Origin of the sequence: Pseudomonas veronii (genome assembly GCF_001439695.1) — a bacterium.
In the GTDB taxonomy this organism is placed as follows: domain Bacteria; phylum Pseudomonadota; class Gammaproteobacteria; order Pseudomonadales; family Pseudomonadaceae; genus Aquipseudomonas; species Aquipseudomonas veronii.
Genome location: NZ_JYLL01000016.1, coordinates 56,065 through 141,921, shown reverse-complemented (window position 1 = coordinate 141,921; position 85,857 = coordinate 56,065). Strand labels below are relative to the sequence as shown.

Below are 85,857 nucleotides of genomic sequence, written 5' to 3'. Positions count from 1 at the left end.
AACACGGAGAACCGGTCGAAAAAGCTCTCCGTACATGATTTTTCGGTCACTTTTCGTCCAATGACGCTGTAGGTGCCTGGAAAATTGCAACTTGCCGCGGCTGCACGACAAGTTGATCGGAGCATCCTTAGGGATTCCGAGGGGGGATCGCGGGGGACTGGAAGTCCCCACGCAAGGTGGGCGTGGTACTACCACGCACACCTTGTGCTCACTTCGTTCGCAACTGGCCCTTGAGTCCAGTTTAAGGCTGGGGGTATGAAGATTTTCTAAAAGAAACGACGACTGCTGATGCAGTTTCCAAATTTCTTTTGCGCTCTTCATTGCCTGATAGCATTTGTTTTTGTGGATGTGAATATAAAAATCAGAGGAGCCCGCATGACTGCATTGCGGCAATCGAAAATGCATGCAGGAGATTTATGCAGATCATGACGGATTCATATGGATTGAAAAAAAGGCGGACCTTGCGGCCCGCCTTTTCTTCAATCAGCGATGGCTATTCGCCTGACTGGTCGGTGCTTTCGATTTCGTAAAGCATGAAGTCGGAGACGACCTGCGTACCGGCTAACTTTATGTAGAACGATCCATCAGCATTTTTCCAGGCGACGCCGATGCGTTCGTACACGGCATTTTCGCCTGAGCCTTTGCGCACCTTCGCGACGAAGCCGGGTTTCTTGGATTCAGTTGCGGTTGTTTTGGTATTCATGTTGAGTCTCCTTTTTCGCTTGAGGCTGGGTTATTCCAGCGACGGAGCCCCCAGCAGCCAGCGAGCGACGACGTGTCATGGGCAACACGGGCCTGCACAGGGCGATAGCCCGAACAGGTGCAGGCTTGGTGCGGGCCGCCCATTGATACGCCGCCAGGGCATCGGCGAACGATGGCTAGAGGGTAAAGGCTAATAGCTGGGATAAAGACAGCCCCAGAAAAGGGAGTATCTGGATACCGCACTCGCATGCCGAATGAGCCAGAAGACGCAAATGAAGGAGCTTTCAGGCGATCGAATCCAACTCGACGAATAACCGAAGAAAACGGGTTCCACTGATCGGTCCGGACGCCCGCTCTATGATTACGCGCGGCACTTGAATCGTCGGCTAACAATGCGATCAACTACGCTCGATGGAATTTTGTATTTAGGCACGGACCAATATGAGTTAAAAACAGAGACAAAAAGCCGAAAGCACAAATGAACTGAATTTCAATCATCACCTTTGAATATTAGTTTTTATGGGTCAAATGCTAAACTTAACTACGCTACGGCATCTGAAGCAGACCAATACAGCAGCGGTAAACTTCACTGTATTTGCGCTGCAGATACGACTTCTAAAATACGGCATATTTAGACACTTTCCAGGCAAACTTATCTAACGCATCTCGACAATCGCACAAATCGAGTTATAGTTGAGATCTTTCTCAGCTAAGGGCCATTTTAAAAATGGATTATTTCGCTGCTTTGAAGAGCTTTGTCCGTGCAGCAGAGCTAAAAAGTTTCACTCGTGTCGCTCTGGACTTATCCATTCAGACGTCTACGGCATCCCGGCACATTTCAGATCTTGAGACTGATCTGCGGATCGCCCTCTTCAATCGCACGACACGCGGCTTGTCATTGACTGAAGGTGGGACCGTATTTTACGAAAAAGCATCTCAGCTACTACTCCAGTTAGACGAGGCGCGGGAGGCTGCGTCCTCCCTGAATCGAAATCCTGCGGGAGTATTGAGAGTGACGTTACCAGGCGCATTTGGTCGCCGACATATTATGCCATGGATTAATGAATTTTTAGCAAAGTATCCCGATATTGAGATAGAGGCTATTTTTACAGATGAAACTCTAAACCTAATCGAGTCCCGTATTGATCTAGGAATACGTATAGGCTCTTTAAAAGACTCGTCCTTGATTGCGCGACGCTTGGCACCCCAACAGAGAATTGCATGTGCAAGCCGAGACTATATTAAGTCTCATGGAGCCCCTTCAAAACCATCAGAACTTAACACTCACTCGTGCCTTGCATTTTCGCGAACGCCAGATAAATGCTGGTACGCTGAAAGAAAAACTTTGAAAAATCTCCACCCCGTCGGTAAAGACGTTGCAGATTGTTTGGTTGAAGAGACTACAGATTCGTCCAATGCACAAATCGAAGCATTAGAGCAGATTACTATCAGCGGTGCTTTCGCCGCTAATGATAGCGAAGCGTTATTAGAGGCAACACTAGGAGGACTAGGAATTGCTCTACTTCCCTCTTGGCTCATCCAGGCTCAATTGTCCGCAGGCAGGCTTATTGACGTGCTCCCCGATTGGGACATGCGGATTACAGCTGAAGCCCCTTCTATATGGGCGGTATATCCGTATAAAAAAACCGTCTCGAGCAAAGTCCGAACCTTCGTTGATTTTCTTATAGAAAAAATTGGCAATCCTCCATATTGGGATACAAATACTCCAAGACAGTGAAAAAAGTGGAAAAAAGTACGCCGCTAATACGGCGCACTATTAACAATTGCTTATTCAGCGAAGCGGATATCTAAAGCGCGAAGATAAGTCTGGAGTCCAGCATCCTGAATTGGGATAAGCCGTGCACTTTCCTTCGACTCATTGAAATGAGCATGCCAGTAACCCGGCGGCGTAATAAATGCCATACCGGCTTCCCAATCCACCCTAGTGGGATTAGCAATATTTCCTTCTTTGTCCAGAGTAGTACCCACAAGCGAATAACATCCTTTAGGGCAATCCACGATAAAGTCCAACGCTATTGATTGATGACGATGGGGCTTTTGAATAGAATTTCCGGGGAGCAAGCCAAACATAGCCCACAAGACATGAGTGACAGTCCTAGTCTGGTCAAAGTGCTCATTACCTAAGAGCACAGATACACGACTACGTTTATGCGCGCTTGGATCTTTTGAAACTTTTAACAATTCTTCTGCCGCGCGGTCTGCCGGATAAAATGTTGGAGAAAATCGCGGTTCTACAGCACTAACCCCAAGGTAGGTCATCAGTGGGGCATCGGTAACGTAGTACAGAGTAACTGTACTTTCCGCTGTCAAAATCGCTGACAACCCGCCAGGCAGCGTAAAAAACGCTCCCTCTGAAAAAGGAATATGATGCGCCCCTTGGATCGCAACACCTGCCCCGCTAATCACATAGAACACCTGTGAGGTGACAACTGGATCGATCACCAACTCCTCACCACTTACGATACGAACAAAACTGGCGAGCAAGCCGGGCCCTGTTGCCGGCGCAGCACAGTTTAGCTCCGCTGAAACATCCAATGGTATGACACGAGTCGGACCTTCTTCATATAACGACGCCGGGAACGTCTTGAAAGGCACTCTCGAAATTAACTGCGCAGCGATGGGATTAGCCGAAGTAGAGTATTCAAAGTACCGTGCATCTTCAGTAATGCCATAGTCATCCACAACGGGAACAGCTATATCTTTCAGCATATATTACTCCTTGAAAATTTCCTTAGCCCTCAAGCAGAACGCCAAGGCACGCCCACACTATAAAGCGACAAAAATGCATTCCCCTACCGGATCTATGCAAAACACTATTCAAAAAAATGCGCTTGTAGTGAAACTCAAGGCGTTAGCTCAAGCGTGCGGCATCTTTTTTTGAGGCGAAGTTTCATGACAGGGAGCCGACGCCTTGCGGCGCGGACTCACCCCCTTCAAGAGGAGGATTTAAGACTGATATTCATTTCGGAACGAAGGACTCCAGCAAAACCTGATGTTCTGCCTCCAAAAGCCGCTGTTGTAGGGCTTGCTCACTCTTCTAATTCCGGGGGGGGGGGGACAAAGATCGCTGCGGACTGATCGCATACCGTGAAACTGGCCCTGCGCTGAGCGTCTCATGAAAAAATATTCACTCGCTCCATTTATCAGAACGATCCTGCTTGGTTACCCTAGTCCAATACCAAAGCACCTAAGATTCACGACGGTGAATAATCTAATCACGGGGTTATTGTCCAATCGTGGGCGAGTGAAGGTCGCGACCGAATTGAATGCGCAGTACTCATCGGGGCCCCTGGCTGCTCATTAAGCCGCGTTGGAGGCGTAGTACGCCGCAAGGATCTATGTCTTTTGCTAAAAATTCGCGCGTTTTACAGAGTATATCGATAGTTCCCAAACAACCCCGAATCATATTTTAAAGGGGATGGGGCCTCTCCCAGTAATCCGGAGAGTTATATAAAGTTTTAAGATACTCGACAAAAAGACGTACTTTGGCTGGTAAATAGCGCTGTTGGGGGTAGACCGCCTGAATATTGTAATTGGGCAAAGCAAACTCATCCAGTACTGTAACCAGTTCACCTCGCTTAAGCTCTCCTTGGATTTCCCACGTTGAGCGCCAACCAATACCGAGCCCCTGACGTATCCAGGCGAAAAGTAATTCACCATCATTGCAAGCAACGTTACCGCTGACTTTCATCGCGATCTGTCGGCCATCGCGCAAGAACGTCCAGCCCCGTTGCTGGCCACCCTGCAAATTGAAAGCCAGGCAATTGTGGTGTGCCAAATCCTCTAGCGTTTGCGGTGCACCATGCTTAGCAAAATAATCTGGCGTCCCGCAAACCACCCTCCAATTGGGGAAGAGCTTGATCGCCACGTAGTTTGGGTCAGTGACTTCTCCGATACGGATGCTCATATCGTACCCCTCGCTGACCAGGTCAATCACGCTGTCCGTAAAGTTAAAGGATAACTGGAGATCTGGAAAACGCTGCTGGAAGGCATAGACATGAGGGGCAATATGATGTCGTCCAAAAGCAGCCGGAGCGGACACCACTAAGTGGCCGCTGACTGTAGTGCTACTGTTGCTGACGCCTGATTCGACCTCGTCAAATTCGCGCATCAAATGCTTGGCCCCTTCCAGTAACTGCTCTCCCGCCTCGGTCAACTTCAAGCCTCGCGTGGAGCGATGCATCAACTTGACACCCAAGCGCTTTTCGAGCGCATCGAGTCGTCGACCAAGGATCGCCGGAGTCACCCCCTCATTCAGTGCAGCGGCGGCAAAGCTGCCCTTATGGGCGACCTGAATAAAACTGTGTAGCTCGACATAACGACCCATCGATACCTCATGTATCGGCAGAAACCGATTTTTGGCTATTCACGCCAATAATAACCTGCTCCATGCTGAGATCCGCTAATAAAAATATCGACCAGCCTGAAGGAGGCAATAATGGCCAGAATGAGAGCAATCGAGGCAGCAGTATTGGTGATGCGTCGTGAAGGCGTCGACACCGCTTTCGGCATCCCCGGCGCAGCCATCAATCCATTGTATGCCGCACTGAAAAAACTCGGCGGTGTTGACCACGTTTTGGCACGTCATGTGGAAGGTGCCTCCCACATGGCTGAAGGTTACACACGTACCAATGCCGGCAATATCGGCGTTTGCATCGGAACATCTGGCCCTGCCGGTACCGACATGGTCACCGGCTTGTACTCAGCATCCGCCGACTCCATTCCTATCCTCTGCATCACCGGTCAAGCCCCACGTGCGCGCATGCATAAGGAAGACTTTCAGGCAGTCGATATCACCAGTATCGTCAAACCCGTAACTAAGTGGGCAACCACCGTAATGGAACCCGGCCAGGTACCTTATGCCTTTCAGAAAGCGTTCTATGAGATGCGTTCTGGTCGACCAGGCCCCGTACTGATCGATCTGCCATTTGACGTACAGATGGCAGAGATCGAGTTTGATATTGATGCCTATGAACCACTGCCATTGGCGCGCCCCTTTGCTACTCGAGGGCAGGCTGAGAAGGCGCTGGCGATGCTTAACGACGCCGAGCGCCCACTAATCGTTTCTGGTGGTGGCGTAATAAATGCTGACGCCAGTGCCAAGCTTGTCGAGTTTGCCGAGCTAACCGGAGTGCCCGTGGTTCCAACCCTGATGGGCTGGGGAACAATTCCGGACGATCATAAGTTGATGGTGGGTATGGTCGGCTTGCAGACCTCGCATCGCTACGGCAACGCCACCTTACTCGCGTCCGATTTGGTATTCGGTATCGGAAATCGCTGGGCCAACCGCCACACTGGCTCGGTCGAGGTGTATACCGAAGGTCGACGATTCATTCACGTCGACATCGAACCAACCCAGATTGGCCGAGTGTTCACCCCAGACTTAGGCATCGTTTCAGATGCCGGTGCCGCTCTGGATATGTTCTTGACCGTGGCTCGTGAGTGGAAGGCCGCTGGCAAGCTGAAAGACCGTAGCGCTTGGGTGGATGCTTGCCGCGAGCGCAAGCGTACTCTCCAACGTAAGACGCATTTTGAAAACGTGCCGATCAAGCCTCAGCGTGTTTACGAAGAAATGAATGAGTTCTTCGGTAAAGACACCTGCTACGTCAGCACCATCGGCTTGTCACAGATTGCTGGCGCGCAGTTTCTTCACGTCTACAAGCCACGGCATTGGATCAATTGTGGCCAAGCTGGCCCGTTAGGCTGGACTATTCCTGCAGCATTGGGTGTGGTCAAAGCAGATCCAAGTCGCCAAGTCGTCGCATTGTCTGGCGACTATGATTTCCAGTTCATGATCGAAGAATTAGCCGTCGGTGCGCAGTTTAATTTGCCATATATCCATGTGTTGGTGAACAACTCTTATCTGGGATTGATCCGCCAAGCACAGCGTAACTTTGACATCGATTTCTGTGTCCAGTTGTCGTTCGACAACATCAACGCTCCGGAGCTGAATGGCTACGGCGTCGACCATGTGGCTGTAGTCGAAGGGCTCGGATGCAAAGCGATTCGTGTACGCGATCCAAATGACTTGCAGGCCGCCTTTGCTCACGCCAAAGAATTAATGCAGCAACATCGCGTGCCCGTGGTTGTAGAAATCATCCTTGAGCGCGTGACCAACATTTCCATGGGAACCGAGATCAATAACATCAACGAGTTCGAGGAATTGGCTCTGAGCGGTGCCGATGCACCTACCTCTATCTTGCCATTGGATTAATCTTTCCTTTCCAAGCCTTCGCCCAGACTTCAACAAAGGAGCATCACATGCCCCGATTTGCAGCCAACCTGTCTATGTTGTTCACGGAAGTGGATTTTCTGGATCGCTTCGCGGTCGCCGCAGAAGCTGGTTTCACCGGTGTTGAGTACCTATTCCCTTACGATTTTAGCGTTACCGAAATCAAGGCAAGACTCGAGAGCAACGGCCTTACCCAAGTGCTTTTCAATCTGCCAGCGGGGAATTGGGCCAAGGGGGAGCGCGGCATTGCCTGCCATCCCGACCGCATTGAAGAGTTCCGAGCTGGCGTCGATTTGGCCATCGCTTATGCCCAAGTTCTGGGCAATAAGCAACTTAACTGCTTAGCCGGTATCCGCCCTCAAAGTGTGGACCCCGAGACAATAGAACGCACCTTCGTGGCCAATCTCAAATATGCCGCCGACAAGCTGGAAGCCGCGGGCATCAAACTCGTGATCGAAGCCATTAACACCTTGGATATTCCAGACTTCTACTTGAACAACACGCACCAGGGACTCGACATCAGGGAAAAAGTAGGTAGCGCCAATCTTTTCCTGCAATACGACATTTACCACATGCAGATCATGGAAGGCGATCTGGCCAGAACTATGGCCACCTACCTGGAGGAAATTAACCACATTCAGCTCGCCGACAATCCGGGCCGTAATGAACCTGGCACCGGCGAAATTAACTTTCACTTCCTGTTCGAACACCTGGACCGAATTGGCTACCAGGGATGGGTCGGTTGTGAATACAAGCCGGCTACGACCACCCTTGCAGGCCTTAGCTGGCTGAAAACTCATAAAGTGATCTAACGGAGACTTTCCATATGGCCAAGATCGGATTTATCGGCACCGGTATCATGGGCAAGCCCATGGCTCAGAACCTGCAGAAAGCAGGTCACAAACTGTTCTTCTCTGAACACTTCGATAAAACGCCCGCCGACTTGCTGGGTGAAAATGGAGTTGGCTTAGCCAATCCAAAGGAAGTCGCTCAAGAAGCGGAATTCATCATCATCATGGTGCCGGATACTCCCCAGGTTGAAGATGTACTGCTACGCGAAAATGGTGTCGTAGAAGGCGTAGGTGCTGGCAAGGTAGTAATCGACATGAGTTCGATCTCTCCTTCCGCCACCAAAGTCTTCGCCCAGAAGATCAAAGCAACCGGGGCCACCTATCTAGACGCCCCCGTTTCCGGCGGCGAGGTCGGTGCGAAAGCCGCAACACTAAGCATCATGGTTGGTGGTGAAGATCACGCCTTTGAACGCGCGTTACCGCTATTCCAAACCATGGGCAAAAACATTACTCACGTTGGAGGCAACGGCGATGGTCAGACTGCTAAGGTTGCCAATCAAATCATCGTCGCACTGAACATTCAGGCAGTAGCCGAAGCGTTGCTTTTCGCCGCGAAAAATGGTGCCGATCCAGCCAAAGTTAGGGAAGCATTAATGGGTGGGTTTGCTTCCTCGAAAATTCTGGAAGTGCACGGTGAACGCATGATCAAAGGCACTTTCGATCCAGGCTTCCGCATCAGTCTGCATCAGAAGGATCTCAATCTGGCCCTTTCTGGAGCCCGTGAACTGGGCTTGAATTTGCCCAATACCGCGAATGCACAACAGGTATTCAGCACCTGTGCTGCGCTCGGTGGTAGTAACTGGGATCATTCGGCGCTAATTAAAGGCCTGGAACACATGGCCAACTTCTCAATTCGCGAGGAGTGATTTCTCCCCTTCAAACCCAAGACTGATTTGACCTTTCTAAAATCAAATTAGTCTTTGTCCCCCTTTTCGACCTCCCAGGCCAGTGGTGTCACGGCCCAGCAAGCATGGGAGGTCGATTTTAGTCCCGAGCCGCCGGCTTCGGCGGTTGGGGAGTGCAATCGGCTAGCAACCCAATAACAATAATTGAAGTCCGGAGCCTGATATGACCATCAATCCACTAGAGCTGATGCGCACCCTTTTCACGACTGCCATCTCCGCCTCGCATCCATATCATGTGCTGCCGCAATATTTGCCCAAAGACCGCAGCGGCCGCCTTATTGTCATCGGCGCAGGCAAGGCAGCCGCAGCTATGGCCGAAGTCGTCGAGCTTGAATGGCAAGGCGAGGTTAGCGGCTTAGTTGTCACGCGTTACGGACATGGCGCTAATTGCCACAAGATAGAGGTGGTGGAAGCAGCTCACCCAATACCTGATGTTGCCAGTCACAAAGTGGCTCAACGAGTCTTGCAACTGGTCAGTGATCTACAAGAGTCCGATCGAGTAATGTTCCTACTTTCTGGGGGCGGCTCAGCCTTGCTGGCATTACCTGGAGACGGTATCGATCTCGCGGACAAACAATCAATCAACAAAGCCTTGCTAAAATCTGGCGCCACAATCGCTGAGATGAATTGCGTACGTAAACACTTGTCAGGGATTAAGGGCGGCCGGCTGGCCAAAGCTTGCTGGCCAGCCAAAGTGTATACCTATGCGATATCGGATGTTCCTGGCGACGAAGAAACAGTAATTGCCTCCGGCCCAACAGTTGGTGATCCGACCACCTCCGCACAAGCGCTGGCGATCTTGGCTCGCTATGACATCGAGATTCCGGAAAATGTCTATGCGTGGTTACGAGACCCCCGCTCAGAAACAATTAAACCTGATGACCCGGCGCTGGAACGCAGCCAATTTCAATTGATCGCCACTCCTCAGCAATCGCTAAATGCAGCGGCCGAAAAAGCACGCGCTGCTGGCTTTACACCTTTGATTCTCGGCGATTTAGAGGGTGAGTCCCGCGAAGTTGCGAAAGTGCATGCAGGCATCGCCCGACAAATCGTTCTACACGGCCAACCAATCAAGCCACCTTGCATAATTCTGTCCGGCGGGGAAACCACCGTCACAGTACGAGGCAATGGTCGTGGCGGACGTAACGCTGAATTCCTCCTAAGCCTGACAGATTGCCTTAAGGGGCTTCCTGGTGTTTACGCACTGGCAGGAGATACCGATGGCATAGATGGTTCAGAAGACAATGCCGGAGCCATCATGACGCCCACCTCCTATGCGCGCGGCCAAGATAAAAAACTAAACGCAAGCTATGAGCTGGATAACAACAATGGCTATGGGTACTTCGCCGCTCTTGACTCATTGATCGTCACTGGGCCAACCAGAACCAATGTTAATGACTTTCGTGCCATCCTAATTCTCGAGACCCCAACAAAATGACGCCCAATAAAAAAGTTAAGATTCTTGCTACCTTAGGTCCTGCGACTAAAGGTATCGACGATATTCGTCAATTGGTGGAAGCAGGCGTCAATCTGTTCCGACTCAACTTCAGTCATGGCGAGCATGCTGATCACGCTCAGCGTTATAAGTGGATACGCGAAGTTGAGCGCCAAATGAGCCAGCCCATCGGTGTTTTGATGGACTTGCAGGGGCCGAAGTTGCGGGTAGGCAGATTTGCCGAAGGCAAGGTCAACCTGGAACGAGGGCAGGCATTGCGATTGGACCTTGACTGTACGCCAGGCGACACGCATAGGGTTAATTTGCCTCATCCGGAAATCATCGAGGCACTGAAACCAGGCATGAACCTGCTTTTGGACGATGGTCGACTTCAGTTACGGGTAACTGCCAAACACGCGGACGCCATCGACACCGTAGTCATTGCTGGTGGCGAACTGTCCGATCGAAAAGGCGTGAATGTTCCCGAGGCTGTATTGCAACTCAGCCCGCTGACTGCCAAAGATCGCTGCGATCTGGATTTCGGGCTGGAGTTGGGTGTCGACTGGGTCGCTCTATCGTTTGTACAACGTCCTCAAGACATCACCGAGGCTCGCGAGCTGATCAAAGGCAAAGCACTGCTGATGGCAAAGATTGAAAAGCCGTCTGCAGTGCTACACCTAGAGGAAATTGCTCACTTGTGTGACGCAATTATGGTCGCTCGCGGCGATCTTGGAGTTGAGGTCCCAGCGGAGAATGTGCCTCGCATACAAAAAGACATCGTACGCATTTGCCGCCAACTTGGCCGGCCGGTGGTGGTGGCTACGCAGATGCTTGAGTCGATGCGCTTTTCACCAGCGCCGACCCGCGCAGAAGTGACCGACGTTGCAAACGCTGTGGCCGAGGGAGCGGATGCCGTAATGCTCTCTGCGGAGACCGCTTCTGGTGACTATCCCTTGGAAACGGTAGAGATGATGAGCAAAATCATCCGCCAAGTGGAGTCTGGTCCAGACTTCCAAAGCCAACTGGATGTGAGCCGTCCAAAAGCTGAAGCAACAGTGTCAGACGCAATAAGCTGCGCCGTCCGCCGCATCAGTAGCATCCTGCCCGTAGCGGTGCTGGTGAACTACACTGAGTCGGGCAGTTCCAGCTTGCGCGCATCACGCGAACGACCGAAAGCGCCAATACTCAGCTTAACAACAAGCGAGAAAACGGCTCGCTATCTGACCATTGCATGGGGCGTCTACTCAGTAGTTTATCAAAACCTGAGTGAGATCGAGAATGTTACGAAGACTGCCCTAAATATCGCTCAGCATCAAAATCTCGCGAAGAAAACGGACATTGTAGTAATCACTGCGGGAACTCCATTCGGTCAACTAGGCAGTACCAATACTCTTCGGATTGAAACTATCTCATAGGGCAAATCATTACCTGCAACCTTCATCAAACCAATATGAGGGATATTGAATTATCTGCGGCCGGTCGTCTCCTAGATCTATCAGGTCGACGACCATCCGACAGAATTAGAAAGACAAAAAACCCAGAGAATTTAATTAGCGCACAGCATCGGCAGAGAACCGGAGCACTATCGAGGTCTCGAATGTGCTTAAGTCGGCTGTACGAATTTAAAAACTCAAGTAATGGCGAACGTCTTTTTCGAACAGTTCGGAATCGCGGCTGCCTCCTTATATAAACGATAGATCCGAAAAACTCACATACCCTCGCGAGTTAGCTCCCGTCGAGCGACGAAAAATAATAAAATATGTGCCTGTCTAAAGCTCGAATGATCATGAGTTAGTAACAGCTATGCCCCTAAATTAGAATCACCGCGCCGGAGACTAATCGACCGACCGCGAGTCATGTTGAGGAAGGTCATTTTCCTCGCTAAGTTCGTTGCGTTTGCACCTAATCAGTCCTTATGACCTTTTACATCCACCCTTCCAATCGCATTGTCGCACGCACCAAGCGCTGCTCTTCTTGCTCAATGTCCTTCAAATTATCTCGAATACTGTGAATATGGTCACGGGCCGCACGCAGCGCCAAGTCAGGCAGACGCTCGATCACAGCTTGGTAAATTCGTGTGTGCTGACGGTCAATTTGCCGTTTCTGCAAGGGTCGATGATAAAGATTATTAACCGAAGCAAATACGGTACTAAGCATCAAATCAGTAAGTGATCGCAGAGTATGTACCAAAACCGGATTATGCGACGCCTCACAAACAGCCAAGTGGAAGGCATGATCAAGACGAGCATGCTCGCGCGACGCAATCCCATCAGGCTGCGAATGGGAAGCAATCATCTCCTCGTAACGCCGAGTCAGCAGAACAAAATCAGCATCGGTTCCTCGTAGCGCAGCCAGTCGCGCCGACTCCCCCTCAAGCAAAGCGCGAACCTCAAGCAGGTCATAGAGAGTGCGCGGTTGCGAGCTGAACAGATGAAATAGCGGGCTTGAGTCCTCTTCTGCGGTAAGTCGAGCCACACGCGAATCGCGCCCCTGAGCTGTCTCTATGATACCGCGCCCGCGCAACACGGTAAGACCCTCGCGTAACGCAGAGCGAGAGAATCCAAGTTTTTCACACAAGCGCCGTTCGGACGGTAAGGGCTGCCCCACTTTGAGGACGCCATCCACGATCAGACGTTCAATACGCTCAGCGACTATTTCGCTGATTGGCCGCCGAGCAGCCCCTTCTTCTTCGTTCATTTTGACCTCGAGCAACTGGTAGGACCAGTTCAAACCAATCTTTCACGCTTCGAAAAATATAACGAAAACCCTATGCCATTGCTAGATATTTGCGACTGGACGATCACTGATCGCACAAAAAACTGGTAGGACCAGTTAAAAACCAATGGACTGTGGACCTCCAGGGAACAATCATGGACGACATAGAAGCAGTTCTAGGCGCCCTGGCCGACTGCAATAATAAAAACGCTACAGAGTGAATCCTTGGCATGAACATTTTGTACGATGAACGCCTCGACGGCGTATTGCCTAAAGTCGACAAAGCAGCTCTCGTCACAGAGCTAAAACAGCTGCTACCTGACCTCGAAATTCTTCACACTCAAGAAGAACTCACCCCCTACGAATGTGATGGGCTTTCTGTATACCGTACAGCGCCTTTGCTGGTTGCATTACCCGAACGACTTGAACAGGTCGAAGAACTGCTCAAGCTCTGCTATCGCCGTAAGGTACCGGTGGTCGCGCGCGGAGCGGGCACTGGATTATCCGGGGGCGCGCTTCCTCTGGAACAGGGCGTCCTCTTAGTCATGGCACGCTTCAACCGGATTATTGAGGTCGACCCTAATGGTCGTTTTGCCCGGGTACAGCCAGGTGTACGTAACTTAGCCATATCTCATGCTGCAGCCCCTTATGGGCTTTACTATGCACCCGATCCATCATCACAAATTGCTTGCACTATCGGCGGAAACGTCGCCGAGAACGCCGGTGGTGTGCACTGCTTAAAATATGGACTGACAGTACACAACTTACTCAAGCTGGACATTCTCACGGTCGAAGGCGAAAAGATGACGCTGGGAGCCGATGCTTTAGATGCTCCGGGCTTCGACTTGCTTGCACTGTTCACCGGATCGGAAGGCATGCTCGGTATCATTACCGAAGTCACGGTCAAGCTGCTGCCTAAACCTCAGGTGGCCAAAGTATTAATGGCCAGCTTTGATTCGGTCGAGAAGGCAGGCCGCGCCGTAGGAAACATCATCGCCGCAGGCATCATCCCTGGCGGTCTAGAAATGATGGACAACTTGTCCATTCGTGCCGTGGAAGACTTTATCCACGCAGGCTATCCGGTAGATGCTGAAGCAATCCTGCTCTGCGAACTGGATGGTGTTGAAGCAGACGTCCAGGACGACTGTGACCGGGTTAAAGAAGTACTAGAAACCGCCGGTGCTACCGAAGTTCGTTTGGCTCGCGACGAGGCTGAACGCGTCAAGTTCTGGGCCGGGCGCAAAAATGCGTTTCCAGCCGTCGGACGCATCTCGCCGGATTATTACTGCATGGACGGCACTATTCCGCGCCGTGAGTTACCAGGTGTTCTTAAAGGTATCGCCGATCTGTCCGAGGAATATGGTCTGCGTGTGGCCAACGTTTTCCATGCCGGTGACGGGAACATGCATCCACTGATTCTGTTCGATGCCAACCAACCTGGTGAGCTGGAGCGTGCAGAAGCCCTCGGCGGCAAAATCCTTGAACTCTGCGTCAAGGTCGGTGGAAGCATCACCGGCGAACACGGGGTGGGCCGTGAAAAGATCAACCAAATGTGCGCGCAGTTCAACAGCGACGAACTCACCTTGTTCCATGCGGTGAAGGCAGCGTTCGATCCCAGCGGCTTACTCAATCCAGGCAAAAATATTCCGACCCTGCATCGCTGCGCTGAATTTGGCGCCATGCATATTCATCACGGCCAATTGCCCTTCCCTGAATTGGAGCGCTTCTGATGCAGCATGATCAAGACAGTACTTCAACACTGCTAGAACAAGTCAACCATGCGCTCAATCATGCGATTCCACTGCGCATTCAGGGCAGCAACAGCAAGGCTTTCCTCGGTCGCCCGGTAGCAGGTGAGGTACTCGATACTCGGTGCCATAGCGGCATAGTGAGCTATGACCCAACTGAACTCGTTATCAGTGCGCGAGCTGGTACAACACTTACTGAGATTGAGGAAGTGTTGGAGGCCGCCGGGCAAATGCTGCCTTGCGAACCTCCCCATATGGGTCATGGTGCAACTTTGGGCGGCGCAGTGGCGGCTGGCCTGTCCGGACCTCGACGGCCGTGGTCTGGCTCCGTCCGTGATTTTGTTCTTGGAACCCGGGTAATAACCGGTCGAGGTAAGCATTTGCGCTTCGGCGGTGAAGTTATGAAAAACGTCGCTGGTTACGACCTTTCTCGCCTGATGGCGGGGAGCTTCGGATGCCTAGGCGTGCTCACGGAAGTTTCTTTGAAGGTCCTTCCCAAGCCTCGGGAGTGCTTAAGCCTTCGTCTCGAAATGGATGTTCATGAGGCGCTTAGTGAACTCGCGGAATGGGGTCAGCAACCGATACCAATTAGTGCCGCATGCTATGACGGTCACGCTCTGCATTTGCGTTTGGAAGGCGGTGAAGGCTCGGTTCAAGCTTCTCGTCAGCGACTTGGCGGAGAGGAAATTAATAGCGCGTTCTGGCAAGACTTACGCGAACACCGACATGCTTTCTTTGATAACACCACTCCGCTATGGCGACTATCGCTCCCAAACAATACCGCACCGTTGGATTTGCCAGGAACTCAGTTAATTGACTGGGGAGGCGCCCAACGATGGCTTAAGTCCAACGCAGAAGGCGAGCTGATTCACCGCGTGGTCATGGAGCTCGGAGGTCATGCCACTTTGTACAGCAAAGGACCGAATCCGTTTCCACCGCTGACGCAACCCCTACTTCGTTATCACCAACGACTTAAGAGCCAACTCGACCCCTTGGGAATATTTAACCCAGGTCGCATGTACGCGGAGGTTTGATCGAGCCATGCAAACGAATTTGAGCGAACAAGCCAAACTGCTGCCCCGCGCTGAAGAGGCTGAAAGCATTCTTCGGTCCTGTGTTCACTGTGGTTTTTGCACTGCAACCTGCCCCACATACCAATTGCTAGGAGACGAATTGGACGGTCCACGCGGCCGGATTTACCTGATCAAGCAAGTTTTAGAAGGCAATGAAGTTACTGCGAAAACTCAGTTGCATCTTGATCGCTGCCTAAGTTGTCGAAACTGCGAAACCACCTGTCCATCTGGTGTGCAATATCACAACCTGCTGGATATCGGTCGCGCAGTGGTTGATGCACAAGTACCACGCCCCCTCGGCCAACGGATGCTTCGCGAAAGTCTGCGCGCCGTGCTACCACGCCCAGCGCTGTTCAAGGCTTTAACACAGGCTGGTCAGATCTTCCGTCCATTCTTACCCGAGGCTTTGAAAGCCAAGCTGCCACGCCAAGCCTCTGCGGTAAAGCCTCGCCCAGTACCTCGCCACGCGCGACAGGTATTAATGCTTGAAGGTTGTGTGCAACCAACCCTATCTCCGAATACCAATGCTGCCACTGCGCGAGTATTAGATCGCCTCGGTATTAGCGTCTCACCGATTAGAGAGGCAGGCTGTTGCGGTGCGGTTGATTATCACCTGAACGCCCAAGAAAAAGGCCTTTCACGTGCACGGCAAAACATCGATGCCTGGTGGCCGGCGATTGAGGCGGGAGCAGAAGCGATAGTACAGACCGCTAGCGGTTGTGGTGCCTTCGTTAAAGATTATGGTCATCTTCTAGAAAATGATTCTCTCTACGCAGACAAGGCTGAACGTGTAAGTGCGTTAGCTAAGGATCTTGTGGAAGTACTGGGCGAAGAACCATTAGAGGATCTCCATATCAATGGCGATAAACGCTTAGCGTTCCACTGTCCTTGCACCTTGCAGCACGCTCAGAAACTCGCTGGCTCGGTCGAATCCGTGCTTAGACGTTTGGGCTTCAGCCTCACTGACGTTCCGGATGGTCATCTGTGTTGCGGCTCAGCGGGCACCTATTCAATAACCCAACCGCAACTATCCCGCCAATTGCGCGACAACAAAATGAATGCCCTCGAAAGCGGCAATCCTGAGGTGATCGTCACCGCTAATATCGGCTGTCAGACACATCTCGAGAGCGCTGGCCGCACTCCGGTGCGGCATTGGATCGAGCTAGTGGAAGAAGCCCTGAATTAGGAGATGACTCATGCAAAGCAAACCAATACTCACTCAAAAGGAAGTTACACGAATCCTCGCTGCGGGTAGAGCAGAGGCCCAACAGAATCTATGGCCAGTAACCATCGTAGTGGTAGACGACGGGGGACATCCTTTATCCCTGGAACGCCTCGATGGCTGTGCAGCAATTGGTGCCTATATAGCCACAGAAAAAGCACGCAGTGCAGCTCTCGGACGCCGCGAAACTAAAGGATACGAGGAAATGGTCAACGGCGGCCGCACAGCTTTCATTAGCGCTCCCCTACTCACCTCTCTAGAAGGTGGAGTCCCCATTGTGGTGGAAGGCCACGTAGTAGGTGCTGTCGGCGTATCGGGTGTGAAGGGCGAACAAGATGCTCAGATTGCCAAGGCGGCAGCAACAGCATTGTCATAAGCGGAACTACCCTGACGCTTTGGGGCCAGGGAGTAACAAAAACTCTCACGCCGAATGGCTGAGAAACACCATCAGGAACAACGTAGATGATCGATAGAGTGCAATGCCAGCGCCTGCAAGTGGCCCAGAATTTTAAGCGTTTCATTGACGATGAAGTACTGCCAGGTACCGGCATTGTTGCAGATACGTTCTGGAGTGGTCTCGACTCTTTAGTTCATGACTTGGCGCCTCAGAACCGAGCTCTATTGACCGAGCGAGTTCGCCTTCAAAACGAGGTAGATACGTGGCACCGCGCACATCCGGGACCTATTCGTTACATGGTCGCTTACAAGTCGTTTCTTAAAGATGTCGGCTATTTGGCACCACAGCCTGATGATGTTACGGTAACTACAGCCAATGTTGATACTGAAATCACAGTGCAAGCGGGACCGCAGTTGGTAGTGCCCGTTATGAATGCGCGTTATGCCTTGAATGCGGCCAACGCACGCTGGGGTTCCCTTTACGATGCACTTTACGGTACAGACGCGATCAGCGAAGAAAACGGTGCTCAAAAGGGATCGGACTATAACAAGATTCGTGGTGATCTAGTCATTGGCTTCGGCCGCACTTTCCTCGACCAAACTATACCTCTCGCCAATGGCACTCATGCCGACGCTTTCCGTTACCACATTGTCGACAGCCAGCTTACTGTTGAGCTTCGAGATGGCAGCTCTAGCCACCTAAGCCAACCCGAGAAATTCGTCGGCTATCAAGGCGATCCATCTGCGCCTAACGCGGTACTTCTCCAAAATAATGCTTTGCATTTTGAGATCCAGATCGATGCAAACAGCCTAATCGGAAAGTATGACCTTGCGGGGGTAAAGGATCTTTTGTTGGAAGCCGCGCTGTCAACCATCATGGACTGTGAAGACTCAGTGGCCGCAGTCGATTCTGCAGATAAAGTAGAGGTTTATCGCAACTGGCTAGGCCTCATGAAGGGTGATTTGAGCGAAACCCTGATTAAAAATGGCAAGACGATCGTTCGCCGCCTCAATCCTGATCGCGTGTACAGCAGCCCCGATAATGGAGAATTAAGCCTACCAGGTCGCTCGCTGCTGTTCGTCCGTAATGTTGGTCACCTGATGACCAACCCTGCAATTCTAGATGGCGATGACAATGAAATACCTGAAGGTATTCTAGATACTGTTTTTACGAGCCTAATCGCCGTACACGACCTCCAACGAAAAGGTAACTCCCGTACGGGTAGTGTTTACATCGTCAAACCGAAGATGCACGGTCCGACAGAGGTGGCTTTCGCTAATCAGCTATTCGGCCGCGTTGAAGAATTGCTCTCCCTTCCAGCCTACACCTTAAAGATGGGGATTATGGATGAGGAGCGTCGCACATCAGTAAATCTTAAAGCATGTATCGCTGCTGCTAGTGCAAGGGTGGCTTTTATTAACACCGGCTTTCTTGATCGGACCGGTGATGAAATGCACACGACCATGGAAGCCGGTGCGATGTTGCGTAAAGGCGACATGAAAACTACTGCGTGGATTCAAGCCTATGAACGCAACAACGTACAAGTAGGCTTATCGTGTGGTATGAGTGGCAAGGCACAAATCGGTAAGGGCATGTGGGCTATGCCAGACTTGATGGCAGATATGCTCCGTCAAAAAATTGATCATCCAAAGGCTGGCGCAAACACAGCCTGGGTACCGTCGCCGACTGCAGCAGTACTACATGCCCTCCACTATCATCAGGTAAATGTCAAAGCGGTACAGCGAGGCCTGAACACACTAAGCCTCACTGTCCAGCATGAAGAGTTGCTCAATGACTTGCTGACCGCACCAGTAGCTGCCGAGCGCAACTGGAGTGCCGAGGACATCCAACAGGAATTGGATAATAATGCGCAAAGTATATTGGGTTATGTCGTACGCTGGGTAGAACAAGGCATCGGTTGCTCCAAGGTACCCGACATACACAACGTCGCACTTATGGAAGACCGTGCAACCCTACGGATTTCTAGCCAACACATTGCTAACTGGCTGCATCATGGAGTTATCCATACAGAACAGCTTCAAACAACCATGGAACGCATGGCAAGGATTGTCGACGAGCAAAATTCTGGCGACCCAGCTTATAAACCAATGGCAGTGAACTTTGAAACTTCATACGCCTTCCGCGCGGCTTTAGACCTTGTATTCAAGGGACGCGTGCAGCCAAGTGGATACACTGAGCCTCTTTTACACGCCTGGCGTCTACGTTTCAAGAATCAAATGTGATTTTTTGATCACAATTCAAAAGTAGCATCCCCGGCCTAATAATGGACCGGGATTCGGGCGTATGCGCCTCGCCATAGGCGCAGACTCCCCGAAACTTCTACTACATGATTCCGGAGTCTTTCTGGAAAAACATGGTTCACAACAATAAAAGGAACCGCCTCATGAGTCGAACGTTACCTCTCATTAAGACATCTCAGTTTCCAGTGCACGTAACGAAAACAATTTATCGAACACCTGCATAGCAGGCAGTCAGATGATTGCTAATAAATATATTGCACAATATCGAAACCATGTAAAAACACAATAATTAGAGATTAATGAAATGAACACATGGCTACAGATGTATACGCCGCTTGGCTCTCTTGGGCTATCAGCCCTGGTTGCACTGATTCCAATCATCTTTTTCTTCCTTGCTCTTGCGGTCTTCCGCATGAAGGGGCATACGGCGGGAACCATAACTCTGATTTTGTCTATGATTATCGCTATATTCGCATTTGACATGCCTGCGAAAATGGCTTTTGCTGCCGCTGGTTATGGTTTCGCTTATGGCCTATGGCCCATTGCATGGATCATTATTACAGCAGTATTTCTCTACAAACTTACCGTCAAGAGCGGCCAGTTTGAAGTTATCCGAAGCTCAGTATTATCCATTACAGATGATAAACGTCTTCAGGTGCTCCTGATTGGCTTTTCATTCGGTGCTTTTCTTGAAGGAGCTGCGGGTTTCGGTGCGCCAGTTGCAATTACAGGTGCTTTGCTAGTCGGTTTAGGCTTCAACCCCCTTTATGCTGCAGGTCTTTGCTTGATAGCTAATACCGCACCAGTTGCTTTCGGAGCCTTGGGTGTACCCATCCTCGTTGCTGGGCAAGTAACTGGGATCGATCCGTTCAAAATTGGTGCTATGGCTGGACGACAATTACCACTGCTCTCCATCATTGTGCCATTCTGGTTAGTCGCCATTATGGACGGATGGAAAGGTATTAAAGAAACTTGGCCGGCGGCACTTGTGGCCGGTTCTAGCTTCGCTGTGACCCAGTACTTTACTTCGAACTACATCGGTCCTGAACTTCCAGATATTACCTCCGCACTTGTTAGTATTGTCTCGTTGACACTGTTCCTCAAAGTATGGCAACCAAAAGCGGCAGAGAGCAACGAAATCGTCGGCACGGTAGGAGGAGCCGCAGTCTTGGGCGGCTTCGGTGGGATACGTAACTCAACACCATCACCTTACAGCTTAGGCGAAATCATAAAGGCATGGTCACCGTTTCTAATCCTAACGGTGCTGGTTACGATCTGGACACTGAAACCTTTTAAAGCAATGTTTGCCCATGGCGGTGCCATGGAGCAATTCGTTTTTACAATTGCAATCCCTTACCTCGATCAACTGATTATCAAAGTTGCTCCAGTAGTAGCCAACCCCACCGCCATGACGGCCGTCTTTAAATTTGATCCTATTTCTGCTGGTGGTTCAGCTATTCTACTGTCCGCTGTGATTTCAGCTTTCATTTTGAAAGTTAGCTTGAAAAATGCGCTGGTGACTTTTGGCGAAACGCTAGTTTCATTAAAATGGCCGATTCTGTCCATCGGTATGGTGCTGGCATTTGCTTTCGTGACTAACTACTCAGGCATGTCTACCACACTTGCATTGGTCTTGGCGGGCACTGGCGCCGCCTTCCCCTTCTTCTCACCGTTCCTAGGCTGGTTAGGCGTTTTCCTTACAGGCTCAGATACCTCATCTAATGCATTGTTCGGTTCTCTGCAAGCTACAACTGCGCATCAGATTGGGGTCAACGACACACTGTTAGTGGCCGCCAACACCAGCGGAGGCGTGACGGGCAAAATGATTTCTCCTCAGTCCATCGCCATCGCCTGCGCGGCAACTGGGCTGGTCGGGAAAGAATCGGATCTTTTCCGCTTCACTCTTAAACATAGCCTGATCTTCGCCACATTTATCGGCTTGATCACACTGGCGCAAGCCTATGTGTTTACTGGCATGCTGGTGCACTGATTAACGCAAACCTCAACGATCACTTCCTGCGCCGGATCGTCCGGCGCTGTCTCCATGAGGCCCTCACATGACTATCGACACTTTCGACTTTAAAAAAGCCGCTTTGGATTACCACGAATTTCCAATACCAGGGAAAATTGGTACACAGCTCACAAAACCGGCGGATACGGCAGTTCACCTTGCCTTAGCTTATAGCCCGGGTGTGGCCGAACCCGTGCGCGAGATAGCAAAAAATCCGGAGAACGTTTATCGCTTTACTGGAAAAGGTAATCTTGTAGCGGTAATTACTAATGGTACGGCAATTCTTGGACTTGGTAATTTAGGCCCGCTGGCCAGCAAGCCCGTTATGGAAGGTAAGGCGCTGTTGTTCAAACGCTTTGCTGGCCTCGACGCAACCGATATCGAGGTTCAAGCAGAAGATTCGGATGCTTTCATTGATACCGTGGTTCGTATTGCCGACACTTTTGGCGGCATCAACCTAGAAGATATTAAGGCACCTGAATGCTTTGAGATCGAGAAAGCGCTCATCGAGCTTTGCAACATTCCAGTATTTCATGATGATCAACACGGCACCGCTATAGTGACAGCTGCGGGCATGCTAAACGCTTTGGAAATCCAAGGTAAAGATCTGAAAAATGCGAAAATCGTCTGCCTGGGTGCTGGCGCAGCTGCAATCGCTTGCATGCGGTTGCTAGTGAGTCTTGGAGCTCAAAAAAGTAATATGTATATGGTCGATCGGAGGGGCGTTATCCACTCTGCCCGTAAAGACCTAAATATTTACAAAGAGCAATTCATTAACGATAGTGGCCCTCTTACGTTGTTGGAGGCAATGGACGGAGCCGACGTCTTTTTGGGCCTGTCCGGTGCCAACTTACTATCACCGGAATCCTTGCTGGCAATGGCACCCAAGCCGGTTGTATTCGCCTGTTCAAACCCAGACCCAGAAATCAACCCAGAACTGGCACTCGCAACACGAGATGATTTGATCCTCGCGACCGGTCGTTCAGACTACCCAAACCAGGTAAACAATGTCCTAGGATTTCCGTTTATATTCCGCGGTGCACTTGATGTTCGCGCGAGGATAATCAATGAGGAAATGAAAATTGCAGCCGTTGAGTCGCTACGTCAACTAGCAAAAGAACCAGTTTCAGCAGAGGTCTTAAAAGCGTTTAATCTAGATCGTATGGCATTTGGGCGTAACTACATTTTACCAAAGCCGCTGGATACACGACTGCTCGCAGAAATACCTAGTGCCGTGGCAAAAGCAGCAGTCGACTCAGGTGTAGCACGATTGCCCTACCCTTCGCACTATCCTCTCTGACTTACTCAATATAGTCGCTGACTAATGTGCTAGTTAGGTCGCTATCACCACTATGGCAATGCTGACGAGATCAATGTGACAGACCTGCGCCTTTCCATTCCAGCCACGACCGCCTGCCAGTGGCTGCAGTCCCGCGCTAGACGACTAACGAAGACAATTAGTCGGATTGAAAAGGCATCCCAAGAGTAGGGGTGCTCATATATGGCCAGCGGATATAGCGGATATGCTGGCCATAGCTGCCGCTTTTTCAGTACAGGTTGGGTCGGATTGCTACCCTCCCTGAATAGCCTGAGCGCGCCTTCCGTTGCGTTTTAGCAGCTACTCTCTTGCTCATGGGCGATGACGGGACATTCATGGGTATATCAGACCGCGGAGTCAACACCTGAGAGTCGTCATCTGCGCCCCCGTCCAATGGTCGACCATTCCCGTCACCCCATCGGATGCCATAGGGATGATGGAGGGAGAGGCTGGAGACTGCTCCAAATAGGCTCTTCGTGAAATGATGTGCTGAATAAGCCCTTATAACAACTCTCATTTACATCCCTAATACGTTCTATTTGAAAAGGCCAGAAAAGATTTCTTTCAGCTTTTGAACAAACACCCCGCGAGAAGGTTCAGCCTGCTCTACTTTTTCGATTTCAGGTTTCATGGGAACCGAATTTTTTGCTTCCTGCTTCTCAAGACCCAAAATATTCACCAAATCATGCAAAACAATTTTTGGCTGTCTTACCTCACCGAACTCGAACTGAGCACCGCTATACGAATACACATTCAATACAAGCTTGTTAAATAGGTTGATGCAGCTCGAAACCCTGTGATACTCCTTAATCTGGCGCTCAATCGTATGAGGTGTGAATTTAGGATGTGCGGCAGCATGGCGTAACTTTTCCCAAGCCTTTTTCTCCGCAGTCGATATAAGTTTCTTGTCTACCAACATTCCCAGGGCTTTGGCCGCGTAAAGGTTTCCCCACCCAGCAACCTGCTTTATAATTGTATTACGTTTCGTTGGATCAATCTCAAGTGCCTTTATCTTTTCAATAATCTCGATTTTTTGCTTTTCGTATTCTTCATCCCTAGCCTCCTCTACAAGCTTCGGCATAAAAATATCTATCAAAATCCCCTCAACAGAAGTTGAGATTGTCAGATTTGATAGTGCACTCTCGGTATTAAACGCTGCAAACACACGTTTCCACTGCGAGTAGGTACTTTCAAAATACACATTGTGATTGTTTAAAACATGCCAAATATTAAAAAACAAATCATAGTGACTTTTGACGTCTATCACACCATCAATAAGAATATTTTCAGGGATTGGATGAGGAATGGACTGACTCTTAATTGAATTCCTAATGCTTCGGACATAATGCGTTAATTCCGAGCCGGACCTTTTAGACATGGCATACGCTTGTGGCAATGTGCCCGAAGTGAACCCTATATAAAATCTTAGCGCCTGAAACAGCTTATCAACATCAAAATCACCATTTGCATATACTTCAACATATTCCTTATGATCTATTATTGAAATTTCAAATTCATCACTCTTAAGAACTGTCTGATTAAAGCTCCAAGACTCACCTCCTAATGTTGAGGTGGTGGTATTGCCTTTATTCTTTGGAACCCTAGAGAGCTCATTAACTTCAAAACACAAAAAGCTTTTTCTTTGGCCCGGATAGTTGAAAGGCACCTGACTATAAATTTCCGCGAAACCAACTATAAATTTAAATGGGCGATACGTATTAAACTCTGTGATTTTTAATGAAAACCCATTAGCCTCTATTTTTTCACCATCCAAGGTAAGGCATTCAAAAAATAATTCTTGCTCAGGGTCAAAAAGATCTTTTGGGAAGTCGTTCCCGCCAAAATCAAAAGGAAAGTTTTCTGACTTTAGGCAGACAAACTCCATATAAAGAGAGCCAACACTATTAATTTTAATAATGCCATGACCTTCCAATCGCAACCCTTTGTCAATTTTTTGATAAATACAGGCCTCAATGCACTGAATGACCAGCTCACCCGAGCGAGCGATTGCAAAGCTCTTGTCTAACAACATGCGGCTTCCCTGCTGATTTTTTTTGAGCCTACGATGTCGGCACTCTACCTGTTTTAGGGAGCGTCAGTCAGTCGCTCTGCATACGTAATTCGCCTACTGGCAGCTTCTTGATGCCGAGCGAAGGCACCATCACCGCAGTCGGCAAACCAGGTGGTCGGGAAGTATGCTTCCGGTGGGCACTTGGTGGGCAATTTCACCCTGGAAGGAGGAATTCGAGAGGGAGTCTGTGCAACTAGCCGTGGAAGAATTGCAGTCAGTAGCCTTTTTAGCGGTGATTGTGATGAGCGAGCTTTTCAAAGAATTTATGCGGGACGTACCGCGGGGAGACTCTACCCGCCCCTTAAGAGAGCAGAAGGTTCCTCAGGCACGGTGGATGAAGCTCGAAGACATCGCAGCGAGCCGCACACTATCGTATGACCCTCGCCAGCCAGGGAAAAAAGTCCTGATCGGTGCACTGGGGAAGCAGCTCATTGGCATCGAGGATGACCGCCACATTCTTACCGTAGCGGGCTCCCGATCTGGTAAATCGGTTGGCTTGATCAGCAACCTGCTGTTCTATTCCGGCAGCATCCTGGCAACCGACCCCAAGGGCGAGCTGGCTGATATTACGGCAACCAGACGCGCGGGTTTGGGGCAGAAAATTTATGTCGTTGACCCCTTCGGGGTTTCCAGCAAAGCAGCCGCGAAATACCGCGCCTCGTACAACCCCATGAGCCTCCTGAAAACAGGCAGTGAAACATTCCTTGAGGATGCCGCGCTGATTGCCGAGTCGATTGTCGTGCAGTCGGCGGACCAGAAAGACCCGCACTGGGATGAGTCCGCCAAGAACTTTATCGAGGGCGTGATTATTCACGTCGTAACCTACTCTCGATACGACAAGGAGCGGCACCTCATCATGGTGAGGGAGCTGATCAAGCGGGCATTATGGGTAGAGCCGGGAGATGATGAAGAGAAGGCAAAGCCTCTCCTCTATGAGGAGATGATGGACAACGGCTACCGGCTGCAGGACCGCGCGGAAACAGAAGACATTGGCAGTGCCGTCATGGCGGCGGCGCTCGACTTTTACGGCAAGAAAGGGGCAGAGCTTTCCGGTGTTCACTCAACGGTAAACCGGCATACAAAGTTTCTCGATTACTCGGCCTTTCGCAAGGTTTTGAAAGAGCATGATTTCGACCTGTCGGAGCTGAAAAGCAAACCGTCAGGTGTCAGCATTTATCTATGCTTCCCCGCGACACGGATCGAAATTGCCAGACGCTGGATGCGGATTTTTATCAACCAACTGCTCGATACGATGGAGCGGGAAAAAACGATCCCGCCTGCCCCCGTGCTGGCATGTCTGGATGAGTTCCCGGTCCTTGGCTACATGAAGCAACTCGAAACCGCTTCAGGCCTGATCGCCTCGTTCGGCGTGAAGCTCTGGGTCATCCTTCAGGACTGGAGCCAGGGCAAAGCTCTGTACGGCGAGCGGTGGGAAACCTTTGCGGGCAACGCAGGGATCATGCAGTTCTTTGGCAACAACGATATGGCGACGACCGAATATATTTCCAAGCTGCTCGGTAAAACGCAGGTGGAAGTGGCTCGTACGGGCGAAGTCGCGCAGGACCAACAACAAAAAGGGTTATCGGGCCGGTCCGAAGCCATCGAGCTTTACGACCTGATGACGCCAGATGAAATCAGGCGGCATTTCTCCCGCAGCGATCCGTTTACACGGCAGATAATTCTTTGGGCAGGACGTCATCCGATGATGTTGCAGCGGGTGATCTGGCACCAGAAAGACGGAGTACTGGCTCCTTATCTTTAAGTACGTGGCGGGCGAGGTCGGCGCAAAGCCGACCATACCTGTTACGCAATCGCTTATCTACGACTCTTTCAAGTCGATATCCCCCCGGAGTCGCGCGAGGAACCCGAGAGGTAACGTAGGTGTAATGCTGAATTAAATTATCCCCAGCACCAACGATTGAAAACGTTGCAATGTCTGCGCGATGAAAGATCCGTTAGATGGCGAGCGTCCAACCTGACGTTGATTGCAGGAGGATATATGAGTAAGTCTATTGCAAAAAACCAAAGCGTCGCAATTACATGCGCAGTGATAGCGGCATTTCTGTTTGCTTATTTTGAAAGCATGCTGGGAGATATCGCAACCAACATTGGCATTGAAGCGTACATTGCATTCAGATTGGTTTTTACTAGCGGCGTCTACTTTCTAATTCTGTGGTTATTTTCTTTACGTAGGAATAGTGGCGGCCTGGTATTTTCACCAAAAAATATAGACATGATTTTATACGTCCGTGGTTTTATCACGGTTATTTACCTGACCTGTTTGGCTGTGGCATTTTATGGAGGAAAATCCCAAGCGTTGACATATCCATTTTTCTTTCTTCACCCTATTTGGCAATTTTTTGCAGCTCGCATGATCAACAAGAAGTGGCCATCAATCAAAAGGCAGGCTGCCCCCATAGCACTGATATTAATTGGAGCTCTGGTGTTTGCGGTTAGCCATCCAAAAAATCATACTGAGGCTCAAGGTTGGTGGCAGCAATTCTTCGAGGCTTTGCCATCATATGCGCCTGCTCTTTTGGCGGGAATTGGATTTGCGTACACTAATGAAATGTCCACTCGCATCTCAGAAAGATGCAATGAGTACCCGTATAAATTTGTCGGCGGGGTAACGATTGAGCGCATGGATGGACTTCGCATCACGGCATACACTACGTATGCATCGATACTCATACTTCCTATTATGCTGCCTATAATGACTATTATATTAAAGTATCTTGGAATGAGCACGACAACGTTAAATCTTCTTCAGTCGGAGCAGCTGCCCAGCTATGTCAGCGATCTCTCTCTGGCATGTCTGATCGTCGCAGTGGGAACTTGGGCGATAACGGAGGCTTTCGCGCGTGCAAAGCATACTACGCAAATAGCGGCTTTAGATGGACTGCTTATTCCGCTGGCCGCAGGACTGGATTATTTGCATGGGAGACTTCCGACAGATGACCCAAACTTCGTATATATGGCTGGAGCATTATTCCTGATTCTTGTCGGAGCCGTGTGGTCAGCCTTCAGACCTGAAGCAAGCTAACGCAAAGGAAACAATGCGCTATCGCATGATAGGAGCGGCTGAAAGCGCCCTTGTTTCCTGGAGGTGAACCTTGACCGGGGCTGTGTCTTGCTTGTTCTCATGCGCAATCCAAGAAACCGATGCTGCGAAGGCAACTGCTAATGCAAGCGAAACGGCAAGTCCCTGTTTCACTTCTTTGACCATTTCTGATTTCTGTTTGAGCGTAGGTTCCTGCATTTCACTGCCCTTCCAATTTTCTCTACTATCACAGCAAGAATTTAACAATATTCATTTATAAAAAAGCTGTCAAGACAAATATTATACTTGCAAATAAATGCCAAACTAACTGAGAGGACAGACAACTCTCTACCTGTAATGCCTTTAGGACTTATCCCAGCTAGGAACGCCTTGTTGAAAGGCTTGTTTAATCTGTTTTTTTGATAGAAGCACACCTACCGCGTAATCTTTTCCGCAAGAAAAAGCCAACTCGGAGGCATAGCGCCCACAATGATCTTTTATAAGGTAATCGCACTTACCGCTGCTGACCAAAATTCGGACGCACTGACGAGCACCGAAAGCTGCTGCGTAATGAAGTGCAGTCATACCAAGCTCATCCTGTTCGTTAACATTCACATCATCTTCGTCTATGCGCAACTTGGCGCTCCTAGCATATCCGCGCTTAACGCAATTGATAAGAGTCATGTGTGAGCCACCGCCCTCATACCCACTGTAGAATCTTCTCCGTGGTAAATCTCGTTGCAATTCCGCATGTTCTTTCTTTAAGTCTTTCATGATTTTCCCGAGTATCGATTAAATATTGCAGCCTTAAACTGGAAGGCCCGTCGGAATAAATTTAAATGCATTAAATAGCTGGGTCGACCCATCGGGGTGTGCCAGATAATGACGAGTAGGTAAATGTCTTAGCCCATGCCGCAGGAGGCATATATCGAGAATAGGATAGTCGCTACTGAGCCATCCAGTCTGGACATAAGCTGCACTGGGAACTGGGCTATTCTCACTTAAAAATACATGAAGACAATTATCTTCCGTAACTGCAAATCCGTAGCCGGTTCTATGCTCGCGTATTGTTGTATAGGCGTCACGCGCCTTTAGGGTATTTAATTCAAATATGTTGTGCGCACTGACCTCATACATTTCTGCTACTCGCACGAATCTTCCAGACGGATCAGCAATAATGCGAAGTGTAAAAGTCTCCCACATTCCGCCGATGCTTTCAAGGCACGCCGAATAAGTACCTTCGACATTCATGATAAAATCATTTGAGGATTCAGAACTTGCAGCCAAATATTTATGGGCGGCCAACATCCCCTTAAGATAAACGTCAACCTCTTCAAGATCACTCAGCTTTAAAAGTCCGTCATCAATTAAAAATCGCGTTACATCTTTTAATTTTGTTTGCTTTAAAACATTTGTTCCAGCCGCGAAGCGGCGTAACGACTCCGATTTAAACTCAAGCTCTTTGTCATCCAATTCGTATTTTTCGCGATTCACATCGGAATAAATTATTTCATCACGCACCTGCTCCCATGAAATTTGTTGTCCATTACTGGTCTTCGTAATCCTGTAGTAATTCAACGCGTTCCGAATTTCATCGATTTGCCACTCAGTAAATTCGATCTCTTCAACATCCATATCCCTTCCCCTTCAAACGCAATGGGCGCGAGGAACCAGCGAGGAAAGCTTCATTGACCATTGTGTCAGCGTAGCTCCTAACGCAATCAGTTGAGGACGTTGCCATGAACTCTCCGATGAAAAGCCCACTTACAGGGCGTCCCCCCACCAGGCAAACGACCGACGAAGCCGGTCTGCTGTCGTTCAAGGTTACGCCGCGCGAGCTGACCCCTATTCGGGCCAAGCTGGCGAATGGGATCAGTTCCGTCATCGGGCTGGGGCTGGCGGCGGTCAATTTCATCCCCCTGCTCCAGGAGCGTCATCTGTATCTGCAGGACCTGGTGGCGGCAATTGGGGTGACGGTGCTCGGATATTACCTGTTGCGCTGGGTGACGCTGGAAGCGTGCCGGGTAACCACCCGGATCGAACTGAGAATGGACCAGGCCAAGGTCAGACGTTTGTCGGGTTGGGAGAGCTACGACCGCCGCATCGAGCATCGTTTTGTGCTGCTGCCGCATGACGAAGCTGAACATGAACAGCGGTGTCATGACTTAGCCACCCGTAAAGCGGCAGCGAACGGCCAGGTCCTGCAACCGCCCATTTATTACGGTGATTCCTTCCATGTCGTTCTGGTGTATGCGGGTCACCGCATCGATCTCATGACCGTATATGGCAGACAGCAGGCGGCAGCCATCGTTGCCCGTTTGCAGCATTGCGACCAGATCCTTGATGCCGAGGCGAAACGCGTCGGAGCAGGAAAGAACCCCCACATCGATGGGGAATGGCCTCACTCCCCTGGAGGACTTAATGATGTTTAACCAAATCTACCCCTACTTAAAAATCGTGGCCGCCGCAGGTGGCGGGATCATCGTCGCCTGTATCGCTTTCAACTTCCTGATGTGGATGGTTGGGGCGATCTTCCGGCAGTCTTTGATCTTCATCGACTTCACGGTGCGTCTTCTCATAAAGGGCTCCAGCTGGACGGGCCGTTATCTGAAAGCTTTCGTCATCGGATTCCTGTCGCTGGTTTTCAACATCGTTTGGGGCACATGGATGTTCTTTTATCAGCCTTGCTTCCTCGCGGGCAGGAATTTGTCCCGCGCCGTTGGCCAGTACGTAAAGCTGCGTCAGTTGTTCTGGAAGTACGGACGCCAGGAATTCGCAACCTTCGGGCAATTCAAACGCCACATGCTGGGTGAAGAAGAGCCGCCACCGAAACCAGAAAAACCTGCACCAGAAAAAAGCGGTTATGCGCAGGCGCTCGAAGTGCTGGGTTTCTCGGAAAGTACGCCGCTCGACAAGACGATGCTTAAAAGCCGACATCGCGAGCTAGCGGCGATTCTGCACCCGGATAAAGCGTTTCCCAATCAGGTGTTCATGCAGCAGGTCAACGATGCCGTTGACTACATCAAGAGGGCAAGAAAATGGACATAACCAGACAGCAAAACAAGCCCCTGAGCTTGTTGGAGAAGGCCCGACAGGAACTGGCAGCGTTCAACCGCAAGCAGCTTTCTGTACCCGAGGCCGCGTCCATTCCCAATACCAGGATCACCATGCAGGAACCATCGCATGGCGAACGGATTCTCTATTGCTCCAAGGTGCCGCAAGCCTCGGCTCTTCTGATCCTGAAACTGCACGAGAAAGGCGCGGAAATCACCGACGTGATCTCGCGCCGCAATGCGCCCGCGTCCGCGCAAGGGGGCACTCAAGCCGTGCACAATGATCTGGATATGCGTGCGTTGCTGCTGGGCAACTATCAGGGCTGCCCGCACTGCGATAACCCTGAGGTGGTGCTGTGTCCCCGTTGCGGCAACCTGTCTTGCATTGGCAGTCAACCGAGGATGACCTGCCCGGTCTGTGAGCACAGCGCACGTGTGGTCAGCAGCGGGATCAGCCTGGAGGTTTCATGCGGAAAACCCGGGCAACAGGCAAGTTCACAAACGGATCAACAACTGCTGGCAAAACCGACAGGCCGACCGGCCCTGCCCCACAGGCCTGGATAGGGTCATCTAAAGTGGCAGGGCTCAGGCTGAATCGCCCGGACAGCAGTCCCTATGAGAAGTGCTCACCGCGCCCCTTCGTCCGGTACTGCGAACTTGTAGAAGAGGCCAACCGCGAGCCAGTGGTGGTAGAGCGCGACTACAACCTCACCAATGCTAAAACGACCTGGGACTATCTAACTGCACGCGAGGCTGAAATTTTCGGGATCACCCGCGCCTGCTCAATACCTTGACTTACGCCTATATGCGCTATTCTGAAGACGTGATTGGTGTGACGAACGTCGAGTACATGCCGTTCCGCGATGAAAAGCGCCCCCGCGTATTCAATGCGGATATAAAGGAGGCGAAGTGAATGCGATTTGCGTTCTGCATCTAAGCGATCTTCATTGGGGACAGGAAGGGGTCTGCACTCACTGGGAGAGTTTCGAGGATCTTTTTGTTGATAGCGTAAAGGCAGCGCTTCAGTCGTCTAAAAGTCAGAAAGTTGATCTGATTCTTTTTACTGGTGATTTGGTTTTTTCTGGCACTTCGACGCAGTATGCCGAACTTGATAAAAAAATAGAACAACTTCGAGGAAAACTAGATCTAACCTGCCCAATATTGGCAGTACCGGGAAACCACGACATGTCCCGGCCAGATAACAAAGCGCAGATTACCGAAGCGGTTTTAAAAGATTTTCGATCGGAAAGATCCAAATTTTGGAGTAATTACTCCGTAACACTGGGAGGTTGGTTTAAGAACTATGACACATGGTGGAAGCGGCAAAAACATCCGTCAAAAATCCTGTATGGCGATATACCTGGCGATTTTGCCGCAACTGTAGAAATGAACGGTCTCAAATTAGGTGTAATTGGGCTGAACACAGCTCATTTGCATTTCAAAGATTCTCTAACAGAAGGCCAGCTAGGATTAACCTCTCCACAATACCATTCAATATTCACACAAAAGGACGCTTCGGGCAATATTACGCCTCGGGAATGGTGCCGCTCGCATGATGCAGTCATATTGGCCACTCATCACCCATTAAACTGGCTTGATGCTGATTCGAAGGCATTTTTCCTGCGGGATGTTCATCGCTCTGGTGAAATTTTATTTCACGCATTTGGCCACATGCATATTCCACTATCTTCTGGAGAATCATATGGCGGAGCGCAGGAGCGATTTTCCATCCAGGCTCCATCGCTTTTTGGCATGGAGCATTTTGAAGCACCCTCAGGTGAAAAAAAAGAAAAAAGAATTAATGGTTACAGCCTAATTCGCATCGAAAAAAGCGGAGGGCTTGCAACTTTTCGGCAATGGCCGTATCTGGCAGTCATTCACCAAGGTGTAAATCCAGCCATAACTCCACACTCGGGTGATGGTGGATATAAACTACTAGAGGATGGTGGAACTAATGCACTGCCAGTTAGAAGATTAGAACCCGCCAAGACAAATAACTCCTTTGAGGACCTCTATCGAATAAAGGCTCGCTTATTTGCGGTGCAGGCTAGCGTCGAAATTAGAAACTACCAAATTCTTATGAGAAGTGAGGCGAAGAAGGGTTTTGACGGTGCTGAGCCGAGCGCCGACAGAAAAAATGTGCTTCGTGGGCTGTTAGACACTGTTTGTGATATTAGTGGGAATTGGCTGAATAGTGACCGTCCCATCGCGAGAGCAAATGTCATGAAAGCGCGCCCTTGGGAGGATAGGTATTTATCGGAAGACACCTCGCTGCGCTTCGTCTTCGGAGCAAAACAATATTCACACATACTAACTCCTTTGGAAGTCAGCAAAGACAAAGTTTATAGATGTAGTGGAAAAGGCTTTTCTTTACCAGTAGAACTTCATTCTAAAAGTGGCGCACTTTTGCGCATTCTACCTGGGGCTCCGCGTGCATTCCTCCAGAAAAAGAGGGTGACACTTGACTGCGACAGAATTGATTTTTCTAACAGCAAAATCCCAAATGCAGTTCGATCAGAGATTCTGAATGAAATTGAAAATGGAGACTACAGATTTTTAATTTGCTTTCCAGTTTTTTGCGGAGGCTATGAGTCACCGGCAGGAGTAGTTAATGTAGAGATCATGAGGGACAACGATCTAACTTCGAATCTTAATTCACATAATGTTAACACCTATTTTGCGGAGTTGGAGATTTTTCTAAGCCCCATACTAAACTTGATTGGCGGTTTAATTTAAGGTAATCATTAAAGCAACTTAAACAATGAGGATATTTAAATGCCCAAATCAAATAAGCAAGACCAAGATGAATGGGATTACAACAAATTTACTCGAGCAGATTTCGAGAAAATCGCCCGAGCTGGAACTGCTGAAATGAGCGCATATCTGCTGTCACACCCTTGCCCATCGATTAAGCGAGGCCAAGGCGAATGGGATTACAACAAGTTTACAAGATCGGATTTCGAGAAAATCGCCCGGGCAAGAACTACTGAGATGAGCGCATACCTACTGTCACATCCTTGTCCATCTTTAGAGGATACCTTGGCTAACTTGCACAGGGCCACACATAGCTCTATTAAACCTCCTGGAAATACCTAACACTATTCAGGCCGCCTGAGTTAAGAACTTGTTAATCTTATTCCCATAAACTACCTATATCCGGCCCCTGCAATCCAAGGCTGCTGGATGTTTTGATAAGTGTTATGGGAAGTGGTTCATGACAGAGCAAGAGCCAGGTTCAGGTTTTCGTGGTTCCCTTGCGGGAGCAAGGGAACCTGTGGTAGATCGGCGTAGTGATCTGCCGAATTTCGCCGATGCGGACCCCGGCGTTCCCGAAAACGATCTTCACGACATCTCGAAAACCCTATTCGGGGCGCAGGCTTCGACGGGCAAGGCCGTCTTCTCAGCCAGCCGTATGACGGTGAACCCGAACGCGCAGCAACATGCGCTACACGATCAACAAAAACGTAAAGAAGAGCGCGAAGCGCGTGAGTTGGCCAACCTCGCCCGCTGGAACACAGAGATGACCACGGTCGGCGGTGTCCAGATGACGAACGCGCAGGCACAGACTGCCCGCCAGAATGTCATCGACAACGCCGATGCCTATGCTGACTGGGCCGTTCGCAAGGGCCTTATCCGTGAGGACGAGAAGGACGAGTTCAAGGCGAGCGTCCGGCGCAAGAAAGAGCTCGAAGACAAGCGCGGGCGTGGGACGTTAACTCCAGAGGAAACTGAAGAAGAACACAAGCTGGATCGGTCGCGCGTGGGAAAGGCGATTGATGCCGCCACCGCTCAGAACCATCTTGACAAAGGCAACACGCCATCGGCCTCGGCGGATCAGGCTCGCGCAGCAGTGTCCGCAGCATCGGCCCTTGATGAGGATCGCAAATCCCCATTCCAGTCCGCGAAAGACTTGGGTACTGCCTTTGCAGCGGTCGCTCCACCCGTCGTCCGGCCAGCCTCCGCGCCTTCAGCGCCGCCAGCGCCCGAGATCACTGCTACCGGCCTCAACCTGTAGCAGAGATCATTTCAATGCAGCAAGCCCGTACTCGGTGTACCTCGGATAGGCTAAGGTCGCATTGAGGATCGTTGCCCCGTCGGGCAACGAGCTGTAGGCGATGCCGCCAACGATACCACGTGACGGATGCGCGGGATCGTCATTGATACTTCCATTGACATTGCCCGAAACCGTTACCACACCGCTGGTGGGCTGGTAGATGCCTGATGGGCCCTTCGCAACAGTGAAGCCTTGAATCATGACCCGCTCTCCAAGCGGCTCGACGCGATGAAGAACTTGATTCAGCGAAGAACAGTTTCCCTGCGGAAATTTCCCCGCTAGTTGGAGACGTTTGCAGTTCGCAACAGCGTCCTCATCTGGGGCTTTCAGAAGTGCCGCATTGGGTATTCCCGCTGAGCGGGCGTCATATAGCCGTATGTCCGCCAGTCGCTCATAAATGCAAATCTGCCCCGCCCTATCCCCCAGCGGCTGGTCTGCCTTCAGGATATAGCCGACTTTCCGGTCATCGCTCATCGTGAAGATCATTCCGAACAGGCGCTTGTCCGGCGCAATCATCTGCGCAGACGCCACCGAATGCTGGCCCTCGGTCTTGAGGCGAGCGGTCATTGCTTCAGGTGTGTCGCAATCGCCGATATCGGCGGCGTTGGCGTTACCGACGTAAACGCAAGTGGTTGCGAAAGCCAGCGAAAGAGGAAGGTATTTCAGCACTCGTGAAATAGGTGGCGCGATACCGCATCGCCGCCCTCCTGGTGAAGCCAAGCACATCGCGTCGTCACTCGAAAATGGAAGTCGTTCCTGGCTGTCCATGGAGGGAAACGCCCCCTGCCCTCGCTGCATCGCCTGAATCTTCAAAGTCGTCATATCCGGGACTCCTTGATCGAAAGAGAAGGTGATGCGTTGCATGCGCCGGTATGCACTCGGGATTCCGCCATGGGCATCACAGGGGCTCACCAGGGGAACTAAATATGACGTTCCGAAAACGAACCCTTTTGAAACCTGGTGCTGCCTGTATGTAGTTGCGTGCGGAGTCTCAGTAGCAATTGACTCTTTGAGATCTCGTGAATAGAGTCCTTAAAGGTTCCTTTGCGGAACAACAGTAAGTGCGGCTGTGTGACCCTCCTTTTGACAGCGGTGCCTGCCTGCGGGAAAGGCAGAACCATGAAGATCGGGTACGCCCGTGTATCGACAGAAGACCAGCTTCTTGACCTGCAAATCGAAGCCCTGCGACAGGCCGGGTGCGAGCGCATCTTTGAAGAGAAGAAATCCGGCGCCCTCACACGTCGCCCGGCTCTCCATGCGGCCCTGCGCACCCTGCGCGACGGTGACGTGCTGGTTGTCTGGAAGCTCGACCGCTTAGGCCGCTCGTTGCAAGACCTCATCAAGACCCTTGGGAAGCTCGAGCGGCGGGGAATTGGTTTCTGGTCAATTTCCGATCAAATCGACACCCAGACGCCAGCAGGCAAGCTTGTATTTCACATCACGGGCGCTGTGGCGGAATTTGAACGAGCATTAATTTCCGAGCGGACGAAGGCTGGGATGCTAGCCGCTCAACGAAGAGGTCGCAAACCGGGACGGCCTGCGGCCCTGACACCGAGCCAGGAATTGACCGTTCAGCGCATGGCAATTTGCGACGACATGCCTCTGGAGGTCATTGCTGCCCGCATGCAGGTCAGTAAGACCACTGTCTGGCGGGCCGTAGCGAAGATCAGGTCAGGGACAAGGCGGCCAATGCCTGAAGTTTGACCACATTTTCGGACGGCGCTCGCCTGCTCGGAAGTAGGTAACCTGATGAAATCGGTGCGGTCCGTTGATTGCCCGACAAAGACCTCAACATGCCGCGCCCCTGTGGGGATGCGGGGACGGATTATATTTCGACATTGTGATTAAGCGCCCAAGGTTAACGATTCCAAAATATATGCACCGTTTTGTATCCCTCCTCGATGATGAACACGTCGCCGTTCAACTCCATGTCACGGGCCATGGCTTCGTAGTCAATGTAATAGCGCAACACTTCGGGAATCTCCGTGGTTTCCTCAGTGAGCTCCTGCACGTAATCCGCCAGCGATTCATAGCTGCCGCAATAATCCTCCTCGGCTGCTTTCCGGGCCTCCTCAACGCTGGAAAACTGATCCAGCAGAGCCCCGCCGAACGCCGGGAATTCTTCGATAAAACAGGCGGCCTCATGCGCAGCGTCAATCCCCGCGTATTCGCCAAGGCTGTAACCATCAAAACCTTCGTAGTCGTGAATCGCGTATTCCTCCGCGTCCCCGACCGGCGATTGCGCCAGCATGGCGTTGATTTGATCCTGAATGTCTGACGCGTCCAATGTAGCGTCGATCCAAACGCCGTGAAAGTATCCGCTGTTATAGGCGGCCAGGTCTGCAACGTAAATTCTGGGTTCGGTGGTCATGGTCTTGGCTCCTTTAAGGGCTTCGGGTGCTGTGCGTGAGGTCGCACATGCACCCCTGCCCGTCGGCGAGACCGGGGAGGTAAAACGCAAGGGCTCGGTGAAGGGAGGGGGATCACCCGGCCTGCACAAACCCATGCTTTTTTATGGGTGCGGAAGGCTGGGGATACCGTTCATCGGGGCAAAGCTTCACCCTTGCGTTGCGCCAGGGGCAGCACCCCTTAGCGGCTTTTCGTTCTTGCGAAGGGATCGTCACCGGATGGCCGGGACAAGGCTTCCATTGACCCGGAGCGCATAGCGCTTAGAGCCCGGTCAGGCGGCGAACGCCGTCAGATTCGCCAATATTTTTTCCACTTCTGATGTCGCTATCAGAGAGATCACTTCTCTTTCCACCTCACGGCACGCCTCGCGTCCTTTTGTTTGACCTGTAGCACTGCCGTCGTCTCCTCCAGCAGCAAGTCATAAATGACTCCTTCTCTCGCGTTACGGCCCAGTTGGGGTGCTGCGTGGACGACGCCTGTGCTGGCACAGCGTCACAAGGCCGCGAAGGGTGGCCGAAAGACGGTGGAGACATGAAATGAAACTGATAACGATCTTTGAACTGGCCACAAAATCTGAAAGCGAACTGCGCGTGCTGTACCGGGAGGTCTTCAATGTCGCAGTACGCGGTGACCGGGAAAGCCTGGAGCATCAGAATGCTCTGGCCTCGCTGGAAAATATCCACCGCGTCATGATCTCAAGGGCATTGCGCCCTTGAGCCTTATCTACAAACGAGCTTGGCCGATCAGGCCTGGAGCCAGGATTCCACCGTGGAAGCCCCGTATTGTGCTTTCCAGTCTTTCAAAACACGGTGATTGCCGCCCTTGGTTTCCACCACTTCGCCACTGTGAGGATTTTTGTAGCGCTTCAATACGCGCGGACGCCGATGCGCGCCTGAGGACTTCTCCACCTTACGGCCAGCGGGGGCAGGATCAAGGATGGCAATCACGTCCTTTAAGCCCTTGCCATAGGACTGCATCAGGCTCGTCAGTTTTTCTTCAAACTCGATTTCCTTCTTCAACCCGGCATTGGTTTTCAATGCTTCGAGTTGAGCAAGTTGTTCTTGGAGCTCGCGTTCAGCTGCCCGAAATTCCGCCAATTTTGACACTGTACTATCTCCGTGAGGACGCACATGCGCGTGAGACGAATATAGCAAAAAACCGTTTAAAGATTCAGAGTTCAGAACAAACTCCAAAAAAACGCGAGAGTGAACTCAAGGGCCCGTCACCCCTCAAGGGCCTTCATGACAACCTTGTGGCATTATAGCCTGCACATGAGTTTTAAAATCCACCCGGCATGCTTGAATGTATTTTTTGATTTGTGATGCTTTCTAAAAACTGCTGAGGAAGAACTCTTTCAAACACATCTAGCACCATTTTCACTAACGCAAAATGCTGATCCCAGTCACCCCCTTCTACTCGCCTCCAAGCACTTGGCATATAGCGCACAAGAATTGAGAGCGCATAGAGCAACGAGAGACTGATTGCTCTGTACTCATAAACGCCCCCGAGGACAGGCAGAATCAACGCATTTCCTTGAAAAAAGGAACTATGGTGTAAAGGTAATGCTTGATACCAGTATTCGAGGCCATCATGATCGACTCTTGCTCGGTATACTTTCGACTTAGGCTCCTCCTCTACAGCTTCAATTTCTGTGAGAGCCCAACCGTTTCGTGCTAAACGCTCAGCACTGATTTTAGAGGTCTGATCAATTAGTTTTATATAGCTGCTGCCTGTCTGTTTTCCATGCAGCCTGTGACCGGCGCCCGAATCGTAGACAGCGTGAACCCATGAAGGCTCGGAATCATAGACGTCTACGAATAACTTACCCAGCTCAGGAAGAGTCGAGAATAGTTGCTCCAATGTTGCAAAGCTTCCAGAAGCAAGATTACTTAAGTCGCTGGCAGATGTCGCTTTCTTCTTGGGATAAGCGCTAACGTCATGCCCTAAAAAACTTGCCCACCGGGGGAAAAATCCTGTTGCCAATACACCTACTGTCAGCCCCCCAAAATCGTTTGTATTGGAGGCGACCGTATATAGGCCATGGCCATACTTGGTCATACCTTCCACCTCATCGAGGTCCATAGGACCGTGCGGTGCGGCCAGCATCTCCGCAAATGCTAGTGCCAAAGAGCCATAGTACAAACTGAGAATTCTTTTATTCAGGCTTTCATTTTGCGCGCTTTTGAAATAATCGGATGCGTTTCTGATAGAGAAAGCAACGCCTGCTGCCTTGCTTTCCAACTGGTGCTCTGAAAGTTCTATTCCTTCCTCTTGAGATCTTCGCAAGATTAGCTTTTTCGCCAGTGTAGTGCTGGCGAGCTGACTGAGATGAGCCCATATACCGTCTATCGGCTTTTCGGCCGTTATTTGAATGTAGCCTTTCAGAATCTTGTTTTTTATTGTGGTTTCTGTCGGTGGCGTAAGTGCCCTACTCCATTCAATCATGAGTGGAAAAAAGTCGCTTACCGGAGTTACCTTAGATTTTATTCCGTACGCAAAACTTTCAACCATATAGAGCTCGCCATTAGTAAAAATGTGTTCCACTTCGGAATCTAAAAATTTGTAGTGCCTATTATCGGTAGCGGATGAATACATTAAAGCGACTTTATGTTCCTGACTAAGCTTTGACGCGCTTACGATAAGAAACTCTCCAGGGACATGCTCTGAATCTATTTTTGCACTCCAGCCATATGATTTCAAAGGCTTTAGAATTTGCTGGTCTGCGGCCTTGCGCAAAATATCCATTCGTACAGTCGCGCCGGTGTCAATCATTAAGTTCGCCTCCAAAAATCCTTGGTGTTTAATACTTTGAGCGTGGCGACAGGACAAGCCAAGAGCATCAAAATGCCCTGGCCTCGCTGGAAAATATGCGTCGTGTAATGACCTCAAGAGCTCCGCGCCCTTGAGGTCATCCATAGGGATCACTTACTGGATGTTTTGCTTACGCCAGTTATCGACAGCAACCGAAAGGCGCTTATCTTTTACCGGTTTTTGCCATTCATCCCAGAAATTGACCGTCCCGCTATTCGGTTTGTTTTTAGGTTCATCGATTCTGATTCTACTTGGCAGCAAGCTCGCATCACCGACAACCAAGGCCTCGCCTGTATCGAGGGTCGGCAGGATGTCGCTGAACCCACCGAGGCTATCGGGAAGAAGTCTCTTGATAACGCCCTGATCCTCGGCGTTGGTCAGCCGCATAGATACGAAGTTGCTGCATTGGCTGAGCATCGTTTTATTCACCTCGGACGGACGCTGGCTTATCACCACAAGGCTGACACCGTACTTACGGCCTTCCTTGGCGATGCGCTCGAAAATATCCAGGGAAATATCGTCAGCTGATTCCGCCATGCTTCGTTGGGGCATGTAGAGGTGCGCTTCATCACACAGAAGCGCAATAGGATGGCGCAGCTCGGATGGTGTCCACTGTTGGACAGAGAATGTGACCCGCGCGACAAGGGAAACGATCAGCGGGAGAACGTCTGATGGAACCTCGGAAAAATTGATGATCTTGATACCAGCTTTACCATTTTCTCCAGAGCTTCCGAGCACGGCAGTGGTGAACTTTTCAAGCCAGGAGAAATCCAGAACATCTCCGCCGCCGTTGAACATAAAGCCAAGACGCCGATCAGAAATTTTGTTCTCAAGGCGGGAAATCATGCGTGACAGCTTTCCGTTGAAATCCCCTTGCTTTTCACCGCGAGCACCGGGAACCATCTCGACGTTGATGTCATTCAACCGGCCCATGAGGAAATCAAGGTTAAAGGGGACCGGGCTGTCGACGGTGAAGTGCTTCAGTACATCTTTCTGGCCACCATCTTCCAGGTACTTTTGTTTCGCCTGGTTGATCTCACGCGCCATAATCATGGCCTGGTTGGGCGCATTCTGGTCACTCCGGTCAACAAACATTGCCACGAGTGCTTCATACGAAAGCAGCCAGTAAGGCAGGTAAAGCACACCATCGTTAATGGTGCGCTTAGCCTCAACATCTGCTGGACCGGCCACTTTGAAGTGCTGAATGCCTTGGCCCACCAATGGCGAGTATTCACCATGAAGATCAAAAACAATGGCGTTCGCTGTAGAGAGTCCTGCCATCTGCTCAATGATCTTGGCTGTCGTCCAGGATTTACCTGATCCGGTGCTGCCGCCGATGAATGCGTGGCGCTGGAAAAACTTGTTACCGTTGAGGTAGGCAACGGCGTGTTCGTCCAGTGTGTATTTGCCCAGTGTCAGCGCATTCCCATCGGCAGAAACGCTGGAGAGCGTACGCATGAAGCCAGTAAGGTTTTCGCCCTCTAGCGAAAAGCAATTCGCGTCGATTTCCGGGACGCTTTCCAGAGTGCGGCGAAAGACGTTTTCTTTGCCGCCGTCACGATCCAGCATGGTGCCAATCAGGGCGATTTTGCACAGGTTCAGTTCTGAAGTCTGGTCGCTGATGCCATCGCCTGCGATGTCCTCGATGCCGCGCTTGCGGGTCACCTGGGTGATGAGGCCGATGAGATGCTGTCCGGGCCTGCTGCTTTGGAGCACCGCCAGATGGTTGACTTGCAACCTTTTGAGCTGGTCGACATTTTCCACGTCCACGATCACGTTTGTCGTGTCAACGGAGGCGACCTTCCCAAGTGCGTCTTTATCCTTAAAGTTAAAAATCGGCATCTCTTCTTCCTACATGATGAGTGACAGGTAACCCTCAAGACTCCAGATGTTTTTTTCAACGGTCACCGGAGTCTCATTCAAAGAGGAGTAGACGATGGACTGGTCGTCTGTTGCTCCCCGTTCTATTGCCAGGTAATTCTGCGCCTTGCCGTCAAGAATGAGCTTCCTGGCAGCGTCTGAGAGCGCATAGGTAATGATCGTGATCGGGGTATTCTGGCGCTGGCATTTAGACATGATATTCGGCTGAATATGCTCGTCGTTGAAGCCGTAGCCAATACACAGGTATGAGTTAGCAGCGGTAATGGCCAAATCGGCATTGTGAATAGTCGAGCGATATGGCTCCAAATGCGTCGTTTGATATTTCTGAGTGCCCGGGGTCACGATTGTCGGCTTGTAGTTAGCAGGTATCCCTTGAATGTTTGAAAGGGCTACGATGTCTTCAAGAGGCGATTTGAACCAGTCCAGAGAACCGTGAACCTTCCAGATATTCACCCTGCGTGCAGACTTGATTTCATTCGGTTCGGCGCGCTGCCGAAAAAACCCGTGTGAGAAGCCCGTGTAATGATGGGCCCCCTCCTGATCGCAGGCATATTCTGCCAGCCTGTCATAATTCGTAGTGACGATATTTATTTTGGTGAGGCTGCTTTTGAACATGTGGCGCAGCAGCCGACTCAGCGGAAACATCGCTTGGCTCTGAAGGCTATCGTGGAAGATTTGAATGTCTTCAGAGCTGATGAGCGACCAGGTTGCGGTGATAATCCTGGAGGTCAGCTCTTCAGTAACGGCCACCTGATGCAGTGCCGACTCCAGATCAACGCCGTCCAATAAGACCTGGCAGAATTTCTCCCAAGCCTCAATCTCGGCAGCAGACAAGCCCGAAATGTCGGTATTTTCGACCAGGTGCTTCGCAAGCGCACCCATTCCAGACATGCCATGGGCAGCAGATGCACCGCTGCCCAGGATGATGAGAGGAGCCTTACCGTAATAGTCCTGCGCTTGTTTTTCGAAATTCAGGTCAGACAAAATTCTATCCTTGTCGTTTGTGTCGATCCTAAAAACTACGCCTGACGGCCTATCAGCCTACAAGGCTCAATACCCTTGGAATCACCGAACAGAATCCTGTGCTGATTTGGATTATGGTCAGCGCTCAACATACTCCAGAGCCCGAAAGCAGACCAGCCCCGACGATTCGCCATTCTCCAGGAGAATGCTGGCCTGCGAGCCGGGCGGATTGGCCACAAATTGGCCACAAGCTCAAAAAGCCTACGGCGGACAATGGCGGATTTCTGCGGGTTTTCGCGGGTGAGTTTTTGTGGCAAAAACCACCAAAACGCTCCAATTTGAGATCAAAAACGACCGTTAAACCATTGATTTCATTATGGAGCGGGCGACCGGCTTCGAACCGGCGACCTACAGCTTGGGAAGCTATAAAAATATCAATGATTACAGATACTTAAGTGGCGCTCGCCACACACTTGCCACACGATTCTCAAGAAACATCCAAAGCCAGCAGTGACCATCAATAAAACTGGTCAAATAACTTCAACTTCGTAATGCGTATTACGACCTTCACCAGCTTGCCTAAAAATACCGAGCTCAACGAGGTTCTGGAGGTCTCGCGCCGTTGTCGCTTTTGAGGCCCCCGTCATCTTCATGTATGTCTTCGTGCGCATATGAGTGCTTTCGTCTTGGCTGTTTTCCAGCATAAAGCTGATGATACTCATCTGCCTGTCATTCAGCTTCCCGCGATAGCGGTCGAAGATTTTAGTTTTGAACAGTGCAGCATTTATTGTTTGCTCAGTATCGTTTTGAGCATCGAGAATTGTGCGCGTGAAATAAGCGATCCATTCTGTAAGGTCGTTGGAGGTTTGAGCGTCGCTCAAAGCCCCATAGTAGGCTTTTCGATTGGACTCGATGGCCTTTGACAGGCTCATGACGACAGGGCGGCCTAACCCTTGGGAAAGGGCCTTTTCCGACAAGGCACGCCCGATGCGGCCATTGCCGTCCTCAAATGGGTGGATGCTCTCAAAATAGAGATGCGCAATGGCTGAGCGGACTGCCGGGCTTTTGAGACTATTATTACCGCCAGGGGCTGTGTCGTTGAACCAGTAGATAAAGCCTGCCATTTCTTTCGGAACATCGGAGGAAGATGGCGCCTCAAAATGGACTCGCTGTTTACCAAGAGGTCCGGAGACGATTTGCATCGGGTCCTCATGACTCCGCCATTGACCGACGATGAGACGTTTGACGAAGGGAGCCATAAGCCTGCTATGCCAGTCGAACAGCATCGTCTCAGTAAGCGGGGCTGCAAAGCTTTGCCGAACGGCAACCATCAGTTCACCGACACCCTGCGCCTTTTTGTCCCCTACCTCTTCATGAGCAGGACTGAGGCCGAGATTGTTCCGGATCGAGGACATAACATCGGAGCGCTGAATGAACTCGCCCTCAATCTCGGACGTTTTAACGGCCTCCGAAACCATAAGAGAGAGAATTATTTCCTGCTGGGCATTGTCGGGCAACCCTTGCAGGAGTCCGGCGATATGGCCAGTTTTCTCTGCAAAGTCAAAAAGAAGATCTTCCACGAATGAAAGATCGTAACGAAAGTTGGGCCAATCAGGTTGTTGCCAGTTATACGTCATGAGACGAATATATCCCTTAATCGTCTCATTTCCAGCTAATTAATGAGACGGATAGCCCGATTAATCGCCTCATTAATATAGTTAATTTACTCTCTAGATGAATGAAAGGACTTATGGCCTTGGAAGCTAAATAAATATGTATAGTTATAACTACTTAGTTAGTGCTAGCCACATATTTGCCACACGCTCCTGAAGGAATATATAGGGCTAGCACAGCGCTAACGCCAACCGGCAGCGCCTCACTCATTAAGATGGACAGAGTTGCCGCACAGACAAACCTCGGGCCGTCGCGGCTCCTCCTCACCCTTGTAATGACTATATCTGCCTAACGACTTAACGTCCTGGGGTACAATTCCCGTTGGGAGGGCACTTGTGACCCGCATTTGGTCCGCAAGGCGGGCATTGCCTGGAAGGCCCGCATTCTGGAATGCACTGCTTATTATTAGGGCCACACTCCGGCTGACAGAAGGCGTCGGTAGAGCTTGTTGCCTCCGCAATTCGTTGTCTGGTTGCCCTCAACGTTTCTGAGCAGTTGATCTCCGTGAGATTGCTGAATAGTACAGAGCCTACCGGCCACTGCTTCGACATGATGCATGGGGCTACGACTCCATCAGGTCCGATGGCTAGAACCCCTTCGGCACAATGACCACAAAGCTCCGTCATCGAGCATGTATCGTTTTCTTGCGCTCGTCCAAATCCACGGATGCGATCGTACCCAATATTCATAACCCCCATCTCTGTCAGGTAGTTAAAAACAGACTGATACTCACCTGAATTCGCCTCCATCTCTATAAGCCCGACCCGCAGATCAAGGCCTGCTGCGAGAATTTTCCGCATATTCACTGTTGTGCGGCTAAAGCTTCCAACCGAACCAGTAATTCCGTCGTGCGTAAGAGCATTAGTTGAATAGAACGATGTGGCGACAGAAATCCTGTATTTTTTGAAAGTATCTATTAATACGTCGCTTACTTTAACAAGGTTTGTGAACACCTCTACAAACTCGTAACCAATTTTTGAAGCGCGCTCAATCAGCACAGGCAGGCTTTTGTTTAGTGTCGGCTCGCCACCGATAAACTGAATTTGGCGACAGCCCAAGGCATAACTTTCTTCGATCAGCCGGAGATAATCAGCCTCGGTTAGGAAGTCTCTGTCGCCACTATATGGGCTAGACCCCGAGTAACAGTGGCTGCATTGCAGGTTGCATCGATTGGTTAATTCAAGCCACAAAAAATCAAATTTCGGCTGGTTTGAAGGTACGTTACGAACAGGTTCTTCGTGCATAGCATAAAGTCTCCTTAGATCGAGAACGGTTTCAGGCATCGCCTGGTTAACGGCATTGAAACGCTGAAGCGAGCTTCAATGGCGCACAAGAAGCGTAGGTCCATCACTTCACTACTGCAAACGCAGGCTTGCATTTGGTGCTGCCAGCCTGCTTTTTTCTAGCCTAATATGTAATGTTATGCTATATCTAAAGAAAGCGAGGAGCATTGCCCCACAACACCCCTGTATTACTCGATGAAATTGTAATGAAAACGCAGGAAATCCTGCGTTACGCCACGAAATTGCATACCGACTATTTGAATCAGCGAGACTTAACGGAGTTACAAGCAGCTTTCGCTGGTTGCTGTGGCCTGGCACAGTGTGTCGCTGGATATGCATTTCAAGACCTAGGCGTGCCAGCCAAGCCGTTAGCTACTCAATCTCTTGAAGGTTACTGGATGCAGGGTCATGCCGCGCTTGTTGTCGAAGTCTCGGAAGGGCCGGATAGTGGGTGGTATCTTATCGATCCAACTTTTTGCCAATTCTGTGTAACGGAGGCATCCGAGGCTGCTCCTAGCCCTGCGAATTATCTAAAGCAAAGCGGTGCAGGCTTGGACATTATCACCTCGCTACGCAGTAGGGGTTACTTAAAATTGACGCCAGCGAACGCCGCACTTTATCTCTCCGCATTTTGCAAGGGTATAGCACCGCTCCAGTCCGACGAGGCGATGGCCTTTATGAAGAATCCGCCGCCGCATCCATATCACTTCCGCCGTGACATTGAGTGCGAGGATTACAGCCGAGAAAATCTCGCGCGATATAATCAACTAATTGATTGCAGCAGCCCGTCACTGCGTTCGATTACACGAACCCCATAACAAAAAGTCCCGTCAATCAACTTGTGACTTACTGTCTGTCATCTGGAAGATCATCCCCTGGCGACGAGTCTTTTTGTTCTCGGCCTGGCGAATGAGATGGGCATAAACATCGAACGTAGTACTGATGTTTGTGTGACCCATAAGGGTTTTGATCTTTGCAATGTCCGTCCCTTGCGCGATTAGGACGGACGCAAAGTAGTGCCGCAGCAAATACGGCGAGTACCGCGATCTGACGACTTCCTCGTCGTCAATCTTCTCAATCTTGATAACACCTGCCTTCTTACAAACCTCATCGAACCCGCGTTTGCGCCAGTTATCGAGCGATTGCCACGTCCCTGTCTCGGTCGGAAAGGCCAGATCATAGTTGTTCGGGCCTTCGTGACCTTTGATGTACTCGGACACGATGTCCAGCGTGATGGGGCTTAGCTCGATGAAACGGCGGGCTGCTGGTGTCTTGGGGACAGACAGATCGCCACTGCGATCAATGGCGCGCTCTACGTGCACACCGCCGTCGCGGAAACTGCTTCTAGCAACGGCTACATACTCCTGCGGACGCATGCCGGAATCTACGGCGAGGTACAACATTGGGCGATAGCGCTTCCAGGCATTCTTGACGCGGAGATTAGTCGAGTTGGCGAGATCGTCTGCCGCTTGCAGGAGGTCTCGTACTTCCTGCTCTGACGGAATGACTACCTCTTCGTCGTACCGTGTTTCCTGGCGCACGCCAACGCCGAGGGCAGCGTTCGACTCGACTGCGCCGCGTGTCGCCATTTCAGCAACGACTGCGTGAAAGTAGGTCAGCGTCTTGGCTGCTAGGTAGCGACCGTGTTCGTTGATCAGCCAGGATCGGAAGGCCACGACATCAGGCTTGGTGAGACCACGCAGATCTGTCTCCCACGTATAGCCCTTCATGATCCTGGCGATATAGGTGTAGTAGTCGAGGGTTGCCTTGGAGACCGGGGGCCTGCCGTCGCGCCCCTCTTTCTCACAAATGCTCAGCCACTTGTCGATGGCCTGAGGCACGCTGAGTCCGCCTCCGGCATGTGTCTCTTTCGGGGATTCCCGAAACTGCCGCGCTTCTTTGGCCGTTGCGAAAGTCTTATAGGAATAACCTGATTTCGAACCCTTGTCCGCATAGCGAACCTGGTACGTAACACCCTTCTTTCCTATCTTTTTCCTGATATCCGACATGATTCTGCATATCGCAATTAACTTTTTCGGTCAAATACACTCCGAAGACTGGCCGCATTAATATGTGCATTATTTTGAGCATTCACCTGACAACTGGTATAAATCTCCACCAAAAGGTTTTTATCAATTTTCAATCGACCATCGATGGGATCAACAAAAAATGGAAGCTTACGCTTTCCGTTTGCATCCGGGTCTGCCGCCCGCTTTATTTGCCGCTGGGTAAGCTCAACTCCGCTTTCAGCGAGTACATTTCTTGCTTGTTCAATATTCACATAGCGAGGGAATTCCATGACAATATTAATCTCCATTTTTAATTATCCAGACACAAAATTTTATTTCTAACTATATTTTAAATTCTTCAGCCGAACACCGATACGGCCCATGACTGAATAATTTATGGACTGTTTGTCCATACTTGTTTCGCAAGACAACATCCTCTCCAAACTCATTGATCGGATTAATGTACAAGGTTGCGCCCTTTAGGTGCTCAACACCAAACTCCTCCTCAAGCTCCAGGAGCTTCTCATAAAACGCCTGACGCAATTGAGGCATTGTCATGTCCCCCTTAATTATAATCTGCATTCCTAATATCTCTTTCTGTCATATACAAAAGTTCAGGATCAATATTTTAATAGTGTTACTAATTCAGTTTACAACTAATTAATTTTCACACTTTTTAGTTGTGATTCTTTCTCGATCTCTCTGCATCGATCTGCGAAAGTCCGCCACGATCCGGATAGACCTTAAGAGGAATACGAGAGGCGGCTCCCGCAACGCCCTCATGTAGCGTAGAAGCCATGATCCCGAATGGGGAAATGAGATGAACGCCTATTATTCGACGAAGGATTTATGCGAGCGTTTTCGCTGCTCAAGCCGCACGCTGTTTCGCCGCATGAAGCGAATAGCGAATCCATTTCCGGCTCCGTGCATGAAGCACGCTGGGAGCTGCAACCTCTGGGACGCCGGTGATGTTTTCGAGTGGGAGCAGCGCGAGCGCAAACGCACACTCGGTGCAATCCGGACTACAGATTCAGCATCGATTGATGGCTGGAGAATAGACGCTATGCTGGGCAGTTCTGAGGTCGGACATTAGAGAGCTTTCTCAAAACAATAGCATGAGCTGTGCCACGTTGAGATTCTGCTTCGGCAGAAACGCGACTATTGCATGTGACCATCTGAAGGCTTCTATTTGCAATCCGCATGTAAATCGCGAAATCTTCCAGCGTCACAGACTGCGACCTCGCAACCGGGCGACGAATACCAGTATTTCAGCCAGCCTCAGCGTAACCGCAAAGCGAGGAAATCAACATGTGCGCTCGCTTTTCCACTGTAGAAACGTGGCTTATTTCATATCCAGAAAGGCAGCACTGCCTCTTTTATAAGGTCCAGCTTTTTTTGTAGTGTCAGCAAGGTCAATTGCTCCTGAAGGAGCATGACCGCCTTGCTCGATCTATTGCTGGCGCGCAGTCCTACCATTCGACTTGAAGCGTAGCTCCTTAATATTTGGCACGCTTCGAGCCATTCAGCACATACACGTGGGATCGCTCAACTTTTGACCTGAAACGCGTCCATCGCAAAAGACATTTAACACCGCAGCTCACGAATATCTTTGGCAGTACAACGCGAACTGACAGAAGTTACCGCAATCTTGCTAATCCAGTCCATGTAAGCTGAAACTCCTGTATAAACACCTGGCCCCTCACCACACCCACGCCCAAAACTAACCACTCCAACTTGAGTAATTTTACTCCCTCCCCTCACATATAGCGGCCCGCCACTATCCCCCTTACAAGAATCTTTTCCGCCCCCGCCAGCACAAATAACATTTGATGGAAGCTTATCACTCAAGCCAACTGCTTTCTCGCATAACGAATTTTTTACAACCTTAATTTCCGCCTCCATGAGATAGCGAGAAACAGGATTTCCAATAGCAGTTTTCCCCCATCCAGAAATTAATAGCGCCTGCTCAGGCGCTATTAATTTAGACTCAGTCAATGCATCTGCCAGAATCACATAACCAACATCAGACACAGGCTCTTCCAACTCAATTAAAGCAATATCATCTCTGGAAGGCTTGCAACGATAATTTGGATTAATCACTGTATTTTTTGGAGCCACAAGTTTTGCGCTAACAACTAAATCAGTACTTCCATATAGTACCCAGAACCATCCCGCCCTAGGCTTCTCACAATCCAATGGATCCATCAAACAATGCGCAGCCGTTAGTACCCATTTATTATTAATCAGCGTACCACTGCAAAATATTCCATCCAAATGGGTCCTACCGGACTCAACCAACGCGACTTGCCATTGATTTCCATCCGGTTTAGCCATATGCCCGCCATGGATCAAATAATCAACTACACTTTGGGGCTCATATTCTCCGGCAGACGCGCCTTTGCAAACCATTAACAACATTATAAAAACTATAACTTTTCGAGCGATCATTACATCATTCCTCTAAGTACGAATAGAGCAATGGAAGTCCTGCACTCCTGCGACTATTGTTGGACGCTATTTTCGCCTTAATCAATTTAACCCTTGCCGCAGCTAGGTCATGCAAACTCGATTTTTCATCCTGCATTACGTCCGCCAGCTCCGCCTCCGCCTCATCTACGTCTAGATCCGAAAACACAACATCCTGGCGCCCAGTTCGTTTGGCCTCTTCCTTAGCGAGTTTATTTGCTTTAACTTTTGATGATATAACTTTATCTTGTATAGCAGTGCTCAATTCTGTCTCCGAAGCTTTTAAAGCCTCGCCCAAGTAAGCAGCAAACTTACTACCCTTACTTACTTCCGTTATAGTTGCCGACGTATTGAAAAACCCGAACCCCCGCCCCTCTAATTTTTTATCTAGCTTAAATTCCTTGCAATGTTCCTTCGTCAAGTCTGGTGTACAAAAACTGCTTGCCCACTTTTGATTACTATCATTTCTTTCGGCTTTTTCAAGCTTATGCTCGAATTCCTGGCGAGCAGCCTCCACCATGAAACCACAGCGCTCATCGTTGATGCCAAATTTTTTAGGGACTTTTGTGTTCAGTGATTGCACTTCAGCACAGTACTTTTTTACAGCATGGTCAACATCACTATCGGCATACAAGGAGGGACGAGTGGGAAGATCACTTTCAGGGCTCGGCACCAAAACGCTGTAAGCCAAAAGATAGGGAGCAATTTCTTTTTCACGCTTTTCTTTTGCTTTATTTACATCAGCCATTTCTGCTGGAAATGCAAGAGGCGAACTCTGCACCCCAAACAAACGCCAGTCCCCTTCCTTAATACCTTCTTTAATGCCGTCCCTCAGACCCACAGATTTAAAATTTATAATAGTAGAAGCAAATGGAACGCTCTCACCTAGCGCGGTTAAATTAATCGCGACTGAATAATCTCGGACAGAAGACGAAAACCACGACCTATCTTCAAATTTTTCAACCTTCAGATAAACTGGTTTAAGCTGAAAATACTTTGCCCCTTTCAATGGCACAACTTTCAGCTCTGCCCTAAAAATCGTATCGACCAATCCCTCTAGGTCTGCAATATTTGACGCCGAGGTCCCCCCAGGGGAATCATTGACATTCTTAAAGTGGCCTCGAATAACAATTAAACAACCGACATTTGATTTTACTGTCAAATCAGCATCCTGTGTCACACTATAAAAATAATCATCCACATTTCCAACACTAACTATAGACTTACTTTCCCCCGCTGCCTTCAAGGATGCTGCCGCAGCATCAATTGCGCCGGTGATAAGTTGAGGTGCAACTACTGCAATCAAGCCTCCCAGCACCAGACTGCGATTATCACCAACTTCCTTTTCGTCAATCAAAGCGGGACACTTCTGTGACCAAGCGATTCTTGTCTGCAGAGTTCTATCGCTTTCTCCAACGCTTGCACAACCGGATAACAGCAAGCAGCAAATGAGTACTGTATTTATCCGCATGGCGGCAACCCCTACGAGTAGAAGCAATACGAGCGACGCATCCTAAATGCTAGCCGTCATTCGACAAATTACAAACGGAGCATCTCAACTTTTTATCAAGCGCAAATTAAATAACAGGCTATAATTAATCGTTTTTTATTTTACCGATCTCATTTTCTTAATTTCTCCCGCCTCGAATAACAAAAGGACAGCAGCAATGCGCTGACGCCACACCTGCAGAAAAATCAGATACACCGCTCGTAAGGGGCTTCAAGTAGCGAAATAGGCCGCCATCAACGTAGCTGGCGGGCGAACGTCAATCAGGCAGTAATCTGCGCACGTCAATTAAAACGGTAGAGGAGGGACTGGGCGACGGCCGGTAATAACACGTTGAATAGGCACGAGCCGAAGAAGGCTGAATTTCCTCCCCTCCGTTCACTCCCGCGCTTGCCAATATTTCTTAACTATTGAAGTCTCGCTTCGACAGGTCGAAAAATGTACTCAATTATAATATGCACTTGATAAACTCCTCAGCCCTGGCTTACCGCCTTGCCTTGAGCATCACAGAGTGATGAGCTAAATTTAATGATCTACTGTCGCGTCGTCATGAGCGCATACTACACTCCTCAATGACACTGGAACTCCAAGGGCACCAAATGCTACGCGGCAAAAATGAGCCTCCAACCTCATCTAAATGATGCTTTATGTATTCTAAATTAGCGTCACACACTTCTATCTGGTTCTCAAAAAAGTCAACCGTGGAGGGCTCCAAGTGAAATTCCCACCCAGGATTATAGTCCACACTACTTTGAACAATGATCCCTTGCAAATGAACGCGCGTCAGTTCCTCACCGGAAATTACCCGCCTTGCGTGCAATATTTTATTAGCATCAATTAACTTAAATACGAATCGCTGGATTGACCCATCCTTGCTTAATTGCTCCATAACAAAATATGCTTCCATCATTAATCTCTCATTAGAGCGGGGACAACAAACTCCCGCATTTCCGATCAAAAATCACTAGCATTCTTATGCCGTGATAATTACGCAGTTCGCGATATACGATCAAATACACCGTCCGCTGCAGGACCACCTTCTGATGTTTGTCGAGGCTCTCGGCAATGCTGCTCCTTCTCCTTCCGTTCGTTCTCCAGCTTGCGTCTTTCTTGCTCATCCTTTTCTCTTTGTTTTTCGCGCTCCTTGTCGTATCTGTCCCATATACCCAGGGCGGCTTCCACAACAAGTGCTGCAGCCACAATCCACTCTGCAACAGCTAATGATGCTTTAACTTCAGGCAGCTGAGCAGAACTATCCAACTCACCTTTAATTTTAAGCAAATTGGCGCGATCCGCGTAAATTCTTGTGACATTAATGCCTCCTTGCAGCACCAAATATAAACCCGTTTCCGCACTACCCTCCACTCTCAAAGATTTTAGGTCTTTCGTTGAATCATTAATAGTTTTTAGCGTATCCAGCGAAAAAAAACCGTTTACAGGTTTCCACTCAGACTCCAGTCGAGGAAGTGCTCTAGCAGGAGATTCCGCGAACTCCTCGTACAAATCAAGAGTTTCTGCTAATTCCCACGCAAATCGCCCCTGATCTACCGAATTAAGTTCCTGACTTTCTTTCAACCCGGACACAACCTGCGCTATCTTATTTATACTATCCGGAGTAAGGAGCATTTCAAATTCAGTACGCAGCCTCACAATCAGGTAGGGATTTCCTGCCTCACTAATTGACCCGACCACCTTGATTTCTGCTTTCATAGTCGCCACCTATATTTCAATTTGATATTAATGAAATTCAGTCAGCACAGCTACATATAACCACTATAGTGTAGAAGGCGGAATCATAGTTTGCTGAAAAATTTTGAACGCAGATTTTGCGAAGTCTATGGTTGCTTTGGGACGAAGACTTCATAGTCCCAGATAAATTCTTATCCTGACTGAGTATTATCAGTCCAAGTATGTTGAATCGCGCTTTTTGATTAGTTCTACTGCGATGGGATTTTATAATGTTAGAGCTATGAGGCGCTGCCACCACGCGCTATAGGCGTCCTTCTGCTCCGACAGATAGTCATACTGGTCGTACACCTGCCAGCTCCCCGGAAGCTTGTGACCGAGCATGATTTCGGCGATATGGGGCTCGGTCAGGGTCGAGAAATTGGTGCGCGCGGTCTTGCGCAGGTCGTGAACCGACCAGTGCTGCATTTCGTATTTCTCATGTCGCCGCAGCCACTGCATGATGTTGTAAGGCAGCTGCAAGGGAGCCCCCGCCCCCATCGGTTTGGTTGTGCCACTGTTGGTGAACAGGAACTTGCCCTCGGCGCTGAGCGCCACGGCCTGTTTGATCAGCGCCTCAATATCCGGGGTGATCGGACGCAGAAGCGGCTTTCCTGAAGCTTTGCCCAGCTTGTGGTTTTCAGTGGGCACCGTCCAAATCTTCTTGGCAAAGTCGAAATGGCTTTTTTCGCTAAGACGCAACTCGCTGTTACGGCATCCGTAGATCAGACACAGCTTCAGGAAAATCTTGTTCTTGGTCGCCATGCGCGATTGCTCCATGGCTTTCCACACCAGCTTGATTTCATCGTCGGAAAGGGAGCGCGACCCGACGATTTTTTTGATCTGCAAGTCTTCCTTGGCGTTGATCTCCGATAGCGGGTGCGAGGGGATTAACCGGCGCTTCACACCCCATTTCAGCATCTGTTTGGCATTGACCAGGATGCGTTCGGCGATACCGGGCCTTGCTTTGGCTTGCCCCTCAAGAAGTGCTAGCCATTCGTGCAGGGTGACTTTCCCGGCAGGAAGCTTGCCGACTCTAGGGAACACATGGATCTCGAAAGAGCGCAGGATTTCGTGATGCCCCTTCTTGTTCCCTTTGCAATACGCCTCGTACCACTGGCGAAACAGCGACTCCACGGAATCTGCCTGGAGGATCGCCTGCTTCTCCAGCTGCTTCACCACCCTCGGATCGTGTCCCTGCTCAAGCTGGGAACGCAGGCGCTGCGTTTCTGCGCGCGCATCCTTGAGTGACATCAGCGGATAGGTGCCGAGATCAAGGCGGCAGGGGCGACCGTCATAGCGAAAGCGCAGCTGAAAAGTGATCTTGCCCTTCGGGGTGACGCGCACACCAAACCCGTCGCGGTCTGATTTCTCTTCACGTGTACTGCGGGGTTTGCCGTTGTTGGCCTTCAGCCATGCGTCTGAGATCGCCATAAGCTCTCCGGACTGCGTACATAATTTTCTGGGTCTTCCGAAAGGCTGTTTTGTGTACGCTGCCATGTACACAAACCCTGTGGCTCAGCTTGTCTTCGGGTGTCTCAGATTGTCGCGGTCGCGGTGATTTTCATCAATGGAATCAGTAGATAAAATCGGAATATGACGGGGCCTGTCTTCGCCTGACTCAGAGGGTAATGTCAGGGTGGGAAATAATGGCGAAAGTGCGGCGTTTCGCGACTTCGGCGGCCTGGTGGGTCATGGGAAATCGCCTGGCAGGTGAGTCAAAAAAGGGCGGCGAGTATAGCGCAAACCCAGGGTGCCGGACCACCGTTCACCCGGTTGGGGGTGGCTAAATACTGCCAAGTATGGAACCTTTTAAAAGGTAGAGACGTCCACTCCCCTGCAACCGCACTCGAAACAGGGGCTGAAAAATCAGCAAGTTAGTCTGACGAGGCTGCGCTCATGGCTTGACCTCATGCCGCTTTTGCCGGCATGGGCGAGCTGCTTTTCGCGACCACATTCAACGGCAGCCAGCAGTGGCATGCCACGCAGGAATGTGTTCGCCGACAGAAGAAAAAAGGAGTCCGCCTGTGGCTATTCGCTATGGCAAAGGGCTGATAGGAGGAGCGGTTGTCGTCGCTCTCCTGGCCCTGCTGATCCACTGGATCGGCATCAACACCATCGAACTGTACCGCGACGATTTGTTGTTTTACCTGCAAGCTCACCTGATTCTCGTCCTAGTCTCCATGCTGGCCGCCCTGATTGTGGGCCTCCCCGCCGGTATCCTGCTCAGCCGCCCGAACATGGTCGGGCGCGCCGAACGCTTCATGCAGATCTTCAACATCGGCAACACCGTCCCTCCCCTGGCCGTACTGGCCATCGCCCTCGGCGTCCTCGGCATCGGCAGCGGCCCGGCGATCTTCGCGCTGTTCCTCGCTTCATTGCTGCCCATCGTGCGCAACACCTACGAAGGCCTGAAAAACGTCCAGGGCTCGCTGAAAGAAGCCGCCACCGGCATCGGCATGACCCCGCGCCAGGTGCTGTTTCGCGTCGAATTGCCGAACGCCGTGCCGATCATCATCGGCGGCGTGCGCGTGGCCCTGGCGATCAACGTCGGCACCGCGCCGCTGGCATTCCTGATCGGCGCCAACAGCCTGGGCAGCCTGATCTTCCCCGGCATCGCCCTGAACAATCAGCCGCAATTGCTGCTCGGCGCCGCGTGTACCGCGCTGTTGGCCCTGCTGCTCGACGGTCTGGTGACCATGGGCAGCCGCCTCTGGCTGGAACGCGGAGTGCGTGCGTCTTAAGGCTCGGCAAAGGAATTCACATGAAAAAACTGACATTGATATTGAGCTGCGTCCTGCTGTTTGCAGGGTTTGCGCAAGCCGCTGAAAAACCGGTATCCGCATCGGCGCACGGGTGTTCACTGAACAAACCCTGCTCGCCGAAATCACTTCCCAGTACCTGCGCACCAAGGGTTACGACACCCGCGTGACCGGCGGCCTGGGCAGCAACCTGGCGCGCAGTGCCCAGGAAAGCGGGCAACTGGACCTGATCTGGGAATACACCGGCGTGTCGCTGGTGGCCTACAACCATGTGGACGAGAAGCTCGACAGCGAACAGTCCTACGCTCGGGTGAAAGAACTCGACGCGAAAAAAGGCCTGGTCTGGCTGTCGCCATCGAAATTCAGCAACACCTACGCGCTGGCATTGCCTGAGAACGTGGCCCAGGAATTCCCGCAGATCAACACGATCAGCGATCTGACCCAAGCCCTCGCGGAAAAAACCAAGGCCACGCGCCTGGTGGCCCTGGACACCGAGTTCGCCAACCGTTCCGACGGCATGGGCGGCATGGTCAAGCTCTACGACATGAACCTGACCCGCAGAAACACCCGGCAGATGGACGCCGGGCTGGTCTACACCGCGTTGCGTAACGGCCAGGTGTTTGCCGGCTTGGTGTACACCACTGACGGGCGCCTGAATGCCTTCAAATTGAAGCTGCTCGAAGACGACAAGCACTACTTCCCGGACTACACCGCCGCGCCGGTGGTGCGTCAGGTGTACCTGGACGCTCATCCGCAACTGGCCGCCGATCTGAAGCCACTGGCCGCACTGTTTGACGATACAACCATGCGCGAGCTGAACGCGCGGGTCGACGTCGACCATGAAAGCCCATCCGCCGTCGCCGCCGCTTTCCTGCGCCAGCATCCACTCAACTAAGAGGAGAAGACATGGAATTTTTAAACGCCTTTTCCCATCTTGATTGGGCCCAAGTCCTGCACCTGACCTGGCAGCACATCACCCTGGTCGGCATTGCCGTGATCCTCGCGATTGTCGTCGGCGTACCCCTCGGCGTGCTGATGACCCGCTTCCCGAGCCTGGCCGGCCCGCTGCAAGCCAGCGCCACTGTGCTGCTGACCGTGCCGTCCATCGCCCTGTTTGGCCTGCTGCTGCCGTTCTACTCCAAATTCGGCCAGGGCCTGGGGCCAATGCCGGCGATCACCGCCGTGTTCCTCTACTCCCTGCTGCCGATCATGCGTAACACCTACCTGGCCCTGACCGGCGTGGAACCGGGCATCCGCGAAGCCGCCAAAGGCATCGGCATGACCTTCGGCCAGCGCCTGCGCATGGTCGAACTGCCCATCGCCGTACCGGTGATCCTCGCCGGTGTACGCACCGCCGTGGTGATGAACATCGGCGTGATGACCATCGCCGCCACCATCGGCGCCGGCGGCCTGGGTGTACTTATTCTGGCTTCCATCAGCCGCAGCGACATGTCGATGCTGATCGTCGGCGCCGTGCTGGTCAGTCTCCTGGCCATCTTCGCCGACCTGCTTCTGCAATGGCTGCAACGCTCGCTGACTCCAAAAGGACTGCTCAAATGATCGAACTTCAACACCTGACCAAGACTTTCCAAAGCAACGGCAAGACTGTCTCCGCCGTGAACGACGTAAGCCTGACCGTCAACGAAGGCGAGATTTGCGTATTCCTCGGCCCCTCGGGCTGCGGCAAGAGCACCACGCTGAAAATGATCAACCGCCTGATCAAGCCCACATCGGGCAAGATCCTGATCAACGGCGAAGACACCACCGACCTCGACGAAGTGACCCTGCGTCGCAACATCGGCTACGTGATCCAGCAGATCGGCCTGTTCCCGAACATGACCATCGAGGAAAACATCGTGGTCGTGCCCAAGTTGCTGGGCTGGGACAAGCAGAAATGCCACGACCGCGCCCGCGAGTTGATGAGCATGATCAAGCTCGAGCCCAAACAGTACCTGCACCGCTACCCGCGTGAGCTGTCCGGTGGCCAGCAACAGCGCATCGGCGTGATCCGTGCGCTGGCGGCGGATGCACCGTTACTGCTGATGGATGAGCCGTTCGGCGCGGTCGACCCGATCAACCGCGAGATGATCCAGAACGAGTTCTTCGAAATGCAGCGCGCGCTGAACAAGACCGTGATCATGGTCAGCCACGACATCGACGAAGCCATCAAACTGGGCGACAAGATCGCCATCTTCCGCGCCGGCAAACTGCTGCAGATCGACCACCCGGACACCCTGCTGGCGCACCCGGCGGATGAGTTCGTCAGCAACTTCGTCGGCCAGGACAGCACCCTCAAGCGTCTGCTGCTGGTAAAAGCCGAAGACGCGGCAGACAACGCCCCGTCGGTCAGCCCGGAAACCCCGGTGGCCGATGCCCTGGAGCTGATGGACGAACTCGACCGCCGCTATGTGGTGGTCACCTGCGCCGACAACAAGGCGCTGGGCTATGTGCGCCGTCGCGACCTGCACCGTCAGACCGGCACTTGCGGTCAATACCTGCGCGAATTCAACGCCACGGCCGCGTATGACGAGCACTTGCGCATCCTGTTGTCGCGCATGTACGAGTTCAACCGTTCATGGTTGCCGGTGATGGACGCCGAGCGGGTGTTTTTGGGCGAAGTAACCCAGGAATCGATTGCCGAGTACCTGAGCTCCGGCAAGTCGCGTGGCGGCAAGACCAGTATCGTTTCGCCCGCCGAGACCGCCCTGGCCTGATCTGACACAACACGCTTAAAACTGTGAGAGGGGGCTTGCCCCCGATGGCGGTGTATCAGTCAATATATTCATGACTGACACACTGCCATCGGGGGCAAGCCCCCTCCCACATTTGGTCCGTGGTGTGTCAGGGAAATCCCCCTGATTATCCGCCTGCGGGGAACATCAATCCGTCACACCGGTCGGTTACATAAGTAGCTGCACCCGGTCCCGCGACGAACGCGTGCAAAAACGCGACATTTTTAGTTGATCTCAAGCCCCTCACGCCCTAAAGTTCGCGCCGAACGTCCATGCTGGAAACGATCCATCCGGCTCAAGTACTGACGACGAGACAGCAAGGCCAAGGGAAGCTTATCCCATGGCCTTTTTGCTTTCGGCGACATGCCTTGGGAAGTAGGCGAACCAAAGTGGGGATACGGAGGACGTTCATTTGCACCCATTGATCAATTTAGTTTGCCCTTAGGAGTTCCCAGCATGTCGATCAACGTCGAAGATTATTTCGCGCGCGCCACTTTTGACAAAATGAAGGCGTTCGCCGACAAGCAAGAAACCCCGTTCGTGGTGATCGACACCGCGATGATCAGCCAGGCCTACGATGACCTGCGCGCCGGTTTCGAATTCGCCAAAATCTATTACGCAGTCAAGGCCAACCCGGCCGTCGAGATCATCGACCTGTTGAAAGACAAGGGGTCGAGCTTCGACATCGCCTCGATCTACGAGCTGGACAAGGTCATGGCCCGCGGCGTCAGCCCCGACCGTATCAGCTACGGCAACACCATCAAGAAATCCAAGGACATCCGCTACTTCTACGAGAAGGGCGTGCGCCTGTTCTCCACCGACTCCGAAGCCGACCTGCGCAACATCGCCAAGGCCGCGCCGGGCTCGAAAATCTATGTGCGTATCCTCACCGAAGGCTCGACCACGGCTGACTGGCCTCTGTCGCGCAAATTCGGCTGCCAGACCGACATGGCCATGGACCTGCTGATCCTCGCCCGCGACCTGGGCCTGGTGCCGTATGGCCTCTCGTTCCACGTCGGCTCGCAACAGCGCGACATCAGCGTGTGGGACGCGGCGATCGCCAAGGTCAAAGTGATCTTCGAGCGCCTGAAGGAAGAAGACGGCATCCACCTCAAGCTGATCAACATGGGCGGCGGCTTCCCGGCCAACTACATCACCCGCACCAACAGCCTGGAAACCTATGCCGAAGAAATCATCCGCTTCCTCAAGGAAGACTTCGGCGACGACCTGCCGGAAATCATCCTGGAACCGGGCCGTTCGTTGATCGCCAACGCCGGCATCCTGGTCAGCGAAGTGGTGCTGGTGGCACGTAAATCGCGCACCGCCGTCGAGCGCTGGGTGTACACGGACGTGGGCAAGTTCTCCGGCCTGATCGAAACCATGGACGAAGCCATCAAGTTCCCGATCTGGACCGAGAAGAAAGGCGAGATGGAAGAAGTGGTGATCGCCGGTCCTACCTGCGACAGCGCCGACATCATGTACGAAAACTACAAGTACGGCCTGCCGTTGAACCTGGCGATCGGTGATCGGTTGTACTGGTTGTCGACCGGCGCGTACACCACCAGCTACAGCGCGGTTGAGTTCAATGGCTTTCCGCCGTTGAAGTCGTATTACGTGTAAGACGCCGGCGAACAAAAAACCCATGACCTGTCATGGGTTTTTTTATCGCTCAGAAACAGGTCATGGCATGTTGCTCATAGGCATCGGCCATCGCCCGAATCCGCGGATCATTCGCCTGCGCCAGCGCCTTGTGCGCCACCCGCAAAAACTTCAGATTGCCGCCGGCCAAGGCCTTGCGCAACCATGCCAGCGCCGCCTCGATCTGGCCGCTGTCGGCCAGTACCGCCGCGTAACTGAACTGCCCACGGAAATCCCCGGCTTCGGCTGAGCGTCGATACCACGCCACGGCAGCGTCCGGATCCCTCGGGCAAAACCGACCCTCTTCCAGATAGCGCCCCAACAGGTTCATCGACTTGGCGTGGCCCTGCTCCGCCGCCTGGCGATAGCACCTCAGCGCGTGCGCCTGGTCCTCGGCGACACCGCGACCGGTGGCCAGCAGGTTGGCGTAGTTGTATTGCCCCCAGTCCAACCCGGCTTCGGCCGCCAGCCGATAGTCCCGCGCCGCCGCCGCTTCGTCGGCGACGCAGCCCCAGCCATGCTCGCGGCAACGCCCCAGCATATTGCGCGCCATCAGGTGCCCGCCCTGCGCCGCGATCTGGAACCAGCGCAGTGCCAGCGCTTCATCGCGCTCGATGCCGCGCCCTTCCAGCAGGATCTGCCCGAGCAAGGCCTGGGCATCCGCCACGCCCTCCCTGGCCGCGATCAGGATCGCCTGGGCCGCGCGCACTGGCGAGTCGTCGAGCATGCGCTGCAACTGCTCGACGTTGAGCACTTCTTCACGGCGCAATAAAAAGCCCATGCTCAGACCTCGACCCAGCGACGCAACAGGTTGTGGTAAGTGCCGGTGAGCTGGATCAACGCCGGGTGGTCCGGGACCGCCGCGGTCAGTTGCTGGATCGCACCGTCCATCTCGAACAGCAGGGTGCGCTGGCTGTCTTCGCGCACCAGGCTTTGGGTCCAGAAAAACGAGGCGTAGCGCGCACCACGGGTCACGGCGTTGACTTTATGCAGGCTGGAGCCGGGGTACAGCACCATATCGCCGGCGGGCAGCTTGACCCGTTGCACGCCGAAGGTGTCCTGGATCTCCAGTTCGCCGCCGTCATAGTCCTCCGGGTCGCTGAAGAACAGCGTGGACGACAGATCGGTACGCACCCGCTCCTGGCTGCCCTTGGGCTGGCGCACGGCATTGTCGATATGAAAGTCGAAACTGCCCCCGGCCGTGTAGCAGTTGAGCAGCGGCGGGAAGACTTTGTGCGGTAACGCCGCCGACATAAACAACGGGTTTTGCCACAACCGCTCCAGCATCGCCGTACCGATTTCCTTGGCCAGCGGGTGGCCTTCGGGCAATTGCAGGTTGTGCTTGGCCTTGGCGGACTGGTGCCCGGCGGTGATTCTACCGTCGGCCCAGTCGGCGGTTTCCAGGGCTTGGCGAATGCGCTGCACTTCCTCACGAGAGAACAGGCCGGGAATATGCAGCAACATGAGCACTACCTGAGAGCGGAAAGACGTTAATGGTATTGATTCTTATCCTCTCTGTAAAACCCGAAGACGAACGAGATCGTAAAAACCGTAAGGAAAAAGTGTAAAGAATGTAAATTAGCCACGAATAGCAATAAGTCGCAATTGATACAAAGTCTTGTTCAGCCTATATTCCGCGGCCTCACATCCTTGGGGAAAGGACACGTCATGTCGCGCACTTGCATAAAAACACCTGCCAGTTCACCACGCCTGCTGGCTTCGGCCATCGGCGTTGCACTCGGCGCCAGCTCTGTCGCCCATCTGGCGCAAGCGGCCGACGACACCGAACAGAAAGGCCAGCGCAACAGCATCTCCCTGGGCGCCACCAGCATCACCGGGGAAGCACAGGACGCCACCTCCTATCAGGTCGAAAAAGCCTCTTCGCAAAAGTACACCGCGCCGCTGGTGGACACGCCGCGCTCGGTCACCGTGGTGCCCCAGCAAGTGCTCAAGGACACCGCCGCCACCTCGTTGCAGGATGCCTTGCGCACCGTGCCCGGCATTACCTTCGGCGCCGGTGAAGGTGGCAACCCCCAGGGCGACCGCCCGTTCATCCGCGGTTTTGACGCCCAGGGCGACACCTACCTGGACGGCGTGCGCGATACCGGCGGCCAGAGCCGTGAGATCTTCGACATCGAATCGATCGAAGTCAGCAAAGGCCCGAACTCTTCGTTCGGCGGGCGTGGCTCGGCCGGCGGCAGCCTCAACCTGGTGAGCAAGACACCCCAGGCGCGCGACTTCACCAACGGCGGCTTCACCTACGGCTCCGACCAGACCCGCCGCTACGTGCTCGACGTCAACCGCCAATTCCTCGACGACAGCGCCGCGTTCCGCCTGAACCTGATGAGCCACGAACAAAACGTCGCCGGCCGCGACGCGGTGAATTACGACCGCTGGGGCGTGGCGCCGTCGCTGACCTTTGGCCTGGGCACGCCGACCCGCGTCAACGTCAGCTACTACCACATGGAAAGCGACGACCTGCCGGATTCGGGGATCCCCTACGGTTACGGCTCCGCGACCGCCACCGCCCACGTACACGACAAACCCAACGACGGCGGCGACAGCAATAACTTCTACGGCCTGAAGAGTCGCGACTTCCGCAAGACCCGCGCCGATATCAGCACGGTCTCCGTCGAACACGACCTGAACGACAACATGACGCTGAAAAACACCCTGCGCCATGGCAACACCGGCCAGGACTATATCCTCACGCAACCGGACGACAGCAAACTCAACGTCAACAAGTTCGGTACTGTGTGGCGCCGCGCCAACAGCCGCGTGTCGACCACCGAGACCACCACCAACCAGACCGATCTGTTCGGCAACTTCCACGCGCTGGGTTTCAAGCACACCTACTCCACCGGCCTCGAGTTCACCGGCGAAGAAACCCGTGTCAGCAGCTACACCATCAGCCCCAACGCCAACCCGGTCTGCACCGTGGCCAAAGGCAGCCTGGGCGGCCAATGCACCTCGCTGAGCAACCCGAACCCGGACGACGCCTGGACCGGCAGCATCGCGCGCAACTACAACGGCACCAACACCAAAGCCACCAGCCGCGGCGCCTACGTGTTCGACACCATCGAACTGGACCCGAAATGGCTGCTGAACGTCGGCCTGCGCTACGACACCTTCGACACCGAGGCCAACACCAACGCCACCACCGGGCGTACCAAGATCAAAGACGACAGCCAGTTCTTCAACTGGCAGGCCGGCCTGGTCTGGAAGCCGGTGGAGAACGCCAGCATCTATGCGTCCTACGCTACCTCGGCCACGCCGGCCGGTGGTCTGGTCGGTGAAGGCTCCGACGGCAACCCACTGTCCGCCGGCGCCGCCACCAGCGACCTGCAACCGGAAGAAACCGTCAACTACGAGCTGGGCACCAAGTGGGATCTGTTCCACGACCGCCTTTCGCTGACGGCTGCCGTGTTCCGCACCGAGAAGAAGAACACGCGCATTCTGGTGGATGCCCTGACCTACGAGAACGCCGGTGAATCCCGCGTCGATGGCCTCGAACTCTCGGCCAGCGGCAAACTCACGGATCAATGGCAAGTGTTCGCCGGCTACAGCTACCTCGACAGCGAGCTGGTCAAATCCGGACGCAACGGGCGCAACGGGGTGCTCAGCGCCGGCTCCAGCGAGGGCAACCAAATGCCCAATACGCCGAAGAACACCTTCAGCCTGTGGACCACCTACGACATCACGTCGAAGCTGACCATCGGCGGCGGTGCGTTCTATGTCGACGAGGTCTACGGCGATGCCGGCAACACCGTGTATGTACCGTCCTACACGCGCTACGACGCCATGGCCAGCTACAAGCTGACCAAGAACGTCGACCTGCAACTGAACGTGCAGAACCTGACCGACAAAACCTACTACGACAAGGCCTTCTCGACCCACTTCGCCAACCAGGCGGCCGGGCGCACCGCACTGTTGACCACCAGCTTCCACTTCTAAACGGTCAACCCGCAGCCAACAGCCCCACGCATCGATGCGTGGGGCTTTTGCGTGTTAAACAACAAAGTTTCTCGACAACCCACGGCATAATGCGCGCCGTGATACAGATATCCAGATGAGCGAGGCGGTCCGACGTGTTGAAGAAAACCCTGTTCCAGTTGCACTGGTTCTTCGGCATCACTGCCGGGCTGGTGCTGGCCTTGATGGGGATCACCGGGGCGGCGGTGTCGTTCCAGGATGAAATACTGCGCGCGCTCAACCCCAGCGTGCTGAGCGTGGCAAAACGCGACGCCGGGGTACTGCCGCCCGCCGAACTAGTGCGCAAGCTCGAAGCCAGCGAAGGCAAGCGCGTGTCGATGCTGTGGGTGGAAACCGACAGCGGCACCGCCGCACGCGTGTTCTTCACCCCGCCGCCGGGTGAACGGCGCGGCCAGATGCGTTACTTCGACCCCTACACCGGCGACTACATGGGCGACGCCGTCGGCCAGGACGTGTTCGGGTTTCTCCTGCAACTGCACCGTTTCCTGGCCATGGGCGACACCGGCCGGCAAATCACCGGGGCCTGCACGCTGATCCTGCTGTTCTTCTGCCTGTCCGGCCTGTACCTGCGCTGGCCGCGCCAGGTGGCGAACTGGCGCGTGTGGCTGACCCTGGACTGGCGCAAAAAAGGTCGCAGCTTCAATTGGGACTTGCACTCGGTGTTCGGCACCTGGTGCCTGTTGTTCTATCTGTTGGCGGCGCTGACCGGCCTGTCGTGGTCCTACGAGTGGTACAACCAGGGCCTGAACAAGCTGCTGTCCGACGCCCCGCAGAACGAACGGATGCGCAAACGCGGCCCACCGCCCGCGGGCCCGACGCCGGAGGCCAACTACGCGGCGATCTGGAGCAGCATCTACAGCAGCGCCGGCCCCGACTTGAGTGCCTACAACATCCGCATGCCGGCAGTCGCCGGGCAGCCGGCCACGGTGTTTTACCTGCTGAAAAACTCGCCCCACGACCGCGCGCTGAACCAGATCAACCTGGACCCGGCCACCGGCGCGGTGAAATCCCACGAGCGCTACGCCAGCAAGAGCCTCAAGGCTCAATTGCTGACCAGCCTCTACGCGCTGCACACCGGCAGTTACTTCGGCCTGGTGGGGCGGATCATCCTCACCATCAGCGCGCTGTGCATGCCGTTGTTCTTCATCACCGGCTGGCTGCTGTACCTCGACCGTCGCCGTAAAAAGCGCCAGGTACGCGATGCCCGCGAGCGCCTCAGCGCCAATCACAGCCATGCGCCGGCCTGGCTGATCGGCTTCGCCAGCCAGAGCGGTTTTGCCGAACAACTGGCCTGGCAGACCGCCGGGCAACTGCAGGCCGCGGGCTTGCCAGTGAACGTGCAGCCGCTGGGCAGCGTCAGCCAGGACCAACTGCGCCAATCAGAAAATGCGCTGTTCGTGGTCAGCACCTTCGGCGACGGCGAAGCCCCCGACAGCGCCCGTGGCTTCGAGCGCAGCGTGCTCGGGCAGGACCTGTCCCTCAAAGGCTTGAACTACTCGGTACTGGCCCTCGGCGATCGCCAGTACCAGCACTTCTGCGGCTTTGCGCGGCGCCTGCACTTCTGGCTGACCAACCAGGGCGGCACCCCGTTGTTCGCCCCCGTGGAAGTCGACAGCGGCGACACCCATGCCCTGCAGCACTGGCAACAACAGCTGGGGCAACTCACCGGGCACGCACCGACAGCGGCGTGGCCGAGCGCACAGTATGAAAACTGCAGCTTGAACCAACGCACCTTGCTCAACCCTGGCAGTGTCGGTTCGGCTGTGTACCTGCTGGAGCTGAGCGCGCCGTCAGGGCAACGCTGGACGGCCGGCGACCTGGTGGAAATCCTGCCGCGCAACGGCAGCCGGGCCATCGCGCAGTTCCTCGGGGGCCTGGGCCTGGCCGGCAGCGAGAGCGTGCTGATCGACGGCCTGGCCCACACCCTCGACCAGGCCCTGGCCACCCGCCAATTGCCGGACAACCGCGCCCATCTGGTGGGCCTGCATGCCCAGGCGCTGGTGAACGCGCTGGCGCCCCTGGGCATGCGCGAATACTCCATCGCCTCGATTCCCAGCGACGGCGTGCTGGAGTTGATCGTGCGCCAGGAACGTCATCCGGACGGCACCCTCGGCCTTGGCTCGGGCTGGCTGACCGAACACGCGGCCCTCGGCTCGAGCATCAGCCTGCGCCTGCGCCGCAACAGCGCTTTCCACCTGCCGGACGCGCCTGCGCCGTTGATCCTGCTGGGCAACGGCACTGGCCTGGCCGGTTTGCGCAGCTTGCTCAAGGCACGCATTGCCGACGGCCAGCAGCACAACTGGCTGTTGTTCGGCGAACGCACTATCGCCCACGACTACCTGTGCCAGGACGAACTGCAAGGCTGGCTGGCCAGCGGTGACCTGGCGCTGCTGGACCTGGCGTTTTCCCGCGACCAGGAGGAAAAGATCTACGTGCAGGACCGCCTGCGCGAATCGGCGGACGTGTTGCGTCGATGGCTGGCGGACGGCGCGGCGATTTACGTGTGCGGCAGTTTGCAGGGGATGGCCGCAGGAGTGGATCAGGTGCTGCATGAGGTGCTGGGCAGTGAGGCGGTGGAGCGCTTGATCGAACAGGGCCGCTATCGCCGCGATGTCTACTGAGATCCTCTAACCACTGAAGAACCTATGTGGGAGGGGGCTTGCCCCCGATGGCGGTGGATCAGTCAACTCATGGGTTACTGACACACCGCTATCGGGGGCAAGCCCCCTCCCACAGTTTTTGACTGTATTCCAAGTCAGTTTTTGACTGCACCCTCAATCAGACCGGTTGCAGCTTTTGCTCGAACACTGAAACCCCATCCAGATCACGCAGCATCACCGTCAACTCCGCCGTCTGCCCATCGATCTGCACTTCGCCGAAAAACTGGAAACCGGCAAACGGCGAGGTGTTCTGCGCCGGCGGTGCTTTCTCGAACACCACCTGCGGACCAAAGGTTTTATCCAGCGGATTGGGCCCGAAGCTCCCCGCATTCAACGGCCCCGCGACAAACTCCCAGAACGGCTCGAAGTCCTGGAACGCCGCCCGATCCGGGTGGTAGTGATGCACCGCGCAGTAATGCACATCCGCCGTCAACCACACATGGTTGCGCACCTGCTGCGCGCGCAGAAACCCGAGCAGCTCGGCGATTTCCAACTCGCGCCCTTGCGCCGGGCCGGGGTCGTTGTTGGCGATCGCTTCCCAGCGCGGTACGCCCGGGCTGACTTCGCCGTCGGGCACGCCGAGGCCGATCGGCATGTCGGCGGCGATCACCTTCCATTGGGCCTGGGACGTCTGGAGTTCGCGCTTGAGCCAGTCCAGTTGCTCTCGGCCGAGGAAGGGTTTGGCGCCGCCCAGGTTGTCATCGTTGGGCCCGCGATAGCTGCGCATGTCGAGCACGAACACATCCAGCAGCGGGCCATAACTGAGCTTGCGATAAATCCGCCCGCCGCCGTCGGCGCTTTGCCGACGCATGGGTGAATATTCCAGCCAGGCCTGACGCGCATGACCGACCAGGGTGTTGATGTCCTTGGTCTGGTAACGCTCATCGAGCTGCTTGCTCGGCGACCAGTTGTTCACCACTTCGTGGTCGTCCCACTGCCAGATCTGCGGTACTTCGGCGTTAAAGCGCCGCACGTTTTCATCCAGCAGGTTGTAGCGGTAATTGCCGCGATACTCATCGAGGGTTTCAGCGACTTTGCTCTTGGCCTCGGTGGTGATGTTGCGCCAGATGCGCCCGCCTTCGGTGGTCAGTTGCGCCGGCACCGGGCCGTCGGCGTAGATGGTGTCGCCGCTGTGGATAAAAAAGTCCGGCAGGCGCAGACGCATGGCTTCGTAGATCCGCATGCCGCCGATGTCCGGGTTGATGCCGAAGCCTTGGCCGACGGTGTCGCCGCTCCACACAAAACGAATATCGCGACGCTGTTGCGGCACGCTGCGCAGGTGGCCGAACCAGGGCTCGCTGGCGACGCCGGTCTGGGCGTCTTCGAAATGCACGCGGTAGAAAATCGCCTGGTCGGCGGGCAGGCCGGTGAGTTCGACGCGGGCGGTAAAGTCGCTGCGGTTGTCGGCCAGCGGCGAGACGAATCGGCGTGGGTTACTGAACACACTGCGGGTGTCCCATTCCACCACCATCCGCGCCGGGCGGTCGCTGCGGCTCCAGATCATCGCGCGGTCGCCGAGCAGGTCGCCGGACTGCACGCCATCGGTGAGTTGCGGCCGGTCCTTCACCGACGCAATCACCGCCGGTGCCAGCCCCGGCAGCAACAGGCCCGCGCCGACGGCTTGCATCACGCGGCGACGGCCGAGATCGAAATGGCTCATGCAGATGCCCTCTTGAGTATCAAAAGGGCAACTAGAGCACAGGGTGATGAAGCCGATATGACACCGCCTTCAAGGCCTCGCAGATCTTAATGTGGGAGGGGGCTTGCCCCCGATGGCGGTGGGTCAGTCCATTCATGGGTGACTGACACATCGCCATCGGGGGCAAGCCCCCTCCCACATTTTCCACAGCGTCAGGCTTGGGCGGGTGTGACTGCCAGTTCCACCGCTTCCGGGCGTTTGATCAGCGCATACACCAACCCCGTCAACACGCTACCGGCGGCAATCGCCAGCAAGTACAGCAGCGCATGGTTCATCGCATTCGGGATCACCAGCACAAACAAGCCGCCGTGGGGTGCGGCCAGTTTGCAGCCGAAGTACATCGACAGCGCGCCGGTCAACGCGCCGCCGGCGATGCTGGCCGGGATCACCCGCAGCGGGTCCTTGGCAGCAAACGGGATCGCGCCTTCGGAGATAAAGCACAGGCCCAGAATCATCGCGGCCTTGCCGGCCTCGCGTTCGGTCTGGGCAAACTTGCGCCGGGCCAGGAAGGTCGCGATGCCCATGCCGATCGGCGGCACCATGCCGGCCGCCATGGTCGCCGCCATCGGCGCACCGCTGGACGCCGCCAGCAAGCCGACAGAGAACGCATACGCGGCCTTGTTGATCGGCCCGCCCAGGTCAACGCACATCATGCCGCCGAGCAGGATGCCGAGCAGCACGGCATTGGTGGTGCCCATCGTGCTGAGGAAGTCGGTCAGCCCGGTGAGCAGCCGCGCCACCGGCGGGCCTACCAGGTAGATCATCGCCAGGCCCGTGAACAGGCTTGCCAGCAACGGGATGATCAGGATCGGCTTGAGCGGCTCCAGGCTTTGCGGCAGGCGCACCGCGCCGGTGATCAGCTTGACGCAGTAACCGGCGAGGAAACCGGCAATAATCCCGCCGATAAAGCCCGCGCCCAACGTCCCGGCCAGCAAGCCGCCGATCATGCCGGGGGCCAGGCCGGGGCGGTCGGCAATCGAATAGGCGATATAGCCCGCGAGCAGCGGCACCATGAGCATGAAGGCCTGGTCGCCGACGGTTTTCAGCGCCGCCGCCAGGGTGCCTTTTTCTTCAAAGGCATGGATGCCGAACACGAACGACAAGGCGATCAACAGACCGCCCGCCACCACCATCGGCAACATGAACGACACGCCGGTCAGCAGGTGTTTGTAGACCCCGGTTTTTTCCGACTTAGCCACCGCCCCGCTCGCCGCGCTTTCCACGGTGCCTTCGGCCAGGGCCTTGTTGAGGGTCGCTTCGGCTTGCTTGAGGGCGATGCCGGTGCCGCAGCGGTAGATCTTCTTGCCGGCGAAGCGCTCGGTGGCGACTTCGATATCCGCCGCCAGCAGCACCACATCCGCCTCGGCAATCGCTTGCGGGCTCAACGGCGTGCGCGCGCCGACCGAACCCTGGGTTTCTACCTGCAAGTCATAGCCCAGGCGCTTGGCGGTCTGCTGCAACGCTTCGGCGGCCATGAAGGTGTGGGCCACGCCGGTCGGGCAGGCGGTGATCGCGACAATACGCGGGGCTTGCTTGGCCGCCACCGGGGCTTCGCTGGCGACATACACCTGAGCCTCTTCGGCGCCACGCCGCAACACCGCCTCGACGTCCTGCAAGGCCTGGGCCGGGGTGCTCTGATACACACGCTTGCCGACAAACCGCTGCATATCCAGCGGCGTGCTGCTGACCAGCAACACCCACTCGGCAGCATCGAGCGTGGCCTGGGACAACTGGCGTTCCGGGCGCTGCACGTCCACCACTTCGACGCTGGTGCTCCAGCCCTGGCGCTGCGCGGCGGCGTCGAGCAAACGGGCGCACAGCACACTGGTGACCATGCCGTTCGGGCAGGCGGTAACAATGGCTAAATTCATCACAAACCCTCTTATTGTTCTGTCAGCGGGCGCACATGGACGCCGCTTTCGAGACGCGCCAATTGCGCATCATCGCTGATGCCAAACCCGATCTGCGTGACGGCCATCGCGGCAATCGCCGTGGCGCGGCGCAAGGTGGTCTCGGGCAGATCGAAACCGAGCAAACCGTGGAGCATCCCGGCCAGCAGCGAATCGCCCGCGCCGACCGTACTCGCGACGCTGACTTTCGGCGGCGTGGCATGCAGCGCCGTGCCGGGGCTGAACCAGTTGACGCCGTCGGCACCGTGGGAAATCACCACATGCTCGATGCCGCCGGCATGCAAACGCACGGCGGCCTGGGCCTGTTGGTCGACGGAGTCGGTCGGGCAGTCCAGCGCTTCGGCAAGTTCTTCGGTATTGGGCTTGATCAACCACGGGCCGGCCTGCAACCCGGCGCGCAGGGCAGCGCCGCTGGTGTCCAGGGCAACTTTCAAGCCGAGGTCTTTCAGCAGCACCAATAAGCCCTGGAACCACTGCGGGCTGACACCGCACGGCAAGCTGCCGGCGACCACCACCGCATCGTGCCCCGGGGCGATCAGCGTGAGTTGGTTGAGCAACGCCTGCTGCGCCTGCTCGCTGACCAGCGGCCCCGGCGCATTGATGTCGGTGACGCGGCCATCCTGTTCGGCGATCTTGATATTGCTGCGGGTCTCGCCGGGCACGCGGATGAACGCATCGGCAAACCCACGGCGCGCGATCAGCGCGTCAAAGGCCTGGGGGTTGTCCGCGCCGAGAAAACCACCGACGGTGACCTGATGACCGAGGTCGGCCAGCACCTGGGCGACGTTCACGCCCTTGCCGGCCGCGTGGGTCAGCATCGTCTCGCTGCGATTGACTTCACCGGGTTCCAGGCGCGCCAGGCGTACCGTGAGGTCCAACGCCGGGTTCAGCGTCAGGGTCAAAATCCTTGCCATCTACACGGCCTCCACAAGGGCTCGCACTTCAGCGGGCGAACCCACCGTGAGTGCTTGTTGCGCCAGGCCCTGGGCCTCGCTCAGACTGAATTCTCGCACCCGCGCCTTCACCTCGGGAATGCTGCGGGCCGACACGCTCAACTCATCCACGCCGAGACCGATCAGCACCGGCACCGCCAGCGGATCGGCGGCCAGCTCACCGCACACGCCAACCCATTTGCCATGGGCATGGGCGGCGCGCACGGTGATGTCGATCAGTTGCAACACGGCGGGGTGCAGGCCATCGGCCTGGGCCGACAGCGTCGGGTGGCCACGGTCGATGGCCAGGGTGTACTGGGTCAGGTCGTTGGTGCCGACGCTGAAGAAGTCGACTTCCTTGGCCAGCACCGGCGCGAGCAACGCGGCGGACGGCACTTCGATCATGATCCCCAGTTGCAGGTCGGCCACCGGGATTTCCAGGCGCAGGCGCTCGGTCATGTCCCGCGCAGCGCGCCACTCATCGACGCTGCCAACCATGGGGAACATGATGCGCAGCGGCCGGTTATCCGCCGAGCGCAGCAGTGCGCGCAATTGCGCTTCCATGATCTGCGGGCGTTGCAGCGTAAGGCGAATGCCGCGCACGCCGAGGAAGGGGTTTTCTTCCTCGGCGATCGGCCAATACGGCAGCGGTTTGTCGCCGCCCACATCCAGGGTGCGGACCACCAACGGGCGACCGCCGAGGCCATCGAGCACGCGGCGGTATTCAGCTTCCTGGGTGGCTTCGTCCGGCGCTTGGGGGTGGGCCATGAAAATCAGTTCGGTGCGCAGCAGGCCAATGCCTTCGGCGCCCTGCTCCACCGCGCTCGCCACGCCGGCGCTTTCGCCGATGTTGGCGAACACTTCCACGGCGTGCCCATCCCGGGTCAGGGCCGGCTGATGGCGCTGCGCCGAGGCGGCTTGCAGGCGTTGTTCACGGGTGTCGCGTTCGACGCTGGCGCGTTGCAGGGTCGCGGCGTCGGCGTCGACATGCAGGCGGCCGCGCTGACCGTCGAGCAGCAACGGCGTACCGGCGGCCAGCAGCAACACGGCCGGGCCGGCGCCCACCAAGGCGGGGATGCCCAGGGCGCGGGCGACGATGGCGCTGTGGGCGGTGGCGCCGCCACGGGCGGTGAGAATGCCGGCGACGCGCGCCGGGTCGAGGCGCGCCACATCCGACGGGCCGACTTCGTCCATCACCAGGATGTAGGGTTCGTTCGGTTCCTGGACGGTTTCGACACCGCACAACTGCGCCAGCACACGGCGACCGATGTCGCGCAGGTCGGCGGCGCGCTCGGCGAGCAAGGCGTCCTGCAACGATTCCTGCTGCTTGGCGGCGGCTTCGATCACGCTCATCCAGGCGGCTTCGGCGCTTTCACCCTGCTTGAGGCGGGTGTCGACGTCGTCGGTCAGTTCCGGGTCGTCGAGCATTTCCTGGTGGGTGATGAAAATCTCGCGGATCGCCTTGGCCTGGCTGCGTTCGATCAGGCCCTGGATATCGCCGCGCACATCGGCCAGTGAGGCGTGCAGGCGCTGGCGCTCGATGGCCGAGGACTCGCCACGCAACGGATAGTCGAACGGTTGCAGCACCTGGATATGCGCCGGGCCGATGGCGATGCCCGGTGCGGCGGCGATGGCCTGGATCTGGCTGCCGGCCAGGGGCGCGCTGAGCGTCGGTTCGAGCACCACGGCGGCGGCTTGTGCACTCGCGACAGGCAGCGGCTCGACCTCTTCGCCAAGCCCCTCTTGTACCGCGGCCAGCAAGGCGGGCAGCGCATCGTCGGCAATCGTCGGCTCTGCGACAAACTCCAGCACCTGGCCACGCCGGGCGCCGAGGCTGAGCAGCTTGCTCAGGCTTTTCACCGACACGGCGCCCACCGCGCCATCGACGATGCGTACACGAATATCGCCGTCAAAACTTTTTGCCAGTTGCGCGAGGATCTTCGCCGGCCGCGCGTGCAGGCCATGGGCATTGGCCAGGGCGATGCGTGCGCTGGGCCAGTCGGGTGGCAGCTCACCGCCCAATACTTCAAGCACCGCACGGCTGCTGGTGGCGCGGCCCAGTTCCTGGCCACGCCCTTCAATCAACAGCGCACACAGGCGTTCGAGCAAGGTCTGGTGCGCCTCGCCGAGGCTGGCCAGGCAGAACAGACCATTGAGGGGCTGGCCGAGGTAACGCATGGGTTTGTCCGGGGTGACAAACGCCAGCCCCGGGCGCTTGACGGTCTGCTCGCTGTGCAACCACCACAGGCCATCGCCCAGGGGCAGCGCATCGACCTGCTGCAACACGGCGGCAAAGCCATTGCTCACACAATCGGCCTGGCGCAGCAGGCGGGCGCCACGCCACACCAGCTCTTCAAAATCATCGGCGGACACACCGAGCCCGATCATTTGCGCGTCCAATGCCAGTTCCTGCGGCGCGCCCTGCAACAGTTTCAGCAGGGCCTCGGCGGAAGCGGCGCGGCGCAGTGCCTGGCCCAGGTCGGTTTCCCCGAGGGCGCGGGTCAGCAATTGCAGCAGGCGCAGGTGTTCGTCTGATTTGGCGGCAATGCCAATGGCCAGGTAGACGATCTGGCCATCGCCCCAGTCCACCCCTTCGGGGAACTGCAGCAGGCGCACGCCGGTGGAAAATACCTGATCGCGGGTTTCGGGGGTGCCGTGAGGGATCGCGATACCTTGACCGAGAAAGGTCGAACCTTGGGCTTCACGGGCTTGCAAGCCGCTGAGATAACCCTCGGCGACCAGGCCGTCGGCCACCAGTTTGTCAGCGAGCAGGTGCAAGGCAGCAGATTTGTCCACAGCCGTCTGGCCCATGGAAATCTGCTCTATGGTGAGCTCAAGCATGCCGTTCTCCTAGTTAGTGCGTCGGGCGCACTAGGTATTGTTTTGAATAAATCAGTCTAAAGTCGTTCATGAACAAACTGACTGAGCAGTCGGTTGGCAGTAGCCACTCAGTAGCGAACATCGCAAAAATACGCCTGCTGAAACGTTTAATCTAGAATTCGTGGCAGATTACGCGTTAATTGCGCATCCTTGAAGACCCACTCGGCACTTGAGCTGAGACATTGGTCGTCTGCAGTAATCGGTTACGATTGGACAAAATGTCGGGGCAAGCTCCAGAAAACAAGGAAATCCCGGTTTGAAACTCAGTGATATCGCCCGTCTCGCCGGTGTGTCCGTGACCACCGCCAGCTATGTCATCAATGGCAAAGCCGAACAACAACGCATCAGCAGCGCAACCGTCGAGCGCGTGCGTGCGGTGGTCCAAGCCCATGGTTTCACGCCCAACCCCCAGGCTGCGGGACTGCGCAGCCGGCATACGCGCACCTTGGGTTTCATCCTGCCAGACCTGGAAAACCCCAGTTACGCACGAATTGCCAAGTTGTTGGAACAGGGCGCGCGCGCGCGAGGCTATCAATTGCTGATCGCCAGCTCCGACGATGACGCCGACAGCGAGCGCCAGTTGCTGCAACTGTTCCGCGCCCGACGCTGCGACGCGCTGTTCGTTGCCAGCTGCCTGCCGGCCAGCGACGACAGTTATCGCGAGCTGCAAGCCAAGGGTTTGCCGGTCATCGCCATCGACCGCGAGATGGACCCCGCGCAGTTCTGCTCGGTGGTCAGCGACGACCGCCAGGCCTGCCAGCAACTGACCAGCAGCCTGTTGCAACCGCTGCCCAAGCAGATCGCGCTGATCGGCGCGCGGCCCGAGCTGAGCATCAGCCAGGCGCGCGCCGCCGGTTTCCGTGAAGCGCTGCAGGGGTTCGGCGGTGAAGTGATCGTCGAACACGGCGAGGCGTTCAGCCGCGACTGCGGCCGGCAACTGATGGAGCAATTACTGCAGCGCCTGGGGCATTTGCCTGACGCGCTGGTGACGACGTCCTACGTGCTGCTGCAAGGCGTGTTCGACGCACTGCATGACTTCCCGCTCAAGACGCGGCCGCTGCGCCTGGGCACCTTCGGTGATACCCAACTGCTGGATTTCCTGCCGCTGCCGGTGAATGCCATGGCCCAGCAACATCAACTGATCGCCGACACCGCGCTGCGCCTGGCCCTGGCTGCGATTGAAGAACAACAGTATCAACCCGGCGTAAACGCCATCGGCCGCACCTTCAAGCAGCGCATTCACGAGGTTTGAGCGTGGAGCTGATCGACACCCACACCCACCTGGACTTCCCGGACTTCGACAGCGATCGCCGGCAAGTCCTCGCGCACAGCCGCCAACTCGGCGTACAGCGCATGGTGGTGTTGGGGGTGTATCAGCAAAATTGGCAACGACTGTGGGATCTGGTGCAAGACGATGAAGGTTTGTTCGCAGCCTTCGGCCTGCACCCGGTGTACCTCGACGAGCATCGCCCCGCCGACCTGACGGCCCTGGGCGACTGGCTGACCCGCCTGCGGGGCCATCGGCAATTGTGCGCGGTGGGCGAGATCGGCCTGGATTACTTCCTCGAACACCTCGACCGTGAAGGCCAGCAACATCTGTTCGAAGCCCAACTCAAGATGGCCGTGGATTTCCAACTGCCGGCCCTGCTGCATGTGCGCCGCAGCCATGCCGCCGTGATCGCCACCCTCAAGCGCATCCGCCTGCCACGGGGCGGCATCATCCACGCCTTCGCCGGCAGCCGCGAAGAGGCGCGCGAGTACATCAAGCTGGGGTTCAAACTGGGCCTGGGCGGCGCGGCCACCTGGCCACAGGCGCTGCGCATGCACAAAGTACTCGCGCAACTGCCCCTGGAAGCCGTGGTACTGGAAACCGATGCACCGGACATGGCCCCCGCCATGCACCCCGGCCAGCGCAACAGCCCGGAACACCTGCCCGAGATCTGCGCCGCGTTGGCCGAGCGTATGGGCCTGAGCCCGTTATCGCTGGCGCAGGCGAGCACACGCAACGCGTGCGAGCTGTTCAATTGGTAGCGGGCTGACGGCCTGCAGGTCCAGGGTCATGCGTTGCCGATGGCGGGCAAAACGCAGCACCAGGCAGTGGATCAGCACCGTCACCAGTGAAAGGTTGAGCTGCTCGATCACACTGAGTAACCCCACCCACTCCGCCACCAGTGCCACCAGCAAGGTCACGCAGGTCAGGATGATCATGCTCGGGCGAACCAGCGCCCACTGGTCCAGCGCACGAAATTGACGCTGCTGTTTGCGACACCGCAACTGCAGGCCCGACTGGCAATACACGCACTCGAACGGCTCGTCGATGGCAATCGCGTTCAACTGCCAAGGCTTGAGTTCAAACGTCATGTCGCATCGGGCGCAGCGCCCTCTGATACCGAATGCAGCGATCATCGCCGTGCCTCCTTGGGACTGTGACCAGGTGAAACAAATTTTCACCTATTCACGCCGCCAGAAAAGATACGTCGCAAAATTAAGACAAACACCACAACCACAAAGGACAAATCCTACTAACAGACCCTACACCCGAAATGCGCCGATCAGTTGCTTCAGCTCGATCACCTGCTGCGACAACTGCCGGCTGGCCGCTTCGGTCTGGTACGCACCGTCGGCCGCATGCTCTCCGGCGCGGTTGATTTCGACGATGTTGCGGTCAATGTCGTGGGCGACCGCGGTTTGCTGCTCGACGGCGGCGGCAATCTGCTGGTTCTGATCCACGATCATGCCGACGGCGCCGAGAATATTTTCCAGGGCCTGCTGGACCTTTTCCGACTGGCCCACGGTGCCTTCAGCCATGGCATGGCTGGTGCCCATGGCCTTGACCGCCGCGCCGACACCGCTGTGCAAGCGGCTGATCATCTGCTCGATCTCTTCAGTGGAGTGCTGGGTGCGCCGGGCCAGGGTCCGCACTTCATCGGCCACCACCGCAAAGCCGCGGCCCTGCTCCCCGGCGCGGGCCGCTTCGATCGCGGCGTTGAGCGCCAGCAGGTTGGTTTGCTCGGCGATGCTCTTGATCACTTCCAGCACGCTGCTGATGGATTGGCTGTCGGTGGCCAGTTGATTGATCACGCGTACCGACTCATCGATCTCCGATGCCAACCGCGCAATGCTGCCTTGCTGGGACTGCACCAGGCCACGGCCGCTGACGGTTTCATCGTTGACGCTATGGGCGCTGCTCACCGCCGCCGCCGCGCTGCGTGCCACTTCCTGGGCGGTGGAGGACATCTGGTTCATGGCCGTCGCTACCTGTTCGATCTGGCTGCGCTGCCCGGAGACCGCCTGGTTACTGCGGGCCGAGACCGCCTCGACCTGGCCGGCCTGCAACTCAACCTGGCTGACGGTGTGCCCGACGCGCTCGATCAGGTCGTGGATCTTGGCCACGGTGCCATTGAACACTTGGCCCAGTTCGCCCAACTCGTCGCGGCTGCGGGCGACAAACGTGACGGTCATATCGCCCGCCGCCACCTTGTCCATCATCGCCCCCAAGCGCCGCAACGTGGTACGCGTCGAGGCATAGAAACCGGCGTACAGATAAAAGATCAGCAAAAACACCGCCGCCAGGGCCGACACCAGTACGACCATGTGCGTGCGGTTTTGCGTCAGCCGTTGCTCCAACTGCTGTCCGAGGAAACCCAGGGTGGCCTCATTGAGTTGGTAGGTCTGGGCCATCAGTTGACTCACGTCGTCGTAGAAGCCCTGCCACGGTGCGTCGAGGGTTTCGGCCATCACCACCTGCTCTTCAAACAGTTCACTGCCTTGCTTGAGGCTCGCGTTGCTGGCCTTGGCCAGGCTGTCGAGCGCTGTGTGGGCGGCTTTGCTGGAGCCCAGGGCGTCCTGCAGCTTCAAGCCGTATTCGGCCTGGAGTTTTTCCAACTGCTGCAACAGTTCGTCGAAGCGCGTGCTGGAGGAGGAGTTCAGAAAACCCTGGCCGAGGGAGTACGCGCCCATTGCCCGCCCTTCGCCCAACGTCTGGGTGACTTGCGGCGTGACGCCGGTGATCAGTTCGCTGAGCTGGCGCAGATCACTCTGGGGGTCGCGGCTCAAGCCGGATTGGCTGGCGATGATCTGGCTGAGCATCTGCGCCTTGTTCAACAGTTTGCCGATCAGCGCACTTTTGCTCTGTAGCGATGACTCCTGTTGCTGGGCCTTGAAGGCGCCGACCAGTTCGTCGCGCTTGGCGTCGAAGACGGCGACTTGCTCGGGGTCGGTGGCCATCGCGCTCAGGCCTTGCAGGCGCGCCAGCACACTTTGTTCCAGGGTGTTGATCGCGCCCTCCAGATCGCCCGCCTTGCCGGATTGGCCGAGGGTCGCGTTGATCTGCACCTGGTTGTTGAGGGTTTCCAGGTCACGGCGCAAGGCCAAGCTGCTGCCGAGCAAATCCAGGCTTTGCAGTTCGATGCGGGTGCCCTGGAATTCACGCCAGGAATCGCGCACCAGAAAATAGTTGGTCGCCAGCATCGGCAACAGGAACAACACGCTGATCAAACTGAACTTCATGCCGAAGCTCAGGCGGTTCATCAGCGCGACGGCGGGATAGAGCAAGCTCTTCACAGGTGAACTCCCTTCCTATTATTTTTATTTGAGGCGCAGGGCGGCGGCAGATAGCCACTATTTGGCGCTCTGCTTGTATAGCTCAAATCGCAAGGGAGTTTTGTAACGTAAAGTTAACGCGCTGTGGGAGCAGGCTTGCTCCCACAGGGATTGAGCGTGACCGCTAGGGCAACACAGTCCAGATGGCGAAACCGGCATACCACAGCACCGCCGCGCGCAGCAGCAGTTCCCACAGGCGATCCAGGCTGTTGATGCCGTCGGCCCCCACCACCGGCGGCGGGATTTCGGCGGCCACCAGGCCGACTTTGTTCACCAGTTGCGCGGCACTGATGTCCCAGCTCAGCAGCTCGTGGAGCATCACTCGGCTGACCGCGACAAAGTTGCCCACCAAGGCGAAGCTCGCCGCCAGCAAGCGCACCGGCAACCAGTCAAAGGCATGCCGCAGTTGCGCGGCACGCTCGGCCACCAGAGGGTTCTGACTGTGTTCGCTGGCCAGCGCCAGCAGGCGATAGGCCAGGGCTGCGACCGGGCCCAACAGGAAATACCAGAAGATCACCGCAAAGAAGCTCTGATAGGCCTGCCACAGGAGATACCCCTGGACACGTTCCAGCAACTGCTCGCCACTGTCGGCAGCGACCTTCAGGTCACGCTCGGCCACATGCTCGGCGGCCTGCAGGTCGCCGCGCCGCCAGGCATCGCGGAACGGGCCAAGCCCGGCCAGCAGATCACCGCGCCCCAGGCTGTAGATCAGCACCAGCAAATGCACCGGCAGCGCCAACAGGCCGTAGGCCACCGGTTCCAGCATCAGCAGCAACAACGCCACCACGGCTACCGGCAGCAACACCAGCAGCGCCAGAATCAACCAGGGCTGTTCGCCCAGGCGCGGGCTCGATTCCAATCTGGCCAATTCGCGCAGCCATCTGCCGTCGCGCTGCAACTTTTGGCGCAAGGCCGAGAATTTCTCGATCCAGACCGCCAGCACCAACACCAGGAAACTCATTGTGCGTGTCCTCCATCCTGCAGGGCGCTGCGAAAGCGCATCCAATCAAAAGCGGGCCCGGGATCGGTCTTGCGCCCCGGGGCGATATCGCTGTGACCACAAATGCGCTGACGGGTGATGCCCGGGTAAGTCGCCAGCAACTGACGTGTCAGGTCGATCAGTGACGCATATTGGGCATCGGTAAACGGCAGGTCATCCGTACCTTCCAACTCGATCCCCAGGGAAAAGTCATTGCACGTTTCGCGCCCCTCGAAGCTGGAAACCCCGGCATGCCAGGCGCGGTCGAGGCAGGACACAAACTGCGTCACCCCTCCGTCGCGTTCAATCAGAAAATGCGCTGACACGCGTAGGTCGGCAATCCCTGCAAAGTAAGGATGTTCCGTGACATCCAAGCGATTCTGGAAAAATTCCTGCACCTTGCCGGTGGCGAACTGCGCCGGCGGCAGGCTGATGTTATGCACCACCAACAGCGAGACTTCACCTGCGGGGCGCTCGTTGAAGTTGGGCGAAGGGCAATGACGAACGCCCTGGCACCAACCGCTGGCGGGGTCCAACTGCATACAGGTTCCTTGAACGTGACTAAGTCTGACCAGTATGCCGCGTTCAGCCCTATGGTTGCGATCACTTGCCGCGATTGAGTTGACGCAAGTTACCCGCCACCGTCGCCAGCGCACGCTCGAACAGCAGGGCTTCGTCCAGGATACGCAACGCACCACGCTTGAACGCCAGGGCCAGTTGGCCGGCGCTGCGCTCGAGTACCTTGAGCCCGGCGCGGTTGACGAAAACATAGCGATCGGCCGGTGCCATGATCGCGTTCAGTTTGCCGCGCAGAGCGGTTTCCTCGGGTTCCAGGAACTCCAGCCAAACGCCGACGCGCAATTGGCGCACCTTGAGCAGGTCGGGATCATCCGCGGCCAGGTCCTGCGCGGCATCGGGCAAGCCAGAGTCGAACACGAAGGGCTCCTGCACCTCGATCAACCTCTCGCCGCCCTCGAACGCCTGAACATGCAAGGCCTGCAGCCGAACAAAGAACTCACGGGTGCTGAAAGGGTCGAACCCCGCGCCGCTCATCCCGTCGCGCAAGGCCTTGAGCAACGCCGGCAACTGCTCCAGCAGATGCCGCCCGGCCTCGGTGTCGTCGTGCAGGCTAACGCTCCAGATCAACTCGTCCAGGGTGCGCAGCCCCGCCTGCCATTGCACCGATTGCTCACCGTGCTTGAGGCTGGCCAGCAACAGCACCTGGCTCCAGGCCTGTTGCACAAACTGCACCACCGAGCGCGGCAGGACCTTGCCCAGCAAACGCCGGTTCAGCACGTCGGCCACGCGCTGTCGGGCCGCCTCGTTACGCAGGCGCGCTTCCTCGGTATCGCGGGTGTGCTGTTCGAGCAATGCACTGTGCCGGTGCTCGTCAGCGGTAAACGCGCAGAACTCCGACAGCAGTTCGGAAAAAATCGCCGGGTCTTCGGCAAAATCATTCAGCAACCGCTGCACCACCTGCTCGATGCGCAGGTACAGGCTGTCACGCGGGTTACCTTCAGCCGGGCTCCAACCGATGGCGGCACCGGCGATTTCGTTGAGCAGCCGCCGCGCCGGATGGCCGGCGCGGCTGAAAAGGCTCTTGTCCAGCACCGCCAGTTTGAGCATCGGGATCTGCAACCGGGCGATCAAGGCCTTGAAGGCGTCCGGGACGGCGTGGTCATTGAGGATGAATTCGAACAACAGCGCGACCAGGTTGATTACGTCTTCGTCGGCCTCTTCCACGACCCGGGATTTGCCGCTCTTGACGCTGACTCGGGTCAGCAGTTGCTTCAACTGGTTGCGCAGGTCGAAGTCGTCCTCGACATCCGGCTCCGGCACGTATTGCTGCAAATGGGACAACAGCCGCAGCAGGTCGCGGGTGGCAATGGGCTGGGGCTCGGCGCTGGCTTCCAGGGTCGGCGCGACACTGCCGCGCACGGCGCCCAGCAGCGCTCGCAAGGTAGAAAAGGCGTGCTCGCCATTTTCGTCGACTGGCTGGTCGGCGCTTGGCAACCGGGCTTCACGCGTGTGCTTGCACGGTACGCGCCCGCCGGAACGACGGGCCGGCACCGCCTTGAGTTCAGGCAGCACGCCGGTGGCGACCAGCAACTGATTGGCCTCACCGTACAGGTGGTCGGCGTCGCTGAGCACGTACTTTTCAAAGAGCTTGAGCATGACCAGCTTGACGCGAATTTCCACGCCCAGGCTGCGCCCCGCGCGCAGGAAAAACTCGCACAGCAGCGCCGGCCCCAGGGGGTTCTCGCAGTCATCCATGGACCTGTCGAGCAAGGCGCCTAGGCGAGTGGTCAGTTGCCCCAGGGCGAGGCCGTCGCGATGCTGCACCCGCCCGAGCATTGCCTCCAGCGCCAGGGCTTTTTCCAGGTCGTCCCTGAGGATGCCGGGCACCTTGTCGTAGGACACCACCGGCACCAACTGCCGTTCACCGCGCCCTGCCCCGCCCAGGTTGGCGAAGGCCTCGAACAGTTGCCCCATGAACACGCGCTCGAAATTCTTGCGCTTGAGACGCAGGTCGCGCATGGCTTCAAAGAAAATATGGTGGTCGACGTTGTTAAGGGCCTTGTCGGCCATTTCGAACAGGGTGTCGTCGGCGTTATCGAACAGCTCCTGCAAACCTTGCTGCAGTTGCTGCGCAGCCTTGTCGCGAACCTGCAGCAACACCACCGGTAGGCGCGCGAGCGGCGATGGCGTGGTCTGTGCCTTATTGATCGGCACCACCTTTCCGTCGTTGTGCATCCAGGCCTCCTGAAACGGCGGTGTGGGTAGGGCAAAGTCGGGGCAGGCCCAGTTGGGCACTGCGAATATCCGGTTACCACCAGGACGTCAAAGCTATGACGCCAATTGCAAGGCGCGAGATTATCTTGCAAATGGGGGTCGTTGCGCCAGCGAACTCTGTCATAGCGCTGTAAATGAGCACGCCACTGGGTTCAAACGCGCACAGCCCCTATAATCGGCGCACTTTGTTTGTGGAGCCTGTTATGCCGAATCTCCGTCTTGCCGACCTCACCGCCGAAATCGAAGCCAACGTGCGCCGCGCACTGCGCGAAGACATCGGCAGCGGCGACATCACCGCGCAATTGATCCCGGCCGAACGGCTGGCCAAGGCCACGATCATCACCCGCGATGCGGCCGTTATCGCTGGCACGGCCTGGGTGGACGCGGTGTTCCGCCAACTGGACCCGCGGGTCGCGGTGCATTGGCTGGTGGCCGACGGTGAACGCGTCAGCCCCAACCAGGCACTGTTCCACCTCGAAGGCCCGGCACGTTCGCTGCTCAGCGGCGAACGCAGCGCGCTGAATTTCCTACAGATGCTCTCCGGCGTCGCCACACGCGCCCAGTACCTGGCGGATAGTGTCGCGAGCACCCAGGTCAAGTTGCTCGACACGCGCAAGACGCTGCCGGGCCTGCGTCTGGCGCAGAAATACGCCGTGACCTGTGGCGGTTGCCACAACCATCGCATCGGTTTGTATGACGCGTTCCTGATCAAGGAAAACCATATCGCCGCCTGTGGCGGTATCGCCCAGGCGATTTCGGCCGCGCACAAGATCGCCCCGGGCAAACCGGTGGAAGTCGAAGTGGAAAGCCTGGACGAATTGCGCGAAGCGTTGGCGGCGGGCGCCGATATCATCATGCTCGACGAACTGAGCCTGGATGACATGCGTGAAGCCGTGCGCCTGAACGGCGGCAAAGCCAAGCTGGAAGCCAGCGGCGGGATCAACGAAAAAACCCTGCTGCCCATCGCTGAAACCGGGGTGGACTACATCTCCATCGGCGCGATGACCAAGGATGTGAAAGCGGTGGACCTGTCGATGCGCCTCAGTATCTGAAGCCCGTTGCAGGAGCCGGGTTGCCGGCTCCTGCAACAGCGGTTCAGACCACCAGGTTATTCATCTCGCAATACTCTTCCCATTCGACACCGAGCACTTCAGCCGCCTCTTGGTGCAAGGCCAGCCGTGCGGCTTCGAACTCGTCCGCTGACGAGGTGTACTTGAGGCTCAGCTCCCATGGCTGGAGGCCCTGGCTCTCGGCCTCGTCCTCGAATGCCCACTGGATCTGGTCGCGCTGATCGTCAGCGCTCAGGTCCTTGATCTCTTCTTTAAGCTGCGGCGATTCCCCGAGGTATTTGTCGAGGGCTGCTTGGTGCCGAACTTCCTGGGTCATTTCAGTCGTGGTCATGTTGTTCTCTTAGATCGAGGAATGGGGATGCATCTGGGTCATCAAGGTTGCGCAGATACAAAAGAGCGGGCACGAATGCCGACTCGCCTGGCCTTCAGAACCATTCTGGGATCATCTGAAAACGGTGTTGCTTTGGTGCCCGAGACAGGAATCGAACCTGCGACCTTCGCGTTACGAGTGCGCTGCTCTACCGGCTGAGCTACACGGGCGGTGGGCTAAAGCTAGCACCGCATCGGGCGTCCGGCAACTCACTGACGTCGCAGGGCAATCACCCCTTGGGCCCAGAAGCGCGGCTGCAGGTGTTGGTTGCCACCTTCAAGATAGTCTTGCTGGGCTTGCTCGATGTGCGGGGCATCACGCATCACGACCCACACCAGCAGGCCAACGGACAGCACCGCCGCCACCCGCCACCCTGCCCAGGCCCATGGCAGCGACGCGCCAGGAGCGGCGCGCCACACGTGCAGCGCCATCAACCAGCCCACCACCAGCGCCAACCAGACCTGCGAGTTGGGCATCACGATGACGCCGTCGACCATTGCTTGCGTGAGCGCGCCCAGCAATGCCGCGAACAGGCACCCGCGCAGCAAGTCCACGCGCTCTGTAGAACAAGCCCGCGTCCGCAACACGCGGAGGGTGGCCCAGCCACCGCGCCACGCCAAGGCAGCCACGCACAAGGCCGAGGGAACGCCCCACTCGCTGGCCCATTGCAGGATTGCCTGGTGCGGGTGCGCGGCGATCGGGTTGGCGATATCCGCGAAATGCATCGGCCCGAACCCCAGCCACGGACGCTCGACGATCATGTGCCAGGCCTGCCACCAGATCGGGCCACGCCCCGACAGCGAAGTGGTGAGGCGATCGCTGACGCCACTGCCGACCTCGACACCCAGCGCACCCGTCAACAGCGTGAACAACACCGTATACAGCAACAAACCGCCGCACACCGCAGCCAATTGCCAGGCCAACCAGCGTCGCCCCCACGGCCCGAGCAGCGCCAACGCCACACCGGCCACCGCCATGCCGAGCCAGGTGCCGCGGGTGC

68 protein-coding genes, 1 tRNA gene and 3 pseudogenes (1 of these 72 only partly in view) are annotated in these 85,857 nt (G+C 54.8%); 34 read left to right on the top strand and 38 right to left on the bottom strand.

The features are described 5' to 3' along the window. Window positions 1–493: 493 nt before the first annotated feature. The gene (locus TU80_RS19630; protein WP_057005186.1) at window positions 494–703 is read right to left on the bottom strand and encodes a hypothetical protein; all 210 of its coding nucleotides are present in this window, start codon (window positions 701–703) and stop codon (window positions 494–496) included. Between the two features lie 726 nt (window positions 704–1,429). Here TU80_RS19630 and TU80_RS31875 point away from each other — a divergent pair. Further along, window positions 1,430–2,440: a LysR family transcriptional regulator gene (locus TU80_RS31875; protein WP_082643874.1), complete on the top strand. Its 1,011-nt coding sequence runs from the start codon at window positions 1,430–1,432 to the stop codon at window positions 2,438–2,440. Window positions 2,441–2,490: 50 nt separating this feature from the next. Here the strand turns inward: TU80_RS31875 and TU80_RS31870 are convergent, their stop codons facing one another. Both TU80_RS31870 and TU80_RS19625 read right to left on the bottom strand, forming a co-directional pair. Continuing rightward, window positions 2,491–3,432: a cupin domain-containing protein gene (locus TU80_RS31870; protein WP_082643873.1), complete on the bottom strand. Its 942-nt coding sequence runs from the start codon at window positions 3,430–3,432 to the stop codon at window positions 2,491–2,493. A 700-nt stretch (window positions 3,433–4,132) separates the two neighbouring features. Beyond that, window positions 4,133–5,050: a LysR family transcriptional regulator gene (locus TU80_RS19625; RefSeq protein ID WP_057005185.1), complete on the bottom strand. Its 918-nt coding sequence runs from the start codon at window positions 5,048–5,050 to the stop codon at window positions 4,133–4,135. A gap of 111 nt (window positions 5,051–5,161) precedes the next feature. Between TU80_RS19625 and gcl the strand changes: the two genes are divergently transcribed. The 6 genes and pseudogenes from gcl to TU80_RS33475 all read left to right on the top strand — a co-directional run. Continuing rightward, on the top strand, window positions 5,162–6,937 hold the full coding sequence (gcl, locus tag TU80_RS19620; protein ID WP_057005184.1) for a glyoxylate carboligase: 1,776 nt from the start codon (window positions 5,162–5,164) through the stop codon (window positions 6,935–6,937). A gap of 47 nt (window positions 6,938–6,984) precedes the next feature. Further along, the gene (gene hyi / locus TU80_RS19615) at window positions 6,985–7,767 is read left to right on the top strand and encodes a hydroxypyruvate isomerase (RefSeq protein ID WP_057005183.1); all 783 of its coding nucleotides are present in this window, start codon (window positions 6,985–6,987) and stop codon (window positions 7,765–7,767) included. 14 nt (window positions 7,768–7,781) lie between these two features. Beyond that, window positions 7,782–8,672, top strand: coding sequence for a 2-hydroxy-3-oxopropionate reductase (locus TU80_RS19610; RefSeq protein WP_057005182.1), 891 nt, complete (start codon window positions 7,782–7,784; stop codon window positions 8,670–8,672). Between the two features lie 202 nt (window positions 8,673–8,874). Further along, window positions 8,875–10,149: a glycerate kinase type-2 family protein gene (locus tag TU80_RS19605; protein ID WP_057005181.1), complete on the top strand. Its 1,275-nt coding sequence runs from the start codon at window positions 8,875–8,877 to the stop codon at window positions 10,147–10,149. Beyond that, a complete protein-coding gene (pyk, locus tag TU80_RS19600; RefSeq protein ID WP_057005180.1) occupies window positions 10,146–11,561 on the top strand; it encodes a pyruvate kinase in 1,416 nt (471 codons plus the stop codon). The genes TU80_RS19605 and pyk overlap by 4 nt, the downstream gene beginning before the upstream one ends. 144 nt (window positions 11,562–11,705) lie before the next feature. Beyond that, a pseudogene (locus tag TU80_RS33475) lies at window positions 11,706–11,836 on the top strand (response regulator receiver protein); the annotation flags it as partial. A gap of 233 nt (window positions 11,837–12,069) precedes the next feature. On the opposite strand, the gene glcC reads toward TU80_RS33475, so the two are convergent. Beyond that, window positions 12,070–12,843, bottom strand: a complete 774-nt coding sequence (glcC, locus tag TU80_RS19595) for a transcriptional regulator GlcC (protein ID WP_057005191.1) — start codon at window positions 12,841–12,843, stop codon at window positions 12,070–12,072. 248 nt (window positions 12,844–13,091) lie between these two features. Here glcC and glcD point away from each other — a divergent pair, with 248 nt between their 5' ends. The 7 genes from glcD (at window position 13,092) to TU80_RS19565 (ending at window position 22,873) form a co-directional block, all read left to right on the top strand. Continuing rightward, window positions 13,092–14,591 carry a glycolate oxidase subunit GlcD gene (glcD, locus tag TU80_RS19590; protein WP_057005179.1) on the top strand — a complete coding sequence of 500 codons (1,500 nt, stop codon included), beginning with the start codon at window positions 13,092–13,094 and terminating at the stop codon, window positions 14,589–14,591. Continuing rightward, complete coding sequence (glcE, locus tag TU80_RS31860; protein ID WP_082643872.1) at window positions 14,591–15,643, top strand: glycolate oxidase subunit GlcE; 1,053 nt, start codon at window positions 14,591–14,593, stop codon at window positions 15,641–15,643. The genes glcD and glcE overlap by 1 nt, the downstream gene beginning before the upstream one ends. Window positions 15,644–15,650: 7 nt before the next feature. Beyond that, on the top strand, window positions 15,651–16,868 hold the full coding sequence (gene glcF, locus TU80_RS31855; RefSeq protein WP_082643871.1) for a glycolate oxidase subunit GlcF: 1,218 nt from the start codon (window positions 15,651–15,653) through the stop codon (window positions 16,866–16,868). 10 nt (window positions 16,869–16,878) lie between these two features. Beyond that, the gene (locus tag TU80_RS31850) at window positions 16,879–17,280 is read left to right on the top strand and encodes a heme-binding protein (protein ID WP_082643870.1); all 402 of its coding nucleotides are present in this window, start codon (window positions 16,879–16,881) and stop codon (window positions 17,278–17,280) included. Between the two features lie 86 nt (window positions 17,281–17,366). Beyond that, a complete protein-coding gene (locus TU80_RS19575) occupies window positions 17,367–19,544 on the top strand; it encodes a malate synthase G (RefSeq protein WP_057005176.1) in 2,178 nt (725 codons plus the stop codon). A 322-nt stretch (window positions 19,545–19,866) separates the two neighbouring features. Further along, the gene (locus TU80_RS19570; protein WP_057005175.1) at window positions 19,867–21,552 is read left to right on the top strand and encodes a lactate permease LctP family transporter; all 1,686 of its coding nucleotides are present in this window, start codon (window positions 19,867–19,869) and stop codon (window positions 21,550–21,552) included. Between the two features lie 67 nt (window positions 21,553–21,619). Beyond that, window positions 21,620–22,873: a malic enzyme-like NAD(P)-binding protein gene (locus TU80_RS19565; RefSeq protein WP_057005174.1), complete on the top strand. Its 1,254-nt coding sequence runs from the start codon at window positions 21,620–21,622 to the stop codon at window positions 22,871–22,873. Window positions 22,874–23,426: 553 nt separating this feature from the next. On the opposite strand, the gene TU80_RS19560 is transcribed toward TU80_RS19565, so the two are convergent. Further along, window positions 23,427–24,923, bottom strand: coding sequence for a hypothetical protein (locus tag TU80_RS19560; protein ID WP_057005173.1), 1,497 nt, complete (start codon window positions 24,921–24,923; stop codon window positions 23,427–23,429). A gap of 226 nt (window positions 24,924–25,149) precedes the next feature. Between TU80_RS19560 and TU80_RS19555 the strand changes: the two genes are divergently transcribed. Together TU80_RS19555 and TU80_RS19550 are read left to right on the top strand one after the other, a co-directional pair. Next, the gene (locus TU80_RS19555; protein ID WP_234427155.1) at window positions 25,150–26,724 is read left to right on the top strand and encodes a type IV secretory system conjugative DNA transfer family protein; all 1,575 of its coding nucleotides are present in this window, start codon (window positions 25,150–25,152) and stop codon (window positions 26,722–26,724) included. Between the two features lie 237 nt (window positions 26,725–26,961). Next, window positions 26,962–28,005 carry a hypothetical protein gene (locus tag TU80_RS19550; protein WP_057005172.1) on the top strand — a complete coding sequence of 348 codons (1,044 nt, stop codon included), beginning with the start codon at window positions 26,962–26,964 and terminating at the stop codon, window positions 28,003–28,005. A 360-nt stretch (window positions 28,006–28,365) separates the two neighbouring features. On the opposite strand, the gene TU80_RS31845 is transcribed toward TU80_RS19550, so the two are convergent. Further along, complete coding sequence (locus TU80_RS31845; protein WP_082643869.1) at window positions 28,366–28,776, bottom strand: ankyrin repeat domain-containing protein; 411 nt, start codon at window positions 28,774–28,776, stop codon at window positions 28,366–28,368. A 33-nt stretch (window positions 28,777–28,809) separates the two neighbouring features. After that, window positions 28,810–29,637, bottom strand: a complete 828-nt coding sequence (locus tag TU80_RS19535) for a hypothetical protein (RefSeq protein ID WP_057005169.1) — start codon at window positions 29,635–29,637, stop codon at window positions 28,810–28,812. A 104-nt stretch (window positions 29,638–29,741) separates the two neighbouring features. Between TU80_RS19535 and TU80_RS19530 the strand changes: the two genes are divergently transcribed. The 5 genes from TU80_RS19530 to TU80_RS19510 all read left to right on the top strand — a co-directional run bounded on the left by TU80_RS19530 (window position 29,742) and on the right by TU80_RS19510 (window position 35,070). Further along, window positions 29,742–30,434, top strand: coding sequence for a hypothetical protein (locus TU80_RS19530; RefSeq protein WP_057005168.1), 693 nt, complete (start codon window positions 29,742–29,744; stop codon window positions 30,432–30,434). Beyond that, a complete protein-coding gene (locus TU80_RS19525; protein ID WP_223508547.1) occupies window positions 30,424–31,050 on the top strand; it encodes a J domain-containing protein in 627 nt (208 codons plus the stop codon). The genes TU80_RS19530 and TU80_RS19525 overlap by 11 nt, the downstream gene beginning before the upstream one ends. Next, a complete protein-coding gene (locus tag TU80_RS19520; protein ID WP_057005167.1) occupies window positions 31,041–31,619 on the top strand; it encodes a TerY-C metal binding domain-containing protein in 579 nt (192 codons plus the stop codon). The genes TU80_RS19525 and TU80_RS19520 overlap by 10 nt, the downstream gene beginning before the upstream one ends. A gap of 345 nt (window positions 31,620–31,964) precedes the next feature. Further along, window positions 31,965–33,791 (top strand): metallophosphoesterase family protein, encoded by a 1,827-nt coding sequence (locus TU80_RS31840; RefSeq protein ID WP_159439516.1) that lies wholly within the window; start codon window positions 31,965–31,967, stop codon window positions 33,789–33,791. A 478-nt stretch (window positions 33,792–34,269) separates the two neighbouring features. Further along, a complete protein-coding gene (locus TU80_RS19510) occupies window positions 34,270–35,070 on the top strand; it encodes a hypothetical protein (RefSeq protein ID WP_090473879.1) in 801 nt (266 codons plus the stop codon). 6 nt (window positions 35,071–35,076) lie between these two features. Here the strand turns inward: TU80_RS19510 and TU80_RS19505 are convergent, their stop codons facing one another. Beyond that, entirely contained in the window at window positions 35,077–35,931 is an 855-nt protein-coding gene (locus TU80_RS19505) for a hypothetical protein (protein WP_057005164.1), read from the bottom strand. A 297-nt stretch (window positions 35,932–36,228) separates the two neighbouring features. Here TU80_RS19505 and TU80_RS19500 point away from each other — a divergent pair, with 297 nt between their 5' ends. Then, window positions 36,229–36,813 carry a recombinase family protein gene (locus TU80_RS19500; RefSeq protein ID WP_057005163.1) on the top strand — a complete coding sequence of 195 codons (585 nt, stop codon included), beginning with the start codon at window positions 36,229–36,231 and terminating at the stop codon, window positions 36,811–36,813. Between the two features lie 154 nt (window positions 36,814–36,967). Here TU80_RS19500 and TU80_RS19495 read toward each other — a convergent pair whose 3' ends face one another. Then, complete coding sequence (locus TU80_RS19495) at window positions 36,968–37,480, bottom strand: antirestriction protein ArdA (RefSeq protein WP_057005162.1); 513 nt, start codon at window positions 37,478–37,480, stop codon at window positions 36,968–36,970. Window positions 37,481–38,054: 574 nt separating this feature from the next. On the opposite strand from TU80_RS19495, the gene TU80_RS19490 reads away from it, so the two are divergent. Further along, entirely contained in the window at window positions 38,055–38,234 is a 180-nt protein-coding gene (locus TU80_RS19490; protein ID WP_057005161.1) for a hypothetical protein, read from the top strand. A gap of 27 nt (window positions 38,235–38,261) precedes the next feature. Here TU80_RS19490 and TU80_RS19485 read toward each other — a convergent pair whose 3' ends face one another. The 6 genes from TU80_RS19485 to TU80_RS31835 all read right to left on the bottom strand — a co-directional run bounded on the left by TU80_RS19485 (window position 38,262) and on the right by TU80_RS31835 (window position 46,091). Beyond that, window positions 38,262–38,624, bottom strand: a complete 363-nt coding sequence (locus tag TU80_RS19485; RefSeq protein ID WP_057005160.1) for a histone-like nucleoid-structuring protein, MvaT/MvaU family — start codon at window positions 38,622–38,624, stop codon at window positions 38,262–38,264. Window positions 38,625–38,796: 172 nt separating this feature from the next. Then, window positions 38,797–40,434 (bottom strand): YaaC family protein, encoded by a 1,638-nt coding sequence (locus TU80_RS19480; RefSeq protein ID WP_225441874.1) that lies wholly within the window; start codon window positions 40,432–40,434, stop codon window positions 38,797–38,799. 9 nt (window positions 40,435–40,443) lie between these two features. Next, window positions 40,444–42,171, bottom strand: a complete 1,728-nt coding sequence (locus tag TU80_RS19475; protein WP_057005159.1) for an ATP-binding protein — start codon at window positions 42,169–42,171, stop codon at window positions 40,444–40,446. Between the two features lie 9 nt (window positions 42,172–42,180). Next, on the bottom strand, window positions 42,181–43,194 hold the full coding sequence (locus tag TU80_RS19470) for an SIR2 family protein (protein ID WP_057005158.1): 1,014 nt from the start codon (window positions 43,192–43,194) through the stop codon (window positions 42,181–42,183). Between the two features lie 509 nt (window positions 43,195–43,703). Next, window positions 43,704–44,810: a Fic family protein gene (locus tag TU80_RS19465; RefSeq protein WP_057005157.1), complete on the bottom strand. Its 1,107-nt coding sequence runs from the start codon at window positions 44,808–44,810 to the stop codon at window positions 43,704–43,706. Window positions 44,811–45,143: 333 nt separating this feature from the next. Continuing rightward, the gene (locus TU80_RS31835; protein ID WP_159439515.1) at window positions 45,144–46,091 is read right to left on the bottom strand and encodes a radical SAM protein; all 948 of its coding nucleotides are present in this window, start codon (window positions 46,089–46,091) and stop codon (window positions 45,144–45,146) included. Between the two features lie 245 nt (window positions 46,092–46,336). Between TU80_RS31835 and TU80_RS32745 the strand changes: the two genes are divergently transcribed. After that, on the top strand, window positions 46,337–46,948 hold the full coding sequence (locus tag TU80_RS32745) for a hypothetical protein (RefSeq protein ID WP_084318072.1): 612 nt from the start codon (window positions 46,337–46,339) through the stop codon (window positions 46,946–46,948). 12 nt (window positions 46,949–46,960) lie between these two features. Here TU80_RS32745 and TU80_RS19460 read toward each other — a convergent pair whose 3' ends face one another. The 9 genes and pseudogenes from TU80_RS19460 to TU80_RS34025 form a co-directional block, all read right to left on the bottom strand. Beyond that, window positions 46,961–48,139, bottom strand: a complete 1,179-nt coding sequence (locus TU80_RS19460) for a tyrosine-type recombinase/integrase (RefSeq protein WP_057005156.1) — start codon at window positions 48,137–48,139, stop codon at window positions 46,961–46,963. Window positions 48,140–48,156: 17 nt separating this feature from the next. Next, window positions 48,157–48,447 (bottom strand): hypothetical protein, encoded by a 291-nt coding sequence (locus tag TU80_RS31830; RefSeq protein WP_199918170.1) that lies wholly within the window; start codon window positions 48,445–48,447, stop codon window positions 48,157–48,159. Between the two features lie 34 nt (window positions 48,448–48,481). Beyond that, window positions 48,482–48,691: a hypothetical protein gene (locus TU80_RS19450; RefSeq protein WP_225441873.1), complete on the bottom strand. Its 210-nt coding sequence runs from the start codon at window positions 48,689–48,691 to the stop codon at window positions 48,482–48,484. A 1,032-nt stretch (window positions 48,692–49,723) separates the two neighbouring features. After that, the gene (locus tag TU80_RS31820) at window positions 49,724–50,587 is read right to left on the bottom strand and encodes a serine protease (protein WP_082643865.1); all 864 of its coding nucleotides are present in this window, start codon (window positions 50,585–50,587) and stop codon (window positions 49,724–49,726) included. A 4-nt stretch (window positions 50,588–50,591) separates the two neighbouring features. Then, window positions 50,592–51,962 (bottom strand): hypothetical protein, encoded by a 1,371-nt coding sequence (locus TU80_RS32740; protein WP_139272962.1) that lies wholly within the window; start codon window positions 51,960–51,962, stop codon window positions 50,592–50,594. A gap of 697 nt (window positions 51,963–52,659) precedes the next feature. Further along, window positions 52,660–53,022 carry a BP74-related protein gene (locus TU80_RS19440; protein WP_057005153.1) on the bottom strand — a complete coding sequence of 121 codons (363 nt, stop codon included), beginning with the start codon at window positions 53,020–53,022 and terminating at the stop codon, window positions 52,660–52,662. A 77-nt stretch (window positions 53,023–53,099) separates the two neighbouring features. After that, a complete protein-coding gene (locus tag TU80_RS19435) occupies window positions 53,100–53,822 on the bottom strand; it encodes a hypothetical protein (RefSeq protein ID WP_057005152.1) in 723 nt (240 codons plus the stop codon). Window positions 53,823–54,065: 243 nt separating this feature from the next. Further along, complete coding sequence (locus TU80_RS19430; RefSeq protein WP_057005151.1) at window positions 54,066–55,271, bottom strand: tyrosine-type recombinase/integrase; 1,206 nt, start codon at window positions 55,269–55,271, stop codon at window positions 54,066–54,068. Between the two features lie 199 nt (window positions 55,272–55,470). Then, window positions 55,471–55,533 (bottom strand): annotated as a pseudogene (locus TU80_RS34025) (hypothetical protein); the annotation flags it as partial. Window positions 55,534–55,864: 331 nt separating this feature from the next. On the opposite strand from TU80_RS34025, the gene TU80_RS19425 reads away from it, so the two are divergent. The 5 genes and pseudogenes from TU80_RS19425 to TU80_RS19405 all read left to right on the top strand — a co-directional run bounded on the left by TU80_RS19425 (window position 55,865) and on the right by TU80_RS19405 (window position 60,951). Then, window positions 55,865–56,581 (top strand): ABC transporter permease, encoded by a 717-nt coding sequence (locus tag TU80_RS19425; protein WP_046384714.1) that lies wholly within the window; start codon window positions 55,865–55,867, stop codon window positions 56,579–56,581. A gap of 20 nt (window positions 56,582–56,601) precedes the next feature. Beyond that, window positions 56,602–57,494 (top strand): annotated as a pseudogene (locus tag TU80_RS19420) (glycine betaine ABC transporter substrate-binding protein). Window positions 57,495–57,505: 11 nt separating this feature from the next. Then, a complete protein-coding gene (locus tag TU80_RS19415; protein ID WP_017845447.1) occupies window positions 57,506–58,159 on the top strand; it encodes an ABC transporter permease in 654 nt (217 codons plus the stop codon). Continuing rightward, window positions 58,156–59,313, top strand: a complete 1,158-nt coding sequence (locus TU80_RS19410; RefSeq protein ID WP_017845448.1) for an osmoprotectant ABC transporter ATP-binding protein OsmV — start codon at window positions 58,156–58,158, stop codon at window positions 59,311–59,313. Before TU80_RS19415 ends, TU80_RS19410 begins: the two co-directional genes overlap by 4 nt. A gap of 474 nt (window positions 59,314–59,787) precedes the next feature. Beyond that, entirely contained in the window at window positions 59,788–60,951 is a 1,164-nt protein-coding gene (locus TU80_RS19405) for a type III PLP-dependent enzyme (protein ID WP_017845449.1), read from the top strand. A gap of 49 nt (window positions 60,952–61,000) precedes the next feature. Here the strand turns inward: TU80_RS19405 and TU80_RS19400 are convergent, their stop codons facing one another. Continuing rightward, on the bottom strand, window positions 61,001–61,750 hold the full coding sequence (locus tag TU80_RS19400; RefSeq protein WP_057005150.1) for a tetratricopeptide repeat protein: 750 nt from the start codon (window positions 61,748–61,750) through the stop codon (window positions 61,001–61,003). 2 nt (window positions 61,751–61,752) lie between these two features. After that, complete coding sequence (locus TU80_RS19395; protein ID WP_017845451.1) at window positions 61,753–62,433, bottom strand: Fe2+-dependent dioxygenase; 681 nt, start codon at window positions 62,431–62,433, stop codon at window positions 61,753–61,755. 204 nt (window positions 62,434–62,637) lie between these two features. On the opposite strand from TU80_RS19395, the gene TU80_RS19390 reads away from it, so the two are divergent. Both TU80_RS19390 and TU80_RS19385 read left to right on the top strand, forming a co-directional pair. Then, the gene (locus tag TU80_RS19390; protein WP_057005149.1) at window positions 62,638–64,923 is read left to right on the top strand and encodes a TonB-dependent receptor; all 2,286 of its coding nucleotides are present in this window, start codon (window positions 62,638–62,640) and stop codon (window positions 64,921–64,923) included. Between the two features lie 134 nt (window positions 64,924–65,057). Further along, window positions 65,058–67,583, top strand: coding sequence for a PepSY domain-containing protein (locus TU80_RS19385; RefSeq protein WP_057005148.1), 2,526 nt, complete (start codon window positions 65,058–65,060; stop codon window positions 67,581–67,583). Window positions 67,584–67,740: 157 nt separating this feature from the next. Here TU80_RS19385 and TU80_RS19380 read toward each other — a convergent pair whose 3' ends face one another. The 4 genes from TU80_RS19380 to ptsP all read right to left on the bottom strand — a co-directional run bounded on the left by TU80_RS19380 (window position 67,741) and on the right by ptsP (window position 75,004). Continuing rightward, window positions 67,741–69,282: an alkaline phosphatase D family protein gene (locus TU80_RS19380; RefSeq protein WP_057005147.1), complete on the bottom strand. Its 1,542-nt coding sequence runs from the start codon at window positions 69,280–69,282 to the stop codon at window positions 67,741–67,743. A 191-nt stretch (window positions 69,283–69,473) separates the two neighbouring features. Next, the gene (locus tag TU80_RS19375; RefSeq protein ID WP_017845455.1) at window positions 69,474–71,192 is read right to left on the bottom strand and encodes a PTS fructose-like transporter subunit IIB; all 1,719 of its coding nucleotides are present in this window, start codon (window positions 71,190–71,192) and stop codon (window positions 69,474–69,476) included. A gap of 11 nt (window positions 71,193–71,203) precedes the next feature. Beyond that, a complete protein-coding gene (gene pfkB / locus TU80_RS19370; RefSeq protein ID WP_057005146.1) occupies window positions 71,204–72,145 on the bottom strand; it encodes a 1-phosphofructokinase in 942 nt (313 codons plus the stop codon). Beyond that, window positions 72,146–75,004, bottom strand: a complete 2,859-nt coding sequence (gene ptsP / locus TU80_RS19365; protein ID WP_057005145.1) for a phosphoenolpyruvate--protein phosphotransferase — start codon at window positions 75,002–75,004, stop codon at window positions 72,146–72,148. It lies immediately after the preceding gene. Window positions 75,005–75,299: 295 nt separating this feature from the next. On the opposite strand from ptsP, the gene cra reads away from it, so the two are divergent. Together cra and TU80_RS19355 are read left to right on the top strand one after the other, a co-directional pair. Beyond that, window positions 75,300–76,295: a catabolite repressor/activator gene (gene cra / locus TU80_RS19360; RefSeq protein WP_017845458.1), complete on the top strand. Its 996-nt coding sequence runs from the start codon at window positions 75,300–75,302 to the stop codon at window positions 76,293–76,295. A gap of 2 nt (window positions 76,296–76,297) precedes the next feature. Continuing rightward, entirely contained in the window at window positions 76,298–77,074 is a 777-nt protein-coding gene (locus TU80_RS19355; RefSeq protein ID WP_057005144.1) for a TatD family hydrolase, read from the top strand. Here TU80_RS19355 and TU80_RS19350 read toward each other — a convergent pair. The 5 genes from TU80_RS19350 to TU80_RS19330 form a co-directional block, all read right to left on the bottom strand. Then, window positions 77,021–77,449, bottom strand: a complete 429-nt coding sequence (locus TU80_RS19350) for a hypothetical protein (RefSeq protein WP_017845460.1) — start codon at window positions 77,447–77,449, stop codon at window positions 77,021–77,023. The two genes, TU80_RS19355 and TU80_RS19350, sit on opposite strands and share 54 nt — an antisense overlap. Window positions 77,450–77,575: 126 nt before the next feature. Further along, window positions 77,576–79,606, bottom strand: a complete 2,031-nt coding sequence (locus tag TU80_RS19345) for a methyl-accepting chemotaxis protein (protein ID WP_057005143.1) — start codon at window positions 79,604–79,606, stop codon at window positions 77,576–77,578. 163 nt (window positions 79,607–79,769) lie between these two features. Continuing rightward, window positions 79,770–80,606, bottom strand: a complete 837-nt coding sequence (gene ampE, locus TU80_RS19340; protein ID WP_057005142.1) for a regulatory signaling modulator protein AmpE — start codon at window positions 80,604–80,606, stop codon at window positions 79,770–79,772. Beyond that, window positions 80,603–81,166 carry a 1,6-anhydro-N-acetylmuramyl-L-alanine amidase AmpD gene (gene ampD / locus TU80_RS19335; RefSeq protein WP_017845463.1) on the bottom strand — a complete coding sequence of 188 codons (564 nt, stop codon included), beginning with the start codon at window positions 81,164–81,166 and terminating at the stop codon, window positions 80,603–80,605. Before ampD ends, ampE begins: the two co-directional genes overlap by 4 nt. Window positions 81,167–81,227: 61 nt before the next feature. Continuing rightward, window positions 81,228–83,378, bottom strand: coding sequence for a DUF1631 domain-containing protein (locus TU80_RS19330; protein WP_057005141.1), 2,151 nt, complete (start codon window positions 83,376–83,378; stop codon window positions 81,228–81,230). 242 nt (window positions 83,379–83,620) lie between these two features. Between TU80_RS19330 and nadC the strand changes: the two genes are divergently transcribed. Continuing rightward, entirely contained in the window at window positions 83,621–84,469 is an 849-nt protein-coding gene (nadC, locus tag TU80_RS19325; protein WP_046384727.1) for a carboxylating nicotinate-nucleotide diphosphorylase, read from the top strand. 43 nt (window positions 84,470–84,512) lie between these two features. Here the strand turns inward: nadC and TU80_RS19320 are convergent, their stop codons facing one another. From TU80_RS19320 to TU80_RS19310, 3 genes are all read right to left on the bottom strand, one after another. Then, the gene (locus TU80_RS19320) at window positions 84,513–84,818 is read right to left on the bottom strand and encodes a DUF6388 family protein (RefSeq protein ID WP_017845466.1); all 306 of its coding nucleotides are present in this window, start codon (window positions 84,816–84,818) and stop codon (window positions 84,513–84,515) included. Window positions 84,819–84,951: 133 nt separating this feature from the next. Then, window positions 84,952–85,027: transfer RNA gene (locus TU80_RS19315), tRNA-Thr, on the bottom strand. Window positions 85,028–85,066: 39 nt separating this feature from the next. After that, window positions 85,067–85,857 carry the 3' portion of an O-antigen ligase family protein gene (locus TU80_RS19310; RefSeq protein WP_057005140.1) on the bottom strand. The gene runs 619 nt beyond the window's last position, so only the last 791 of its 1,410 coding nucleotides appear in the window; the start codon falls outside the window, past its right edge — the gene reads right to left on this strand; its stop codon occupies window positions 85,067–85,069.

What these genes read in the sequence shown, in the direction of transcription:
- TU80_RS19560 (WP_057005173.1), bottom strand. Translation starts at nt 24,923, where the DNA reads ATGTTGTTAGACAAGAGCTTTGCAATCGCTCGCTCGGGTGAGCTGGTC.
- hyi (WP_057005183.1), top strand. Translation starts at nt 6,985, where the DNA reads ATGCCCCGATTTGCAGCCAACCTGTCTATGTTGTTCACGGAAGTGGAT.
- TU80_RS19490 (WP_057005161.1), top strand. Translation starts at nt 38,055, where the DNA reads ATGAAACTGATAACGATCTTTGAACTGGCCACAAAATCTGAAAGCGAA.
- TU80_RS19550 (WP_057005172.1), top strand. Translation starts at nt 26,962, where the DNA reads ATGAGTAAGTCTATTGCAAAAAACCAAAGCGTCGCAATTACATGCGCA.
- glcD (WP_057005179.1), top strand. Translation starts at nt 13,092, where the DNA reads ATGAACATTTTGTACGATGAACGCCTCGACGGCGTATTGCCTAAAGTC.
- TU80_RS19520 (WP_057005167.1), top strand. Translation starts at nt 31,041, where the DNA reads ATGGACATAACCAGACAGCAAAACAAGCCCCTGAGCTTGTTGGAGAAG.
- TU80_RS19575 (WP_057005176.1), top strand. Translation starts at nt 17,367, where the DNA reads ATGATCGATAGAGTGCAATGCCAGCGCCTGCAAGTGGCCCAGAATTTT.
- TU80_RS19380 (WP_057005147.1), bottom strand. Translation starts at nt 69,282, where the DNA reads ATGAGCCATTTCGATCTCGGCCGTCGCCGCGTGATGCAAGCCGTCGGC.
- TU80_RS31870 (WP_082643873.1), bottom strand. Translation starts at nt 3,432, where the DNA reads ATGCTGAAAGATATAGCTGTTCCCGTTGTGGATGACTATGGCATTACT.
- TU80_RS19415 (WP_017845447.1), top strand. Translation starts at nt 57,506, where the DNA reads ATGGAATTTTTAAACGCCTTTTCCCATCTTGATTGGGCCCAAGTCCTG.
- TU80_RS19570 (WP_057005175.1), top strand. Translation starts at nt 19,867, where the DNA reads ATGAACACATGGCTACAGATGTATACGCCGCTTGGCTCTCTTGGGCTA.
- TU80_RS19430 (WP_057005151.1), bottom strand. Translation starts at nt 55,271, where the DNA reads ATGGCGATCTCAGACGCATGGCTGAAGGCCAACAACGGCAAACCCCGC.
- TU80_RS31845 (WP_082643869.1), bottom strand. Translation starts at nt 28,776, where the DNA reads ATGAAAGACTTAAAGAAAGAACATGCGGAATTGCAACGAGATTTACCA.
- pyk (WP_057005180.1), top strand. Translation starts at nt 10,146, where the DNA reads ATGACGCCCAATAAAAAAGTTAAGATTCTTGCTACCTTAGGTCCTGCG.
- TU80_RS19405 (WP_017845449.1), top strand. Translation starts at nt 59,788, where the DNA reads ATGTCGATCAACGTCGAAGATTATTTCGCGCGCGCCACTTTTGACAAA.
- TU80_RS19630 (WP_057005186.1), bottom strand. Translation starts at nt 703, where the DNA reads ATGAATACCAAAACAACCGCAACTGAATCCAAGAAACCCGGCTTCGTC.
- TU80_RS19400 (WP_057005150.1), bottom strand. Translation starts at nt 61,750, where the DNA reads ATGGGCTTTTTATTGCGCCGTGAAGAAGTGCTCAACGTCGAGCAGTTG.
- TU80_RS19480 (WP_225441874.1), bottom strand. Translation starts at nt 40,434, where the DNA reads ATGGATGACCTCAAGGGCGCGGAGCTCTTGAGGTCATTACACGACGCA.
- TU80_RS19460 (WP_057005156.1), bottom strand. Translation starts at nt 48,139, where the DNA reads ATGTCGGATATCAGGAAAAAGATAGGAAAGAAGGGTGTTACGTACCAG.
- TU80_RS31850 (WP_082643870.1), top strand. Translation starts at nt 16,879, where the DNA reads ATGCAAAGCAAACCAATACTCACTCAAAAGGAAGTTACACGAATCCTC.
- ampE (WP_057005142.1), bottom strand. Translation starts at nt 80,606, where the DNA reads ATGAGTTTCCTGGTGTTGGTGCTGGCGGTCTGGATCGAGAAATTCTCG.
- TU80_RS19395 (WP_017845451.1), bottom strand. Translation starts at nt 62,433, where the DNA reads ATGTTGCTGCATATTCCCGGCCTGTTCTCTCGTGAGGAAGTGCAGCGC.
- TU80_RS31875 (WP_082643874.1), top strand. Translation starts at nt 1,430, where the DNA reads ATGGATTATTTCGCTGCTTTGAAGAGCTTTGTCCGTGCAGCAGAGCTA.
- TU80_RS19350 (WP_017845460.1), bottom strand. Translation starts at nt 77,449, where the DNA reads ATGATCGCTGCATTCGGTATCAGAGGGCGCTGCGCCCGATGCGACATG.
- TU80_RS19375 (WP_017845455.1), bottom strand. Translation starts at nt 71,192, where the DNA reads ATGAATTTAGCCATTGTTACCGCCTGCCCGAACGGCATGGTCACCAGT.
- nadC (WP_046384727.1), top strand. Translation starts at nt 83,621, where the DNA reads ATGCCGAATCTCCGTCTTGCCGACCTCACCGCCGAAATCGAAGCCAAC.
- TU80_RS19525 (WP_223508547.1), top strand. Translation starts at nt 30,424, where the DNA reads ATGATGTTTAACCAAATCTACCCCTACTTAAAAATCGTGGCCGCCGCA.
- TU80_RS31830 (WP_199918170.1), bottom strand. Translation starts at nt 48,447, where the DNA reads ATGGAGATTAATATTGTCATGGAATTCCCTCGCTATGTGAATATTGAA.
- TU80_RS19500 (WP_057005163.1), top strand. Translation starts at nt 36,229, where the DNA reads ATGAAGATCGGGTACGCCCGTGTATCGACAGAAGACCAGCTTCTTGAC.
- TU80_RS31835 (WP_159439515.1), bottom strand. Translation starts at nt 46,091, where the DNA reads ATGCACGAAGAACCTGTTCGTAACGTACCTTCAAACCAGCCGAAATTT.
- TU80_RS19530 (WP_057005168.1), top strand. Translation starts at nt 29,742, where the DNA reads ATGAACTCTCCGATGAAAAGCCCACTTACAGGGCGTCCCCCCACCAGG.
- TU80_RS32745 (WP_084318072.1), top strand. Translation starts at nt 46,337, where the DNA reads ATGAAAACGCAGGAAATCCTGCGTTACGCCACGAAATTGCATACCGAC.
- TU80_RS19535 (WP_057005169.1), bottom strand. Translation starts at nt 29,637, where the DNA reads ATGGATGTTGAAGAGATCGAATTTACTGAGTGGCAAATCGATGAAATT.
- glcE (WP_082643872.1), top strand. Translation starts at nt 14,591, where the DNA reads ATGCAGCATGATCAAGACAGTACTTCAACACTGCTAGAACAAGTCAAC.
- TU80_RS19440 (WP_057005153.1), bottom strand. Translation starts at nt 53,022, where the DNA reads ATGATGGAAGCATATTTTGTTATGGAGCAATTAAGCAAGGATGGGTCA.
- TU80_RS19610 (WP_057005182.1), top strand. Translation starts at nt 7,782, where the DNA reads ATGGCCAAGATCGGATTTATCGGCACCGGTATCATGGGCAAGCCCATG.
- TU80_RS19390 (WP_057005149.1), top strand. Translation starts at nt 62,638, where the DNA reads ATGTCGCGCACTTGCATAAAAACACCTGCCAGTTCACCACGCCTGCTG.
- TU80_RS19505 (WP_057005164.1), bottom strand. Translation starts at nt 35,931, where the DNA reads ATGACGACTTTGAAGATTCAGGCGATGCAGCGAGGGCAGGGGGCGTTT.
- TU80_RS19450 (WP_225441873.1), bottom strand. Translation starts at nt 48,691, where the DNA reads ATGCCTCAATTGCGTCAGGCGTTTTATGAGAAGCTCCTGGAGCTTGAG.
- TU80_RS31820 (WP_082643865.1), bottom strand. Translation starts at nt 50,587, where the DNA reads ATGATCGCTCGAAAAGTTATAGTTTTTATAATGTTGTTAATGGTTTGC.
- TU80_RS19475 (WP_057005159.1), bottom strand. Translation starts at nt 42,171, where the DNA reads ATGCCGATTTTTAACTTTAAGGATAAAGACGCACTTGGGAAGGTCGCC.
- TU80_RS19510 (WP_090473879.1), top strand. Translation starts at nt 34,270, where the DNA reads ATGACAGAGCAAGAGCCAGGTTCAGGTTTTCGTGGTTCCCTTGCGGGA.
- pfkB (WP_057005146.1), bottom strand. Translation starts at nt 72,145, where the DNA reads ATGGCAAGGATTTTGACCCTGACGCTGAACCCGGCGTTGGACCTCACG.
- TU80_RS19465 (WP_057005157.1), bottom strand. Translation starts at nt 44,810, where the DNA reads ATGACGTATAACTGGCAACAACCTGATTGGCCCAACTTTCGTTACGAT.
- TU80_RS19625 (WP_057005185.1), bottom strand. Translation starts at nt 5,050, where the DNA reads ATGGGTCGTTATGTCGAGCTACACAGTTTTATTCAGGTCGCCCATAAG.
- ampD (WP_017845463.1), bottom strand. Translation starts at nt 81,166, where the DNA reads ATGCAGTTGGACCCCGCCAGCGGTTGGTGCCAGGGCGTTCGTCATTGC.
- TU80_RS19320 (WP_017845466.1), bottom strand. Translation starts at nt 84,818, where the DNA reads ATGACCACGACTGAAATGACCCAGGAAGTTCGGCACCAAGCAGCCCTC.
- TU80_RS19565 (WP_057005174.1), top strand. Translation starts at nt 21,620, where the DNA reads ATGACTATCGACACTTTCGACTTTAAAAAAGCCGCTTTGGATTACCAC.
- TU80_RS19410 (WP_017845448.1), top strand. Translation starts at nt 58,156, where the DNA reads ATGATCGAACTTCAACACCTGACCAAGACTTTCCAAAGCAACGGCAAG.
- gcl (WP_057005184.1), top strand. Translation starts at nt 5,162, where the DNA reads ATGGCCAGAATGAGAGCAATCGAGGCAGCAGTATTGGTGATGCGTCGT.
- TU80_RS19605 (WP_057005181.1), top strand. Translation starts at nt 8,875, where the DNA reads ATGACCATCAATCCACTAGAGCTGATGCGCACCCTTTTCACGACTGCC.
- TU80_RS19495 (WP_057005162.1), bottom strand. Translation starts at nt 37,480, where the DNA reads ATGACCACCGAACCCAGAATTTACGTTGCAGACCTGGCCGCCTATAAC.
- TU80_RS19330 (WP_057005141.1), bottom strand. Translation starts at nt 83,378, where the DNA reads ATGCACAACGACGGAAAGGTGGTGCCGATCAATAAGGCACAGACCACG.
- glcC (WP_057005191.1), bottom strand. Translation starts at nt 12,843, where the DNA reads ATGAACGAAGAAGAAGGGGCTGCTCGGCGGCCAATCAGCGAAATAGTC.
- glcF (WP_082643871.1), top strand. Translation starts at nt 15,651, where the DNA reads ATGCAAACGAATTTGAGCGAACAAGCCAAACTGCTGCCCCGCGCTGAA.
- ptsP (WP_057005145.1), bottom strand. Translation starts at nt 75,004, where the DNA reads ATGCTTGAGCTCACCATAGAGCAGATTTCCATGGGCCAGACGGCTGTG.
- TU80_RS19435 (WP_057005152.1), bottom strand. Translation starts at nt 53,822, where the DNA reads ATGAAAGCAGAAATCAAGGTGGTCGGGTCAATTAGTGAGGCAGGAAAT.